Source organism: Chitinophaga japonensis (assembly GCF_007830125.1).
Lineage (GTDB): Bacteria > Bacteroidota > Bacteroidia > Chitinophagales > Chitinophagaceae > Chitinophaga > Chitinophaga japonensis.
The window spans coordinates 691,437-806,779 of record NZ_VLLG01000005.1; the positions used below are offsets into that span (position 1 = coordinate 691,437).

Genomic DNA, 115,343 nt, shown 5'->3' on the forward strand with positions numbered 1-115,343 from the left:
AAAAATTACTTCGGCAGCAGGTTACTGATGATCTTTTTGGCTTCCAGTACGGGCCATTGGTCCCTGAACAACTGGCTTTCCACCATGGCGGACTCGAAGAGCAGGTATACCTGGGTTTTGAGGGAGGCGGGCTGCCCGTTGAGGATATCGCCCAGGTAGCTTTTCAATTCTTTCTTATGATCCCGGATAATGGCGAGGGCTTCGGCCTCTTTTTCAGACAGCTCGGAAAGGATATTGAGGAAGGCGCAACCGCGGAAGTCCTCCTGCTCGTTCATGGCTTGCAGGAAATCAAAAGCCGCCAGGATCTTTTTGCGGGGAGTATTGGCGCGCTCCGTGGCTTCGCGGAGGCGGCTAAACCAGTACTGGTGGCGATGCTCCAGGAAAGCGGCCAGCAAGGCCTCTTTGGAAGCGTAGTGGGTATAGAGGCTGGCCCTGGCCACATCCGCTTCCTGGATCACCTGGTTAATGCCGGTAGCGTGATAGCCCTGTTTGTAGAACAGCGCTGTAGCCGTTTCCAGCAGCCGCTGTTTGGGATCGCCTGTTTTTTGCTTCATGGAGCAAAGGTAGGGAAAAAGACAGTGCAGACAGGACGGTCTGTCTGCACTGCTATTATAGCATCTTTAATTACTGATTTTATGCACCCATAAGTTATCATAATAAATATACCCATCTGTAGAAGACTCCCAGTAGGACTGGCTGCCGCCACGGAAGGTATGGAAGGTGACCTTCCGGATCAGGCGCTTGCTGTCGTTCGTCGTCCAGCGGATGTCCGTGTCCAGTACCACGGTGCCGTCTATCACGATCTGCACATGCCCGTTGGTGTTGCTACCGGTATTGCTCTTGATGTACATGTGCACGTGGTAGGTTTGCCCCCGGTTCAGGCTGCCTGAGGACGGGTAAGATTTGCCAAAGGTATCGCCATACTGGCCCGGCTGGTCCTTGTAATAAATATAGGGCTGGAAGAACACGCGGCCGGCATCTGTCTGGTACCACATAAGGCGCAGGCTGCCACCATTGCCGTCCCAGCCGGGATCGCCGCCGGTATTGCCGTCGCCTACGGAAAAGCCGAAGCCCACCTTGCCACCGCGGCTCCAGTCGAACTGGCTGTGAAAGCGGATGTCATAATCCATTTCATAAGCCGATCCATCGGACACATCGATGTTGGCAATTACGCCGCCTGCGCCGGACAAGGCATTTTTCAGCAGGGTGATGCGGAGATCGTCATTGGAGATCATGGCCCGGGAATCGACCCAGGAGCTGACGTTGCCAAAATCGCCTTCCGCCATGGAGCGCGTGTAGGTGGCGCCGTGGGTGTAATTGTCCCAGTTAACGGACCAGGTGCTGTAGATGGCGCTGGCCTGTACATCGCCCGCTGCGGTTGCAGCATCGGCGCCGGGGCCGGTCAGTTGTTCAGTTGCAGCTTCCCTGGAGCAGGAAACCGTCATAACGCCCAGCAATGCCAGCAGGCTTGCTGATTTAAGGAATTTTTCACAGGGTTTCATAGCGTGTTTTAGTTTAAATGAGGTTCCCTATAAAGTTATCGATATATGTTTTACAACGTATCAGATCTTTATCCGGTTCCTGAGGTTCAGCCACAAGCTGAGGCCCAGGCTGATGACAAATACCACCAGCGTGGCATTGTCCACCAACTGCGTATCCAGGTCAATGCCAGTCAGTTCCAGCAGCAGGAAGTGTATGTAGGAGCCGCGCGGGTCCTGGTAGCCCAGTTCCCGGCGCACCGCGTAATGCCAGTCCGTGCAGGGGCAGTAGCCCCAGCCAAACCAGATGCCCAGCACAAACCAGGAGCAGCCCGTAAGCAGCAGGGTGACCAGGTTCCATTTACGGGTACGCGGAAATATCCACCCGGTGATATTGAACAGGGTAAAGGCGGTATGAAAAACAAAGAAAAATATGTCCAGGAAAGCATACCACATGCCAGCAGGTTTTATTGTATGCAAAATACTTGTTTAATCTCCTTCAATACCCTATTTTTTGCGCCTTAAACCTGTTTAAAATTACCGGCCACCTGCTATGCCCGACCTGTTCAAAAGCACTGTCCCGCCCGCACCGGCACCTGCCGGACAGGATGCGCGCATCCTGTCCGGGCTGCGCAACCGGCTCTTTGATACCAGCCGGCGCAATCGCCTGCTGTATTACAGGCCTAACCGCCGGTTCGTGGAATTGACCACGGCCAGTATGCCACTGAACGGCCAGCGGGTAGCGCCGGAGCGGCTGCTCACCTACCCTGCTTTTGCCAGGCAACTCAGCAGCATGAAGGACCTGCACCTGGAAAAGCTGTTGCACTTCGACGACCATCCATACCTGCAGGGGCAGCTAAATACCGTACGCCTGCAGGCCGAAAGTGATGAAAGAGAATACGGCTTCAGCCAGTTGCGGCTGGTGATCACATTTATACACTGGCATCACGGCAAAGGAGATACGCAGGAACGGGTACAAAGCCCGCTGCTGCTGCTGCCCGTAAAATTGCAACGCAGCAAAGGCATCCCCCGGGACCCGTTTACGCTCATGCCCACGGATACCACCGCTGTTATCAATCCCGTGCTGGCCCACTGGTGGCAGGAGCTATACGGCATTAGCCTGCCGGAAAGCATTGCCCTGGACAAAACACGGCCGGAGGAGCTGTTCCTGGTATTACAGCAAAAGATAGCGGCCGCACAACCGGGCATCCTGCTGCACTACAGGGACCAGCCGCCAATAGAAACATTAAGGCATACCGCCCTGCAAACACGGGAGCGTTATCAACAGGGACGGCGCAGCCCTGCTACTGCGGACACGGTAGCCGAAGCGGGTGCCCTGCATTGGGAAATGGACGCCTGTAACCTGGTGCTGGGCAATTTCAACTATAAAAAAATGAGCCTGGTCAGCGATTATCACCAGGTGGCTGACCGCGGCATTATGCACCCGGTGTTCCAGACCCTGTTCAGCACGGCGCCCAGGGGCCCGGCGCCGGCTCCTGTGCCGCATACCCCGCGCGACTGGTACCATGTAATTGCCGCCGACCCTACGCAGACCAACGCCATCCTGCACGGCAGGAACGGCCACAGCTACATTATACAGGGGCCGCCCGGTACCGGCAAAAGCCAGACCATCACCAACCTGGTAGCCGACTACCTGGCCAGGGGCAAGACCGTGCTGTTTGTTTGCGAGAAAAGGGCCGCGCTGGACGTGGTATACCACCGGCTGCAGCAGAACGGACTGGCGGAGCTGTGCTGCTACATCCACGACAGCCAGGCGGACAAAAAAGATTTTATTAAGGACCTGAAGACCGTGTATGATGATTTCCTGCGGCATAAAATGGACCTTACCCATATTACGCTCCGGCGCAAAATAGCGCAGGAACACCTGCAACGGCAATTGCAGCTCCTGGAAAACTATCACGCGCGGCAACGCAGCACGCATGCAGCAGCCGGCATTCCTACCCGGCAATTGATCAGCACCCTGCTGCGGCTGCAGGAACATATACCGGCCATCGAAACGGGGCAGGCAGACCTCCCCTCCTACCGGCACTGGCTGGCATCCGGCGACACCTTGCAGGCGCTCAGCCAGGCGCTGGAACAAAACGGCGCGCACCCGGCGCTGGCCCGGCACCCCTTCCGTAACCTGGGCAAAGCGCTGGTACAATCGGAACAGCCACTCACGCTCATGGAAAACATCAGCGGCCTGGTGCAAAATACAATGGCGCATATCGCCGGTATTATTGCCAGGTATCATATCCCTCCCGACTATACGGAAAAACTGACCGATCTCATTACCCTGGTGAAACACGCCGCTGTGCTGGAGCCGCTGGCAACCAGCCACAACCTCCAACTGGTAAACAAGGACAGCAAAGCCGCCCGGCGCTTTGAGAAAGCCTGGCGCCAGCACCGGCGCCTGCAGAAAGCCAGGAAACAGGCGGCAGCGGCCAATCAGCACTGGCAGCACCGGCTTAGCCCGGACGAAGTACAGCGGGCCATCGCCGTTGCATCGAAGCATGAAGGGCGTTTCTTCCGCTTTTTAAGCCGGGACTGGAGACAGTTGAAAAAACAACTGCAAGGGGCCTACGATTTTTCGGCGCATCCGCTGCCGCCCGCATTCAGCGCAATACTGCAGCAACTGCAGCAGGAGTACGAAGCCGAGGCGCTGGCGCAGCAGCACCGGTACGCCCTGCAGGAACAATACGGTACGGACAACATACGTACCCTCCATACCGCCCTGGAAGCGCTGCGCCGCCGGCAGGACGATGCGCCTACTGCTTACCTTCTGCAACACCCTGCCGCCGCCGGGCTGGTGTCCCAACTGGGCCGCCTGAACCATCACCTGCACGAGCTGGAGCTACGCCTGCAGCAATGCCTGTACGACTACGAGCATAAATCCCTGCGGCAGGCGCAGGAGGAACTGGACGCCATCATTCGGCAGGCCGCTTCATTAAGGCCCCTCCTGCCCGCCCTGCGCGCCTTTGCCGAAGTGCCTGCTCCCCTGCAGGACCTGGTGCGGCAGCAGGCGCTGAGCGCGCCGCAAACCGAAGCCGCGCTGGCACAGGCCACGCTGCAGCAACTGTTCAACGAGCACCCGGATTTTGCCGCTGCCACCGATCATGATCTGCAGCAGGCTGTAAAGGAGATCGCGCATACCTACCAGCACCTGCTGCAGTTGAACAGTGACTATATACGCGCCCGGCAGCGGCAGCAGTTCCTGCAGCATTACACCCTGAGCCATACCGCCGCCAGCCAGTTGGACACCGCCCAAAAGCAGCAAAAGAAAATCTACGCCGAAGGGCGGCGCCTGCTGGAGCATGAAATGAGCAAGACCATGCGCTTTAAGAGCATTCGTGAAATGGCGTCCCTGGAAAGCGGCGCCGTGCTGAAGGACATCAAACCGGTATGGCTGATGAGCCCCTTGAGTGTCAGCGACAGCCTGCCGCTGGACACCGCGCTGTTTGACGTGGTAATATTTGACGAAGCCAGCCAGATACCGCTCGAAGAAGGTATCCCGGCCCTGTTCCGCGCAGCGCAGACCATTATTGTAGGCGATGAAAAACAAATGCCGCCGGCCAGCTTCTTTCACGCCGGGCATACGGACCCGGATGACCTGGACGCACCGGAAAACGGGAACGGCGAAGCACTGCCCGGCATGGATGCGGAAAGCCTGCTGGCACAGGGCGCCCGGCAGTTGCACAGCACCATGCTGTGCTGGCACTACCGCAGCCGTCATGAATCGCTGATCAGCTATTCCAATCACGCCTTTTACGGCGCTGCGCTGCTGACAGTGCCGGACCGCAGCGTTCCGCAGCCACACCCCGCCGCCACGGAGATACCGGAACCGGGAGCAGGCGCGCAAACTGCGCAACAGTTGCTGCAGGGCGGCATCAGCTTTCACTACTTACCCAACAGTATATACGAAGAACGCAGCAACCTGCAGGAAGCCCAATACATTGCCTGCATGGTCAAACAACTGCTGCTGGACGCCGTGCAGGACAGCATCGGCATTGTGGCCTTCAGCCAGGAGCAGCAGGGCGCCATCAACGCCGCCATTGCCACCCTGGCTGCGGAGGACCGCGCTTTTGAAGCGGCGCTGGAAAACGCCCGCAACCGGACGACAGCAGGACAATACAACGGCCTGTTCGTCAAAAACCTGGAAAATGTACAGGGCGATGAAAGGGATATTATCATTATCAGCATCTGCTACGGGCATAACCGGCAGGGAAAAATGGGGATGAACTTTGGCCCCATAAACCGGCAGGGCGGGGAAAAAAGGCTGAACGTGATCTTTAGCCGGGCCAGGAAACATATGGCCGTGGTAAGCAGCATCCGGCACTCCCACATTACCAATACGCACAATGCAGGAGCACGGTATTTCCGGCTCTTCCTGCACTACGCGGAGATGGCCGGCGCCGGCCGCATGCAGGAGGCGCAGCAACTGCTGGACAGCCTGCCGCCCCCGGGAAAGAAGGCGCCCTCCCGCTCCACCGCTTCCGGCAACATCACCACACAACAGGTGAAAGCCGCTTTGCAGGCCGCGGGATATACGGTAGACGAAGCAGTAGGGCAAAGCAGTTTCCGCTGCACCCTGGCCGTAAAGCGGCAGGCGGCGGACACGCACTACTGCCTGGGTATACTCGTGGATGATGAGCAGCATTATGCGCAAAACAACCTGGTGGAACAATATTATCAACGGCCGGCCGTTTTACAGTCCTTCGGCTGGCGCATCGCCGGCGTGTACGCCAAAGACTGGCTGGCTGACCGCCATAAAGTATTAAGCAGGCTGCTGGCGCTCCTGCAGGACAAACATTAAAATAACCTCAACGATGGAAATGATCTATGTATTACTGGCCTTAATAGTGCTGTTGTTAATCGCCCTGCTGGTACTGGTGCGCAGGAGTGCCAACACCGCCGCACACACGCAATTGCAGTACAAGATAGACGCCCTGGCGCAGGCTATCCAGCGGGTGGAGACCGCCGTAAAGAACGAGATCGCTACCAACCGCGCAGAGGCGAATGAGAATGCCAGGACTGCCAGGACAGAGCTGACCGGCACCCTGCAGTTGTTTGGCGGGCAGTTATCCGATGCCATGAAAAATACCAGCCAGTTGCAGAAAGCCCAACTGGAAACCTTTTCCACGAACCTGCACAAGCTCACCACCTCCGTGGAAGACCGGCTGTTCCGCCTCACCGGCACCCTGGAAAAAAAGATGAGCGACCTGCAGAGCGGTAATGAAAAAAAGCTGGAAGAGATGCGGACCACCGTGGATGAAAAACTGCAAAAAACACTGGAAACCCGGCTGGGAGAATCCTTCCGGCTGGTGAGCGAACGGCTGGAAGCCGTGCACAAAGGGCTGGGCGACATGCAGCAACTGGCCAGCGGCGTAGGCGACCTGAAAAGAGTGCTCTCCAATGTAAAAACAAGGGGCGTGCTGGGAGAATACCAGTTGGAAAGCATGCTCGAACAATTACTGACACCAGACCAGTATGCCCGTAACGTGAAAACAAAAACAGGCTCCAATGCGCTGGTGGAATTTGCCGTAAAGCTGCCGGGCAAGGCAGACCAGGACAAAACCGTGTGGCTGCCCATTGACTCCAAGTTCCCGAAAGAAGATTTCGAGCTGCTCACCGATGCTTATGACCAGGCGGCGCCTGAACTGGTGGAAGAATACCGGAAGAACTTTGTGAAGGGTATAAAAAAATGTGCGGCGGATATTTACAGCAAATACATTGATCCGCCCAATACCACGGACTTCGCCATCCTGTTCCTGCCCTTTGAAAGCCTGTACGCTGAAGTGCTGCGCACACCCGGCCTGTTCGAGTCCCTGCAGCGGGAAGCGCGGATCATTATTACCGGCCCCACTACCCTCTCCGCCCTGCTCAACAGCCTGCAAATGGGCTTCCGGACCCTGGCCATAGAAAAACGCTCCAGTGAAGTATGGGAATTGCTGGGCGCCGTAAAAACGGAGTTCGGCAATTTTGGCGGCATACTGGAAAAAACCCAAAAGAAACTCCAGGAGGCCAGCAACGTGATCGATGAAGCAGGCAGGCGCTCCCGTTCTATCGAAAGAAAGCTGCGGAATGTGCAGGAGCTGCCGCAGGAGCAGGCGAATTTATTACTGGGCGGTACTGCGGAGGGAGGAAGCGACGCGGAAAAATGATACGCTTAATGCTCACCTATAAACCCCAGCGCCCGTTTTTCCGACCAGTAGCATTGCTCCCCGAAGGTCACGAACCCTACATGCCCGCCGTAACGCGGCGTTTCCAGGTAGAAATATTCGCTTTGGGCCGCTTCTTCATAAGGAAAGCAGTCCCGGGCCAGGAAAGGGTCGTCCAGGGCGTTGATCAGCAGCGCAGGTATATGAATGTTACCCAGGAATTGTTTTGAGCTGCAACTGCGCCAGTAAGTAAGCGCATCGCTGAAACCATGCAGCGGGGCGGTATACAGGTCATCAAACTGTTTGAAGGTCCGGATCTGCCGGTAATTATCCAGCCGGATCATGCCGGGAAACAATTTCGACTTGGCTTCCAGCTTATAACCCAGCTCGCGGATAAAACGCTGCATGTAAATGGTGTTATGTTTCTTTTCCAGCTCCAGGGAACTGGCCTGCAGGTCACAGGGTACGGAAATGGCTACTGCGGAACGGAGCAGGGGATGGATGCCTGCCCCCCTTTCCCCCAGGTATTTAAGCGTAACATTTCCCCCCAGGGAAAAGCCCACGATATGCAGGTCCGTATATTGCCCGGTGGCCGCCAGGTATTCCACCACCTGGTGCAGGTCGCCGGTTTCACCGCTGTGGTAAAAACGCAGGCTGTTGTTGGGCTCCCCGCTGCAGCCCCTGAAATTGAGGGATACGGTATCATAACCGGCCCGGTTAAAAGTATGCACCATGCCGGTTACATACTTGCGCCGGGCATTGCCTTCCAGGCCATGTAAAATGATCACCATACGGCGGGCGCCGGCATGGCTGAAATCCAGGTCCAGGAAATCATTGTCGGGGGTGGGAATGCGCACCCGCTGGTAGGCGGCCGGTTTAACCCGGCGGAACAGGGAGGGATAGATCGTCAGCAAATGACGATTCTTCAGGAAGAAAGGCGCTTTATAATCAGAGTGCTGAATGACCGGCATACGCCGCAAGGTACGTTGGATACGGGAATATCGGAAACTGCCGCGCGCCTAGCCTACCTGGTCGATCACGCTTTTCAACTGCCGCGCGTTCATCACGCCGCTCTGCCGCCACTTCACTTCCCCGTTTTTGAAAATGATCAGCGTGGGCACGCTTTGTATCTGGTAGGCCGCAGCTATGTTGGGATTTTTGTCCACATCCATTTTCAGGATGGTCAGGCTGTCGCCGGTCATATTCTTCAACTCCTTCAAAATAGGCGGCATCATTTTACAGGGGCCGCACCATTCCGCCGAGAAATCCACCAGCACCGGCTTGCTGTCATTGATGATATCCTGGAAGGATCTTTTCGTGTTCTGTGCTTCCATGGGTCTGTTTTTTATCTATCCATCAAAAACAGGGCCGTAGCCCGGTGGGGCAGACAGTTTGACAGCCAAGGACTTAGCTCCCTGCCGCAAAAACTTAACATTGCCGTACATTAAGTTATTGTTAAATTTGTGTTACCACAAACATTAAAGAAAATAACAAAATAACGAACATTATGGGAGGAAACAGTAAAGTGCAGGGTGGTAATCATAAAGACGCACGTAAAGGTCTTGAGCAACAGCTCTCCACACTGCTCACCGGCTGGAAAGACCAGTTGGGTGAAAAAAAATTCAGGAACCGGATCAAGAAGGCAGCCAAGCTGCTGAGCAAGGGGTTGCCTGATAAGAAGAAGACGCCTGCTATCAAGGAGAAAGCGGCCGCTACAACTGGCAAAAAGGCAAAGACCGGCAAAAAGGCCGCTGCCACCCCGGCCAGTTAAACGTATAAAGGAGGCTGGCCTTTTGAACAGCCGGCCTCCTGCTATTATCATCTCACTGATTACTCATTAATTCCTCCGGCCCGTTTTTCCATCATGCTCATGGTGCAGTGCCAGCTCCGGTTCCGGTTCGCTGGCAACTGATGCCGGTGCTTCCTTCCCGATACCTTTACCGCCGATAATACCGCCATCCACGCTGTACAGCGATCCATTGACGAAAGATGCTTCGTCCGATGCCAGGAAAAGGAATACATTGGCTACCTCTTCAGTAGTGCCTCTTCTGCCCATGGAAACGGTTTGCAGGAAAGACTGTTCCATTTTTTCATCCATCGGGCCGGTTTCCTTGTGTGTCCAGGACGTATCCACCGGGCCCGGGCACACCGCATTAGCGCGCACCCCATGCTTAGCCTGCTCCAGCGCCACCCCCCTGGTAAATGCATGAATAAAGGCTTTGGTGCCGCCATAGGGCGATAGCATGGCCTGCCCCAGGAAGCCCGCTTCTGAGCCGGTATTCACAATACAGCCGCCTGTCTTTTGCAGGAAAGGCAGGGCCGCCCGGGTCATTAAAAAGGTATTGCGCAGATTGTCTTTGATGAGCAGGTCAAATATTTCCACATCGAGGTCCTGTGTTTCCGCGGTAACCGGGTACACTCCCGCACAGTTCACCAGGATGTGCAGCGCGCCCCAGTTATCAATGGCCGCCTGTACAGCCGCCTCCGCCTCTACTTCCTTTGCTACGTCGCCCATATAGGCGCGGGCTTCGCCACCTGTTTCAGCGATCTCCTGCGCCACTGCTTCTACCGGGTCGTCTGCAAAACCTACCACCAGCACTTTCGCGCCCTCGGCTGCGAATTTCTTGCATACGGCCTCTCCTATGCCGGTACCGCCACCGGTTACAATGGCCACCTTGCCGGCTAATCTGTTTGCTTTCATATCTGTTGCTTTTAGCGAATGCGCAACAAATAGCAAGCCAGGGGCAGCAAGCTCAGGAAGCGGGCCGGTATAATGCTGTCCAGCGCGACCTGAGGAAAGCAGCTAATGCATCGGGCCGGCTGGTGCCGATCAAAACCGGTTTCCCGTTGTTCCGTTTAATCAAGAGACCGGTATGTCCTGCGGTGGTATACGCCCATCCTTCCCTGCCCTTCCGGATACCCCAACCACCGTAATCCGATAAAGGATCGTAGCTAACAACAGTTAGCGCGTCTACCTGGCTTCTGGTGATCGTGCGCCGGGACAGGTGAAAAGGCCGGAACTGGTAATGTATTTCCTGGTCATTGATCTCCAGCTTTAACCGTGCTTTTGTCATTAACAGGAACAAGGCTATCCCGAACAGGGCCGGCAGGAGGGCCACCAAAATACCGGCGTCCGGCTCCTTCATGAAGATCAACACGGTGGCTGCTACTGATATCAACAACTCCAGGACGAGTATGATCATCAGCCATTTCTGGCTGAAACCCTGCTGTTCGTGGTAAATACTATCTGAATGCACATTGCGTTAGTTTGAACCGGTGGCGGGCAAAGCTGATATGCCTGTCAAAGGGATATAAATAAAGCAGCAGGCTGCCTGTCATTGAAAAGAAAAAACTGGCCAATCCCAGGCACAGGAAAATAAGCAGGTGAAATAAGATACCCAGGCAGAGCATTTTCATCCGTGCGCCTGTTCTGAAAAAGATGGCGGCAAAGAGCATTACTTCAAAAATGACCGTTCCCCAGGTAAGCACCAGCACTCCCAAGGGATTTTCCACTACGGGGAGGACTATATCTTTCATATAGCCCGGCAGGCCAAAGGTGTTATGCGCCAGCCAGTAATACATCACCGTTCCATCCAGCCATTCGGGCACATTAAATTTAGCGATGGCTGCATTAAAATACAATACGGCCATCTGTATTTTGATAAAAAACAGGCACAGGATGGCGATGTAATTCCTGCTCCTGCCTGCAGGCGTTCCCTTTTGCCAGTGATTCATCCGTCCGTCCAGGAGGGTAAGCGGCACCAATGCCAGCGCAATGACGGCTGCGATCTGGTCGCCGCCATCCACGATCACCGCGGCATTGAAGAAACTGTAGGCCACCCACCAGTGCAGCAACCCGGTAATACGCGGAAGATAGCCGGTAATCACCAAGGCCAGGATGAGTATAGCCACCAGTTTCGCTGCCGGCAAATGCTCATACCCGAAGAGGTAAAAGAGGTTGATCTTATCCAGTATAAAATGGGTGCGTATACGGAAATTCTGACTGATGAAAAGGGTATGAACATTGTTGACCAGCAGCGTAAACAGGGTACCCGCCGCCAGGATGCTGCGGCCCAGGCCATATACATTGGTAAAAGGGCTGCGTTGACACAGGTTGTCAAAACGCTGCAGGAGCGTGTCCATAAAATACATTGGCAACCTCATATTTTTATTTTGGCGAGCTTATAAGTCCGGGTATAATGTTGCGGAAATCTTGCATAGGTCCAGGGAACGGGCGGATAGATGGCGACCACGTACATGCCGGGTGATAGAATATGCAGGTCTTTCCTGTTCTTTATTGCACAAACATCCTTCCCGGGATCTGCATAAACAGCATGGTACTTGTACCAATAGCGGGCGGGGACCTGGCCTGCGATGGCAGACAGCTCCATGCCGGCTTTCCTGCTTTTCCGGGAGAAGCCCATAAAGTTAGCCGGCTCGCTGTTACAATCGGTTATTCTTACGAGGTACTGCCCTTCAACCCGGTAAATGTCGGCCATTTCCTCCCGGGGATTCCGGGTAAAAAAGGACCAGCCTTCGGGCAGCAGGGAGTTTAGCAGTTTGCGGGTTTTATAACGGGGCGTAAGCGCATTGGAGGGCATGGATGCCACGATTATTTCAAAAAGCCCCGCTACAAATACCATGGTCAGCATTACATAAACCGTCAGTCTTATTCTTTCCTGCATATGGTTTATTGTTTAGGCCATGAAAACTACAGGTTCTGCGCGATCTCCAATACCAGCTTTTCCCTTTCAATGGGCAATACCGGGGAGTTGCTGCCCAGCCCGGCCTTCTTGGGCCAGAACCATACCTTGGCATACACAGCGGCCCATACCACCGCTACGGCGGCAGCATTGGCAATAACACCATAGTTCACCACGGCCACCACATCCCATACCGCTGCTGCTACCAGCACGGCCAATACCAGCCCTACCAGTTGCTCCGGTGTTTTTACGTCCGGCCTGTTGCTTACTTTGCTGCCCACATCCTTCACGTAGTTGTTGATGTCCGCTGCGGATTCAAAATCATGATACTGGGTGGTATCAATAGTGGACGCAATAGCCGCGGCCTGGTTATATAACCTGGCGTATTTGGGTGACCTCAACACTGCCTGGTAGATCAGGTCAGCACCCGTTTCAATCACATTTTCAATCCTTACAAAGTCATCGCTTCCCACTTCCGCCTGCAACTGGTCAAAATATTCAGGACTGATCGCCTTTACGTTAGCAACGATCGTGTCGGCAAAATCGGCTCTTTCTTTTTCCAGGCTGCCGTCCAGCAGCGATAACTGGTCTTTTATATCGTCAAAGTAGGTGAGCTTTTCTGCAACAGGGCCCTCCAGCAGGAAAATACCCCGGAACAATTCTTCACCGGTAAATAATACGGCAGCATTTGCCAGCGCCGCCGTTTTCCCGGTCTGGGGCGGCTGGGGCCTGTTCGGGATCATGTTGTTTTTTGTACAACCGGAAAAAATGATCAAAAAAGAAAGGAACAGTACGCAGATGGGATGCGCTGCAATTTTTCTGATGCTTTTTATTATCATGGGGGCAAATATTAAGGGTTATCAATTCATATCTAACCAGTAAATAAAATGACTTTTTATATGATGGTCTTTAGTTAATAGGGGCAAGCTCCTGTTCCTTTTCCATGATCTTCCGCATGTTCATGATGGCATAACGTACACGGCCTAACGCGGTATTGATGCCAACGTTCACTACCTGCGCTATTTCCTTGTAGCTCAGGTCTGCGTAATAGCGCAGTATCAGCGCCTCCCGCTGGGCTTCCGGCAGCATGTCCAGTATAATGTGCAGCTCCTGCGCCCACTCCCGGGCTATCAGGCGCTGTTCTTCGCTTTGCTCTATATAGTGATGATCCGCTCCTGACAGCAGCCCGTCGTTATAACCGGACACTACGGACGGAGAAACGTTCAGCTTACGGAAATGGTTGATGCAGCAGTTATGGGCGATGCGGGCCGCCCAGGCCAGGAACCGCCGGTTATCCGTGTAATGACCATCCCGCAGGGCATTGATGATCTTGATAAAGGTTTCCTGGAAGATGTCCTCCGCCAGGCAGCGGTCCTTCACCAGCAGCACAATGGTAGTAAAGATCCGGTCCTTGTGCCGGCGCACCAGCCAGGAGAATGCGCTGCTATCGCCAGCCAGGTACAGCCGTATTAATTCATCGTCGGTAAAGTCACAATATCTGTTCATAAACACTAAATGGAAGGTTCCGAAAAAAGGTTAAGATAGGGCTGCCCTAAACAAAGCAGCCGTTTTTCCTATAATCTAATCTGTGATGGAGTTATTAGTATACCTAGTCAGTTCTTAGTCTTTCAGGCCCAGGTAATTCTTTACCTGCTGGTAATCGTTCCAGTCAATACCGGCAGCCTGGCGGGCGGCGGTACCGCCGGGGATGATCACGTAACGGGCCTGCTGATACTTCATGCCGTCATTCTCATCTGTAAAAGTAGATAGGTTGTTGAAGGACAGCAGGTTGATCGTTTGTTCATACATGCGCACGTTAATAAGGAAGGTCCCGTCAAAGTAAGGCAGCGGCACAATGAAAGGATCGCTGGCGTTAGACAGGTTCATGTACACCTTTACTTCGCCGGTAGCCAGTACTTCCTGGTCTATTTTGGGCGCATCAATTTCCGCTATAAAGGCGGTGCTATCCGAGTTGAGTCCGAATGTTACATCCAGCCAGCCGGAGTAGATCACGTTCGCGGTACCGGTGTCCCCTTTGGGGCCCTGCTCACCGGCAGGACCCTCAGGGCCTGCAGGACCGGCCGGACCTTCCGGACCGGTATCGCCATCCTTTGAGCAGGATGCCATGGCAAAAACAATTGAGAACAACAATGCATAGGAAATGCCGCATGACATTTTGAATGGAAGTTTCATAAACTCTTGTTTGTTTGTATTGGTTGAAAAATTGATAAAACACGTTTATTACCAGATGTTCCTGGGACAAAGGTCACCATAGCGGTTACCGATCAGGAAGCCTACCACAATCTCGTGGGATCCCTTGCTCACCGTGTTCAGGGAAGAACCGGTATAGTCATAGGAATACCCGATATTGAAGGTGGAGCTGATATTCACGCCGAGCATGGCCGCTATACCGTCATTGTACCGGTAGGAAGCTCCCACCCATACGCGGTCGCGGTACTGCGCTTTGGCGTTGATGTCAAAGCTTACCGGCGCCGCGGTGATGTACTTGACCATCACGGAAGGCAGCAGGCTGATATCATCGTTCAGCCACATGCGATAGCCGGTGGTCAGGAAAAGGTGCGGCACCAGCTTGCCGCGGTACACGGAGTCACCCACCACTTTGCCGTTGTCAAAGCCCAGGTTCATGGGGATGATATTCTGTGCAGATGCGCCGATAAAATAGTTGGCGGAATACAGCCACAACCCTGCGCTCACTTCCGGCTTCCAGGTGTCCAGCAATGCGCTGCCGGCAATCACGGGATCATTGGGGTCCTGGAACTCCAGTTTGTTGGCGTCGAGGGTAACGGACTGCATGCCTACGGAAATGCCGGCGCTCAGGCTGGTCCGGGGCGCCAGGCCGATATGGTGAGCGTAGGTGCCGCTGAAGGAAAAGCGGCTCAGGGGGCCGGTCCTGTCATTCAGTATCGTCAGGCCTACACCGGGGTGGGCCGGCGGCGCTTCATACTGCATCCAGTAGGCCCGGCCTCTCGGGTTATCGCCTTCTATATCAAAACCGGTGGGCGAAGCCTGGGGGTAATCGCTCTTGCGCAGCGGCCCGTGCACAGTCAGGTAGGTAGTGACCGGCGAGCCGTTCAACCCCGCCCACTGGTGCCGGTGGCTGGCTTTTATATCCCAGTAATTCTCTATGCCTGCCACGGCGGGATTGATGATAAAGGGATTCATGATATACTGCGTATAATGCGGCTGTTGCTGCGCACGCGCGGAGAACACCCCGGTGAACAACACCAGGGCCAGCGCCAGGCATTTTTTATGAATTACATACATGATCACAGATTTATGGTACACTTAATGCAGGAAGCTGGAAGTAGGATGTATGATTTGATGCGCCTCTTACTTCCTGCATCCTACTTCTTACCTCCTATTGCTCCAGTACTTTAAACTCGGTCCTCCTGTTCTGCTGCCTTCCTTCCGGGTTGTCTGTTCCATCCGGGTGCTCGTTGGGCGCAATGGGCCGGGTAGCACCATAACCTTTGTATTCCAGGCGGCTTTCTTCCACGCCTTTGCTCAGCAGGTATTTCACACAGTTCTTTGCGCGCTCTTCTGAAAGGCGCTGGTTAAAGGCATCCGTGCCCTTGCTGTCCGTGTGCGCACTGATCTCGATCCGCATGCCGGGATGCTCTTTCAGCATATCCACCAGCACGTCGAGGGCGGGATAGGATTCCGGTTTGAGGGTAGCCACGTTGAAATCGTAATACACATTTTCCAGCACGGTAGGCGTTTCCACCGGCGGTTCTTCCTTCACTACCGGCGGCTCTTCTACCTTCACTACTTCCGGCACAGGCACGGTTTTGGTGAGCGAGAACAGCTCCAGGCAGCAAACGGCAGAACGGTCGGAAGCCAGCCACACGTCCTGCAGGATGTTGTCTGCCGTGCCCTTGCTGGTGAAATAGATATCGTCCTTTACGGAATTCACGGGGTAGCCGAAGTTCACCGGCATTTCCCAGTTGTCGATATTCCCTTTGCTGTAGAAGAAATCGTAACCGCCCATACCGGTACCGCCATCACTGGAAAACACCAGCATGCCGGCAGCGGCGTTGAAATAGGGCGCCTGTTCATTGGAGGTGGTATTCACCGTGCTGCCCAAGTTCCTGCTGCTTTGAGGAATACCGTTGGCATCCAGCTCGGCATACCAGAGGTCAAAACCGCCATAGCCGCCTTTCCTGTCGCTGGCATACAGCAGGTGCCTGCCGTCCGGCATCACAAAGGGCTGCTGCGCGCTGTAACCGGGCGCGTTTACCTGCCCGTCCAGCAGCTCCGGCTCGCTCCAGGCTTCCCCGATCTTTTTGCTGCGGTAAATGGCGGACACTTTTTTGCCGTCCGCTATTTTCCAGCGGGTCAGGAACATCATGTTGCCATCCGGCGTTACGCTGATCACGCCCTGGTGCTCCTCTTTAGGTTGGGGCAGCTTTACACGGCGCACAGTGGCTGCGCCGCCATTGCCAACAGCCGCCTGGTACACCCGGTTCAGGTGTATATGGTGCTTGCTGGATGCACTGTCCGGGCGGGTGGAGGTAAACAGCAGGGTACCGTCATTCATCCATACGGGCGCATAGCTGGCGCCGGTGGCGTTCAGGCCGGTAGCCGCCTTGTGCAGGGTATACAGGTGCAGGTCCTTTTTATTCAGTTGTTCCTGGATAAAGCGCAGGTTGCGCACTTCCCGCTGAGCCGCTGCGCGCCACTCGTCTTCTGTTTCGTGTATGCCCAGGAAATAGCTGAAGGCCTTTTCGGCGGCTTCATACTTTTCCAGCGCCCGCAGGGCCGTGGCATAATGGAAAGGCGCCAGCGGGAACTGTGTTTTATCAAATTCCAGCGCTTCTTCATAATAAGGCGCGGCCTTTTCATAGTTATGCAGCAGGCGGTAACTTTCCGCCAACTGGTAAATGGCCTGCTGCTCGCTGCTGACCACCGTTACCGGTTTCTTTGACAGCGACTGTGCCGTGTACGGGTTGTAGGAAGCAGGCCGGATCACCGTTTTACGGGAGGCCAGGTATTTCTCGTAATATTCAGCGGCAGAATTATAATCGGCCTTCCTGTAATATTGGTCCGCCGCCCGGAGGTAATTATAGGTAAACTGCGCCTGGGCTTTTACCACCATCAGTGCTACCGCCGCGATAAGTAATATTCTTTTCATCTTTTAACTCAGCTTGGGTTTTAGATAAATGGTTATAATCTCGGACAAACAAATTCCACTTCCGGCGTTTTGGTTTTCTTCCTGCCAATGAAAGTGAGCGATACTTCAAAGCTGTTGGACCCTCTTACCATTTTACCGAGGTCTGATGTATTGATGTCATAGCTGGCGCCCAGCATCATGGTCTTGTAAATGAAGCCGGCGTAAGCAGAAAACGCATCGTCCAGGCGGTAGTTGGCGCCCAGCAGGAAATCCGTGTTCATGGCGGCGTTCATCTGCGCATAAGCGCCTATCATTTTCTCGGAAGCGGATCCCTGCCGCATGTACATGACATTGGGCGTAAGGCTCAGCACATCGGACAAGGCCAGGCGTACACCGGCATGACCGATGTAGCGCAGCGGGAAGCGGGCGTCGCCCTTGCCGCTGAACTGGTCTTTGGGCCTGCTGAGATGAGCTACAGAAAAGCCGCCGAAGAGATTATATTTTTTGCCGGGAGCTGCATCGTAATACAGTACGCCGGCGCCGGCGTCGAATGACATGGCGGAGGTGCGGGTAAGCACATCTGCCGTGGTGTTGCCGGGGTTATAACCGGTGATGGGATTCCACTGGTCGCCAAAAGTGAGCTTGGTAGGATCAAACTTCCGCTGGATCAGGCCCAGTTGCATACCGAAAGCCAACTGGTGCGTTTGCTGCGCACCGAACTTCACACCGGTATAGGCAAAATTGGCATAGGCCGTAGTATAATGGTAGCCGCCGTCGCCCGCGGTCTGGTTCAGCACACTGGCGCCGAAGTTGAAATTCCTGTCCGTCCTGATATCCGCCGATGCGCCGAAGGTGGAGAAAGGACTGCTGACATTGCCCCACTGGGTGCGGTAGATGGCGGACAAACGGTAGTCGCCGTCAAACGCGCCGGTTAAGGCGGGGTTCAGCCACGCGGGGTACACGTAGTATTGGGAGAAATGCGGATCTATCTGCGCCCTCGACTCAAAGGCGGCCAGCGTAGCGACGATCAGCATGCACAATGTTATGATGGTAGTCTTCATTTGAAAAACAGTTTTATCGTTATCTTAATATGGTTACATATCCCGTGAGCGGAGGAAATCCGTTCTGCAGCTTGATTACATAGTAGTAGGTAGCCAGCGGCAACTGCTGCCCGTTCCAGGAGCCATCCCAGGAAACGCCATACCCCATGGAGGAGTAAATGCGCTGCCCATAGCGGTTATATACATCTACTGTAGCGCCGGGATAATCCGCCAGGTTGGGGATCATCCACCTGTCATTGATGCCATCGCCGTTGGGAGAGAATGCATTGGGCACCTTTACAGGCCGCAGCACCTTCACGGTCAGCTCATCTGTAGCAGAACAGTTCCCCTGCCCGGTGGCTGTGAGGGTGTAAGTCTCATTCCGGTAGGCCAGCAGCGAAGGCCGCAGCATCGTTGGGTCGGCAAAGTCGCCTGCCGGAGTCCAGTGGAACAGCAGCTCGGTGGAGTCGTTGGCGGTCGGATCAAACTGCACCAGCGTTCCCTCCGGTACTATAAAGGAGGGGCCTGCATCAATGATGGGCTGCAGGTATACGATCACTGTTTCCCCGAAAGGATCGGAGGTACAACCTACCGCATTGGTGACCGTGAGCATTACATCGTAGTTGCCGGGCGCATCATAGCGTTTTACCGGGTTGCGGGTACCGGCGCTGCTGCCATCGCCAAAGTCCCAGGTCCATTCCGTGATGCTGCTGTTGGGCGCTGTGCTTTGGTCGGTGAAGACATTGTCCGTACCCTGGCACAGCGTATCCGGTTCTACCAGGAAGCTGGCAATGGGTTTATCATAAAAAGCGCTCAGTACTTTGGAAGTATCGTGCGTGCAGCCATACGCGGAAGTAGCCGTTAGCTGTACGGTGTATGCGCTGGAAGCGGCATATATATGCGAAGGACTGGCGAGTGTAGACCCGGCGCTGCCATCGCCAAAGCTCCAGTTCCAGCTCAGCGCGGAATTATCCGCCACGGTGGACTGGTTGGTAAAGTCTGCGCTGCCCTGCGGCATACAGATGGAGGCAGGCATGCTGAAATCAGCTACCGGCAATGGATGCACCGTTACTGCATGCGTTACCGTATCGCTAACGCAACTGCGGTCGCTGACAGCTACCAGCTTCAGGTCGTAGGTATTATGCGCGGTGTAGGACCTGGTGAACGTATTGCCATTGGTATTGTTGGCGGTAGTGCCATCACCGAAGCTCCATTTCCAGGCGGTAATGCTGCCGGAAGCTACCTGCGACTGGTCTGTAATGGTCACCAGCTCACCCAGGCACACATCTGCAGTGGCCGTGAAGGCCGCCGCCGGCTTGGGATATACCGTAATGGTGCTGGCTACAGAGTCCACGCATCCGCTGGTGGAGGTAAACACATACCGGATGGTGTGCGTACCCGGCCCTGCCTGCGCAGGGTTGAAATTGCCCATGGCATTGGTGCCGGGGCCTTTGTAGATACCCGTACCGCCTACGCCATTGGTGACGCTTGCCCTGGCAACAGACACTCCTCCTTTTACATTCTCACAAACAGCGGTCAGCGCAGGATAGGCCAGTTGCGGTTTCAGGTTAAAGGTGGCGGCTATCGTGGTATCCTTCGTACAGCCATTCCCGGTGGTAACGCTGTATTGTATATTATAAGTACCGAATTGTGTGTAAGCATGCGTGGGGTCCGCCAGGTCGGAGGTATTGGGATTGGCCGGCGTGGCATTGGCGTCGCCAAAGTTCCAGGCATAGTCCGTGATCGCCTGCCCGTCCGGCACCGTGGTGGTGCTGTTAAACTGTACCAGGCCGTTCACCTCCAGGCAGTTTTCCGGGTAGGTGAAACCCAATTGCGGTTTGGCGTACACGGTAAGGGTCTGCGCAGCGGTATCGCTCACACAAAGGTCGCTCACCTTCACTACATGCTTAATGGTGTATGTGTTGTAGCCGGCATAATACGCGGTCTGCTGGGCGGCGGTGGTGGCGTCTGCCGTGGTATCGTTGCCAAAGTCCCAGTACCAGCTCTCAATGGGCGCCGATCCACCGTAGGTGGAATTATCCGTGATATCAATGCTACCACCTTCACAGACCGATGCGGCGGCCATTGTGAAATCCGCCACCGGTTTGTCGTGAATTGTGATGGGCAGGATAGTGTCGCCCACGCAGCCTTCTTCGGAGATGCCCACCAGCTCCACGTTGTGGGTGCCCACCGGGAACACGCGCTGCACATGCTGCCCGCTGTCCGCTACCGGTCCGGGGAACTCCCACCTCCAGCGGTCAATATTGTAACCGTTGTCGCTGCTGGTATCGCCGGCAAAGTATACGGTATCCAGGACACAGCCGGTATGCTCCCAACTGAAAACAGGCTGGGGCTTGCCCTTCACGATCACGCTGAACTTCACCTCTTCCGTATTATTACAGTTCTCTATGCTGGGATGCGTGGAGAGTATGGGTACCTCAAAGGTGTCTACCGTATTGAAGATATAGGTTTGCGGCAGGGTGTACTTATAATATGGTACGCCGTCCACCATTACCGTACCGGTGCTTACCGGTGCATTATCCGTGATGTCTGCGTTAGGGGTAATGGCCCCGCCCAGGTCACTCAACCTCCATACCATCCGGGTGGGCTGGTAGGCAATAAGCACGGACAGCTCTACCGGGGTGTTGGTACAGGTAAATTCATTGGTGGCAGCACTGGTATCCAGCTCATTGTGTATGTTGCCAATTACGTTCAGGTTATTGATAAGCGTACCGGCGTTGTAGCCATAGCTTTCCACGCTGCCCAGGCCGTAGGTAACGGCGGTAAACGCAGAGTCGCTCTGCACGAGGCATTGCGCCTGAGCAGCGGTCCACCGCTTCACTACCACCGTATAGCCCGGCTTGTTAGGGTGCGTATAGGAATGTGTATAGTTATTTAGCAGTCCGTCTATCGTAAGGGAGGTCACCCCGCTGTCGGGAATGATCAGCGTAAGGTAGTTCACGTCAATATTCTCCCGGGTATTGCGGTAAAACCCGATCTGCTTAATGGCCTGCGCCAGTGGGCTGATGTATACCATTTCCGGGTCTCCCAGCCCGCTGGTATTGGGGCAGCCACCGGTGGAGGACTGGAACTGCGCCACCAGTATGGGTTTGTCAGCTTCAATAAAATCAGCCGTATTACTTTCAAACTGGTAATAGGTATTACCGATCAGTCCCGTCAATGTAGTACCGTTCCTTTTCACTACCGTGGCCGGGTCTTTTACCAGCACCTTGTAAATATTGGTATGAAAGCTGGAGGCGCTGTTACTGGTAGAGGTAGGCGCCGTTAAATACTGCTTGCCCCATGCCTGCGAAGGGAATATCTGCTGCATGTTATTATCTCCTCCGCCGGGAGAACCATTGGCGCAGGAAATATAGGTACGGCTGCTGCCGGAAAATACGGCTACCGGCGCACAACTACCCGCGGCATTGCCCAGCACCTTTACTCTGGTGCCGGTAAGCTCATGCCCCATGCCACCGCCAATGGAGGCGCCAATGAGCTGGTACACCTGTCCTTTCATCAGCGTTTCTGTAAACGGCACTCCCGGCGCCCGGCCATTGCGGCTGGGCACGGAGGGAGTGACCTCTATCACCGTATTATCTTCATTGGCTACTACGTACATCCAGGAAAAGCAGTTATCCTGGTAATCCTGCTCGCTGTTCAGGGATATATAGGAATATCCCCAGGTTTCCACGGGCATCAGCATGGTAGCGCCGGAAGAGGCGCTGCCAAAGATGTGCGCGTAGGCCACGATCGGCACATCGCTCACGATCTGTATCGCCTTGTTGGTGAACACGCCCTCGCCGCCGGTTCCCCCAAAGCTGGGCGGCACGGAATACAGGCGGGCATCGTAAAAGCCCGCTTTAGGTATGTATTCCGTAGCGATCACCGTGTTGGCAGGAATGCTGTAGTTCCGTACCCAGGCGGTGCCCCAGATGCGCACGGTCACATTGGCCGGTTGCTCGGCGCTCAGGTAGAGCACCATTTCCTGGCTGTTGGACATGCCCGGCTCCATGAACTGGTGGTGCCCGTAGGCCACCCAGAATTCCTTTCCCTTGTTGGAAAGGTTCTGGGCGTAGGATAGCATGCTTTGCAGCAACAGTCCTGTCACCAGCATGAAGGCATGATATTTTCTGCGTTTTAGCATCTTCGTAGGTTTTACGTTACCGGATCAGGTTGACAGCGCCTTTCTTTTCCACTACCGTTCCATCCGCCAGTTGCAGCCTGCACACATAGATGTACACGCCGGAAGGCTGCGCCTTGCCTTTGTACATGCCGTCCCATCCTCTTGACTGCGTATTGGTCTCAAACACTTTCTCTCCCCACTGGTTGAATATCATGAAGTGGATATCCCGAATAATATAACCGTATACTCTCAGCTCGTCATTCAGGCCGTCGCCGTTGGGCGAGAAGGCATTGGGGATGAACACGCCGTCCGGCAATGTTTTGCCCGTTACGGGGTCGGATACCCGGTCCTCACATCCTTTTGCTTTTACGATCAATGTTACTTCCTGTACGGGCTGCAGGCCGGTCACCGTATGGGTAAGGCCCGTTTCGCCGGAGGAAGGTGCGGACCAGTTAACGCCGTCGTCGGTAGACACTTCGTAGCCGGTAGCATTCGGCACGGCGGCCCATTTGAACCGGATCAGGTTCACGCCTACGGAATCCACTTCCACCACCGGCGTGGTGAGCTGCGGGAATACTGTTACTACTGCCGGGGTGCGCGCTTCACCAACACAACCTGCTTTTACAGCTTCCACAAAATAGCGGGCGGTAGCCGTGATGCCCGGTATGGTGAGGCTGCTGCCGCTGCCGGCCAGCGTGCCGGAGCTGGCATCCGTGTACCAGTTATAGGTAACGTCCGGGTCCGGGTTCTGTACTTCAAAGGTGGCGTCGGAACCGGCGCATATGGTCAGGGAGTCATCCACCAGCACTACTTCCGGCGCTGCGTTCACCGTTACCGGTATGGTGGTATCGCCGATACAGCCGGCCTCCTCTATAATGCTCAGTTGTACGTCGTGCACACCGGCGGTGCTGAACTTCTTCACCGGGTCCTGTATTATGGCCGTATCGCCGTCGTTGAAATTCCATTTCCACTGGTCAATGCCGGCGCCGTTAGCGGTGGTAGCCATGCCGTGGAAATGTACGGAGTCGCCCACGCAGCCGGAGAAGGAGGTGGTAAAGTCCACCACCGGCGCAGGTATCACCGTGATCGGCAGGATGGTTTCCAGGCTGTTCTCGCAGCTTTCAATATCCGGGTGCGTCATTACGATCGGCACATAGTAGGTGCCGGGTTCGGAGAACACATAATTGGAATCCACGGTGAACTCGTAGTACCTGCGGCCGTTCACCATTACGGAATCCACGGGCACGGGGTCTGTTTGCGTTACATCCGTAGCCGGCGCCAGGTTGCTTACCTGGCTGAACTTCCATGTGAGCGCCGTGGGTTTCACAGATATCAGCATGGAGAAGCGGAACGGCGTTTTGGCGCAGGTATATTCATTTTCAACCCCGCTTTCATTGTAAACATTGTTGAAAGACGGCAGGGCGTTCAGGTTCTTCACCAGTGTGCCGGCGTTGTAACCGTAGCTTTCCACGCTGCCCAGCCCGTAGGTGATAGCGGTGAATGCGGAGTCGCTCTGCACCACGCACTGGGCCTGTTCTGCATCCCAGCGTTTTACCACTACCGTATAACCGGGCAGGTTAGGATGGGCATACACGTAGTCAAATGTATTGACACCGTCTATGGTCAGGGAGGTCATGCCTGCCGTGGGTATGATCAATGTCAGGTAATTGGTGGCAATTGCCTCCAGGTCATTGCGGTAAAGGCCAACTTTATTAATACCCTGTTCTATCGGGCTGATGTAGAACATTTCAGGGTCGCCATAGCCGCTGGTATTGTCACAGCTTCCGGAAGAGGACATGAACTGTGCTACCATCACCGGCGCGTCTGCCTCCAGGTAGTCCGCCGTGTTACTATAATACTCGTAGTAGCGGTTATTGATCAGGCCTGTGAGCGGTACGCCGTTGCGGGTTACCACGGTAGCAGGATCGCTCACCAGCACGCGGAAGATATTCGTCATCAGGCTGGACGCATCGTCCTCCAGGGAAGTGGGCGCTGTTAAATACCTCCTGCCCCATGCCTGTGAGGGGAAGTTCTGTACGATCAGGTTATCGCCGGATGATCCATTGTTGTTGCAGCCGATCCCGGTACGGCTGCTGCCGGAGAATACGGCTACCGGGAAGCACCTGCCGTCAGCATTCTGCACGGAGCGTATGCGGCTGCCGGTCAGGTCGTATCCCTCAGAGCCGGCTATCATGGCGCCCAGCACCTGGTACACCTCTCCCTTGTTAAGCGTAACCGTGAACGGCACATTAGCCGGACGGCCGCCCAGAGTGGGTACGGAGGGTGTGATCTCCACCACGGTGTTGTCCTGGTCGGCAATTACAAAGAACTCGGAATAGGAGTTGGAGCTGGAATAATACTGTTTGGATGTCAGCACATAATATTCATACCCATAGGTACCTACCGGCAACAGCATGGTAGCACCGGAAGACGCGCTGCCGAAAATATGGGCATACGCCACGATCGGCTCATCGCTCTCGATGCTGATGCCCTTGTCGGAAAGGCCTTCAGCCAGCAGGCGGGCGTCGAACAGGCCGGTTCTGGGTATGGTATCGCTGGTGATCACCGTATTGGCCGGTATCTGGTAATGTTTCACCCAGGAGGTACCGTTGATCCGCACGGTCACGTTGGCGGGTGTTTCCGCGCTCAGGTACAGCACCATTTCCTGCGGCTGGAAGTTATAATAGAGCTGGTTGAAGCCATAGCCCACCCAGAAGCGGGTGCCCCTGTTGGAGCTGTCTGCCGGCTGCAGCACCGGCGGCGGCGTAGGCAGGTTGCCTTTCAGGCCGGTGAATTTATCCAGGAACTGCAGGCTGGTGTCTGCAATGATGTTGAAGATATCGTCCACCATGCTGCTGTCATTCACCTGCCAGGTGTCTGCGGTATCGGTTCTGCCCAGGCGGATGTCCGTCTGTTTCCTGAAAGTACCCTGCCAGGAGTCCACATAGTATTGTTTGATGGAGAAGCTGTAAGGCTGGGCCCCTGCATCCACATCGGTGTAGAAGTACATGAACTCCTTGCTCTGGTCAATATTGGGCGGTATTACACCGGAGTACCTTCTTACGATAACGGTATCCGGCACAGTAGCGCCCCAGGTAACACGTGTTACGGTATCGGTGCCGAACATGAATGTTTGTGTAACGCCGGGCGCAGGCGCTGCAGGCGTGGCCGGCAATGCGGGGGGCGTTACGGAGGGCAGGAACTCATACGCGCCCATATCCGGCACACCATCTGCCAGTGCGGTGGGCCTGGGCTGGTTGTTGATGTCCACATCATTGCCCACGGCCTGCTCGCCACGGCCATGTATGGCCCAAACCTCGGGATCGTTAACATCCGGCGTCAGGGTGCTATCATTCTCAAATGCCGGTTTGTACACGATAGAGCTCAGGTCCAGGTTGCTCTCGTCTTTCCATTCCTGCAGGGTGGCGAAGGCAGTGGCAGGTGTGCCCCGCTGTACCAGGTCAGTACCGGTGGTATACAGGGTGTTGTAATCGCTGTTGATGTTATCCGGGTCATATACGTACATGGCGTTGCCACCACCCTGGTGCGAGAAGATATTGTTGCGCAGGCGTACGTTAGCGTCGGGATCAAACCAGGCGGCTGCGTTATCGTCGCTGGAGGTGGAGGTGCTCAGCACGGAGTTATTGTAATAGGTGTTGTTCTCGTCGCCATTTGTATAGATACCATAGGAATCGCTGCCCGTGGTATGGATGCTAATGACATTATTCACCAGGCTGGCGTAGCTGGAACCGTAGTTGTACAGGCCATACAGTGTGCCGGTATTGCCGGTCACGGCCTTGATCCGGTTATTGGCCACCCGGCCGGGCTGCGCCATCGTGGCATCGGAGAAATAGAGATCAATACCGTATACCGTGTTGGTGGTATTCTCAATATTCACCCGGTTGTTGGTCACCTGGTAAGCGGTATCGCTGTAACCGGCATATATACCGTAGGATGAGCTGCTTTGCGGCGCTGTCATATGTACGGTATTGTTATGCACTTTAATACGGTTGGTATAGTAAGCGTAAACGCCATACTGGTAGAAACCGCTTATCGTATTGCTGTCTATCACGACAGGCGGCAGCAGGATGGACGAAGAAGTACCGGTTATATGAATACCGCGGCTGCCGTTTGTGATGGTATTACCCATGATCACGTTGTCCGTACCTGTCACGTGCTCGGCATAAATACCCACCACACCCGTACCGGAGGAGGTGACGGCCGGCATCATTACGATACAGTTGAGGATACTGTCGGATGACGCGGTATGCGCCAGTTCCACCACCCTGCCATCACCATCGTCAATAGATGCGATCGTGATATCCCTGTAAGTAACATAACTGGCGCTGTCCAGTTGCAGCACATAATTGTCGCCGCCGGCCGCGTCGTAGGTCAGCGTTACGGAAGCAGCATCGTTGTTCAGGCTCTGGAAGGTGATGCGGCTGGTATCTGAAGCGCCGTATACCCTGTGCATCCTGATCTGCTCCGTATAGGTGCCGGGATATACATTGAAGGTCACCCATCCGGCGATGCCGCATTCCAGGGCGGCTACCGCCTGCGTAAATGACTGGAAGTTGGTGGCGCTTACCGGGGAGGCAGGATCAATGGTATAGAAGCCCGACATCAGTGGTGCGTTCATGTTCACGTGCGCTACAGTAGAGTAGGCCGTATCGCCGCCGCAGGTTACCACGCAGCGGAAGTAGTTCTCCATGGTCAGCTCCAGGCTGAATTCCGGCACATAGCGTACTTCGCTGATGTCTCTCCAGGGACCGCCGGCCGCTTTGGCCGCCTGCCACTGGTAAGTCTGTTCACCGCCGGTGGTATTACCGGTGAGGCCCAGCTTGATGATGGCACCCAGGCACACGTTGGCATCCGGGTTGGCCACCGCGGTGCCGGCATTGGGCGGCGCCACGCAAGGCGGAATGGATATTTCAAATGCACCGATGTCCGGTGTGGTAGCGCTCCTGGCAGTACCATTGATGTCAATGGGCACACCCAGCGGCGTACCGGTATTGTCCAGCGGGGATATTACCGGGGACAGGTTACCGTTCACCGGGTCGCCATACACGGGGTCCAGGCTGATGGAGTTCGTGTCCTGGCCGGTAGCCGCCTGCCATGCCTGCAGCGTGGCGAGGTCGCCGCCGAAATAGCCGACGAAATTCTCTCCATTGTCGCCGTTCACATAATAATCATTATAGTCGGAGGTCACCTCGCCGCTGGTGCTGGAACGGTATATCGCGTATTTGTCGCCGGTACCGCCGCGGGTCACCGTCACGATGTTGTTGATCACCTCGATACCTGTATCATCACCGGTGATATAGAACCCGCGGGTAACATCCGAAGACGTATTGGCTGCATGATCCAGGGAAATGGTGTTGTGATAGTAGTGTACGTTGCTGGTATAGTTGTTATAGACAGCGTATATATAGCCGGTGCCGTTGATATTGTATATCGCGTTGTTCAGCACCTGGGCAGCCATTCCCACCTGGGCATCGGCATAGTACATGTAAATGCCGTAGAAATCGCTGGTGCTGGTGGGATCGCCGCCAAAAACATTGTGGATCCTGTTGCGGGAGATCACCAGGTTATTGTTGTCGTAGTATATGTAGATGCCGCTGATGCTGCTGCCGGCGTTGGTCCGGCTGGGACGGGTGATGGTGTTACCCTCTACCAGTGTGCTATCGGAATAAGCGATCCGGATGCCATAGTAGTAGAAGTCCTGTACCGTATTGTTGATCACCCGGTTGTTGTTCAGCAATGCTTCATCGTCTCCATTCAGTGAGATACCGTAGTAACCGCCGGTAATGGTGTTACCGTCTATGGTATTATCATCGCACAGGGTATTACCGGTGCCGGTAGCGCTGTTGTCAGACGCGCTTGCCACAATGCCGGCATAGTTGGTGGAAGTGGAGGTAGCATCGGTAATGATGGTACAGTGACGGATGGTATTGCTGTCTGCATTGGCAATGAACTGTATGCCAAAACCATAGTTCTCCGTACCGGTCGCATCGATCGTGAGGCTGTCGAACGTTACATGGTCTGTACGGCGCAGTTTTATCACCGCCCGCTCATCCGTATTGTCGGAGCTGTAATGTATCGTATTGCCGTTCCCGTTAAAGGTTACGGTGTTGACAGCAGAGGCGCCCGGTATGGAGTCCAGTATCAACTGCTCTTCATAGGGGGTACCGCCCGGGGCCACGTTGAACACCACGGGACCTGCAATACCGCATTCCAGGGCTGCTTTGGCCTCATTGAAGCTCAGGTAGGTCTTGGGCGTACCGGGAGCGGCGCTCTTATCGATCGTGTAAGTATCGGGCGGCAGGGCCTGGTTCACCTCCAGCAGTACAGGAGTTGAATAGGCCGTATTGCCGCTGCAGGTCACGGCTACGCGGTAGTAGCTGGTCACCGTGGCGGTGATGATCGTATCCGGGTTGGTCAGCGGGCTTCCCAACGGCGTATACGGGCCGCCTGCGGTAGCAGACACTTCGTACTGGTAAGTTTGTGTAAGGCCTACCGAGTTGCCGGTCAGGCTGAAGGGCACCCGTACATTCACACATACGGGGTTGAGGGCCGCCGTGGTAGTGCCGGGCGTAGGCGGTACGGTACAGGGCGGCGGCGTAAATTCATAGGCTCCTATATCCGGCGTAGTGGTGCTGCGGGCGCTGTTCTCAATATCCACGGCAATGCCCGCCGGCGTGCCCTTGTTGTCAATAGAAGCGTTCACCGGGCTGTAGTTCCCCGTATTGGGATCTGTGAACATCGGGTTGGATGACAGGGAGGTGGTATCCTGGCCGCTGGCTGCCTGCCAGTCAGGCAGGGTAGCCCGGTCTGCCGAGAAGTAGCCGATGCTGGCGTCTGTTACCGTGGGAGCAATGAACAGCACGTTGTAATCAGATACAATGGTGCTGCCGGTATTATTGAAATACAAGGCATGCTTGGCGCCCCCTCCGCTACGGGAAAGGTAGACGATGTTATTCATAAAATAGATACCATCCGTCTGCGAAGTATTATAGAAGCCCCTGGTGGTATTGGAACTGCCGCCGGCGGCGCCGTCCATCACAATGGTATTATGATAGTAATACACGTTGTCGGAGCTGCTGTTGTAGATACCGTAAGCGGTACCGCCGCCGGTAATATTGTAAATGAGGTTATTGCTTACAATGTTCTCCAGGGAAGTCAGCGCGTCTACGCTGGTAAAGTAGATCCCATAGAAAGTAGAGGTGCTGGAGGGATCGCCGCCAAAAGGATCGGTGATCCGGTTCCGGCTGATGCTGTCTTTGGTGTTCAGGCTGGTCAGGTAAATACCGTAGAAGGTGGTTACCTCTGTGCGCGAGGGCCGGGTAATGGTATTGCCTTCTACCAGGGCATTGAAGGAATATGCCAGGTAAATGCCGTAAGAGCGGAACTCTTTCACCAGGTTATTGACGATCCGGTTGTTGCCATTGGCGAAATTGTTACTGCCCACCATGGTGATACCGTAGTTACCGCCGGTAATAGTATTGCCGCTGATGATATTGCCGTCGCATTTTGCATCGCCGGTGGTAGTGGGCGAGGTATGGCTGCTGCTGATCACTATACCAACGTAATTAGTGGTGGAAGTGGAGGCCGTATCTACATTGATCGTACAATTGCTGATGGTATTGGAATCGGCGTCGTTGATCAGGTGCACCCCATAGCCGTACTCGGAGGAAGAGGTCCCGCCCGCTTCAATGGCCAGGCTGTCGAAGGTAATATGGTCCGCGCCGTCCAGTTTGATCACCGCCCGCTGGGTACCGTTGGTGGAGGTGTAGGACAGCGTCTGCCCGTTACCGTTAAAGGTAACGGTATTGGCGGCGGATGCGCCCGGCACTGCCGTCATGATCAACTGCTCGTTGTAAGGACCGCTGGCGGCTACCACGTTGAAGATTACCGGGCCGTTGATGCCGCATTTAATATAGTTATAAGCGTCATTAAAGGAGTTGAAATTCTTTGCTACAATAGGGTCAGTAGGGTTGTTCTTGTCAATGGTAAAGGTGCCGGATACCAGCGTAGGGGAAACCACCTGTACGGCGGTAGATGCGGCGGAGCCGCCACCGGTGTTGGTACAGGTCACCGTGCAGCGGTACCAGGTGCTGGCCGCCTGCGTAGTGGTAAAGCCCGGGCTGGTAGCGCCGGGAATATTGGTCCAGGTAAGGTTATCGGGGGAAGACTGCCATTGATAGCTCAGCCCGGAAGCCACGGTGGCGCCGGTGAGGCCCAATGTAAAGGATTCGTTCATACATACGGAAGACGGATTGGCCGTAGCGGTACCGCCGGTGGGTGTACCGGTACAAGCCGCAGCAGGCGTCCAGGTAAAAGTGATATTGGGGCGGGTAGTAGGCGTACCGTAAGCAGTAGTAGTGGTAGTGCCGCACAGGTTTCCGCTGCCATCTGCGCGGTAAGTACGGGAACCATTAAAGGAAAGCCCGGTTGTCCAGGGCACCGTGGGACTGCTGTCCCAGTCGTCGCCACCATTACACGGCTCTACAACCAGGTTATCCGTACCATTCCAGAAGAAAGGGGTAGTAAAGGTGAAGGTATTCATCCCTGCCACCGGCTGATAATCCACCGGGCCCCAAACCGGGCTGCCAACCGGCTCCCAGCCTGTAGTGGTGAGACTGGAAATGGTGGTGGTGCCGATCTTCAGCGTATATTGCTCAACGATAGTAGCATCATTCAATGCTACTACATTGAACTTAATAGCGCTGATCATACCGGGGCCCATGCCCGCAGCGATCAGTTCCGAAGCCAGGTACAGGTACTGGGCGCGGCTGCCTTCATAGTAATCCTGAATAGGCGCAGGATAAGAGTTGCCGGAGCCGTTGCCCGTAGTGCCCGTCCCGATGTTGATGTCTATCTGCGCCATAGCGGAAGATGACAGCAAAAGCAGGAACAGGCTGGGGATACAAGCTTTTCTGAATAGTACGGTAAAAATATTTTGCATAACGGTACTTTTTTCAATCATTGATATAGTTTATACAGATCACCTGAACCAGGTTATCCAGGCTTTTCCATCTTTAGCGCTCACCATGTCGTACTGGCTGTCATTTACCTGCACCAGGTAATAGCCGGCAGCGTCTGTCAACTGGATACGGGTATTGTGAACGGGAGTAGCATCCGGCGGAAAAGTGCCCAAGTCGTCCAGGTAGGAAAACCTGATCCTGCCGTCTGACGTAAAAGTTGGTCTTCTTAAAGCAGGTCCATAAGTCAATGTAGGCCGGTTATCAATAACAGTCACAAAGCCCAGCAGATCGTAGTTAGAGCCGTAACCAGGCCAGAAACCCAGGAAGTAGTAGCTGGGTAAGCTGGTAATGCCAAAGGCATCGTCCTCGCCATTGACATGAAAGCCGTAAGCGGACATCCAGTACTCCTGGCTCAGCCCCTGGTCCCACCAACGCTGCGCCGCTGCCGTATCTACCACCAGCGGTTTGGCAAATCCTGAGATAGTAGCGGCGGCTCCATTAATGGTAAAGCTCATAAGCTGTCCTTCGGCATCCCAGCTAATGTCTTCCAGGCCGGGAATGGTGTTTTCCCCGTCTGTAAACGCCGGCGCAAAGGCAATACCGTTGGGTGTGTAATAGAAGCCAACTAAGGCATGCTGTTCTTCTCCGTTCTCGTCCACCCAGGTAAAGCCGATCACATGCGCATAGGGGTTTACCGTTAGCTCATACTGGGCGTTGCCTACCGTCAGGCGTTTGAAATAGGTAAGGAACTGGTTGTAGTGCTCAAACTCACGGTTACGCTCCAGGCTCATATATTCCTGCTCTTCCTGCTGCGTAGCTTTTACCAGGTAAGCCTTGCTTTTGTTGAACCTGCCGGTGAGGTGAATGGTATCACCGGCTATGCTGTCCAGTGCGAATTCGAAATCAGAATAATAGCCTTTGCCGTATACGCCGCCGTTCACACTGCCGTCAGGGTCGCATAGCACATGCAGGTAGGAGTAAGTGTCAAATAATAAGCTGGGCTGCTGCAGGGCCTTCAACCGGTAACTGCTTTCCTGCAGGGTGACGGAAGATGCCGCGTCGAAGTCGGAGAACATGGACACCCGGTTGGATTCGTTGAACTTCATATAGAAGCTGAAAACACTGCGGGGGATCCCTGCCGGGAACACCATGGCCTTCCAGCCATGCGGCGCGCCTGTAAGCTCGTCCTGGTACATGGCCAGCGTTTCATTCAGCCTTTCATCCGGCGATTGCTCAAAAACAGGATCATCCTCCTTGTCGCAGGCGGAGAAGATGGCGATGAACAGTGAAAGGTATAATAGATGTTTTCTCATAATTTTTTTGTTGTGACTTAATACAGCAATTGTTCGATCGTGTTCCGGGTCTTGGTTTGCAGGCTGTAGAAATCTATGTCCCATACCGCTTTAAAGTACTCCACTACCATCGCCTCCTTCTGCCGGAGGCGGGCCTGTGCATCGGCCTGGCTCATGCCGTTAATGCTGCTGCCGGGAGGAATGCTGTTCACGATCCTGTCAAAACCATCCTGTCCTTCCACCAACATCATAGAGATCATCTCCACGAAATCCTCATCGTAGGCGGACATGGCGTAAGCAGTTACGAAGCCGTCCTGCCGGGCTTCGTAATCGGAAATATTGTTCCAGTTACCGGTATAGTACCCGGTGCTGATCTCCTTGAACTCCTGCGGGTACATTACCGTCTGGTGCAGGATATGCCCGAACTCGTGCTCTATTACATGAAACATCTGCTTTACGTTGGCCGAGTCGGCAGGCACATAACCCGGCATCTCCCTGGTACGGAAATCATTCAGCAGGTAGAGCACTACCTTGCGGCCGCCTTCGGCGGTGCCGAGGGTGATAGTACCGTTCTCGTTCCAACTGGCGCTGCCGGACAGGATGAAGAACTTGGGGCTGTACTTCTTAAAGAAGGTGAGGCCGGCTTCGTCTATATAATTATCGATCCATACCTTTTTAATGGCGGACATGACCGGTATCACCTTGTCCTCTTTGGGTGGTACCAGGGTTTTATTCAGCTCAAATTCAAACTGGTCCCATTTATACTTCACGGCAATGTTGTATGGTTTGGTCAGGGTATCGTACAGCCACCTGTCCAGCGGCCCTTCCACCCAGGTATCGCCACCCAGGCCGGGGATATCCTCTATGTTGCCCAGGTCGTCGTCCTCCGAGCAGGATGCCAGCAGGAAGAGAGAGCAGCAGTAAAACAGTATCTGTAAAAACTTCTTCATGTCTTAGTATTTATTGTGTATGCTATCGCGGATTCAGTTCAATGCCGGATGTAGTGGCGGATTGCGGTATCTGCAGCAGGCGCCGTTTATCATCGGCTGCCAGCACCAGGGTATCCCCTCTCGCCGTATAGTGCGTAACCGGCATCTTGTAGCGTTGCAGGTCAAACCAGCGCATGCCTTCCTGCACAAATTCCGCACGCTTAAAATCCAGTATGGTCGCTATCAGCCCTGCCCGGATGTCGGAAGTGCCGTAGTAATTGCGGATCCTGCTGGTAGTGATATTATGCTGGGAAACATCATAGTTCCGTATCCTTTTGCTGGCAAAGAGGTTGAGGTCCTGCAGCACGGCGGCCGTATTACCCAGCCAGGCATTGGCTTCCGCGCGGTTGAACAATACCTCCTCCGTGGTAAAGAGCGGTGTCATTACATAAGGGTTCCCGATCTCCGCGTTTACGGAGGATTTTACAAAATGCTCGGTGAGCTTGGGCACGAAATAGTCCTGGTTGCCGTAGTAATATACCGGGTAAGCCCAATTACCACCGGTCACATTATAAAACAGTATCTCCACCTGGCGGGCATAGTTCATCCCATAGCGGTAACGGGGACCGTACCTCCCGTACAGGGAAGCGGTTTCCACCAGCAACAGGTTTGCGTTTTCCGTGGCTTTGGAATAAACGGTCCACAATTGTTCGGGCGACATATTGGCGTATGTAGTGTTCCAGGGGCGCATATTGGCCGCCAGGTCGTTATTGGCAAATACCTGGCTGGCGTATTCCAGTACTTTGGCGTATTCTTTTTTGAACAGGTAAAAGCGGGTAGCAAATGCGTAAGCGGCGGCCCGGTTGAAGTGATAACGTGGAACTGAATATACTTCGTCGCTGATCAGCGGCAGGCCTTCCAGCAGGTCTTTTTCCACCATTTCGTAAACATAGGCCACCGTCTTACGCTCGTATTGTTTGATCACCACTGTTTCCGGCTCCGTTACATAAGGAATGCCCGGATCGGCATTGGCCGTGGCAGGGTCATAGAACTTTGAAAATACGTTCACCAGCATGAAATGCGCATAGGCCCGGGCCACCAGCGCCTCTCCCCTTTGCCGGCTGTAAGCAGCCGTATTACCGGCCTTATCGCAGGCCTGCAGGGCATGGTTGGCAGCGGAGATGGCGTTATAACAGGCATGCCAGTACGCTTCCGGGGAGTCCTGGTTCTCATCCTGCACATCGTTAAAAAGGTATGGGTCCTGGTTCACCCGCTCCACCACGCCCACGCCCTTGTCCGTAACATTGTCGGACATAGCTTCGCAGAAGGTGATGTAGCTGGCTTTCGGGTAGGCGGTACCCAGCAGCCGGGATACTTTCTCGGGGGTGCTCAGGTCCGTCCAGGTGCTGTCCGGCGGCTGCTCCAGGTACTTGCTGCAACCGGCAAAGACCAGCATACCGAAAAACACAGATAGGATTATTATACGTTGTTTAGTCATACTGTCCTTTTTATATACCTACTTTTAATGAGAGCGTGAATTGTTTCTGGATAGGCTGCGCAACGCCGCCTGCATTGAAAAATTCGGGGTCCTGTCCCTTCAGTTTCTTATCCGCGTAGATCAGCCAGGGATTGATGGCGGCCGCAGTCACGGATACGTTGCTCAGCCCCATCCGCTTTACAAACAATTGTGGCACCTGGCAGGTGAGCGATACTGTTTTCAGGCGGATGAAATCGCCTTTGGCCACTCTTTCATTAGAGTAATTATAGTTGTTGTAAGGGTGCGCGCCGTTGAACAGGATCTGCTCATAAGCATCTACGATAGAAGGCACCTGCGTTTCCTTTTCGTCGCCCGGCATGATCCAGCGGTCATAAAACTCCCTGGGCATGGCGTCGAGGTCGGAGTAATATGTTTTAAAGGCGGGATACAGGCGTATCTTGTTGCCCCACTGATAGGTGAAGAACACGTTCAGCGAGAAGGCCTTGTAACGGAAGGTGTTGGAGAAGCCGCCGGTAATGGGTGGGTCTACCGGGCCTTCATACACCAGGTGCGCCGTTTTATTGTCCTGCAGGTACACATCGGGACTGATCACGCCGTCCTCGTTCAGGAACTGCGGCACGCCGGTATTCCCGTCCAGGCCCTTGTACTGCAGGGAGAACAGGCCGCGCACGGGATAACCTTCCCTGTTGCCGCCCTCTGCTACCACCAGGTCAAAGATGGAAGGAATGTTCTTGGCATTGGTGATCTTGTTGGTGTTGTAACCGAACGTGAGGTTGGTTCTCCAGTTCCAGTCCTTCCGCCGGATGATCTCCCCGCCTATCATCAGCTCTATACCTTTGGATTCCATGTCGGCATAGTTGGCGGCTTTATACACTTCGCCGCCGATGCCAGAGGTTTTGATCACGCTGATCAGGTCGAAGCTCTTGCGGGTGTAAAGATCCATGTTGACGGTCAGGCGCCTGTCAAACAGGCTGGCGTCCAGACCCAGGTTGGTCGTGTACAGCTTTTCCCAGGTCAGGTCATCATTCTGCAGGTGCGACAGCACAATCACGGACTCTACTTCGCTGAGGTGGGGACGATTGGTGTTGATCGTCTGGTACACGATGTTGGAGTTGGTGGCAGGCCCCATACTGGCCGTTAATCCATAACTGGCCCTGAGCGTCAGGTAGTCAACCACGTTTACCCGTTGCATAAAAGCCTCTCTGTCCACATTCCAGGAGCCTGCCACGCTCCATGTAGGCAACCACCGTGCCCTACGGGACTGCCCGAGCCGGTTGGAACCGTCGTACCGGGCCGTACCGGTGAGGTTATACTTACCATCGTAAGCATAAGTGGAGGTTGCGTAAAAAGCGGCAAAGCGATCATAGTCCTTGCTCATGCCGTAGTAGGGGAAATTTCCTTCAATGGTTTGTTTCAGGATACGGTAGTCAATAAAAGGTACGCCTCCATTGTCATACTGGTAGCCGTACCCTGTATTGGACGCCATCTGCCGGTCGGCATATTTCACCTGCTGTCCTACCAGGACATTCAGGTTATGCTTCTCCCGGAAGGTATTGGAATAGTTTAAGCTGTTGCGGAAATCATAGTTCACCAACTGGTCCTCGGTACGGTTGTAGAAGCCGCCGTAGGGCAGTACAATGATGGGCTGCCCATCCGGGTTATCGGGATCACGGTAGAGGAACTTGTTGTTCTGCGCAATGGTGGCATTGTCCGCCGCCCGGTAGGCATTGGCCATATTGGCATTCTCCGTGATCTGGTGCTCCCGGGAGGACTTCACATACCGTAACGCACCTACGAACTCGTAGCGCAGGTGATCCGTGATCTTAAAGGAAAGGTCTCCCTGCAGGCGCAGATCTATCATGTTCAGGTTCAGGTAATTGTTCTGCAGCTCGTTAATAATGTTGAACGGCGCGAAGTTTCTCCTGAAATATTCCAGGTTCCCGCTCTCGTCATAGGCGGTGAGGGTGCGGCTGGTATTCAGGGAATAGCTGAACGGGTTGATGTCGAAATCCCGGTCATACTGCCCTTCCACGGGATTGCTGGTGCGCGTTAATGCGCCCGGCGCACGCTGCTGCCTTACGGAACCTAAAGAGGAGAAACCGGCAGAGAGCCGGTCGGAAAACTTATAGTTGTTGCGGTAGTTCAGCGTATAGCGGTTCACTTTATCCCCGATGGTCCAGCCGTTGTCGCCGTAATAGCTGGTGGAGAAGTAGGACTGCGACTTTTCCGTACCGGTGGAGATGCTCAGGGAGTGCTCCTGGATGAAGTTATTCCTGAAGAGCAGGTCAAACCAGTCCGTATTGGCTTTGGCATAGCGCATCAGGAACTCCTTCCGGGCGGCCGGCGTGTTCTCCAGCGGGAAGTTGCCATTGTCGTCGCCGTTGAGCAGCTCGTACATTTTGCCATAAACGCCGATATCCCCGCGGGATAGAATGTCGGAGGTAAGGATGCCTTTGCGCTCCAGCTCTCCCAGCACAGACATCTGCTGCGCGGAGTTCATGATATTATAGTTGCTGTAGGATGGCTTAAGCTGGGTACTGAAGTTGCCTGTGTAGGTAACAACGGGCTTGCCTACACGTCCTTTCTTGGTAGTGATCACCACTACGCCGTTCATGGCGCGGGCGCCGTACAGTGCGGTGGCGGCGGCGTCTTTCAGGATGTCAAAGCTTTCGATGTCGTTGGAGTTGAGGCCCGCAACGGCAGAGCCCAGCAAGGTGGTAGGATCACCGCTGGACAACTGGTCGTTTGATATGTTCACCACATCTTCCAATACTACGCCGTCTACTACCCAAAGGGGCTTATTATCCCCGTTGATGGAAGTAGCGCCGCGGATACGCACCTTGGGAGCCGTACCAAAGGTGCCGGACACGTTCTGTATCGCCACCCCGGCCACACGGCCTTCCAGCATGCGACTCACATCCACTACGCCGTCCATTTTGGCGTCTTCCATTTTGAGGCGGGTGGCGGCGCCGGAAAATTTATTCTTGTCGATGTTCTGAAAACCGGTCACTACTACTTCCTGCAGGCGCGTGGGTTTCTCATCCAGTTGCACCGCCAGTTGGGCGCCTTCCTTATAGGAAGTCAGGTTCACTTCCTCCGTTTTAAAGCCCGTACCGCTGAACACCAGTACGGCGTTGGCAGCAACACGTTTCAGCTCAAACTCGCCTTTCTCGTTGGTGAAGGTGCCGCGGGGCTCGCCTTTGACACCAATGGTGATGCCCATCAGCGGTTCCCGCTTGGCGGAAGTCACCACGCCTTTTACATCGATGATCTTTTTCTGCTGCGGCATTACAATGGTGTTGATGGAAAGCGCCTCCGACTGTGGAGCGCGTTTCTTTTCCGTTTTACGGATCACAATGCGGTCATACACCACTGAGTAAGACAGTGCAAAAGGTGTAAGGAGCTTGTCCAGCAAGGCGCCTACCTTTTCATCATGCGCATGAACATTCACTTTGTTGGCATCCAGCGCTTCGCTGCTTACATATACGAACGATATGTCTGCCAGGTCGCCAATGCGGTCCAGCGCGTCCCTGAGCACCACGTCCTTCAGCTCGATCGTGATCTTTTTGTCGAGCGCGTTCTGTGTGCTCATACCAGCCGCTCTGGGGCTTTGTACAGTGCCCAGTAAAAGCAGGAACACCAGGGTTGATAATTTCAAAAAGAGCATCTCTTTTATGCGCATTTCAACAGGTTGTTTTTATTTAGGTATAAGTACAAGGTATAGGGCAATAGGCAGCCATCAGCATCCTGTGCGTTTTGCACGGGACACCTTGTACCGTTAAAGCAATAGGTATCCTATTCCGGGCTTTTGCAAGTCCGGGCAATAGTGTAGCTGCTGTTATACAGCGCAGTTCTTTTACGTTGGATTAACCGTATAAATCAGTTGGCTAACCAGGTTGTGGTAATCGGAAAACGTCCATCATAGTCGATTAAATTTGGTTGACTCTTAATTCTGCTGTATTACTTTATTATGTACAATGCTACTGGTACAGGGCATAGGCAGCCCGTTCCGGTTGTAACCTTTACACCAGTCATTAATAGATTCTCTGCATATCCCGCAATTTTATTGGATTAACCGTAGAACAGTGGCTATCCCCTGCTTGCGTTGATAGGGAAATTCGTCATATTAGCGATCAAATTTTGGTTTTCTTACTACTAGGTTTACTTTACTGACAGCTACCTCCGGTTATGCGATAGCTGTTAGTGGTGCTGTCCTTATGAATATTAGCATTTAACGATATTGCGATCAGTGTCAGCGCTTTGTCCAGGCTGTCGTCTACGTTGAAATCGCCGTTGAAGGCACACTGCCTGATCCGTTGCTCCGTCATAATAGTGGTATGATAGTACCTTTCAAGGTCGTTCACCACTTTCTCCAGCGCTACATCTTTGTAAATGAACTTGCCGCTGCGCTTCTGTGCATAAAACCTGGCATCATCTGCCGCGTCCTTCATCTCCATGTGGTCCGTTGCTTTATTATAGGTGGCGCTTTTATTGGCCGTTACGATCATGGACGGAGCTTCGTTCCCCGAGTTGCTGTTAGCCAGCACCTGCACACGGCCTGTTACCACTACCACCCTTGCCTCGCTGGCATTGCGGGCCTCTATATTAAAAGAGGTGGCCAGCACGGTGGTATTGATCAGCGACGAGTGAATAACGAAAGGTTGCTTTTCGTTGGTGGCTACTTCAAAGAATGCTTCCCCGCTCAGGTTTACTTCCCTCGTTGCCTGGTCAAACCGCTCCGGGTATTCCAGCGTGGAACCGGGCTCCAGCGATACCAGGGAGCCGTCGGGCAGCGTTACGGTCCTGCGCTCCTTTGCAGTAGCTACTACCTGCTGCTGTGGCTTTTGCCTGGTGAGGGTATAGTATCCAAGCCCCGCTACCAGTAATATTGCCGCCGCTGCTGCTATCCGCAGGCTGTACACCCGGATGATGCTCCGGCGTGAACCGGCCGGCAGCGGTATATCTTTATGGATCCTCTTCAAGAGCTTTTCAGACAGCTTCCTGTCCAGGGTATGCTTTACAGTATCAAGGTCTGCGTTAAACTCCTCTGCTGCCACCGCTTCCAGCTCCGAAAGGTCGTTCCCGTCCAAATACTGCAGCATCCATTCTTTTTCAGCATTCGTCCACTCCTCGGTATGTAATAAGTGCCTGAGATATTCCTTCCTGTTGTGCACGCTGTTCGGTTGTTTAAATTAAATACAATGAAGCGTTAAAAAAGGGTGGGTAATTTCCCGGAAAATTTCATATATTCTTAATGCTAATATAAGAATAAAAGAAATTCAGAGCTCATTATGCAGGAACAGGAGGAACAGGACAATATATTTATGTTCCGCATTTTTCTGTATATAGTCATTGAGCTTTACCATAGCGGCGGATAAATGCTCCTTCACGGTATTACGGGATATCTTCAGCTCATTGGCTACCTCGTCGTATGTTTTTCCTTCCAGTTTGCAGAGGGTCACGATCCTTCGGCGCTGCGGGGAAAGCTCGGCTATGGCGCGTTCCAGCAGGTGGTATTGTCCTTCCTGCATGGCTTTATAATCGAGGGTCTGTTCATCTCCCGGGTCCAGGGCCAGCAGCTTTTTATGCAGGGTTTGTTCGCGCAGTTTCTTACGGGTATAGTTCACCGAAAGATTAAAACTGATCACAAACAGCCACCCGGCCACGGATTGTGATGTTTTTACCTCCTGTCTTTTTTCCCAAAGCTTCGTAAATACCTCCTGCAGGATATCTTCTGCAACTCCTGTGTCTTTCACAAATTTCAGGATGTTGCGGTAAACAGCTTCATGATACTTCCAGTACAGGGTATCAAAGGCGGCTACCTCATTCTTGTGTAACCTTTCTACTAATACTGCATCTAATGTGTTCATGTTGGCATTTGGTTGATAAAGCAGTCCCGCTTCTCCCAAAGCAATAATTCCCTTTTTTGCACTATAAAATAGTGACAATAATCAGGACTTTATAACAAAAATTTAAATTAAAATATTTGCAAATGTGCTTTCCGTTGATAAGTATGACGTTTACTTTGGCCTATAACACTAAAGTTGGTATGAGCGGTAATGCATTTCAACGGGTTATTTTCTATTTTAACCGGCTAAACAGATAAGATCAATGATGAAGAAATGCACCCTATTGCTATGGACATTATTACTGGGATACGGCCTGTCGTATGGGCAGGAACGTTATGTTTTTAACAAGGGGCTGATCAGCGGGCCCTGCCACCAGTACGGCCGGCAGGCCGTGTTTACCGACCCGCTGGCCTGGCTGCTGCATGGCGGCCAGTTGCCCGCTCCTGCTGAAAACGGCCTTATACCCGGCGCTCACAGCGAACAACCGCTGCACTGGCAGGGTATTACGGCAGATCATGCAGGCGTGTTCTCCGGGCGCGCCATGAACAACGGCTACCTCTATCTTTCCTATGAATCGCCTGCTGCACGCACGGCATTACTGAATATTTCCGGGCACCAGATGGTGTATGTGAACGGGGTGCCGCATGCGGGCGATATTTACCGCTACGGCTGGATGTACATACCGGTGGAGCTGAAAAAAGGGCTGAACCAGTTCTATGTGCGCACCGGCAGGAGCTGGGGCCGCTATGGCGTACAGGCGCAACTGTTATTCCCGCAACAGCCGGTATACATCAGCAAGGCGGATTCCACCATGCCTTTTATTGTAACGGGGCAAGCCAACGATTCGCTGTGGGGAGCGGTGGTGATCATCAATACTACCAACCGGGCACTGAAAGGCCTGCACCTGAAAGCGGACATCGGCGGGCGGGAGCTGACCACCGCACTTCCGGATATATCTCCCATGACTACACGTAAAGTGGGCTTCCGCATGGATGCCCGCAGCATACAGCAAAAGGGCGGGGCTGACTGCCACCTGCAACTGCTGAACGGCAGGAAGGCCATTGACGAGCAGACCCTGGCGCTGCAGGTAGTGCAACCCGACGAACATTACAGCAGCACTTTTGTGAGCAATATTGACGGCAGCGTGCAGTATTACAGCGTATCACCGCAGGTACCGGCTACCGGCAAGGCCCCTGCCCTGTTCCTGAGCGTGCACGGCGCGGAGGTGCAGGCCATTAACCAGGCCCGCGCTTATGTGCAGAAAGACTGGGGCGTACTGGTAGCGCCTACCAACCGCCGCCCCCGCGGCTTTAACTGGGAGGACTGGGGCAGGCTGGATGCGCTGGAAGTGCTGGAACAGGCGCAACAAACCTTTCAGCCCGATCCCGAACGGATCTACCTGACCGGCCACTCCATGGGCGGGCACGGCACCTGGTACCTGGGCGCCACCTACCCGGGTAAATGGGCTGCCATCGCACCCTGCTCCGGCTATCCTACCCTGCTGGGCTACGGCTCCGCAGACGGACTGATACCGGACTCTCCCCGGAACAGCACGGAAAAAACGCTGCTGCGCGCCAGCAATCCCAGTAACGTGGTGCAACTGGCCCATAATTATAAAGCCGGCGGCGTATATGTGCTGCACGGCGACAGCGATAAAGTGGTATCTGTGAAATACGCGCGGCAGATGAAGCAGGTGCTGGCCAGCTTCCATGCAGACTACAGCTATTATGAATATCCCGGCGGCGAGCACTGGTACGGCAACCAGTGCGTGGACTGGCCCCCGCTGTTCCAGTACTTTAAATGGCATACCATTACGCCGGACAGCGCCTATAATAATATAGACTTTACAACGGCTAACCCGGCTATCTCCACCGGGCTGCGCTGGGCGCACATCCTGCAGCAACAGCATTCGCTGGAATACAGCCGTATACAACTGAGCCGGAGCGCAGACCGGCGGAGCATTACCGGTACTACCGGGAACGTACAAACGCTGGCGCTGGTATTGAAGGATGTTCCCCTGGGCGCGACGGTAAGTATACAACTGGACGGGGAGGCCCCGGTCCGTTATACCAAACAAACAGCGGATACCCTTTACCTGCACCACAAAGGGCAATGGACTGCCGGCGCAGCGCCCCCGGCCCGCGAAAAGGGAGCGCAGCGCGGCGGCACGCTGAAAGAAGCGTTCAACCACCGCATGGTGTTCGTGTATGGTACCAGCGGCACCAAAGACGAGAATGAATGGGCTTATAACAAAGCCCGCTATGATGCGGAAACCTGGTACTACCGGGGTAATGGCGCCGTAGACCTGGTAGCGGACAAGGATTTTGATGCAACGGCTTACCCGGACCAGGGTATTATACTATACGGACATGCCAACAGCAACAAGGCCTGGGCGGCTTTATTGCAGGATTGCCCCATCCAGGTAAGCCGGGGAAGGCTACGGGCAGGCGAACGGCAATATCACGGCGGCGCCCTGGCGGCCTATTTCGTATGGCCAAGGGCAGACAGCAAAATCGCTTCCATAGCGGTGATCAGCGGCACCGGCATGACGGGGCTGCATGCGGCAGAGGCGAACCAGTACTTTGCCGGCGGCAGCGGGTTCCCGGATTACATGATCTTTAGCGCAGACCTGCTGAAAGGCGATATCAATGCCGTAAAAGCGGCAGGGTTCTACAGCAACCAGTGGGAGATAGAAAACTAAGCGGTAGCAAATAGCTGGCAGCCGGCCTATATGCGGAGCTGCCAGCTATTCAATATTATTGATATAGCCTGACCTTGCCGATCAACACTTTACCCTCCGGGGTAGTAACACTTACAATATACAGTCCATCCGTACACCGGCTGGAAAGCCGGAAGCGGCGGCCTTCCAGCAGCTCATGCTGCAGCTCGCGGCCTTTTGCGTCCTTCACGGAAAGGCTGCTGCCTGCCCATTGCTCCTGTCCTTCGAGCAGCAGCTCACCGGAAGCAGTATTGGCGGACAAGTGCAGCTTTACGGCCCTGGGCGGCACATTCACGAAGCCGGCAGGCGCTCCTATGGCCTGACGGCGCTGGCAATTGCTGACAGTGACGGTAATGGAGTCACGGGGTATATCTTCGCCATACAGCTCTGTGGCGGCATAATAAACGGTGGTAAACTCCGGGCTTACCGTAAAGGCGCTGCCGGTATGCAGCAAATTACCGCCCTGCGGCGCGTCATACCAGAGCGTAACAGGAAAAGGCATGTTGGTGGTGGCGTTGAGCGTAGCGCTGTCTCCCCTGCAAATACTGACCTGCTCATAGGTAATAGCCAGTCTTGCATCAATGGAAGCCAGGTGTGTGCGGGCCAGTGCATATGCCTGGGGGCCCTGGGCAATGGCAAAAAAGGGACAGGCGATGGCGGATAACAGTAAGGCTGTACCGCGCGCACTGCTGCGATTAAATGGAATTTTCCAAAGCATTAGAACAGATTTAGGGGGTTGCTAAAATGATCTTGTTGTACCAGTCATTTTACCAGTCGTATCCAGTTATTTTGATTAATAAATACTAAAGACGGTTAAAAGTCTATATGAGCATCATCCAGCTTAAAAAACGGAAGACAAAGTTACGGAACTCTGAATACTGACCAACTACATATTCATGGGATGGTGTTGGCCCCCTTTTCTATATAAGATAAAGGGTTGCGCCGGAATAACCGGCCAACCCTTGTTTATTTATCCCAGTGAAATTACGCTGTTTAAAAACCTATGGCTGGGACTCCACCAATACAATCTTCACAAAAATGGGATCTTCCGGTGGGTTGCCGGGAGTACCATCTACGGTCTGCGTTTCGATGGTAAGACTCCCGGATGTATGTGTATATGAATAGGAATAGCCATCATACACCTCGGGGATAGCTTCATATGTACCAGTGCCCCCTGAGATAGAAACTACAATGCCAAAATTGTCGTTCACATAATTATCAATCTCCGGCATGGCGATGGTATATCCATAAGCATTGTTGCCTATTAGCTGCCAGTCACCGGGCGCTATATCTGCAAAAATAGTCTGGTTAGGCGTCACATATTCATTATATTCTTTGGTACAGCCGGAGAAAAGGATACCGCATAACACAAGTGGTAAAAATAGCAACGATTTCATATTGAGAAGGTTTTAGTGATCAAAAGTCCGGTACATTGGACGCCTGCCGGTTGATAGCAACGGCCGTGCCGTGAAATTCTATTAACAAAGACAGTGCCATAAAGTTGTGTACGGTAGCATTCCCGGAGAGCGTAAAAGGCAGGCATGGGCACAAGCAGGGAATAGCGCGCCTTTCAGCCGGGAAAGGCAGGCGCCGCCGCCGTGGTACGGGGCCATTGTTCTGCTCCACGCCTGGCGTCAATCCACCACAAAAGCGGAGTGGTCGATCACTTCCGTGATATCATCCACATCGTCTACCTCCTCCCCGTTGCAGATCAGCACCTGCAAGTCGGTTTCCGGGTCCACAATGCTCATGATACGGATCACGATGGGCTTGAAATGCTGGTTGGCCATGAACATATACTTGTCTGCCACCCTGGGTAACGTGTGCACAATAGTCTTCAGGGTATGGCCTACCAGTATGCCTGCCTCGTTCAGGAACTCGCAATTGATGGTTACAGTGTACTGCTTCATAGGGATGATATGGTTTTATGAACGGATAGTATATACGGGTTACAGACAGCGGGTTGGTATGGAACTAAAATTAACGAAAAAAACGGGCGCGGCCATTCCTTAAAAGAGTACGTTACGGGCAATGTGTTGGAATATTTTCTTACATTTACTTATAAACCCTGCTACCATGTTCACACAAACGCCCTCAAAAGAGCAGCTATCTTCTTCTTCACGCGCTGTAGCCGGTGAAGGAACATCTGCCATCTCCCTGCCCGCAGGCCCCCTGCAAATGAAAGGCGCCAAAGACGAGGAACTGCTGCAGGGCAAATTCACTACACAACTGCAAACCCCCGAAGAGGAAGAAAAGAAACCGGCCCAGGGCAAATTCGTATTACAGCGGGCAGGCCTGCCGGAAGAGGAAAAGCCCGTACAGGGAAAATTCACCATACAACCCAAAGCCAACAATACCGGCATGCCGGACAACCTGAAAGCAGGTGTGGAAAACCTTTCAGGCATGGATATGTCTGACGTGAAAGTGCATTATAACTCCGACAAACCGGCCCAGCTCAGCGCGCTGGCCTATGCGCAGGGAAGTGATATACACGTGGGGCCGGGGCAGGAACAGCACCTGCCGCATGAAGCCTGGCATGTGGTGCAGCAACGGCAGGGACGCGTGCAACCTACCATGCAGCTTAAAGAAAGTGTACCGGTAAATGATGATCCGGGGCTGGAAAGAGAAGCGGATGTTATGGGGGCGAAAGCCATGCAGTAGCGCTTCCCTACACCGTTTTCCCCTCCTTGCCAAACTCCTTCCTGATACCGGCAACTACATCGCTATATAACAGGGTATTACTACCCCGCTTCAGCGCCATCAGGCAGCTATAACGGCTGATATTGATAATGGCGCCGCCGGCCATTTCGTACTTCCTGGCAATATCTTCAAGATTAAGCTTTTCCTCCAGTTGCAGGTGCGGCGGAAAAGCCTGCTGCCACAGGCGCAGGCGCTGTTCCGGCCCGGGCATGGAAAAATAGATCATGGACTGGAACCTGCGGCTGAAGGCTTCATCGATGTTGGCTTTCAGGTTGGTGGCTAATATCACCACACCGGGAAAATCCTCAATGCGCTGCAGCAGGTAAGCCACTTCCTGGTTAGCATAACGGTCGTTGGAGGAGGTGGTTTGAGTACGTTTGCCAAAGAGCGCATCTGCTTCGTCAAAGAACAGTATCCAGTGCTGATGGGCCGCCCTGTCAAATACCTGGGCCAGGTTCTTCTCGGTTTCACCGATGTACTTGGAAACGATCATGGAAAGATCGATACGGTACACGTCCATGTTAAAGGTCTTGCCCAGCAGGCAGGCCGTGAGCGATTTACCGGTGCCCGGCGGGCCATAGAACAGGCTGCGGTAGCCGGGCTTGATCTTGCGGCCCATGCCCCATTCATTCATCAGGGTATCGCCGTGCTCAATCCAGGCGCGGATCTCTTCCACTTCCTCCATGGTATGGTCTTCCAGCACCAGGTCGGGCCATTCCAGCCCGGTATAAATGCGCCGGGCGGGGAAATTAATGCTGTAATCGGGCTTGTGGGCTGTGCCCAGCGTAAAATAGCTGAGGTATTCCGGGTACAGGCTGAGGGTGCCACTCAACAGCGGTTCTTCCGCATTGGCGGGTATCAGCTTCAGGATGGCATGCTTGTTAAAGAAATGGTCCGGTCCAAACAGCTCTATCAACTGGAAGCGCTGCTGCAGGCTGTTGGCTGCCAGCAGGAAAGCGGCGGTTTCACCGGTGGGCAGAAACCCGCCGTGGTGCATGCCCTTGATGCCGCCAAATTCGGTAAAGCCACGGTCGTAGGTGGCGTTCTTGATAAAGAACACATCCAGCAGTTGCGGGCGGATATGGGGTATCAGCGCCAGTAACAGCACCAGGCGCTCCGTTACGTTCATGTTATAATGCAGCACGATCTGCGCGTATACGGCTGTTTGCCCTGCCAGGTCCGGCGGGGGCAGCTCTTCCGGCAGGCTGGTATCGCCTTCGCCGGCAAAATATCTTTTCATGCGCAGGTCCGCCAGTTGCTGGAACCAGGCCAGCTCCCGGTTTAGCACCGCGGCATTCTCATTGATCATGCGTATATCCATTCCGTATATAATATTTTTTCCATCCAGGAAGTTTTGATCATGGCCACGCTCCAGGGCAGGGTTTGCATTATTACATCGTATCCGCGCTGCTCCACGCGCAGGAACCAGGCTTCATCCGTTTGCCACAAGGCGCCCTCCCGTTGCAGGAATGCGCCCCGGAACCCTTCCGGTGAGGTGTGCTGCATTTTCTCCCATTGCTGTAGCACTACCTGCAGCATTTCATGGGAGAGGCGTTTTTCGTCTTCTGTAAGCGCTATTTCCGCCGGCACCGGCTCTTCCAGCGGGAGGTTGCACAGTATCTTGTTGAGGGCCAGCCCATGCTCGGGATGCACTTCCTCCCCGTTCACCGTATACTGCAGCAGGTGCACGGCCCTGTGCTGCGCTTCTATGCTGATGAAACGGCCGGCCTGTATCCATCCCAGGCGCTGAAAAGCCGTGGTTAAAAAAGGATGCAGCAGCACCAGGCCCGCGTTGTCCACATACACGGTTTCCAGCTCCGGTTTTTTAAGCGGCTGCCGTTCCTTTTCGGCAGGCTGCAGGGGCGCCAGCTCCTTTCCTGCCGGTGGCGGCGCGGCCATTGTGGCCGGCTTTGCAGTGTCGGTGGCGGGGTGCAATAGCTCCCTCTCCTGCTCGTACAGGCTACTGCGGATGCTCTCCATATGCAGGTGCGTTTGCACATATCGGGCGGCTTGCTGCTGCAACGCGGGCAGGATGTTACGTAAATGGGTATACGATGACAGGTTCACCTTGCCATTGATAGCGGCCAGCCGGCCGATGAAGCGCTCTGCGCCCGCCACCCCCGCGCCGGCCAGGAATTCCAGGAAGCGGGCGGCATATTCCGCTGCATTATAAAGGGCCAGTTGACCCGCCAGCAGCATAATATGGAACTGCCGGAACAGCAGCGCGATCTTTTCCCTTTCCAGGCTGTCTGTGATCACCAGGCCAAACAACTGCTGCAACTCGTGCAGGGCGGCCGGCGCGGGGTGGCCCCAGCCAATACTGATGTCCTGCATCATGTCCAGGAAAGCGGCGTCATCCAGCTCCTGCGCGGCGTATTGCACTAATATGGCATGCCGGAATATCCGCTTGTAGAAGGCCTGGCGCTCATGCCTGCTTTGTTGTTTGTAAAAGCGTACCGCCTCCCGGAAACCAGCCACAGGCCCATTGAAGGAATGGCTGCCGGTTTCCTGCAACAGCAACAGGCTGTCCTGCACTGCATAAGCCTGCAGCGCCTGCCGGATACTGGTTTCCGGTATACCGGCCGGTGTGGCAAACAGGTTGTACACTTCCAGGCGGGCGGACAGCAGGCTGCTGCCGCTGCCAAAGAGCGCCAGCAACGTTGCCGGGCTTTCCCGGAATAAAAGCACGGCTGCCTGTTTCAGCAGTTCCTGTACTGCCGCCGGGCTGAGCATGCCCAGTTCGGCCGGCAACTGCTGCCAGGCCAGGAAATGCGCCAGCAGGCTGCCAGCCTGCTCCAGCCACTGTTGCTTTTCGGCGGCGCCGGTAAGGGCGTCATACTGCCGGAAGCGGTGCAGCAGGCGGGAAGCCGCTGCCGGCAGCGTATCGCGCAGGGGCGTTGCAGACGGAGTACGCTGCTCCGTTATTTCCTGCCATAAGCCGTCCTTCACTACCATGGTACCGGCGGCCGGCAGGGCCAGCGCCTGTTCTATCCAGGCCTGCAGCAATTCCCGCAGCGGCACAGGCGCGGTACCGGTGGCCTGCCACAGGAAGAACAACCGGTTCAGGATGCCGGGCAGGGGCTGTATCCACGATGGCACCACCGCCAGCCTTTCCCGGTAATTAACGTATAGCCATTCCAGTATCCTGCCGGCCAGCCAGGCCGCTTCCCGTTCTGAGAAGGTCCCCGCCTCCTGCGGCAGGCTGCCGGTTTCCAGGAAATGCCGCAGCCAGGTATCCATGATACGGCCGGCATTTTCCTTTTCCGCTGCGGTACCGGGCGCTATGTTCCTGCGTACCCAGCGGAGCAAGGCATGCGCCGCCTGCGGGGTAGCCGCCTTCCCATCGGGCGGTATGGCATAATACAGCTCCGCTCCCTCCGCCTGCCAGTCCGCCAGGAGCTGCTGCAAACGGGCAGCCACCTGTTGCTGTATATCCGCCTCCGTTATACCCGGCAATATATTTTTAATCGCAAACAAGAGGCCGGCAGGTGCCATGCCGGCGGCCTCCGCCCACCATCTTACTGTTAAGACTGTAAAATCTTCCGTATCAAAATGGCCGTAGCCTGTTTGGGCCCACACCTGCCAGTATGCCTGCAGCAGCAGCTTTTGCAACAGCCTTGCCGGCAAGCCGCCTGCCATGCGCGCCAGCATAGTCTGCAGCAGGGCATCCATGCTTTCATAGGCTTCATATGCCAGGTCCGGCAGGCCGGCAGCGCGGGCCGCCTGGAAAAAAACGGGCGGCTCCACACCGTACAGGAAGCGCTCCATTGCATAGGGCACCGTGCCGGCGTATTTGAACAGCAGTACCGCCTGCGGCATATCCTGCTCCAGCAGTTGCTGCAGCAGGCTGTTAAGGGAAAAATGCGCATAAGTACGCCCCCACCAGGGCACACTGCCATAAAACAGCCGGTACAGGATCACATCCCGTAACAGTACATGCCCCACATCCTGCGGGCCGTCCTTTTTAAAGGCAGCCAGGCGGGTCAGGAATAGATCCGTTTCCCCCGCCCCTGCCGGCGTGCTGCCGGCCAGCGTGCGAAAAACCGCCTCCTGCTGCGCCGTGTTAAAAACGGCCTGCCACCTTCTCCGGGCCGGTTCCTGCTGCAGCACGACCGCCAGCATCTCCTTCAGCGCCGCGGGGGCCTGCTGCGCAGCGGCCATCAACCGTTCATATAACCCGGTGAGGGACCATGCGGCGGCCCATCCCGGCAATGATCCATACAACAGGTAATAGCGCAGCAGGGCTACCTGCCCGGCGGGCGTACCTGCTTCCTCCCCTGCGGCCGCATCCGCTGCCGTATAAGCGTTACGGTGACGGCGCAACCCGGCGCCGCCGCGCGTGGCAGCGCTCTCCACGTACAATGCTTTAATAAAGCCGCCTACGGTAGCTTCGGGAATATCCTGCGCATAGAAAGCCAGGGCATCGTAAAACAGTTGTAAGAGGGCCTCGTAAGAGGTGTTGAAATAATGCGCCATCTGCATAAGCTGGCTGCGCACAAACTGCTTGCGGCTGAAATTGGAACCGGTTTGCGTTACCAGGTAAGTGAGCACAAAAAGCCATACCGCCCGTTCCAGGGCGCCGGCCGTGGTTTGCATCACCTGTTGCGCTACCTGCACCTGCAATACTTCCCGGGTGTATTCAAAAATGAAAGCCGCTTCGGCTGGCTCCAACACGGTAACTGCCTCCCGGATGGCGGCGATGGAGAACTGGAAGGCTATCCGCCGGCGTACATATGCCTGCTGCGCTACCTGGCGCAAAAAGGCCGCCAGGCGCGCCGGTGCATGCGCTGCCAGGAACTGCAGGGCGCTGTCCGGCCGCTGCCGCTCTGCTTCCGTAGCCCACCAGGGTAGCACGCCGGTCAGCAGGTAATAGCCCAGCAGCTCCAGCCAGCGGTCATGGCCGGTCTTTACCTGTACGCGGCCGGTCAGCACATGCTGCTGCCCGGGGTGGCCATTGCGCAGGATGCCTTCCAGCGCTTTGGCCAGGGCTTCCATAACCAGGTCCGGCAGCGCCGTATCCAAATCTTTATACAGGATCGTGCCCAGGTCCAGCTCCAGGGTATCCAGCACCGCCACTACATCACCGGGCACCAGTTGCTGCAGCAGATGCCCGGTATCGGCAGCTATCCGCTGCCGGAACAGGCTGCTGATCCGGTCCTGCAGGGCCGCAGCCCGCTGCCGGGAGCTAAACTGTACGTCGAAAGTGTAGCGGCGGATCGTGTTCATACCCCTTAATTGCCGGCTTTTATATGTTTGATCAACGCTGCATTGGCGGCCGGCAGCTCCTGCTGGTCCTTCATAGCCTGCAGCCATTTGAAATAATCTTCCTCGAAGGCGCGCATGGCGCCCACGCCCAGCCATTTGAACTGTATGCGGAACTGCGCCGGCGTCTGCTCCCGGAACAGCCCTTCCGCAAAATCCCTGAACTCGTGCAACTGGAAGCGCGCCGGCCAGGCTGGCAGCACTACGGTAAGGCCAAAGCGGAAAAAGTCTTCCGGCAGCATGTTGCCGTAAGTGTCCTGTTTTATAAAGTATTCAAAGTATCCCTGTTGCCGGGCGGCCTCCTCCTGTAACTGCTGCAATTGCTGTTCCCTTTCCTCAAAGGTGCACCAATAGGGATGGGAGCGCAGCAGCTTTCCATCGCGGTCATACAGGTGATAGCCAAAGGCGCGCTCCGTATACCGGGGTTTCAGCAGCACATGCTCCACCAGGTAGAAGCCCTCGGAATTTTTGCTGATCTGTTTCAGGTGCTCCAGCATGTCCTGCAGGGCCTGTTCCGCTTTTGCCCGCTTGTCGGCCCTTATCACTATCCGCCATACTTCATGATGCGGCTGCCGGCACACGACCAGGTATTCCCTGCGCTCTTCGTCAAAGGCAATGCGGTAATTATCCATGCTCAGCCCTGTTCTCAGGAAGGAAAGTGGCTGACTGCCAAAATCATATCGCACAGGCTGTTCCGCTGCCATTTCCGGCGGCTCTTCCATGGCTACTTTCAACACCTCGCCCTTTACCTCGTATTCCTTCACCAGCCAGAAATGCATATGCTCCGGCTGCCGTTTGCCCACCGCCACCTGCAGGTGCTCCGCATCAAAGGCGGCAGTGAGGCGCGTTCTTTGCTCCACCGGTATGTACAGCAGCCGGTACAGCCACTCCTCGTAACCGGATAGCGTGCCAGGGTTGAAGATATCCTCCCGGTAATTGAAGGACCGGAGCCGGTTGGCCGTAAGCCGACCCGCATGCTGCAGGATACCCGCCTTCCATTCCAGCTCCGCGCTTACGCGCGCACCGGAAGACGGGCCATTGTACACCTGCTCGTACAAAGCGGCGGGATATTTCATGATATGCAGGTTAAAGCGCGCCAGCAGGTGGTCCAGCACCCGGTTCTTCCTTTCCTGGTATACCTTATCCGTTTCCTGCACTTTCCGCATAGCTTTCATATAGCCGTTGTTGTTATCTTCCATGAACTGCTCCCAGCTCATGGCCTTATGCGGGTCCTGCTCCGTAAAGGCCCTTATCAGCGGCTGTATGTCCGGCACACTGTACAGGGGCTGGGATGCATAGGTATACGGCGGTGTACCGGGCAGCAGGGGGGAGAAGAAATCGCCCATACTCCCCAATTGTGCCAGGTAGTTGGCCAGCAACTGCTCAAAGAACAGCAGGTAGGCTTTCAACTGTTTTGCCTGTGCCTTGCGCCGCTCCGGCGCAGCGGAGTCCAGCCCGTGGGCCCCTATTCCGTATATACCGGGAAAATGGTGCTGCAGCGAATAGTATTGGCTGATATTGCGCCAGGCCGCCTTCAGGGGAGGCTGCGTATGGCCGGTGCGCTGGCCTACGAACTTCCGTTTGGCGATGATCTTCATCTTCTGGTAGGTATTCCGGAACTGTACGTCCTTTAGCCGGTATTCATACCGGTCGCTGAACACCTTGATGTCGCTCATATCGCCGGGTATGGTCAGGAACGGGTAACAGCCTTCCTTTACCATAATGGGCCGGGCCGTATAGTTGCCGTCCTCGCCGGCAACATAGAGTGTCTTCACTTTCATGACGCCGGGCACCAGGGAAACGGCCTTCACCAGCTCGGAGGGGTCTACCATGGTTTTGCGGGCGGAGAGGTCCCCGTCTGTCACAAATCCCTTTTTCAGCAGCGGGCCGGTATAAATATCTTCCACCTTGTATCCCTTGGCAACCAGCTCTGCTTCGGTAAAAAAACGCACAGGCGGATGCAGCGCAAACTCAAAAGCATTGCACACGTGCGCGGCTATTTCCTGCGCATCAAAGCGGCTGTCTACCAGTATCTCCGCTTTTACCGCCAGTTGCTGCGGACGCAATACGGTAATGTCCTCCACATCCTGCCCGATGTTGCGGTAGCTCATGAGGCAACGCCTTACCGCATCCACCACGGATTGCACCGTGGCGGCACTGGCGTCTATATTTGCGGCCAGGGCATCCTCCACCTGCAGGAACACGCGGTACACGCCCTTGGCGGCGCCGCCCGGCTGTAAAGCCTTTACCGGCTCCACCCAGATGTTCTCCACTTCATCCACTTCATCCAGCACCAGCTTGCAAAAGTCCGCTGCGGTAACCGGTGCGGAACTGAGCATGTCCGCCCTGGAGAAGAAGGCATGCAACAGGGGATCAATGTCCCCGTTCCTGTCCGCCAGTATTTCCTCAATGGGGAAACCTGTCCTGTAAGCCAGGTCGGTAATGGCATAACATAATTGCTCCAGGATGGTAACGCCCGGATCATGCAGGTTATAGTCCGTCCATATCTTACCGGACAATTGCTGTACATGCGCAATCGCTTCCCGGCGTAACTGCTCATAGTCAAACGCCGGCTCCCGGGGCTTGTCCCGTTCTATGACCACTGGAGTGTTTGCCATAGTAGTGTTTTTAGAATGTAAAATTTCAAATGTAAAATGCTAAATGTAAAAGTTGATGGCTATGTACCATTAGGGGTACTTTTACATTTTTCAATAGTAATATTCATCGGGCATGAACATTTCATCCGCCCACAGGCGGGTAATGCGGTAGTATATCTCCACACCCGGCCCGTAATTACTGTTGGTGCGCATCTGCAACTGGTAATTGTGCGTGCTCCCCTTCCAGCGCAGCTTGATCTTGTTCCAGCAAAAGCCATAGTAGGCGCAGGTTTGCCGGATCTTGTTGCGGGAGCTGCCAAAGGTGCTGACCGCGTAGGCGTGCAGCATGGCATGGCGGCCTGCGTGCTTCAACCCGGTCCTGGCCACTACCTCAAAGGCCTGGCAGTTGTCCAGCTCTTCCAGTATCGGCTGCCACTGCCCGTTGGCCGGCACCTTGCCCACCTTGTAGGTACCTACACGGCCCTCCATCCCAACAAAGCCTTTGACATCCATCCTGAAATTGGGATCGGATTTTTTGCCGACACCCAGCTTACCGTCTGTATGAAAAAAGAAGCTGCTCTGCTCCTCTTCCTGCGTGCTGGCTCCCAGGTTGTTGGGCTGCAGGCGCAGGGACGGGTATTCCAGGTCGTCCTTTTCCATAAAGAAGAAGGGCGCCAGCTCGTCTATCGCACGGTAAAAGGACACCAGTCTTTTCGAAGCGCCCAGGGGGGCAATCTGCAGGCCGTTCTCCTCATCTTTGGAAAAGCCGTCTTCCTGTTTATTGATAGTAGAGTCTATGAGATATCCGAAATGATTCTCCGTGGGCATTCTGCCGTTCCTGAAGTACTGCTTCAGCTCCTCCCGCCCGTACACTTTTTTATTTTGTTTGGATTCCATGGTGAACCGGATTTATTTTGGATGAATACTTATTGTCAGCATTTCTTCGTCGAACGGGTCCGCCATATGCCTGGCCGTACCCGTTTCCAGGTCCTTGCCTACCAGCAGCTCATCGCCTACCTGCAGCCCGTCAATGCCCAGCGCCTGCGGGTCTTCATAGGCCCGGTGATCCAGCACGGTGATCAGGTGCTCCTGCGTGGGCACCAGCACGCCTTCCGGTACGGAAGCATAGATGGCAGGCGCATCGTCCAGCGCCGTATCCGACACACAGGCGGTTACCTGCCCGGTACGCAGGTGCTTTTCATGGTAGAAGTGCACCAACGAAAAACCGGTCACATAGCTGACATAAGACAGGCGGTTAATGAAGTTCAGTATCTCGGAGCGGTACAGGACGCTGCCGATCTTCAGGCTGGCAATGCCCTCGAACATCCAGGGGCAGAGGAATCTTTTAATATCCTCGTGCAATTGCCGGAGATGCAGGTTGTCATTCCGGTTATCGCTGCCGTTGAACTTTACCTTGCACACCACTTTCACTTTTTCATATACGGGGTTGCGCACCTCCGCCTTTATAAAAGGCGACAACGCCTGCTGCACAAATGACTGGATGCGGTAAAGCGTAGCCAGGTCTACCCGCGGCTCCGGCACCTCCTGCCTGCCGGGCTGCATGTCCGGCACCGCAGGCACCACGATAATGCGCAGGTCCGCCATGCCGGGCAATAACGCTGCGCCTTCATCCGTGCCCAGGCATTTTACGATCAGCAGGCCGGGAAATTCCTGCAGCAGCACCTGCGCAATATCCGATGCCAGCGCCGGGCGCTGCTTGTGCCGCAGGCGCTCGCTTACGCGGGTATAATACTGCGCTTCCGGCTCCTGCTGCTGCCCGCCAAAAGAAGGGAAAGGCTGCCATACCTGCTGTACCGGCTTGATATCCGTTTTAAATTTCTTTATTGCGAATGACGCTATGGACGGCACTTCTTTCAGCGACTGTCCTTCGGCCTGTAGCTGCCGTTCCGCCAGCACGGCATTGGGAAAGATGCCGATCACCCTGGGATTGGCGCCGGTCACCACGCTGGTGGATACCCGCAGCCAGTATAGCGCAGGGTCCAGGATGGTATTGCCGTTACAGATGCCGTCAGGTATGCGCAACCTGACAATACCGCTTTTCAGCAGGTTGCTGGTATCGTCGGACAGCACCTGCGTTCTTTCAAAAGGTATCCAGCTATTATTGTACAGGTAACTCCATGTTACGGGCGTGATATTTCCTACCGTATCGCTGTAGTGCTTTTCCTCGAGCTGGAACAGCAGCGACAGTTCTTCGTTCGGATACAGCCGGTTGAAGCCGATACAGAGGTTCGCCATATCGGAGGTGACCGGCAACAGGGAAAAAGTGTTGCCCTTGCCGGGGTCCGGGTAGATCCTGCGGTAGCCGGAAGGCAGGGCATGGTATACTTCCAGGCCATCTGCCTGCTGCGCCGACTGTACGGATTTCAGGGCTTCCATATGCTCCAGTGTATAGCTCAGGGAAAGAGCGTTGAGCATGGGCAGGTAAGGCAGGTTAGGCACCGGCCTTTTTTTCCGGGGCAACAGGCTATGCTGTGAATTATGCATGATCACTTCCGGGAAGATCTGTGCAAAAAGGCGGTGCCCGAAGGCTTCCGAAGGGCCGGCCAGCTCCATACGGACGGCTCCTTCGCGGTATACCGGTACATCCGGTGCCCATTCCTTGTCCAGCAGCATCCCGTTGGTAAAGGAAAGCCTGGAAAGGTCTATATTGTCCAGGAGGGTCACATCATCGAGGTAGAGATTGCCTTCCCGGTCGCGTACGGTCTGGAACAGGTGCAGGGTTTGCTGTTTTTCCCGTTCCGGGAAGAACAGGCCGTTATACAGGCTGCTGATCCCTATTTTGAAATCGGTATTGCGCAGGTCCGTGTTATAGCCGGCGTACCAGGCATCAAACCCGTTCTCATGCCTGGGCAGGTTGAGCCATTCCATTTTTATGCTGAAAGCGCGGGTAAAGCGGTTGAAGATATTGCTGTTCCGGATGTCCAGGTAAGCGCCTACCGCCGGCTGCGGGCCAAACAGCAGGAAGGAATTGTCCGGGCTGAGCATGCCGATATTGCTCTGCAGCTTGACATGCCGGTGGCCGGACACCTGTACGTTCACGGCTACACGCTCCAGCAGCAGGGAGCGCAGGAAAGAATAGGGATGGTGAAAACTGTTGTTGTTGAGCAGCACTTTCAGCAGGGGAACCGCCGCCGCCAGCCCGCTGGCATGCACTTTTTCATTGTAGGTGCTCCAGGCCTTTGCCGTAATGTCCAGCATGAAGGTGATCTCCAGGCTGTTATCCAGCGGCTCTTCCAGGCTGCTTCTTACACTGAAGCGGGGCACCGGCTCCCAGCCGTCGGGGGCGGTGAAGTACAGGTGAAAAGCGCCGGACAGCAGTTGCGAAAGCATGGTAGCCACGCTGTGACCGGACACCTGTGCAAAGTTCTTTACGTACCCGGCAAAGGCCCCGAAAGTGCCCGGCTCAAAATATAGCCTTACCTGCACCTGCCGGCGGCCTTCATCCAGGTACATCACCGGGGAGCCGATCATAAACCCGATATCCGTATCCTCCATGGTGCGCAGGGAAGGCGACAGGTCGTGCTGGTCTTCTCCCAGCAGGGGCCAGGGCCGGATCACCGTACTTTCCTTCTGGTAATCGGCGGGGGGAATGACCGGGTGCACGGCACGGTATACCTGCGCTTCCCGGATATCCTGCAGGTCCAGCGAGGGGGCCGTGATCTGCAGGTAATTGCTCACAAACACCGTTTGCAGCGACATGATCTGTACGTTATGCGCTTTCAGGGTATCGCGGAGGATGTATTGCAGCGGCTCCTTGCGGGCATGTACGGCCGCCAGGAGCGCCTGCCCTTTTTCAACGGTGAAGCTGTTGATATGCGGCACCAGCTCCAGGAAAATATGCACTTTGTCCGGTACCGCCGGCAATCCCTGTATGCCCAGCACCTGCCGGTAATAAAAGTCCAGGTGCCTTTTGGGCACTTTGTTGAGCTGGTCCTGCAGGTGCTTGTACAGTTCCAGGAAAGCCGCCAGCAGTCCCATGTGCGGGCTGTGCTGCACTTCACCCAACTGGTTCCTGATATAGTAGGAAGCGGAGCTGGCCACCTGGTAGAACTTCGCCCGCAGGTTGTCGTATATGCCGTTCAGCGAGTAAAATCCCTCAAACAGCTCCGGCCCATCCCCTGCATCGTTAAAAGCGCGGGTATACAGCCGGCGCAGCCTGTGCGACAGGTCCAGCGGGCGGATGTGGTGGTCATGCAGGGCCAGTTGCCGGGGAAACAGCTTTACCACCTGGTGCTCGAAGCGGTGCAGGCGGGTCATGTCTTCCTCCAGGCTGTCCATCACCTGCTCCACGTAATGCCAGATCCGGTAGGACTTGTCCGCCTCCCGCAGCTTATGCAGGGTATCCATCAGCACAACTCCTATGTCATAGAGCAGCAGGAACAGGGTGCGCGTATTGTCAAACAACGCGTCATCACTGGTGGCATGCTGTAAATTCTCACGCAGGCGGGTAAACGTAGCTTCGTAACCGGTAAAATCCAGGGAGCCGGCCGTGAGCAGCATCACCAGCAGGTCTGCATGGAAAAACTCCTCCCAGCCGCCATCGGGGCGGTTATTGAAGTTATAGTAATTGAACTGGGGAGCGAGGCGCGCCAGCAACTGCAGCAATTCATGCGGCGACCGGTCGTCCACTTTCACATATGCAGGCATTAACGCTTCCAGTTGCCGTTCTAACTGACTGATACCGTCCTGTATATGTTCAAAAAAATTACTCATCCGCCGCTGATGTTGGTGCCTTCCAGGTAGTAGAAGGGATATACCATATTGTGCCGTGTATTGGTAGCAATAATGCTGTACGTGATCTGCACATACAGTACGCCGGCTTCCATGCTTTTATCCACTACGGCCGCTTCTATGAAAATGATACGCGGCTCGTACTGGAGGAGCGCGTGGTAAATAATATGATTCAGCTCGCTGACCAGCCAGGCGTCCGCGATCTCAAAAACCAGCTTCTTGATGTCGCAGCCAAAATCCGGCTGCATAATACGCTCACCGGGAATGGTGCTGAGTATGATGCGGATGCTTTCCTCGATATCCGCCACATCGGACACCATTTGCACGCCGGCGTCCAGCTTGTCGAATGAAGGCGGGAAGCTCCATCCCGTTCCTAAAAATGATTGTATTTCCTTAGCCATAGTTCATCCTCCTATCAATACGGTGGGGCAACCGGATACGATCACGCCGCCATGCGCGGTCATATCACCCATGCGGGCAGCGGGGCGCCCGCCAATAAGTACCGTGGCCGATCCTTTCACGATCGTGTCGGGCGGCCCTACACAGGTCAGCAGGTCGCCCAGCGCAGCGGCGGGCAGCATGCCTATCAGCACATTGGGCATCCCGGGCCCTACTATCGGGCCTCCCACATGCGGTACCGGCGGCAGGGCCGGCGTTACCAGGGGGCAGGTATGCATATCTGTTAGCCTGGCGGCTGGTTGTCCCATAATACGATGTATGATTTATGATGTAATTTCTTTCTTCAATTTATCATAACTGTCGCCCCCATCACCGTCATGACGCCCCCGGTGGATACGGTGGCCGAACTGGCGCCGGTAGCGGACAGTGAGGCGGTGGCCGCGGTGGTGACATTGGTGCCGTTTACCGTCACATCTGCGGGAGAGGTGATGGTGACGCCGCCGGTCCCGCTCATCGTGATGGAGCCGGTAGCCTGTATGGATAAATTCGCCACACTGTTGATGTCCACACCGGAGGACGACATTTTAATGCTGTTTTGGTTCATATCCGTGATCTCAATAGCAGTGCCGGTATCCGTAAGGGTAATGGTATTGCCGCCGGGGGTAGCAATGGTGATGACCTTGTTCTGGTCGTCAAAGGTTACCTTCAACTGGCTTTTGGTATACAGCGCCTTGGTATAATTGTTATTATCCGCCTGCGTAACGGGCGGTGTTTTCCCTTTGCTGTACAAACTGCCGAGTATGACGGGAAAGCGGGGGTCATTTTCCACGAAGCCTACTACTACCTCATCCCCTATTTCCGGGTAAAAGATATCACCGGCGCCCGCAGTGGCATAAAAATTAGCGAGGCGCGCCCAGGTGCCGGTCTGCCCTTCCGCGGTGGAGGCCAGCTTTACCTGCACCCGGTATTCTGCACCGGGGTCCTGCGAGATGCTCACCACCTCTCCCAGTTGCAGTCCGCGGATAGCAGGCACCTGCCCGTTGGCCGGGTGATAGGAAAAGTTCTCCTTCTCAAAAATGGGCTTGCTGTCCAGCCCGAACCTGGCGGTGGTGGTCCACTGGCCATCCTGCATGGCATGGGTGACTGCCGTTACATAGGCGTTGCCATCAAAACGGGAGCCTACGCCGGAAAGCTGTATCAGCGTATCCGGCAGCACGGTAGCATTGCCCATGAAGGACACTTTTCCGCGCACCGCCTGCAATCGCATGCGCAGCAGGGTGCTGTTGGCCCAGGTCTGCAGCTCTGCCTGCGTAAGCGGCGAATTGGTGACCAGCTCCATCGGCGTTTGCTGCAGGGCGGATGCCAACTGCTGCGGCGCCGGGTTGCCCTGCCCGTTCAGCGAAGGCTCCGAAGCGGAGGAGGTAAGCATGGTAAGCGTTTGCGGGTCCCAGGCGGCGGCAGACAATGAAGACACCTGCCGCTCTGCGTTCAGCTCCGCGTGGAAGCTGTTAATGGACTGCCCGAACGTAACCGCCACTACCGGCGAACCGGATACCTGCGGCGGCCCTACCTTTACCTGCTCATTCACCAGCGTTACCAGGAAACCGTTGAAGTCCGCGCGCGCCAGCAGGAAATCCCAGTCTGTAGCGAACTTCTGGAACAGCAGCTCGTTCACGTCTGAAGTGGACTGCACGGAGGCGGACAGCCCGCTGTTGCTGACCAGGGCAGACATGATGGCGCTGTCCGTCTGGTTGGCGAACACCGCATCCTTTTTAGAGATGGTCATTTTCACGGCGCTGTGCTTGCAGGTGACCACCAGGCTGAAAGTGCCGTCCTCGTTGGCCTGTATGGACTGCTTTACCACAATGCCGGTAAACAACTGCTGGGCGGGCAGCACGCCATAACCGGCGGATATGGATACGGTTGCCCCCGGCACAAAATAATCGCTGTCGCTGGCCGGGAAATCCCCGATCACGCCGGTGGAAGCCTGGGCTACCGTACCATCCCTGATCACGATCTCCGCATAGGATATTTTATTCACTTCGTGATAAACCTGCACGGACACCAGCGGGAAAAGATCCTGCACGGCGCTCCCGTTAGCAGTAACGGTCACGCGCAATGTAGGGTCCTGCACATTTGTAGGTATCGTTGCCATGTATCACTTTTTTAAGGGCGGAAAATACAGTTCGTCGCCCGGCTTAATATCATGAATGCTGTCCAGCCCGTTTACCCGGGCCACTTCCATATAATGAAAGGGCTCCCCGTATATGCGGTAGGTCATCAGCGGCAGGGTATCGCCTGCCAGCACGGTGCGCACATGCGTAAGGTCCGGGGAGGAGGTCCTTCCCTCCTGCGTTTTGGTGGCCAGGGGCACGGATTCCGAAAGGCTGAGCTTTATGGAAGCGCGCAGGGCCGACCCGTCCGGGTTGAACAGGGTATACTTTACCGTTATATTCTTGCAAACACCGGTAAATACGGTCTTGCCCCAGGTAATGCGCAGGTAGTTGGGCCGGTGCACATTCCCCTGGTAATCGTATACAATGCTTTTTACCTGTTCTATATAAGCATCTACGGTAGACACGCCGGTAGGCAGGGGCACCACGCCGGTACCATCCGCCAGCAGCTCCAGCTCAAAATCGCCGGAGTCCATACGGGTGAATATTTCCGTAGGTGCGGATGCGCCCAGCGTTTCCGCCTGCTTGTAGGATATATTGTAGCTGAGCGAATAGGTCTCGGGATTGATGGCGGCCTGCACGGAGCCTATCAACCCGGTGGTGGCCGTAGGGTCCGAATAGCCTTGTATCAGTAATTTGGTCAATGCCATTCCTCACAACTTTATCTGACGGATAAGTTCTCTATGTTGCTGATCAGCTTTTCCATACACTCCCGCACCACCTTGTCTTTCAGCGCCTGCAACTCTTTTGCGCCCAGGTTGTTCCCGGCGGGGCGGGACGTATGCTCTTCAATATTCACTTTGATAACCAGCTCTCTTATTTCCAGCGGCATAGCTTATTTGGTTTGTTGAAAAAAATCATAGGCCAGCTCCAGCGTTTCTACAACGATGGCGCTGTCCTGCGCTTTGAAATCGGATACCTTCAGGGCTACGGGATAGGCGTTGGTAAAGCTCCAGGCCGCCAGTATGCTGCCGTCGCCATCCAGCAGGTTCACCGTTACGTTCTTCGGCGTAAAGGTGAACTCCGTGAGGGTGGTCTTCACCCACCGGATGAGGGACGAGCCGAAAAGCATACCGCGCTTCAGCACCAGGTTCTCATATTTAGGAGGGACGGGTAAACGGCGGGTAAACCGGTTCTCCCCTCCCTCCTTTATTTCCATCGGAGATATCTTTACCGAAAGGCCGCTTACCTCCTGGAAGCTGCCTTCGTTTGTGCCGCTAATCCCGCTCACCACTACACTGAAACGAAACCCTACCGGGGGATAATAAGACGACATGCTATAATATTTTTATACCGTTCCTGTCATGTTTAAGACTGTGCTACCAGCGCCAGTCCTTCGTGCGCCACTTCCATGGTCTCAATGGCCGGTTCGTTGGCGTCGGATTTCATGTCAGTTACCTGCACTTTTACGGGGAAGGCGTTCTTGAGCGTCCAGCTCATGGCCACCTGCTGGTTCTCGTCCAGCAGGCTGATGGTCACGCTGGTGCGCTTGATGGTGTTCATTTTAATACCGCCGTTGGTGCCCGCGTACAGTGTCCACAGGGTATTGTCGGTCTGGAAAGTACCTTTTTTGAAAGTGATGTTATTGAACTTCTGGATGCCGGGCATTTTCACGGTGGAGTACACGGGGCTGCTGCCGCCGCGGTATTCTATCACCTGTGTTTCGGAGGTAAGACCGGTCACTTCCTGGAATATGATTTCAGTCTTGTCCCAAAGCACTTTAAAGGAAAAGCGGACCAAAGGCCATATGGCGGCCGACTGGGTAGAACCATCTGTTTTTAAATCTGCCATAGCGAAATATTTAAAGGTCTAGTAATAAAAGTGTCTTAATGTGCGCATTAGCTTTGCTGCATCTGCTGCTGGAATGTGATCACGATGAACTCCGCCGGGCGGGTGAGCGCTACTTTCACGGTAACGAGCATCAGGCCGTCCAGGATGTCCTGGGGCGTCATGGTAGCGCCGAGGCCCACCTGTACGTCAAACGCCTGTGCAGGTGCAGCACCGGCCAGGGCGCCCTGTTTCCAGAGATTTTCCAGGAAGCTGCTGATCATGGTCTTGAGCGAGAGCCAGGTAGTGGCATCGTTCGGCTCAAACACATAGGTACGGGTAGCCAGCTTCACGGATTGTTCTATCATGATGAGGGTGCGCCTTACATTGATGTAACGCCAGTCCTGGCTGTTGCCGTCCAGTGTCCTGGCGCCCCATACCAGCGTGCCGATACCGGGGAAAGGCCGGATCACGTTGATGGATTTGCCGGCCATGATATCCACGTTCAGGCTTTTCTGCTCTTCGTTGGAGATATTGACAGCCGGTGCGTTTACGGCGCTTACGGACACATTGGCCGGGGCTTTCCATACGCCGCGGGAATTGTCTACCGTAGTGTAAATACCTGCCATGGCGGCGCTGGGGGGCAGCTCGTTCAGCAGCGCCCTGATCTCTTCCAGTACATGCGTATAGGTAGGGCTGGCCGCTTTCAGCGACTGGTGGAAATTCTTTTTGGTATGGCTGTCAGGGTCCGCATTCTCCTTGAACTTCTTCACGATGAGCGCGGCGGCCGGCTCGGGCAGCAGGGTTTCCAGGTCTACGGAAGCGTCCAGGTTCTCGAAGCTCACCTCATCGGGCAGCACGATGGCTGTTTTCAGCCAGGGATAATAGGCGGCGCCGTAGTTGAGGAAGTTCACACCTATCTTCTCCCGGAAAGCGCCTACTACCGCATCCGTGGTATCGGCAGGCAATTGCTTTACCAGGTCAAAGATGCCGAAGCGGCTCTGCATGGCGGCGCAGTGGTTCAGCACCTGGGTGTAGATGGAAGTGTAACAATCTTCTCCCAAAGCAATGGCGTCGGGCAGTACGATCAGCGTAGGCTCTGTTTCCTTTTCCAGGATGGTAAAGGCATTGGGCTTGCTGTCGGAGCCGATGAAATCATCTGCGCTGATGTCAAAACCATCGGGCGTGTCACCGTACTCGCCTACCGATAATATATAACAAACACTGCCGCCGTTTGCATAGAACAGCCGGATCGCGTTATACATATAAGCGGTATTCCTGTCATTGAGCTTGACAATGGTAGCCTTGCCATTGATGCGGAAGGTTTCCTGCTTTACTTTAGGGTCTGGTTCCGCCAGGGTGAATTTGGGTTTGAAGGCGCTGCCAAAGTGCTCCAGGTACTCGGCGAACGAGGTGATCCTGGTGGGCTTGTGCAGCAGGGACTTCCCGTTCCTTTCCGCTTTCTGGGTGTAGCCGATAAATACGGGCACGGCGGTGGCCACGGCGGTGATCGAACTTGGGAAGGCGTTCTTTTCTTCAATATAAACCCCGGGGGTCATTAATGTTGAAGCCATATCGTGTGATTTTTGAGATTAGTATAAAAATATTTCAGAGTATTCATTTCCTTGTTCGTACAATGCAGCGGCGGCATTGGACACCCTGCCTATTTCCGGCGCCGGCAAAGCGGCAATGACCACCTTGTAACGGGTGGTATCCAGGGTGGAATAATCCACCAGTTGAAAGGTCTGCACCGGCTCCCGGGCAAGGGGCAGCGCATTTTTGGATATCAGCACCGGCACGGTTTCGTTCCCCGGCAGGCTGATCATTACAGGCATGTCGAAGTGCCCGTTACCGTTAGTACCTATTACGGCCGGTCTGGCCAGCTCCCGAAGCTCCTTTCCCACCAGGAAATAGCACCAGCGCGTGGCTTTGGCGCTGAAGCTGATATGGTAGGCGGGCAGCAAGTGTTCATCCAGCAACAGCTCCAGCCGGCCAAAAGGCTTTACGAAGAACGTTTCCGCCAGCTCCGCCAGCGGGCGAAGGTCCTGCGCGGTCACCTGCTCTTCCTTATGCAGGGCAACCGGTACGGCGCGCTGCTGCGCATTGCTGAAATAGAAAAGGCTGCCGGCCAGGTTGCTGACGGCTACCTGTGTATAATTATAGAACAGCTCATCGTTCAGTACAAGATCAAAATCCAGGCGGATCTTTTCCTGCAGCAAAGTATCCCTGGTACGGCTGCGGCCGGCAGGCATGGCATCGTACAGTAACAGGAAGCCGTCCTGCCGCAGCTTCAGGATCAGGCCATGCTGCAGCAGGGATTCCGCGGTATGTGCAGGCACACGGATGCTGATTCCTTCATAGCCGTGGCCCGGGAAAAAAGAATGACGGTAAAATACTGCGGTCAGTATATCATATTTCACCTTTCTGTGTTGAATTATGTGCCTGGTCATGCAGGACCTACGCTACCTTCTGTACCGGTAACAACAGGCCTGTATTCCCTGATAATGGAATCGTCAAACGTAAGCATACGTACTTTATAAACTACGGAGGGCATATACTTGGCTCCGAGCGTAGTCCAGATGTTGTTGAGCTTATCTGCTCCGAGGCTCTCCATTTCAAAGATCAGTTTCCCGATCCTTGCATCCATAGCGGGCGTGTTAGCCCTGGTAAAAACGTTCTTGGATTGAAAGTGCGCTACCACAAAAGAAAGAAAGCGGAGGGCTTCCGGATAGTTATTGCTGCTGAAGTATGCGGAAAACAAAACATACAAATTGATATTGACCGCTGGAGCAGTGTTTGGAGTTGTAACGCCAACAGGGGTTCCGGCTGTGCTTTTACCAATTGTGTCTTTTTCAACATTCAACAGTGTTACTATGATCTTGTTCTCTCCCTGTATTGCAACGGACCCGTCCTGGTTGACAATACCGGACAAGATCGCTTTCTCTTCATTGGTTTGGAGCTTTCTTTTGAAACTGCTGTTAATCTCCTCTGTGATGCAGACTAAGGTTTCATAGATCATCAAATTTTTTATTTCTGTCTTCCGACAGATAGGTAAAGGTTAGATTATTATGTTTAAGTTTGTAAACCTGGTTAAGTTGAGTAATGGTTCTGCAGTCCTATTATCATTCCGGCACAATATAATTGGTTAAAAATTAAGATAAAAATTTTTATTTAAATTTTAATTCTCTATCTTCTATACAATTAAAACCTATGAGCCCCTCCCGAAAAATGACCTGTTGTCTTTTTGTGTTCCTTGCGCTCAACACATGCATTTCCTCTGTCTACAGCCAAAAAGTTCATATACCCGACAAGGTTAGTGCGCCAAAAGCGCCCAAGGCGCCGAAGCTGCCATCCGATACTGCCGTAAAGGCCAAGCTGGTAAAAAAGATCCTCAACGCTTTTAAATTCAGGAAAAACGCCCGGGCGCGCGAGCAGGAAAGGGTCATCGCCATCATCAACCAGATACTGGCGGACTCGCTGGTGGTCACCTCGCGCGACATACAACTGCTGAACCAGCAACTGGAAAAAACGGAGAACCAGCACTTTGATTCCCTGGTATCCCTGCTTAGCACCATGGGCTGCTGCGGCGTACCGCCGCCTCTGAAAGATACGCCCGTCCCTGCGCCGGCTGAAGACCCCGGCCCTGCTGCAGACAGCGGATCAGAAAACGATATCAACTCACTGGTCAATAAAATGCTGCCCATCCTGCAGCAAAAGAATGAACAGGCGCAATCGGAAAAAGCCAAACAGGAAAAGCTCAAACTGGTGAGAGCGGTGTATGGCCGGCCCGGCGACCAGAAAGACACCCTGCGCCTGGGCGACAGCCTGGGGGTGGAATATACCGTGAACCTTACGCAGAAAGCAAACGTAACCGGCATCCATCCCTACCAGATGGGCGACAAATACCTTAATTATAACTTCAGCGCGCTCACTACCTTCGGGTTCCTGGGCTACTCCGTAGATGGTCGCACCGGCCGCGTCCGCGCCAATTTCAAGGAAGCCCAACTGGATGCAGTTGCCGCCGCCCAGGCAGCGGGCTGTAATTTGCAATTGATCATATCCGACAAAAACACCAATAATATAACTGCGCTGTTACAACGGGATGATGCGCAACTGCTGCTGGCCGATACCCTGGGACACGTACTGCAGCAACGGCAGGCCAACGGCGTGACCATTTATTTCCGGGGGGTCAGCAAACAGCAGCGGCAGGCTTTCACCCAATTCATCAGTGACCTGCACAGCCACCTGCACAGCTTTGACCCTAAATATACGGTCAACGTGGTAATCCCTGCCTTTGACAAGGAGCTGGCTTACGATCTGCAGGCGCTGAACACGTCGGTCACGTTTTTCCTGATCGACTTTACACATGCCAGCGGACAAACAGCCGGCCCGCTGGCGCCGCTGAAAGGCAATCCCTCCCAATCCATCGACGCTACCGTTTCCCGCTACCTGCAGCGGGATATCCCGCCGGCGAAGTTTGTACTGATGATCCCCTATTACGGCGCGCTGTGGAAGAAAGGCGCCTACGGATCGCCGGACGGCTTTCTGGATTACATTCCCTACAACGAGATCCGGAAACGATATGATATTGACACCGCCGCCCTGTATGATGAGGCTATGGAATCTGCTTTCATAGAAATAAAAGATGCGGCCGGAGAAGTAAAAGAAGAGATCTGGTTTGACGATGCCAATACGCTGGGGCCCAAATACGATTATGTGCTGAGCAATGACCTGGGCGGTGTGGCCATCTGGACACTGGGCGCCGATGACGGCTACAGTGACCTGTGGAATGAGTTGGTAGATAAGTTTGTAGTAACGGACACCGTTTACCTCGACACGGTGCGGCTGATTGCCGCCGTTCCCCGTCCCCTCACTTTCTGGCAAAGCGTGATGCATGAGCTGAGGGTATACCGTCAACTCTTCAAAAACCCCTGCAGCGTGGGCATGGGATCTTATAAAGGCGATGAATATTTCAAATGGGCGGCTTATTTTTTCCTGGCCCTTACGCTGCTGACCGCCGTTTTATACGTGGCCGGCATCCGCTATAAAGGAGATGGGTGGAAACTGAAGAAGAAAGTGCTGATATTATTAATTGCGCAGCTTAACCTGCTGGTGATCACCAGCGCTATGGCCATCTTCCTCAACAAGGAGCTGCCCTGGCTGGGCATCACAAGCGGCGCCAACTGCAACGCCATGCCCTTGAACACCTTGCTGGGCATCCTCGCCATCGGCTTTGCGGTGGGCCTGGTGGCCACCCGCTTCCTGCTGCTACCCTTGCTAAAAAGGAATGAAGTGCCTTAGTGTCATGTCAACCGTACTCACATTTTTTGCATTGCCAAGAACGAAAATGACGGCGGCTTACCCTACATCGTACAGTTGACATGACACTAATCCAGCAAGCGGTCTATTTCCCACACATCATAATCGGGGCAGGCGCCGGCACGGGAAGCTACCAGCGCGCCCGCGGCATTGGCATAGGCCAGGCACTGCTCCGGCGTGCGCCCGTGTATCATGCTGCTGAGAAACCCGGCCAGGAAAGCATCGCCGCTGCCGATAGTATCCGCCACCTGCACCCGGAAACCGGGGTGGTAATAAAAGCGGTCGTTCATATACAGCAGGGCGCCATCCGCGCCCAGCGTTACTATAATGGTATGCGTATCATATTGCCGGGAAATGGCGCGCACCTTGTCCTCCCGGGCGGGAAAATCGCCCAGCCAACTGCTGATCAGCTCCAGCTCCGCGCCGTTCAGCTTTAGAACATGGCAATGCTGCAGGAGCAGGGAGATGCCTTCGCGGGTATAATGCGGCGCCCGCAGGTTGATGTCCAGCACTTTCTTCACACCGTACTCCAGGGCTTTGTGCAGGGTATTACGGGATACCTCGTGCCGGGTAGCCAGGCTGCCGAACACCAGGTACTCCGCCTGCCGCAGCAGCCCGTCCAGTGCAGGCTGCCATTCAATGAAATCCCAGGCGGCAGGGAACAATATATTGTACTGCACATCGTGGTCGCTGATGGGCTGGGCCAGCACCCTGCCGGTAGGCTGTGCCGCATCCTGCTGCACGTAGGCCGTGGTGAGCCCATGCCTGCGCAGCAGCGCCAGCAGTCGCTCTCCATAATTATCCTTCCCTACTTTTGAAATGACCGCTACCTGCGGGGACAGTTTCTGCAGGTGGTAGGCTGCATTCATAGGAGCGCCGCCGGGTAGCTCCATATCCGGGAGAATATCCCAGAGCATTTCACCGAAGCATATAATATTATACATGCCTGTGAAGATAAAAAAAATCTGCGCACGGCTGTTTCCAGGAATGACAGTACATTTGTACTGCTTCAAATCTGTTTAACGCCAAAAAAACTGATCATCATGACTACACAAGCAACCACCATGACCACGCAGGAAATTGCCAACCGCCTCGCGGAGCTCTGCCGCAAGGGCGATTATGAAACCGCGCAAAAGGAATTGTACGCGGAAGACGCCGTCAGCATTGAACCGTATGCCACCCCGGAATTTGAAAAGGAAACCAAAGGGCTGCAGGCCATTATTGAAAAAGGCCAGAAGTGGAGCGCTATGGTAGAGGAAGTACACGGGGGCGACGTATCCGAGCCTTTGGTAGCGGACAACAGCTTTGCGCTTATCATGACAATGGACCTTACCATGAAGGGAATGGGGCGCATGAAAATGAGCGAGCTGTGCGTATACCAGGTAAAGGACGGCAAGGTTGTTTCAGAGCAGTTTTTTATGTAATTACCTACCGCTGTTCCGCAGGCACGGAACAGCGGTATTATGCAGCCTTTTGTTCTATTCCCAATATTGACCCAAAAACGTGCAATCTGAAAGTTATACTTTCAATTATCCAATATTTTTGGTATTTTTACAGATATTTGAAAGTACAACCTTCTAAATACGACAAATGATACCCCGCGATCTTGAAGATAAATTGCACAATGCTTTAAAAAATATGCCTGTCGTTGCACTTGTAGGCCCAAGGCAAGTAGGCAAAACAACTCTTGCCCTTCAAATAGTGCAGGATAATATTCGTAAAAAGTCCTCCTACCTTGATCTTGAACTGGACACAGACCTGAGCAAACTGAGCGACACGGAAGGCTATTTGAAACTTTTCAAGAATCAGCTTCTTATCATTGACGAAGTACAACGGAAACCGGATCTCTTCCGGGTGCTGCGTGGTTTGGTTGACATTCGCAAACGCGCCGGGGAAAAAGCAGGACAATTTCTCCTGCTTGGTTCGGCTTCACGCGACTTGCTCCAGCAATCTTCCGAAACGCTTGCAGGCAGAATCCGGTACCTGGAATTAAGTCCGTTTTCGGTGATGGAAACCTATAAAAATGATCCACTTGGTTTCAATCCGCTGAAATTATGGTTCAGAGGCGGATTTCCCGACAGCTACCTGGCAACAACTGATGATGAGAGTTGGGAATGGCGCAGTGATTTTATTTCTTCCTATGTAGAACGCGACATTCCCCTTATGGGGCCACAGGTCTCCGCAACCAGGATGAAAACTTTCTGGTCAATGCTGGCGCATTATCATGGTCAGCAGATCGTTCTGTCCGAAATAGGCAAGAGCCTGGAGGTATCTCATACCACTATACGATCTTACTTAGATATCCTAACCGATTTTTATATGGTCAGGCAGGTACAGCCCTGGGCGGGAAATACTAAAAAAAGGCTGATCAAATCTCCTAAAATCTACCTGCGTGATACGGGTATCCTGCACAAACTTCTGAACATCTCTGATTTCGATAGTTTACTTGGTCATCCCGTTGTGGGGGCTAGCTGGGAAGGCTTTGTTGCCGAAAACATTATTGTCAACCTGTCAAATAAATGGCGGTATAGTTACTATCGTACAACAACACAAACGGAAATCGACCTGGTGCTGGAAGGGCCGGGTAGCCAGGTCTGGGCCATTGAAATTAAACGGTCCGCCGCTCCCACAATCAGGAAAACATTTCACACCGCCTGCGAAGATATTGGCGCGACACGAAAATTCGTAGTATATTCAGGGATGGAACGTTTTCCTATGCCTGAAAAAACAGAAGCCATAGGGCTTATCGACTTCCTGAAACTGATAAAAGCGCTTGACACACCTACAACGTAACTTTACTTTTCCCACTCCCATCCTTCACATACAGCACGGCCACTGCTGCCAGCAACATGAAAACACCGGCCATGGACAGCGCATAAATAGCCTGCCCGCCAAAGCAGTACTTCACGATCACGCCGCCCAGCAGGCCGTTCACGATCTGCGGGAAGGTAATGAAGAAGTTAAAGATGCCCATGTACACGCCCATTTTATGCACCGGCAACACGCTGGACAGCATGGCATAGGGCATGGATAAAATACTGCCCCAGGCCAGCCCTACGCCGATCATGGGATACACCAGCATGGCCGGCGTTTTTATGAAATACAACCACAGCAGGCATAGCCCGCCTGCTGACAAGGATAGCGCATGCGCTGTTTTGCGGCTCGTGGCGCGGGCCAGGGCTGGCAGGCATAAGGCGTATACGGCAGATACGCCGTTATAGATGCCAAACAAAATGCCTACCTGGTTGCCGGCATCTGCAAATCTTTCAGAAGAAGTATCGCCCGGCAGCACCTGGTATACATGCTGCGCAATAGCAGGCGTCGTGAACACCCACATGGAGAACAGGGCAAACCAGGAAAAGAACTGCACCAGGCCTAATTGCCGCATAGCGACCGGCATGGTGGAAAAATCCCTGAACACCGACAGGATACCCTTGGACGGTGCTGCCGCCTCCTCCCCTGCCGGGCTGAAACGGGCGCGCTCCTGCGGGGAGTATTCACGGGTGGTAATAATAGTCCAGCCAATAGCGCCGGCCAGTATGGCAGCCCCTATGTAAAAGGAAAGGATCACATTGTCCGGCACCTGGCCCGGAGGCGCTGTTTTGGGTACGCCTGCATACTCTGCTAAAATATATGGCAACCAGGAGCCGGCCACGGCACCCACGCCTATCAGGAACGTCTGTACGGAAAAACCGGTGCTGCGCTGCGCATCCGGCAGGTTGTCCGCCACCAGCGCACGGAAAGGTTCCATCGCTACGTTGATGGAAGCGTCCATCAGCATCAGCAGGCCCGCACCTATCAGTACCGGCGGCAACAAAACAGTAATGAGTCCCGCATTGGGCAGCAGCACCAGCGCCAGGGCAGTGCACAGCGCGCCCACCAGGAAATAAGGCTTGCGGCGGCCCAGCCGGTTCCAGGTACGATCGCTGTAGTGCCCGATAATGGGCTGCACGATCATGCCGGTAAGCGGCGCGGCCAGCCAGAACAGGGACAAGTGCTCCACATCAGCGCCAAAGGTTTGCAGGATACGGGAGGCATTCCCGTTCTGCAGGGCAAAACCAAATTGTATGCCCAGGAAACCAAAGCTCATGTTCCATATCTGCCGGAAATTCATCCGCTTCATGACTGAAGAATTAATAATTAATAATGAAGAATTAATAATTCTTGTAACAATAATGTTTAATTGAAACACCGGTGTTACGATTATTAACTATTAATTCTTCATTATTAATTCAGTTAAAATTAAACCATTATTGCCTCAATGCCTGCAACTGCGACTGTGCTTTTACCCCATACGCCTGTTCATACAAATATATGCGCAGCTCCTGGTCCCCATGATTGCATATCCGCACCCCCTGCCTGCTTACCTCCACTTTCAGCAATGCACCGCGGAAACGGACGTTAAAAGCAAAGGATTGCCATTTGGCGGGCAGGAAGGGAGCAAAATGCAGCTCGCCGTTGCGCACCCGCATCCCGGCAAATCCTTCCACCACGCTCATCCAGGTGCCAGCCATGGAAGTAATGTGCAGGCCGTCCTCGGTATCATTATTATAATCGTCCAGGTCCAGACGGGAAGTGCGCAGGTAAAATTCATAGGCCCGCTGCTCATCCCCCAACCTGGCGGCTATAATGGCGTGCACACAGGGAGAAAGCGAACTTTCATGCACCGTGCGCGGTTCATAAAAATCGAAATTCCGGCGCAGCGTGCCTTCATCAAAACGATCTTCCAGGAAGTATAATCCCTGCAGCACATCCGCCTGCTTGATAAAGCAGGAACGGAGTATGCGATCCCAGCTCCAGTGCTGGTTAAGCGGCCGCTGCGCAGGGTCCAGGTCTTTAGCCAGCACCTGCTCCTTATCCAGGTAACCGTCCTGCTGCAGGAAAATGCCCAGCGCTTTATCTTCCGGGTAACAGAGGTGACGGATAATGTGCTGCCACTGCACAGTCTCACCTTCCGTATGAAACTGTATGCGCGCCAGCAGCGCCGCATATTTTTCCGGCGCCTCCCGCTGCACCTGCTCCAGCGCCTCCAATGCATATTGCAGGCACCAGCCGGCCATGGTATTGGTATACCAGTTGTTGTTTACATTGTTCTCGTACTCATTGGGGCCGGTTACGCCCAGCATAACGTATTGCCGGCGGGCATCGCTCCAGCTCACACGCTGCGCCCAGAAACGCGCAATGGCCAGCAGCACCTCCAGGCCATAATCCGCCAGGTAGGCAGTATCGCCGGTATAACGGGTATAGTTGTAAATGGCGAAGGCAATGGCAGCATTGCGGTGTATCTCCTCAAAAGTGATCTCCCATTCGTTATGGCATTCCTCGCCGTTCATCGTCACCATGGGATACAGGGCAGCCCCGTTGCTGAAGCCCAGCTTGGCTGCGTTCTCAATCGCTTTGGGCAGATGGCGGTAACGGTACAGCAGCAGGTTACGCGCTACTTGGGGGCCGGCTGTCGCCAGGTAAAAGGGAATACAATACGCTTCCGTGTCCCAGTAGGCGGCGCCGCCGTACTTCTCGCCGGTAAAGCCTTTGGGGCCTATGTTCAGGCGTGCGTCCTCACCGGTGTAGGTCTGGTGGAGCTGGAAGATGTTAAAACGAATGCCCTGCTGGGCTGCGGCATCCCCCTCGATCACGATATCGCTTTCCTCCCACTTGGCCGCCCAGGCGGCCGCCTGCGCTTCCAGCATGCGGTCAAAACCTTTGGCGAAACAGCTTTCCACCAGTTCCCTGCAGGCGTCCGGCAGGGTTTCCCGGGGATGGTTCTCTGAGGACAGGTTGGCGGCAAATTTCTCTATCGTCACTTCCTGCCCTGCTGTAACGGGCACCACTATACGCCCTGCCACATACTTTTCGGCCTCCACCGGCAGCACCGGTTCCGCTACCGGTTCGCCCTCGCAATACACCCGGAACTGCTGGCCGGTACATACATCAAAGCCCGTTTTTTTGGTGCGCAGCGTCAGGTAGGCGCTGCAGCCGCTTGTCCGGCGCTGTACCTCCTCCCAGAACTTTTCATCGTAATTGGCGTCCTGGTTCTTTACATCCCCGTCTATGAAAGGCGTAATGTCCAGTTGCCCGTCAAAGTTCAGGGGGGTAATGCGGTAACGGATAGCGCCCGCTTCATCGTCTACAATGCTGCAGAAGCGCTGCGCATGCACCTGCACTTTTTTACCGCTGCCAAGCGTAGCGGTGAAGGAACGTTCCAGGTAGCCGGCTTTCATGTTGAGCACCCGCCTGAAGCCGCTGACCTGGCAGGTGGCCAGGTCCAGCACTTCATCGCCAATGCGTATGTCGATGCCTATCCAGTTGGCGGCATTCAGTACTTTTGCGAAATACTCGGGGTAACCGTTCTTCCACCACCCCACGCGGGTCTTATCGGGATAGTAAACGCCTGCCACATAATTGCCGAGCAGGCTTTCGCCGGAATAAGCTTCTTCAAAATTTGCCCGCTGGCCCATGCGGCCGTTACCGATGCTGAAGATGCTTTCAGACACCTTATTAACGTGGGGATCGAAGCCCTCTTCGATAATGTTCCATTCATCCACTTTGATGTAGTGCTTCATATAGGTTGCTCACTTTTAGCTGTTGGCTGTTAACGTTTGGAGTTTTGCGATGGTCATATCCTGCAAGCCAGGCAGTACAGCATCGGCTCCCGTAAGCACAGCCGCATCCCCGATGCCGATCACTTTCATGCCGGCCGCCCTGGCAGCGGCAATGCCAGCAATGGCATCTTCAAATATCATGCAATGCGCAGGCGCAATGCCCAGCTTTGCCGCGCACTGCAGGAACACTTCCGGGTCCGGCTTGGAAGCGGATACGGTGTTGCCATCCACGATCACATCGAACAGGGGTAGCAACCCAGTCCTTTCCAGGATGATGCCCGCATTTTTACTGGCCGATCCCAGGGCGGTGCGGATGCCGACATCCTTTGCCTGCGCCAGCAGCTCTTTAGCGCCGGGCAGTATTTCATCCGGCGTCATGCGGCTGATCATTTCCACGTACCATTCATTCTTGCGGCCGGCCAGTTCCTTTTGCTCTGCAGGCGTTCGCTGCACGCCGCCCCATTCCAGTATCAGTTGCAGGGAACGTGCGCGGCTGATGCCTTTCAGCGCTTCGTTCTGCGCTTCCGTAAAATCAAATCCCAGTTCATTGGCCAGTCGTTTCCAGGCCCGGTAGTGGTACACTGCCGTGTCCACGATCACACCATCCAGGTCAAAAATGTATGCCTGTATCATTATTTAAAAAAGCTGTTAGTTTTTTAGCTCGAAAACCAGGGTGGTGAGCGCCGGCACCACTATCGTATCCGCAAGGACCTGTTCTTTGCCGGTAATAATGTCCACGGCCTTGCTGAAGCCCTGCGTCCTTTCCGTAAACCTGCCAGGCGGCAGGTGCTGCGCTTTGTCATTCCCGTTCATGATCACCATAACCGTTTCGCTGTCATCATAGCGAAAGTATACGTATACGCCGTTCTCCGGCACGTATTGCATCAGGCGCCCGGTTTGCAGCACGGTATGCTGTTTCCGGTAACCGGCCAGCTTCCGCAGGTAATCGAACATTTCATTCTCTGCGGGCGTGCGGCCGGCAGCGGTGAACTTGTTCACCGGATCGCCGGGCCAGCCCCCTTTAAAGTCCTCGCGCACCAGCCCGTCCGGGTTGCAGAAATTCTTCATTCCTATCTCCGCACCGTAATACAATTGCGGGATGCCGCGGGTGGTGAGCAGCCAGGCCAGGGCCAGCTTATACTTGTGCAGGTTCTCTCCTGCCACGGAGAAAAAGCGGCTCAGGTCATGGTTGTCCAGGAACACTACGTTGCGGGTAGCATCCTGGTACACAAAATCATTCGCCAGCGTATTGTACAATTCCGTTACGCCATCCTGCGCAGGCTTCTTCCCGTTTACCAGGTCCGAAATGGCCCAGAGACACTGGAAATCCGTAACACCCGGCAACGCTGTATCAAAGCCGCGGTTCAGGGTGTTGCCCTGTGTAAAAACGGCCTGGTTGGGCACGCCGTGCACAAAGGTCTCGCCAAAGAAAGTGAGCTGGGGGTATTCCGCCTTCATGGCCTCCGCCCATTCCTTCATATAACCGGCATCGTTATACCCATAGGTATCCAGCCGGAACCCGTCCACCCCGGCGTATTCTATCCACCAGATATGGCTTTGGGTAAAGTAGTTGCGCACATAGGGATTGTCCTGGTTCATATCCGGCATGTGGTAATCAAACCAGCCGTCGGTCATCAGCTTTTTGTCTATTGCTGCTGCATACGGATCGAACAGGGGCTGCTCCCTGAAATTGGACCGGGTAAATACCGGCCACTGGTGCACCCAGTCTTTGGAGGGAAGATCACGCATGGTCCAGTGCTGGCTGCCAATGTGGTTGTGCACCAGGTCCTGCACCATCTTCATGCCGCGTTTGTGCAACTCATCCACCAGGCGCTTATACAGCTCATTGCTGCCGTAGCGGCGGTCTATCTTATAATTTTCCGTAGCGGCGTACCCGTGGTAAGAGGCCGATGGCTGGTCGTTCTCCAGCACCGGGTTCAGCCAGAGGGCCGTTACGCCCAGGTCCTGCAGGTAATCCAGGTGATCTATAATGCCCTGCAGATCGCCGCCGTGGCGGTAGTACATGGAGTCGCGGTTCAGGGTGGTCTGCTGCATGCCTTTCACTATATCATTACCGGTGTCGCCGTTGGCAAAGCGGTCCGGCATGACCAGGTATATCAAGTCGGCGCTGGTCACGCCTTGTGCTTTGGCAGCCGTATTGCGGGCTTTCAGCTCGTAGGTATACTGCAGGTCTTTTGCTCCTTTCTTACTGAAACGGAGCTGGAAGCTGCCCGGTGCAACTGTGGCTGCAATGTCCAGGTCCAGGAAAAGATAGTTCGGGTTCTCCACCTTATGCACCTGCCGCAGCGTTACGCCGGGGTATTCCAGGGACACGCTGCGCTCCGCGATCTTGTCGCCATGCACGATGAGCTGCAGGAATGGCTGCTGCATGCCTGTCCACCAGAAGGCCGGCTCCACACGTTCCAGGGACGGCACCTGCGAGAAAGCGGGGAGTGTATAGTAGAGGCAGAGGAACGCTAATAAATAATGTTTCGGTTTCATTGGGTACTCGTTATAATGTGCAAATATGCAGATGTGCGAATGTGCAGATGTATTGGCGCGGTGCTTTTCATTTACTATTTGCACATCCGCACATTTGCACATCTGCACATTCAATAACCATTGTTCTGTTCCAGGTTCGGGTTAGCGGTCCTGTCTGTAGCCGGTATGGGATACAGCGTGCGGAAATCCTCCACGGCCTTTCCTTCCTTCACCCCGCCCTTCCAGGGCCACAGGTAGCTGCTGCCGGTAAATTTGCCGAAGCGGATCAGGTCCGTACGGCGATGCCCTTCCCAGAACAGCTCCCGGCCTCTTTCATTCAGCACCAGGTCCAGCGTGAGCTGTGCAGCGGTAATATTGCCATTGGTGTTGCCATAGGCACGCTCCCGGAGCGCGTTCACATATTGTACAGCGGTAGCGGTGCTCCCGCCGGCGCCTCCGCGTAGCACGGCCTCCGCATACATCAGGTATACATCTGCCAGGCGGAACATGGGATAGTCCGTATCCGGGAAGTCGCCGGTCTGGTCGGAACCATGCACACCGGCAGCGGTTACATTCCGGTACTTGGCAATGGCATAGCCATGCGTGAAATTGAAGATATCGTCTATCTCCAGTTGCTGGCCGTTGGTAAAGAACATGGCGCGCTTGTCCGTATTACCGCTGACGTCTGCAAAGAGATTTACAAATGCGCTGGTGGTGCGCAGGCCGGACCATCCGCCGTTAATGCCAAAGCTGGAGGCATCCATGTTGCCGCCTACCTGCGCATGCACCAGGTAGGTCATGCCGCCATAGGTTTTGGTGCGGATACCGTCAAACGTAATAGGAAAGATCAGCTCGGGCGAAGTGTTATTATCTGCCAGGAACAGTTTGCGGTATTCGTCTGACAGGCTATACCCGGCAGCGATCACCTTATTGCAGTAGGTGATGGCTTCCGTATACTTCGACTGGTTGATGTATACTTCCGCGTTCAGGTACAGCTTAGCCAGGAGGGTCCAGGCAGCGGCTTTATCCGCCCTGCCGTATTCATTCTGCCGGGCATCCACCAGGTCGTTCTCAATGGCGGTCAGCTCTGATTCAATATAAGCGAAGAGGTCCGCGCGGCTGATCTGCGGGGGCAGGAAGGAAGCGCTCACCTCATCGTTCTCGGTAGCGAAGGGCACATTGCCAAAAAGGTCCAGTGCATGCCAGTAAGCCAGCGCCCGCAGGAAACGGGCTTCTGCCCGGTAGTGCTTCGCTTCTTCGAGGTCGGCGCCGGTAATGCCATGGCCGTTCAGCTTATCATCGGTGGTTTCGCGGATAAATTCATTGCACACGGCAACCTCGTAATAGATACGGTCGTAGGTAGCCTTAATGAACTCATTGCCGGAGGTCCAGGTCATTTTATGGTAATCCGGCAGGGTGCCGTCGTTCCAGGAAATCACGGCTTCATCCGTGCACAGCTCCTGCGCCTGCCAGTACTGGCGGATGTAGTTGGAAAAGCCCTCGTCTATACCGGTCAGGTCCGGCTTGCCCGCAGGGCCCTGCTGGCCGCTAATGGCATAGCCGGCGTAGAGTTTGGCCAGTACGGATTTGTAATTACTGAAATCTTCATATACGCTGGCGGAGGTTTCGTCGTAAAAAGGCGTACGGTCCAGGTCCTTGGTGCAGGCGCCTAACAGCATGCTCATGCTCACACAGCCGGCCAGGAACCACTTATTGATATGTTGCTTTGTCATTTTTTCCGGTTTTGGTCAGTTAGAAATCAAGGTTCAGGCCCAGGGAATACACGCGCGGGCGGGGATAGAACTTGTTGTCTATACCATCGCCAATACCCAGCTCAGGGTCCAGGCCGCTGTAGCCGGTGATCACAAAGGCATTCTGCACAGTAGCGGATACACGCAGGCTTGCTTTATCCTTTAAGATGTTTTTGAAGCTGTACCCCAGGGTAAAATTGTCCATTCGCAGGAAAGAAGCATTCTCTACATAGTAGTCGGAGAAATACTGGTTCACCGCGAAATTGGTTTCCAGCACGCTGGGGGATACATTGGCCAGGTAATTCGGGTAAGAAAAATTGCGGTAGGCGCCGTTGTTGGAGCTGGCATTGTTATATACGTAGTTGCCGATGCTGCCGCGCAGGGAGAAGCCTGCATTCCAGTTCTTGTAGGAGAACTGCGAATTGAAGCCCAGCAGGAATTTCGGATTGGGCGATTTATAACGGTAACGGTCATCCGGGGTGATCTGCCCGTCCTTGTTCAGGTCCTCGTATTCTCCTTCCACCGGTTTGCCGTCCTTGTACACCTGCTTGTACACGAAATAAGAGAAGGGCGCATAACCCACGGAATGTATCTGTATGGTATTGCCCGTACCGCCTGCAATGGTGCCTACGGGGATGCCCTGCGCATTCGGGTCTTTTACCTTGGTAAGGTTGGTGATCTCCACGGTATTATAAGTAAAGTTTAAACCCGCGTCCCAGTTGAAATTCCGGGTGCTCACCGGGGTGGCGTTCAGCGTCAACTCCAGGCCTTTTGTTTCAATGTTACCTACGTTGGTCAGCAACTGGTTGGTGAGGTTGGAGCCGGCTGCTACCGGTATCACGCTCAGCAGGTCTTTGGTTTTCTTCACGTAGTAATCAATGCTGCCGGATACCCGGTTGTTCAGGAAGCCAAAGTCCAGGCCTGCGTTATAGGTTTCCGTTTCTTCCCATTTGATGTTGGCGTCATATCCTTCCGGGCGCAGCGTCAGGTAATAGCTGCTGCCAAACTGGTACTGCGCGGTAGGATCGCCGATGGTGTAGCGGGGCAGGTAAGGGTAGTCCGTCAACAGGCCGCCGAAGTCCTGCTGCCCGGTTACGCCGTAGCCTACACGCAGCTTCAGGTCAGACAGTACTTTTGCATTTTTCAGGAAAGATTCCTGGTTGATGCGCCAGGCCAGGGCTACGGAAGGGAAAGTGCTCCAGTGCTCCCGGAAACGGGAGGAGCCGTCGCGGCGCACCGTTGCTGTCAGCAGGTAGCGGTCCAGCAAAGTGTAGTTCACCCTGCCGAAGAAAGACACCAGCGTGTTCTGCGTTTTGAAAGGCACACCGGCGGCGCTGATAGTGTCGCCCTTCGCATTCAGGTCCGGGTAGGCCGGCTCCGTACGGATGAAATCCTGGTAAGAATAACCGCCGGTAACATCGATGCGGCTGTGGATACCTTTCAGGTCCTTTGCATAGTTCAGGTAAAAGTCCAGCAGCTTGTTATTCTTGGTCTGTGAATAAGACTTATCGATGCCCCCGCGGTTATAGGCGTTACCAGCATAGGCGGGCACCAGGGTGCGGCCTTCACTTTCGGATACATCGTATCCCAGGTTCAGATTGGCCCTCAGCTCGGGCAGGAAGTGAAACTTGTAATCGAATTGTATGTTGCCCAGGCTCCGTTTCACCTCTCCTTTATCGTTCTTCAGCTCCAGCATGCTCAGGGGGTTGCGGGTAGCCAGGGTATAAGGAGCGCCGGTAGCGCTGGTAGGATCTATCCATTCAAAATAATTCCCGAACTGGTTGTTGACATGCACGGGCTGGGTGGGATCAAACGCCACGGCGGCATTGATGGCCTCCAGGTCTGCAAAGCGGCTGTTGGTGATCGCGCCCCTGACGTTCACGTCTATTTTCAGGTGGTCGTTCAGCAGGCGGGGGCTCAGGCTTAAGCCGGCGGAGGTGCGCCGCATGCTGGAAGTTTTCACGATACCGTCCTGGTTCATATAACCCAGCGACAGGCGGAAAGGCAGAGATCTGATAGCGCCGCTGATGCTCAGGTTATTATCCGTGCTGTAAGCAGTGCGGTAGATCTCGTCCTGCCAGTTGGTATTGGCATTGCCCAGCAGTTGTTTTTGCTCATCGGAGCCTGTTTCGTTCACCAACTGGCGGAACTCGCCGGCAGACAGCACCGGTACAATGCCTTCCTTCTGCGAGAGGGAATGCAGGGTGCTGAAATTGATACGCAGCTTGTCGCCGGCTTTCCCTTTTTTAGTGGTGATGATGATCACGCCGTTGGAAGCGCGGGAACCGTAGATAGCGGTAGCGGATGCATCTTTCAGGATGTTGAATGATTCAATATCATTCGGGTTGATGAAGCTCAGGGGATTGGAAGAGCCTTTTACCTCGGCATTGTCCAGCGGCACCCCGTCTATCACGATCAGCGGATCGTTGCTGGCGTTCAGGGAAGAACCGCCACGGATGCGGATCTTACTGGCCGACCCGGGCGCGCCGCCGTTTGCCACGATCTGCACGCCGGCCACCTTGCCGGTGATCAATTGTTCCGGCGTAGCAACTACACCCTTATTAAAATCCTTGGAGGAAACAGCGGTGATGGAGCCGGTCAGGTCGCTTTTCTTTTGCGTACCGTACCCCACTACCACTACTTCATTCAAACCATGTGTATCGGCCGTGAGCTGGAAGTCCTGCTGCAGCTCGCCGTTGACGGTCACTTCCCTTTCTATGGGCTGGTAACCGATCATCCGGATCACAATGGCGGCGGCGCCATTGCTGACCGGTTGCAGCTTAAAGCTGCCGTCAGGACCGGCAATGGCGTGCTGGTTGGTTCCTTTAATGAACACCGTAGCGCCGGGCAGCGGCTGTCCTGTTTCATCCATGATCTTTCCGCTGATACTTCCTGTTTGTGCATAGGTGACAAGGGAGCACGCCATGAAGCATAACAGCCATACAAACCTGATAAGGCGTAGTTTTTGCATCTGTGAAATTTTTGTTCAGTTAGTTAACTACCGGGAACGATACCGGGAACGTTCCCGAAACGTGGTAAAAAAATATTACATAACGTTGCCGCTAAAGTAAGGAAATTTTGAAACTGACAAAAAAAAGTTTGTGGAACGCCTGCGGGATCGCACTGACGCGCAACCTGAACTACGGAGCTAAGCGCTGGTGGACTTCCGCGGAATGATCTTTGACTTCAGCACCACCTGGTCATGCACGGGAGCGGATGTTTCCAGTGACCGGAAGAGCAGTTGCGCTGCTTTAATGCCCATTTCCAGGGCGGGCTGCGTGATGGTGGTGAGCGAAGGATTGAGCAGGGGCGCTATCTCCAGGCTGGAGAAGCTGATGATCTTGACCTTGCGGGGAATGGCAATGCCCAGGTCATGGCACACATAGTAGCTGGCAATGGCCAGGCGCTCCACGGCAGCAAAAAGTCCGTCGGGTTTCAGTGTTTTCATGACTTTGGAAAGAATGTTGTAGTTCTTCCGGTGATCATTGCTGCAGTCGATGATCAGGTCCTCGTTAAACGGGATATGTTCCGCTTTGAGGGCATCTATGTACCCCTGCACGCGCATCTTACCGATAGAAAGGCTTTTGTTGATCACCAGGAAAGCGATCCTGCGGCAGCCGGCGGCTATCAAATGCCGCGTGGCGTTAAAACTGCTGTCATAATCGTTGGTGGTCACCTTGGCTACATCTATATCATCATACACGCGGTCAAAGAACACCAGGGGCATGTGCTTTTTCTTCAGCTTGTTCAGGTAATTATGATCCTTGGATTCGCCGGAGGCGGACATAATAATGCCATCCACCCGGCCGTTGGACATGTTATCTATAAAGGACACTTCCTTCTGGTATTCATCATCGGTAACGTAGATGAGGGTATGGTAGCCTTTTTCCCGGGCTACCTGCTCAATGCCGCGAATGGCCTGGGAAAAGAAATTGTTGGCCAGCTCCGGCACCACGATGGCAATGGTCTTGCTTTTACGCTCCCGCAGGCTGCTGGCGTAGAGGTTCGGCTGGTAGTTCAGCTCCCGGGCGCGGGCCAGGATGCGTTCTTTTGTTTTGGCGTTAATATCACTATTGCCCCGGAAAGCGCGGGACACCGTGGAGGTTGACAGGTTCAGGTCTTTTGCCAACTGCTTTATATCGATCTTATCCATCAGGCACTAAAATACAATATATTTACATCTGCGAACGATGCGATTGATTATCTTTGCGCTGTATAATATTCCATCATGCACTTACCCGGAACATATCTTAACATGGTGACCGCCCTGCGGCCTACCGGCAGCTTTGCCACTCCTCCCCCACCTCCCGCTACGAGGTAAACCGGCTGACAGTTGATTAGCGGCAGCGGACGGCCCACGCAGGCTTGTCCTGCTAATGTATTGCCTCCCTTTTCCATTTTCATCATCACACACTTACATCACCCGGTGTGCGCAAGTTTTTTTTACAACCTGGCGCCTGCACCGGACAAACGCTTTACGCTACATGACGAGATATGTTTTAATGGTCTTTGCCGGGGCCTGTTGCTTCGGCATACTCTCCACTTTTGTAAAGGTAGCTTACCAGGAGGGGTATGCTACCGCTGATATTTCCGGCTCCCAGGCCTGCCTGGGCATGCTGGTGCTCTGGGCATTATACCTGCTGAAAAAGCCTGCGACACCTGCGGCACAAACTACTACCGCCTGGTGGAAAGTAGCGCTGGCCGGCACTTCCATCGGGCTTTGCGTGCATTTATACTACTTATCGGTACAATGGATACCCGCTTCCGTGGCGATCATTTTCCTGATGCAATTCACCTGGATCGGGATGCTGCTGGAGTGGTGCATTTTCGGGAAACGGCCCTCCCGCCTGCAGGGCTGCTCCATCCTGCTGATCATGGCTGGCACCGTGATGGCCAGCGGTCTGTGCGCGCAGCGAAATATCATACTGCCCTTAAAGGGCATCTTGCTGGCCGCAGCCTCCGCCGTGATATACGGCATTTATGTAGTAGCCAGCGGACGTATTGGCAATGACCTGCCTGCCCTGAAAAAAAGCGCGCTGATCATGAGCGGCTCTACGGCGGCCATTTTCCTGGTAGCGATGCCGGGATTCCTGTTCCATCCAGAGGTGCTGGTGAGCGGGCTTGCCAAATGGACGGTATTCCTGGCCCTGTTCGGCACCATTATTCCACCATTGCTGTTCTCCGCCGGCATCCCCCGCACCGGCGTAGTGCTGGGCGCCATCCTCATGACGGCAGAGTTGCCGGTAGCGGTGATCACGGCAAGGCTGGTGCTGGGAGAAGCCATTTCATTATTGCAGTGGGCAGGCGTAGCGGTGATGCTGCTGGGAATAACAGGAGGCAGGAAATAGGAAGAATATGAAGAAAGAAGTAGGAGGTATGAGGTAGTACATAACATAACTCTTAACTTCCTACTACCTGTTTCGTACCTCATACCTCCTACTTCATACTTCCCACGTCCGCCGGCTGTTCGAGGAACTGCCAGTTAAAGTACTGCTGTGCGTTAAAGTAACAGATATCCTGGATAACCTTCCCTACCCAGGCGATATCGCCGGGCAGTTCGCCCTGCTCTATTTCCTGGCCGAACAGGTCGCAGACGATGCGGCGGAAATATTCATGCCTCGGGTAGGACAGGAAGCTGCGGGAATCCGTGAGCATGCCTACAAAGCGGCTCAGGAGGCTCATATTGGACAATGCGTTCAATTGCCTGATCATGCCATCCTTCTGATCCAGGAACCACCAGGCGGAGCCAAACTGCACCTTGCCGGCCACGGAGCCGTCGTTGAAGTTACCGATCATGGTGGCCAGCAATTCATTATCTGCCGGGTTCAGGTTATACAGGATGGTCCTGGCCAGCTTATCCTGGCTGTCCAGCCGGTCCAGGAATTTTGCCAGCGCCGCGGCCTGCGGAAAATCACCGATGGAGTCCCAGCCGGTATCGGGGCCCAGCAGGCGCATCATGCGGGAGTTATTGTTACGCAGCGCGCCCAGGTGGTATTGCTGCACCCATCCTTTTTCCCAGTCCCATTCCGCCAGTTGCAGCAGCATGGCGGATTTGAACTTTCTTTCCTCTACGGGGGACAGCCGTGCGCCGCCTCTCACTTTTTTGAAGATGGCCGCCACTTCCGCTTCAGTAAACTCCTCCGCATATATTTCCTCTATGCCGTGGTCGGACACGGAGCAGCCCATGGTCGCAAAGAAATCGTGCCGGCTTTTCAGGGCCTGCAGCAAGTCCTGGTAGCTGCTGATGCTTGTGTCTGCCGCGGCTTCCAGCCTGGACAGGTACTGGTTGTACTTTACGGGATCGCTTACATTCATGGCGTAATCCGGCCGGAAAGCAGGCAGAATGGGTATTTCAAAACCTTCTTCCTTCAACTGCCGGTGATACTCCAGGGTATCCACGGGATCATCTGTGGTACATACCAGCGCCACCTTCATTTTGCGCAGCAGGTTGCGCACGGAAAAATCCGGCGTCTGCAGCTTCTCCGTACCAGCAGCATATACGGCAGCGGCGGAGGCAGGGTTCAGTATGTCATATACGTCAAAGTAGCGTTGCAACTCCAGGTGCGTCCAGTGGTACAGTGGATTGCGCAGCGTATAGGGCACGGTGGCGGCCCATTTTTCAAACTTTTCCCAATCGGATTTATTACCGGTGCAGTAGCTCTCGGGCACGCCGTTGGTGCGCATGGCCCTCCACTTATAATGATCTCCGTACAGCCATGCCTGTGTCAGATTCTCAAACTGTATATCGGCCGCTATCTGTGCCGGCGGTAAGTGACAATGATAGTCGATTACCGGCATTTCTTTAGCGAACTCGTGATACAAACGTTGAGCGGTAGCTGTATTCAGCAGGAAGTGCTCGTTGAGGAATCTCTTCATAAATATTAACGATTACATTTTACTTGCTATACACTCTTCCTGACAGGGTCAGGATCTTTTATTACTCTTTTGGCGCCGTCGTGCAGCAATGCGGAGAGCGCGCCGGTCACGGCCCGGGCAAAGCCTTTAAGGGCGGTGAGGTCCGTTCCCCACAGCGCGGTATTACCCAGCACCTCCTTTACCAGCACAGCCGGCTCCAGGCGTTTCCACTGCTCGTGGTACCAGGCGGCATGGTCGTCCTGTATCGTATACTCTTTACCGTTAGCTATGCCTTTGTATTGTCCGTCTGCCGTGCGCTCACTGCGCATGAACAGCAGGTAGGCGGCAAAGCCCTGCGCCATCCATACCGGCGGCTCCTGGGAGCGCTGGTAGTGGCGCAACAGTACCGGCACATTCCGCATCTTCATTTTGGAGGTATACTGCATGGTAATGCTTAACCACTGGTGCGCGATGTGCGGGTTACGGAAACGGTCCAGCACGGCCTGCGCAAATTGCGTGGCGGCGGTTTCCGTAATGTAAATATCCGTGATGGCGGGCACCATTTCCTGCAGCATTAACCCCGCGATCCAGGCTGCCATGTCCTCATCTTCCATGGCGGCGCGCACGGTATCAAAACCAGCCAGGCAGGCGAGGCCGCAGCTTAAGGTATGCGTACCGTTCAGCAGGCGCAGTTTCAGCTCACGGAACACGTTGATATCCGGCGCTATCACCACGCCGCTATCTGCTTCGGCGAAGCCCAGGCGCTGCCGCACGGTTTCATCGGCCGTTTCTATGGCCCACAGGCGGTAGGCCTCGGCCATGATCATGAGCCGGTCCTCATAGCCCAGCAGTTGCTCCATGGCCTGCTGCTCCTGTGGCGGCAATGCGCCCGGCACAATGCGGTCCACCAGTGAATTACAGAAATGGCAGGCGCTTAGCAGCCAGTTCTTAAACGCTTCCTGCAGCCCGTTCCGCGAGGCCAGCTCCAGCACGATGTCCTTCAGCTTCTTTCCATTATCGGGTATCAGCTCCGTAGGAATGATGATCATGCCTTTGTCTGCGCTGCCATTGAAATGCTGGTAGCGCCGGTATAAAAATGCCAGCAGCTTGCCCGGAAAAGAGGCCGGCGGCGCGGCGTTTATATCATCGTCCGTAAGGCTGATGCCCACTTCCGTGGTATTGGAGATCACGATCTCCAGGGCTTCGTTTTCGGCGCATTGCAATATGGCCGGCCATTCCGCCGAAGCGCTCAATACACGGCTGATAGCGGCGTTCAGGATATGCTCCTCCACCTTCCGGCCCTGCTCAATGCCACGGATGCAGAGCGTATACAGGCCATCCTGTTCCGCGAAAGCATCGGTGGCGCCTTTGCCGGTGGACTTTACCACCACCACCCTGCCGTTGAAAAGCCCGGCCTTGTTGGCTTTGTCTATGAAGTAGTCCGGCAGGCCGCGCAGCAGTACGCCGGTGCCGAACTGCAGCACCTTTTCCGGCAACCGGAGCTGGATATTCCCGTTCAGTGTTGGAAGTAACTTACTGGATAGTTGCATTGTAATTAATAATTAAGAATTAATAATTAATAATAAAGGCGACTGGTGTTACGATAGACATTTGTGTTACGTGCATTATTAATTATTAATTATTCATTATTAATTTTTCCGGCCTGCGAGACCAGCCAGCCGACCAGGTCGGTAGCTGCCTGGTAGTTCTCATATTCGGCGGGCAGGCGCCGGCCGTCCAGGTACTCGTTATAGAACCAGGGGTCGCCTACGGCGAACACCGCTCCCTTGCCTACCTTCGCCACGGCCATGATCACGTGGTCGCCATCCTTGTACACGGGGGTGGCCGGGGCCTTTACTTCCAGGCTGCTCAGCTCCTTGATGTGCACCTTGCCGCCCCGCTTAAAGACGGAATGCCCGGCTGGGATCATAAAGGCTCCCTGCTCAAACTGGCGGCCCTGTACACGATTACGGCTGTCCTGGTTAAAGTGTATGCCGAATTTTTCCGCCAGCAGGTTGAAGTGTTTGAACTCTGCGTTGATGGAATCATTTTCCATCATTACCAGCACGCCGCCTTTCTTCACCCAGTTATAGATATTGCCCGCATCCGCAGCAGTCATGAAATGCGGCTCCGGCGATTCCTTTTCCGTGTCCGGGTCTACAATGATATAGATATCCGTTTTCCCCAGACTGGCGGCAGACGGTGCAACAGAAAGCGTGTCCGTAGCTACGCCATAGCGGTGGAAGATATGGCCCCAGAGGGAGTAACCGCCGTTCTCCATTTCACTCCAGGTATAATGCCAGCGCTTCATATGGCCCGTGGCATCCTGGCGCCATTCGTTATTAAAATACTGGTCTACCGTAACGGTCAGCCCCTTGCCTGTGCCGAGCGTGGGCAGCATCTCCATTTCATTGGCCGCCTTCATGTAGGCGCCGGTGCCCTTGGGATCGTTCACCACTACCTTTTCACTCAGGTAGTAGGCATAGCTGCCATCCCGGTAGGGATCGCCGCCCAGGCCGGCCACGCTGCAGGTGCCTTCCAGGTTCACGCCGCCTTCCGGGGCTTTTTTAATGAACCGTTTATTGATGCCGGCAAAACCCTTTACCGCTACCTGGCGGTAGGATGCGGGGAGATAACCTTTCCTTACGCCTTTCTCCAGTGCATATACGAACATGCAGGAAGCGGAAGCTTCCAGGTAATTGCCTTTTGCCGTGCCTTTGTCTACCACCTGGTACCAGCAGCCCGATGCGGGGTCCTGGTACTTTTTAACCGCGGCCGCCAGGCGGTTAAGTATGGCTATTAAGCTGTCGCGGCCCTTGTGCTGCGCGGGGAAGTGGTCCAGCACATCTACCAGCGCCATGGCATACCAGCCCATGGCCCGGCCCCAGAAATTGGGAGAACGGCCGGTAGCTTTATCCGCCCAGCGCTGCTGGCGGGATTCATCCCAGCCGTGGTAGAGCAGGCCGGTGCGGGCGTCGCGGGCATGCTGCTCCATCAGCACAAACTGCCGGGTAATATCATTAAAGGCGGTGTCTTCATGAAAAAGGGTGGCATATTCCGCGTAAAAAGGCTCGCCCATGTACAGGCCATCCAGCCACATCTGGTAGGGATACCGCTTTTTGTGCCAGAAACCGCCGTCACTGGTGCGGGGCTGCCGGCGCAGTTGCTCCCGCAAATGGTCCGCCGCTTTCTTATATTTCTCCTTTCCCGTTACCCTGTACAACAGCAGCAGGGAACGGCCGTTCTTCACATGGTCAATGTTAAAATCCTCCATTTTGTAGGTGCGTATGTTGCCCTGTTCGTCTACAAACGCATCCATGCTTTGTTGTATGTACTCGAAGTACTTTCCGTCGCCGGTGTTTTTCCAGAGTCCGGCGATGCCTTCCAGTACCACACCCTGGTCATAGCTCCAGCGGGGAGGGCTGGTTTCCGGTACTTTCCAGGTGCGCATCATGGTGGTGGCCATGGCGGCAGACTGCGCCTGCACAACGGTTGTGCCGAACAGCAGCGCCAGGGTGGTCAGGAACAGTGCTTGTTGTTTCCGCATATCGAGATTAAAATATTAGCTGATCCAAAACGTTATTATTTTACCTGCAGCGCATTACGGGTGGCGCCTGCGCTGAACTCCGTGCTTTCCTTTGATTTACGTATATCGGTGCCCGTAACCAGGATATTACGACTGCTCTCGCCCTGAACGGCCATGAACATATCCGCTTCATCGTAGCGGATATTGTCCAGGGTGATGTCCTGGCTGCTGCGCACCGTTACCAGCGGTCCCTTTTCCTTTGTGAACAGTTGCACATCGGAGAAATGCACGTCCTTCGCTTCCAGGCACTCAATACCCTTTTGCGCGCTGATAACCATGTGGCTCATGTGGATATTGCTGATAGGCATTTCCGGCAAGCCGCGGATAAACACCGCTTTGGCCGCGCCCTTGCAGATGATATTGCTGATATGGAAATCTTTGAACTGCGGCGTGGCTTCCGTCACGGGGAAGGCCTGTACTTTGGGGGCATCCCTCTTCTCGCCGGCCAGCGGCACCGGGTCTTTGGCCATATAATACATGTCAAAGCGGATGGCCTCGCCGGGAATATCCTTCATGTTGATGTCCGATATATAGATCTTCTCCACCACGCCGCCGCGGCCGCGGGTGGTCTTAAAGCGCAGCCCGATATCGGTGCCCAGGAAAGAGCAGTTGGACACGTACAGGTTGCGGGCGCCGCCGGACATTTCGCTGCCTATTACAAAACCGCCGTGGGCATGGTATACCGTGCAGTAATCAATAATGGCATTTTCCGTGGGCACGCCTCTTTTTCGGCCCTGCTCATCCCGGCCGGACTTGATACAGATACCGTCATCGCCCACATCAAAAGTACAGTGGGTAATGCGCGCATAACGGCAGGATTCCAGGTCCACCCCGTCGCCGTTCTGTGCGTACCAGGGATTTTTGGCGTACACATTCCGCAGGGTAATGTGCTCGCATAACAAGGGATGCAGGCACCAGGCCGGGGAGTTCTGGAAGGTCACTCCTTCCAGCAGCACGTTCTTACAACCGGTAAGGCTGATCAGGTTGGGACGCAGGAAATCCTTGATCTCTTCATAATCGGCCGCCTTTTTCCCGGGCATGATCACGCCGGCCAGCTTTGTTTTGGAGCCTTTGTAGAATTCCATGGAAGGATACCACATATCGCTGTCCTTCCCTTCCCCTACCAGGCCCCCGGAGGCTACCAGCTTTTTCCACTGGGATGCCGTCAGCTTGTCCTTCTTTACCGCGCGCCAGGAATCGCCGGCGCCGTCTATGATACCTTTACCGGTAATGGCGATGTTCTCCAGGTTCACGCCCCATACCGGGGCCTGGCAGCGCACGGCTTCCAGCCCTTCGTAGGTGGTTTCCACCAGCGGGTACTGGTCATGGTCTTCGGTGAACTGCAGCACGGCGCCTGCCAGCAAGTGCAGGTTCACATTGCTTTGCATGGTGAGCGGCCCCGTAAGCCACATGCCAGCCGGCACCAGCACCACGCCGCCGCCTTTGCTGCTGCAGGTGGTGATGGCTTTATTGATGCTTTGCGTATTCAGCGTTACGCCGTCTGCTTTAGCGCCGAACGCCGTAATGTTAAACGTATCTCTCCTGAAATGCGGTTCGTATATCACCGGCAGGTCAAACCGGTACTTTCCTTCAAACGGCGTCTTAGCCAGGTACTGCGCCAGGGGCAGCTTTTTCCCGTGAATCTCCTTTGCTACCAAGCCCGCTATGAGCGTAGCGCCATAGGTGTTAAAATGCGTATTGTCCGTTACGCCCTCCGGCAGGGTGCTATAATGCCCTGCAGGCGTGGTCTTGAACATTTTCACCGAACCTTCCGGGCCCTGCTGCACCAACAACGCCTCACTGCTTTTGTGCAGGTCTATCAGCGGCACATCCTGGGCGGCGGCTACTTCGCGCACCACGCCGGGATAATCGCCATGCTGGTCCACAAAACGGCCCTTGTCGTCAAATTTGCGGCGCATCACCGGCGTGATCAGCACGGGATGCGCGCCTTTGGCGCGGGCTTCCCGCACGAAGCGCAGCAGATTTTCTTTATAAGTGGTATGCGGTGCTGCGTAGCGGCTGCTGTCCTTTATTTTCTGATCGTTATGACCGAATTGTATCATCACCCAGTCGCCGGCTCTGAGCTGGGCCAGCACCGTGTCCCAGCGATGCTCGTTGATAAAGCTTTTGGTGCTTCGCCCGTTCACGGCATAATTCTTCACCTGTACATCCGGCTCAAAGAAGAGCGGGAACAGTTGCCCCCAGCCCCTTTCCGGGTTATCGATCAGGGGTTTGTCGGCCATCGTGGAATCACCGATCATGAAAATACGTGGCTTCGGGCCTGGTTGTACCAGCCCGATCATTGACAGCAGTATGGTAATATAAATCTTCATCTCTTACAAAATACGAATAACAAGTATGGAAGGCAATAGTATTACTGGTAGCCTTCATTCTGTGTGAACTCGTTCTTATTGGTTACAGCGTCCACCTGGTCCTGCGGGATGGGCCGCAGCACGTGGTAGGGCTGCAGGTTGGCCGCAGCGTCCGGGTTGTGGGCCTGTATCCTTTCCAGCAGCTTGCCGGTGCGCTTCAGGTCAAACCAGCGTAGCTGCTCGCCTGCCAGCTCGCGGCCCCTTTCATCCAGTATAAAATCCAGGGTCACATCGGCGGCCGTGATCTGCATGTCTGCTTCGTGGCCGGGAATGGCGGCGCGGGCGCGCAGGGTGTTCAGGTATTCCGCCGCCCTGGACGCATTACCCAGCTTCAGTTGCGCTTCTGCCGCTACCAGGTACATTTCCGCCAGGCGGATCACAAATGCGTCGCGTGCGCTCTGCTCCTCATTGATAGCTGCACGGGTAGGGTCCTCGAACTTGCGCAGGGAAATATAGTGCGTGCGGTCCAGGCCGCCGCCTTCCGTATTGTATACATCGTTCCGGTCGTAGATCCGGTAGCTGTGCTTCGCCCTTTCTTCTGCAGACACCACGTCCCTGGTGCAGAGGATGGCGGTATCGCCCGGTTGCATACCGTCGGGCGCCGTGCTGGTATTATTGCAATACCAGGCGCGTTTGAAGCTGGCCTCATAACGGGCATCGGCTGTTTCATCAAAGAGGCTCAGCAGGAAAAGCGAGGGCATGTAGCGGTTAAACGGACGCCCGTTCGCCACATCGCGTTTCATGCCGGGCAGGTCGTCGTATTTCATCCAGAACATGAGGTGGCCGTTATTACCGCCGCGGGAGTGGCCATTAGGATAGAGGGTTGCGTCCAGGCGGTCATTGAACACCAGGTTCTTCATGTAATTCACGGCCCAGATCACTTCACTGTTCTGCACATTGTCCATGCGCCAGAGGTCTGCATAATCCGGCAGCAGGGCGTAGCTATAGCCGCTGATCACTTTCTCCGCCAGGTCGGCGGCTTCCTGGTTACGGCCGCGGGTAAGGTACATACGGGCCAGGAAGGCTTCTGCGGCGGGTTTGGTCGCCCGGCCGTAATCGCCGGTAGTGGGCGCCAGGTTAGCCACTGCAAAATCCAGGTCACGGAATATCTGCGCATAGAAAGTGTCTACCGGGGTGCGGTTGGCCGTGGTAGCCACCCCTGCGGTCTCCTCCACGGAGAAATGTACGCCGCCCCAGGTCTCCACGATGTGCCAGTAGTAAAAGGCACGCAGGAAGCGCAGCTCCGCTTCGCGCTGTATGCGCACATCATCCGCAAAGCCGGCATTGGCAATGCGGCCCAGTCCGGTATTACAAACGTTCACCGCCGCATAGAGCTGCTTCCATTCCAGGCTCACCACGGCATTGCTGGCCTGCAGGTTCTGGTATTGGGTAAGGTCGGGGTACACGTCGCCGGTACCGCTGGTCCAGAGGTCCGTGCCCATTTCGGAAATATTGTAGCCCTGCTCCTTGCCATACCACCAACGGGTATACGTATAGGCGGCATTGACCAGGGTTTCCATGCCTTCGGGGGTAGACAGCACTGCGTCTACCGTCAGGCCGGAGGGGTTGTATTCATCCAGTTGTTTATTACAGGCGAGCAACCCGGCCGTAAAGGCCAGTACCAGAATCGCTTTATTTATCTTGCGTTGCATAACATCGGTTTTAGGTTGATCAAAACTCCACGTTCAGTCCCGCCACATACAATTTTGTCATGGGGTTGCTCAGGTTGCCGCCCCTTTCCGGATCATAATTCTTTACCTTGCTGAAGGTCACGAGGTTCTTACCGGTTACGTATATACGCAACCCGGAGAGGTGCAGCGTTTTCAGCACTGGTTCCCCGAAATTGTATCCCAGGGAAATGTTCCTGATCTTCACAAAAGACCCGTCGCGGAAGCCCAGGGAGCTGATGAAAGGCGTGCTGCTCCTGGAACGGCTGGCATTGGGCTGCGGGTATTCGTTGCTGGGATTTTCCGGCGTCCAGTAGTTCACCTGGGCGCTGTTCTCCAGGCCCTGGGGATCGTACTTGGCATCGTACTCAGAGCTGATCCACTGGCCGATACGCGCATATATGTAGATGTTCAGGTCAAAGTTGCGGTAGCGGATATCATTATTAAAACCACCGCTCCACTTCGGCACCTGCGCACCCAGCACTACCCTGTCTGCCGTGGTGAAGGCGCCGTCACCGTTCGTGTCTGCCACCTTGATATCGCCCGGCTTGTAACCGAACTTGGCCGCTTCATCCGCTTCATTAGACTGCCAGATGCCCACCATGTCATAGTCATAGTACACGTTCACGGGAGAGCCGATGAACCATTTGTTGGCCACATCGTTGGTATTCTCATCCGCCAGCGACACGATCTCCTCTTTGTTGCGGGAGAACACAATGCCGGAGGTCCAGCTAAAATCTTTCGTCGTAATGTTGGTGGTGTTGATCCCTACTTCAATCCCCCTGTTGCGGGTCTTGCCGATGTTCTGCACCACGTTGCTGACCCCACCGGATGCAGGCAGGGTGCGCTGCAACAACAGGTCCCTGGTACGCGTATCGTAATAATCGATGCTGGCATAGATCCGGGAACCGAACAGGCCTACGTCCACCCCTACGTTGGTGGTGGCGGACAATTCCCATTTCAGGCTCTTGTTGCCCACCTGGTCGCTGATACCGTAGGCCAGGGCGGCATTGGTATCATCATAGGAGAAAGGTATCCTGGACAGGTAGGTAACAGTGCTGTATGGACGGATGGCGTCGTTGCCGGCAATACCGTAGCTGGCCCGCAGCTTCAGATCGCTGAACAGTTGCTGGGAGCGCATGAACGGTTCGTCCGAGATACGCCAGGCCCCTGCCACGGAGGGGAAGAACGCCCATTTGTTGCCCGGCGCCAGCTTGGAAGAACCATCGGAGCGGCCGGTGAGGGACAGCAGGTATTTTCCTTTGTAGGAATAGTTGATACGCCCGGTAAAGGAGATCAGCTTGCTGGCCTGGTAAGAGCTGCGGATGGCAATACCCCTGGCATTGTTCTGCAGCGCGTAGTAGAGTTGCTTGGGCAGCAGTTGACCTTCGCCCTGTATGGAACTGGAGTCCCGCTGGTCCGACAGCAAGCTGGCTACCGCGGTAACGCCTATATCATGATCGCCGAAAGCCCGGCGGTAGTTCAGCACATTTTCCCAGTTGATGGTGCGGATAGTACCGGTATTATACTGGGAGCGGGAACCGGAGGAAGTGGCGCGGTCGATGGTGTTCTGGGAGGCGTAGATACCCGTGCGCATATTCTCCAGCGTAATGCCGGCATAAGAACGGAGACTCAGCCCTTCCAGGGGCGTCAGCTCCACATAACCGGTGGCAAACGTGCGCGTAATGCGCGGCTGGTTCTGGTAAGCATCCGGCTGCTCGTCCGCCAGCGGGTTGATGTGGGGACCGCTGTTGGGAAACGGGATGAAATTGCCGTTCTCGTCAAAGGGCACGCCCAGGGGAATGATCTTGTTGGCCTGGTTCAGCGGGTCGCGGCGCACGCTCTGGTCGTAATAGGTGATCTGGCTCTGCATGCCCACCTTCAGCACTTTATTAACGACCTGGTCCACGTTCAAACGGGCGGAATAGCGCCGGAGGCGGTCCAGCTTGAACAGGCCTTTTTCATCGAAGTAGTCCAGCGAGAGGTAGACCTTTGTTTTCTCCGACCCGGCGGACACGCCTACCTGGTAGTCCTGCTGCAGGCCGTCCTGTATCAGCAGGTCGGAATAGCGGGTCCACAGGTCGTTCTCGATTGCGTTCAGCTCAAAAGCGTTGAATATCTTGGGATCGTCCGCTTCACTGTTCCAGCGCCCGGTGGTACGATTGGCCTCCCTTTTCAGGGCCACGTACTGCGGACCGCTGTTCACCTTGGGATAGCCGGCTACCTGGGATACGCCCACATAGGTATTTACATTCACCTTCGGCTTGCCGGTGCTGCCTCTTTTGGTGGTGACGATGATCACGCCGTTGGCGCCCCGGGAACCGTAAATAGCGGTAGAGGAAGCATCTTTCAATACTTCCATGGACTGTATATCGTTGGGATTGATATCTTCTATGCTGCTATACTGCACGCCGTCCACAATGTACAGCGGGCCGTTGTTGGCGGTGATGGAGCGATTACCCCTCACCGTTACATTTACCCTGGCGCCGGCCGCGCCGCTGCTGCGGGTAATGTCCACACCAGGCAGTTTCCCCTGTACGGATTCCATTACATTGGTGACAGGCACTTTTTTCAGCTCCTCTCCTTTTACCGACACTACTGCGCCGGTAAGGTCCCTTTTTTTCACCTGTCCATAACCTACTACTACCACTTCATCCAGGTTTTTATTATCTTTTTGCAATTGTATGTTCAGCGATGCATTGCCGTCCGCGTTTTGTGTAACGGACTGGTAACCCAGGTAGCTGAACACCAGGCCGGCATTTTGCCCGGCCGGTACATTGAGGGAAAAGTTACCGGCGGCATCTGTTTGCGTACCGGTACTGGTGCCTTTGAGTTGCACGCTCACAAAGGGCAATGGCTGGCCGGTGGCGGCGTCCGTCACCTTTCCTTTTATGGTATGCGTTTGAGCCAGCACCCAACCGGTACTGCTCATCAGCAGCCAGCAAATAAGTAGTAATTTGTTCATAACGTAGACGTGAATGGTGATTAGAATGGATGATATTTAAACTACGGTTCTAAGTCTGATATGGAACGGGCATTACTTCCATGCGAGTGATTTTGATGATAACAGAAAAGGCCGTACCGCGTGGAGCGGCACAGGCGTTGCATCAGTTTTTCAATACCGGTACTGATATGGCAAGTGTACAGATATATTCAATAATAGTGAAACGTTTGCATCAATTTATTTACGCAATCGTTGCCGGGAACGATGACATTTTAATGTGCAGATGGGCGGATATGCGGATGGGCGGATGGGAATACTGTTTAAAATGACTATTTTTACTACTGCGTTATGAAGTTTGAAGCAGCCACTATAAAAGATATTGCCAAAGCACTGGGACTGTCTACCTCCACGGTATCCCGGGCTTTGCGCGACAGCCACGAGATCAGCACGGAAACCAAGCAACTGGTACTGGAATACGCCACCAGCATCAATTACCGTCCCAACCCGATCGCGCTTAGCCTGAAAGAAAAGCGTAGCCGCTCCATTGGCGTGATCGTGGCGGAAATAGCCAACAGCTTTTTTTCACAGGCCATTAACGGCATCGAGTCCGTGGCCTATGACAAGGGATACAACGTGATCATTTCCCAAAGCCATGAATCCTATGACAAGGAGGTGATGACGCTGCAATACCTGGCTTCCCGCTCCATAGACGGGCTGCTGATATCCGTATCCACGGCTACCAAGGACCTGGAGCACCTGAAGGCCCTGCATGAAAGGGGATTCCCGATCGTGTTCTTTGACCGCATCGTGGAGGATATCCATACCCACAAGGTGATGGTGGATAATTTCCGCGGGGCTTATGACGCTACCATGCACCTGATCAAGCAGGGATACACCCGTATTGCCAACATTACCAACTCCGAGAACCTGTCCATCAGCCGGGAGCGCGTGGCCGGGTATATAGAGGCGCTGGCGCAGAAGAACATCAAGCCCCGCAAATCACTGATCAAATACTGCTTTCACGGGGGCATGCTGCTGAACGAAATAGAGGAGGCCATTAACCAACTGCTGAAGGTACGGCCCCGGCCCGACGCCATCTTTACCGCTTCAGACAAGCTCACCACCGGCTGCATGCGGGTGCTGAAAAGCAAAGGCATCCGCATACCGGAGGACATTGCGGTGGTAGGCTTCTCCAATTCCGATATTATTGAATTACTGGACCCGCCGCTGACCGTGGTCCGGCAGCCGGCCTATGAAATGGGACAGATCGCCATGGAGCTGCTGCTGCAACTGATAGAAAGCAAAAGGCCGGTGAAGGATTTTGAGAGGAGGATACTGGCCACGAGTTTGATCGTGCAGGGGTCAACGTGAGGTGGGCAGGTGTTAGCGGGCGGCTTTTGGCAGTTAGTTCAAACTGGCCACCCGGGGTCAACAGACCGGGCGGTTTAAGGAGATGCTGGCAGAGATCGGGGGATTGTGGAAAGCGGTATACCCCAACGAAAAATTTGAATATGCCTTCTACGATGATACCATTGCCCGCTTCTATGAAAAGGAGCAAAAAACGGCACAGTTGATGAACACCGCCATGGGCATCGCCATTTTCATTTCCTGCATGGGGCTGTTCGGGCTGGCTACCTTTACGGCGCAACAACGTACCCGCGAAATAGGCATCCGCAAGGTGCTGGGCGCCAGTGCTGCCAGCATTACCACCATGCTGAGCAAAGATTTCATCCTGCTGGTAGCTATTGCACTGGCAGTAGCAGCGCCGGTGGCCTGGTACTGCATGCAGCGCTGGCTGGAGCACTTTGCCTACCGCACTACTATTGCCTGGTGGATATTTGCCGTAGCGGGCCTCTCGGCCATGCTGATCGCCTTGCTGACCGTGAGCTTCCAGGCGGTGAAGGCAGCGCTGGCCAGCCCGGTGAAGAGCTTGAGGGTGGAGTGACCCTTACGGCATCGGCTTCAGCCCCTCCCACTTCACCTTCCATTTCCCGTTCTTCGGGAATCCCGGGGCATCCGGACCGGTGTAGCCGTCCCAGCCGGCGCACATCATGGCGATGGCGGACAGCAGGGCGCCGTTACCGGGCAGGTATATACGCAGGTTATCCCGCTGGTAGTTATGGCCGTTGGGCAGGAAAGTATTCTTGGTGACCTTCTTCAGCAATATGTCGATGGCGGCTTCCGGCTGTCCCAGGCGGGTGGCGGTCATGGCCACCAGCGGGTAATCCCATCCCCAGGTCTCTTCCCAATGCCAGTCTGCCAGCACCTTTTTGAAGGTACGGAGCATGATGGTGGAGTCCACCAACGTATCCGCCGGTACAAAACCATTGATACCCAGCACGGTGGGATGGTCTGTCATATAACGGCGGTTAGTATACGAATCCGGTGCAGATGCGGCGGCCAGGTACAGGCCGTTCTTCACCGGGAACGGCGCCAGCTTCGCGGCTACCTTGTACCAGCCCGAATCAGCGGGCAGGCCCAGTCGCTCCTTCCACTGCAGGGCAGTACGCAGGGCCCAGCGCCAGTAAGCCAGCTCAAAGGACGGGTTCATGGTAGTAGCCGGATCAAAGCGCTCCTGTGCGGGGATCAGCGCCGGGCCCAGCATATACTGGTGTTTCGTGGTATCATACCAGGGATAGGAGGCCATGAAGTCGGCTGTAGCAAATACCAGGTCCTTGTATTTTTCCAGGGTAGCGCGGTCCGGGTGATCGCGGTAGCAGAGCTCCGCCATGTAGATGAAATGCGGTTGCTGCCAGACCAAGAAGGGCCCCACAGGCGAAGGGCTTTCATTACCGGAGGGGTCCGTCATCTTGGGCCAGCGCACGCCTTTGTAGCCTTGCCGTTCCGCGGTTTCCCGGGCCTTGTCCACTATCCGGCCATACCAGGGCAGGCTTTTTTCCAGCAGGGCGGGACGGTTCCACAACGCAAAATGCGCGGCATGCCACCAGTGCATTTCCAGGTGGAACTTGCCAAACCAGCTATTGCAGGTAAGCCCGGTTTCCTGCGGCGGCACGGAGCCCGCGCATTGTATGCGGGTAAGGTACTGCGACAGCACGATCCTTCTTTCCAGCTCTTTGGCGCGGGGGTCTGTGCTGCCGGAAAGATCCACTGCGCCGCCGCTTTCCCAGAAATGCTGCCAGAAAAGCCGGCTGTTTGTCAGCACCTCCGTTGCCGTAATATGCCGGTATGCTGCGGCATCGATACGAGGACCGCCGCCCTGACCGGCAGCGGGCAGCCTGGGCTGTGCTTTGGCAAAGAGGCAACTGAAGGACATACGATCCTCCATGCCAAGGTGTTGCAGCGTGTATTCGTGGGCGGAGTTGCGGTACAGCGATTCATCGCCGTTCCATTGCAGCAGCACGTTATAAAAAGTTTCATCCAGCTCCCGCTCAAAAAGCACCTGGCGGTCATTGAGATACCGCGTGCTGGTCTTATGCCTTTCGGGCTGCAGGAAGCTGCAGGCGCCCTCCCACTCCCCCGTGGGATACGGGAAGCGGATCCGCACGCTGATGCGATGCTGCGTCACCAGCGGCGACTCTACAGTAGCGGCGATCATGTCCAACTGGGGATGGCAGACCGTGCGCACGGTCACCGGGTCACCCTCCACTTCAAAGTAGCTGCGTATCTCGCCGTTCCAGAGGTCCAGCTCCTGGCGGATTTGCCGGATATCCTGCATCTCTGCAGGCTGGCCGTTCTTTTTCCGGATCGTGAAGCCGATCATCCCCAGGTGCAGGCGGTGCGGGTTGGCGCGCAGCCAGTCAGTGGCATACCTGGCGCGGCCGAAAGCATGCTGCGCGTGCAGGTAGGGCACCTGCCGGCCGTTCACGTTATATTTTCTATATACTTCCCGGCGCTGGTAGCCAAAGGTGTTGTCAAAACTGTGCCAGCCCCACTGGGACTGGGTGCCCAAAGGCACGCCGTTCTGCTCATAATAACCCGGGAAGGTTTGCAGGCCGGTAGGGTCTACGGTAAAGGCAAATTCCCCGTTACCAACAGAAAGCGATGACAGGGAATCAAAGCGCTGCACGATCACGTTATGACGGGATACCAGCGCATGACGGTCTATTTTCCCGGTGTCGGCAGACTGCCGGGCATAGGTACTACAGGCAGATAATAGTGCCCCCACAAAAACAATAAGGCGGGTCTTCATGATAAAAAAATCTTCAACTATTTTCCAGTCAATGTATACACCCCTCCGGGCGTGGTATTAAACGAATACAGGTAGCCGTGGCTGTCCCCTTTCAGGGGCATGAGCTGCAGGTTGTCGCTGCCTTGTACGGGCTGCAGCACCCGCAGGCGGCAGGGACCGCCGTTACGCGAACGGATGACGGCCTTGCGCAACTGCCCCTTTTCCCACTCCATGTCTATCACAAAACCGCCCCTGGCCACCAGGCCTTTTACCTGGCCGCTTGCCCAGTTGTCCGGGATAGCAGGCAGCAGTTGTATGGCGTCCAACTGGCTTTGCAGCAGCATTTCCGTGATGCCGGAAGTGCCCCCAAAGTTACCATCTATCTGGAAAGGCGGGTGCGCGCAGAACAGGTTGGCATAGGTGCCGCCCGCATTGTGCATGTCAATGGAGCCTTTGCCCGTGAGCTTCAACAGCTCGCGCAGCAGCTTATAGGCATGGTTGCCATCCAGCAGGCGGGCCCATACGTTGATCTTCCAGGCCTTGCTCCAGCCGGTGCCGCCATCGCCCCGGATGGCCAGGGTACGCCTGCAGGCATCAGCAAAGCCGGGCGTGGTAACCGGGGATATTTCCCGGCCGGGAAACAGGCCGAACAGGTGGGAGATATGGCGGTGCTGCGGATCTTCATCCTCCCAGTCTTTATACCACTCCTGCAGGTTGCCTTTCTTCCCGATCTTCAGGGGATACAGCCGGCTTCTTTTTTCCAGCAGGGTATCGCGGAAAGCCGGGTCCACCTGCAGCAGCTCCGCCGCTTCGGCCAGGTTGCCAAACAGGTCGCGGATAATGGACATGTCCATCGTGGTAGCGATGGATACGTCGCCCTTTTGCCCGCTTTCCGTAATGAACACATTCTCCGGGGAGGTGGACGGCGCTGTTACCAGGTAGCCGCTGCTGTCCTCCACCAGCCAGTCCAGGCAAAACAGGGCGGCCGCTTTCATCACCGGGTAAGCGGTATCGCGCAGGAAGGCTTTATCGCCGGTAAAACGGTAATGCTCCCAGAGGTGCTGGCAGAGCCAGTTGCCGCCCATGGGCCAGTTGGCCCACTGCGGATCGCCTTTACCCAGGTCACCTACCGGGTTGGAGAGCGCCCAGATATCGGTATTATGATTGGCGGCCCAGCCCCGGGTACCGTAAAAATGTTGCGCGGTATAGCGGCCGGTAGCGGCCACATTTTGTATGAGCGTGAGCAGGGAGCGGTGCATCTCGGAGAGATTGCAGGCTTCCGCCGCCCAGTAGTTCATTTCCGTATTGATGTTGATGGTGTAGTTGGAGCTCCAGGGCGGGCGCATTTCCTTGTTCCAGATGCCCTGCAGGTTGGCCGGCACGCCGGGCACACGGGAACTGGCAATCAGCAGGTAACGGCCATACTGGAAATAAAGCGTTTCCAGCGCGGGATCCTGTGCGCCGGCAGCGTAGCGGCGCAGCCGCTCATCTGTAGGCAGCTTCGTGGCGTCTTCCCCGGCGGGAGCGGCCAGCGTGAAGCTAACGCGGTCAAAGAAATGATGGTAATCCGCCAGGTGGCGCCTGCGCAGGTCCTGGTAGCTATGTCTGGCAGCAGCATTGAGATCATCCGTCGCCAGCCTGCTTTCATCCTTCCCTTCACTGTCGGGACATTTATCAAAGCCATTGAAGCTGGTAGCGGCAGACAGCAGCAGCACGGCCTCTGAAGCGCCGCGGATGGTAATACCGCCCGTATCTACGCTGATGCGGCCATCCGGGCTGCTGGCCCTGATCTTCAGCTCAAAGCGCATGCCCTTGCAGCCGTTTACATCTTTATAGATGACGGGCTCCCGGTTATAATTCACATAGCTGGGGTCTACCTGTGCGGGCGCCCGGCCCTTAAGGCTCAGCTCCCGCTTGCCGGTCACTACCGGGCGGTGCTGCAGGAGACTGGCCGCGCTCACCTTGCAGTTCAACTGCCGCTTTTTATCAGCGGCCAGTTTTATCACGATCACCTGGTCGGCGCCGGAGGCGAAGATCTCCCGCGTATAGGTGACACCGTTACTGGTAAAACGAGTGCCTGCCACGGCATCGGCAATGTCCAGGTGGCGGGCATACTGCGCCGGTGCGCCGGCCGGCAGCTCCTGGGTAATGCGGATATCGCCCAGGGGCAGGTAGGACTGGCTGTACACGCCCTGCATCTGCTGCACTTCTTTGGCGGCAGTGGCATAATCCCCTTTGAAGAGGGCCTCGCGCACGGCGGGCAGGTGTTTATACGCTTCCGGGTTCACCTGGTTGTTGACCGGGCCTCCGGACCAGAGGGTAGCTTCGTTAAGCTGGATCAGCGCTTCGCGGGCGCCGCCGAATATCATAGCGCCCAGGCGGCCATTGCCTACCGGCAGGGCCTCCGTCCATTCCGTAGCCGGTTGGCGGTACCATAATTTCAGTTCGTTGGACTGCTGCGCGGCGGCGGCGCCTGCCCAGAGCAGCAGTATTGGCAGTAGTCTCAGTTGCATCAGTTCGGATAGATTTATATCCCCGCAGGGAACATCATATTCGTAGAAAACTACAAAATACAAAATCCATCCAATTCGGTCCTCGTAAACTGATAAAGGGAAAGTGAAAGAGAGAGAGAGTATAGATGATAGCCCATATCAATAGGGGCATGGCCTGGGCGCATGCTCCCGGATGATCTGCTCAATGATGTCTACACCGGTATGAGCGATCTCCTTTTCCCGGAAGATCTTTTGCATTTTCTTTATACCTGTGAAAATTTTGGGGCTGTTCAATATATACCTGATGTCGGATATCAGGCCTTCTTCCGTAATATTCTCGATCTGGGCGCTGATCCCCAGCCTGTGATACTCTATCAGCATGGCATTCCTGGGCTGCTCATATCCCATGGGGAAAACAATCATGGGCACCCCGTAATAAATGCTTTCTTTAATGGTTCCCAGGCCACCGTGTGTAATTACCAGCGAAGCATCCTTTAATATATCGGTTTGCGACACCCAGTCCACTACCGTAACGTTTCCGGGTATTTCTCCCAAAAGCCCGGCATCAAATTCCAGCCCTACGGATAAGACCAGGTGCATCTCCTGCATGCCGGCATATTTCATTACGTTTACAAGGGCCTGGAAAAACCAGATGCAGGCATCTCCATAAGTAACGGCATGTGAGCCCAGTGAAGCATAAATGATCTGCTTCCGGCTTTTGACCTCATCCAGGTCCAGCTTCCGCCCAAAGCTTCTCTGCTGCAGGATGGTTGGTCCCAGGTAAAACACCCTTTCCTTTACGGACTCCATATCCATGTCCAGCTCACGGGGGCACAACACCAATTCATAAAAGATCTCCAGCGGATATAACATTTCCTTCAATGAGGTAAAGTCAAGGTCCAGGCCAGCCACGAATTCCGTGATCGCATTGGTCACTTCCAGGGGAAGGTCCAGCAGGTTGCCAACACAGGCGGTCACCAGGGTCACGTCAGGCGGCTCTCTAAGGCTGGTGCTCATAATAACGGGGTTAATGTGGTATTTGTAGTGCAGCAATAACATCTCCAACCCCAGTACTGCGCTTGCTATCAGCAGGTCCGGCTTATACTCTGCAAAAAAAACATCCAGTTCCCCTTCTATGATCCCCAGCAGGTGGCGTTTCTCTCTTCCAGGGTTATCTTCTGCCACTTCCTTGAACCTTTTATTCGCCTGGTGAAAGCCTTCAGGATAAATATCCTGGAAAACAGGATAGAAAAGAAATCCCTCTTCCTCCACCAGTTTCCTGTTATCAGCAATGGTAAGATATACGATGGTATGCCCTCTTTCTTTCAGGGAAGCCGCCAGCCGGAAGGAAGGGATAATATGACCTTCCTTTTGATCCATAAAAAAAACTATCAATGACATGTTAATTATTTTTCAATTCAAAAATGGTTCCAGTATGGCCTTCTTCACAAAGAAAACGTCCCAACTGAAAACCTCGTTGTCTATCTCTATATAGCTATGCTTAAGCAAAACCGATCTGATCCGGGACAATTTTTCAAGGTTATAATTATGCTCAATGGAAATGATGGAAATATCCACGCGGTTAAAGTCAATGGCGGAAATAATTTCATACTCCGACCCCTCCGTATCAATTGACACGTAATCTATCTTCCCCGCCGGTACATATTCAGCGCACAGGTCATTGAAGGATATGGTGGAAACCGGGTATTCGATGTAATGCTCCCGGCTATGCCTGTCTATGGCTATATACTGCCGTATTGTTGACAACTCCTCTTCCCCTTTCACTTCAACAAAGTCCAATTTTGCCCCGGACACCTTAAAAACGGCCTGCGGGATCAGGACCGCATTCCTGTTTGTGCTGATTGCCTGGTGAAAACATTTTGAAGGCTCACAAAGCACCCCGTTCCAGTCCCTGTGTTTTTCAAAGAAGAAGGTATTGGACAGCCGCTTACCGTCTCCCACCCCGATCTCCACAAATACGCCATTCCGCTTGTTGTGCAGCAGCGTGTCTACAAAACAGTCCTGCCCCAACTGGGATTCAAACAATCCTATATGCTTCATGAAATTCCGGAAAAAAACGATGTACAGGTTCTCGTTTATACTCAGCGACTTCAGCAGGGTAATAAACTGCGCGCTCCTGGGGCCCCACCGCTTCATCAGGTCATACCTGACAGATGATTCCACCGACAGCAGGTCCAGCTTGTCATCTGCCGGCAGATAGGCCCTGCCCAGCCAATATACCAGGGGTTTTCCATCCACTTTGATCTTCAGGAAAGAAAACAAGCTTAAAAAAACGTTTCGCAGTATTTTTTTCATAACGGATATGATTAGGAGGTGGTTAAAATACCCTGACAAATGGCTTCTTTGCCTGGATGTGCTGCTCGCACGCCACCTGCATATCGCGGTTCAGGTGATCATTCATTTCGTATAAACGGTATACATACAGCACATCCTTGTTAAAGTATATGTTCTCGTAGCCTGCAATCTCCATCAGGGGATACATCAGGGCAATGTCGTAAGCCATAGGATAAAACCGGGACTGCTCATCCCTGTAGGCGTCCAGTTGGGCGTCCTGTTCCAGGAAAGCTTTATACAGCTTGTATCTAAATGTCTTCAGGTGGGAGGCGCGCCAGAATGCCGAGCGCAGGCGCTCAAAATCTTCCCTGGTATACCCGGTACACATGCCCATACAACCATTATTCGTACAGAATTGCCCGTAGGTCAACAGGCAGTTCCGCTGGTTATATATCGCATTCAATTTATAGAAGACCCTGTCATGCAGTAAAAAATCGTCGCCATCCACTATCGTCACAATATCCTCGTCCTGCATGGCCGTTGTCATGATCGCCTGATGGATATTTTCCAGTGCGCGGCCCCGCTGTGCTCTTCTTATTTTGCTTACCTTCGGATGATCAGGCACCAGGTCAAGGGAGCCATCATCGGAACCGTCATCTGAAAAAACCAGCGTATAATTATCGTAGTCCTGTTCTACCAGGGACTGGTAACACTGAATAATATATTTTGATACATTATAAAATGGAATGATCACTACTATCCTGTTTTCCATATGCAATTGTTTTTTATAATTTATGCCCTGCCGCAAGCAGGTGCTTAACGCCCCATTCTTCCGGCAGCATGAAGTTTTTTGCCGTTTCAAAATTTGATGTTATGGCCGCCATCCTCCCGGCATATTCATCCATGGATATCCTTTCAAGAATATGCTGCAGCTCCTCAAGAGTTTGAAAGAATATGATGCCATCCGGGTCAAAATATTCTGCAACCTTCTGCGATCCCCAATAAACAGGAACTGTTCCCGTCAGAAAGCAATCCATGATCTTTTCGCTGAAGTAGGCGTCCCTGTTGATGTTCTCTACGGCTATCGAGTAGGCATAGTCATTCAGCGCTGCGGACTTCAGCGCGATCTCCCTGAATCCTTTTCCAAACTGCGGGATATGTGCCGGCAACATTGCCCGTATCTGCTGCCTGAGCCTGTGCCCCTCCGTCCAGTCCTTACTGCTGGCGATGAATGAGCACAGCCGTGATTTGCCGGCTATCCTGATGCTTGCCGGCTCTATCCAGCATCCTCCGGTGGGAACAAACCGGGCATTGGGCACCAGGCTCATCACCTCTTCATCGTGGGTCCACACTTCGGTGAACAGGGTATAATTTTGCACCAGCCAGTAGTAAACGTAGGGATATATGGAGGCCGGCTCCACCAGCCATGCAATCTTTTCTCCACCTACGCCGATAAGGTCATCATTGAGATACATATCTGTGTACACAACTGGGCCGGGCTGCGAACAGGTCCTGTCCCACTCAAACGAGGGGCGCTGGCAGAAAGGGGAAGAGTATTCCTGGTGAGGAAAGTTCTCATCCTTCAGGTTGATCCGGATCATTTTTCTTCTGATTAAGGTCCCGGGAAATCAGGCAGGTATATGGTCCTTCTCCAATTGCCGGAGCAGGGCTGCCCTTACTTCCTCCACTGTAATATTATGCATGCACCGTTTATCATACGGGCAGTCGCTATCCAGCAATATATCCAGGCAAGGGGCGCAGCGTACGGGCTTATAGAGGTTAATATTGTTGGGATGGCCCCATACTTCAGGCTGGGAAGGGCCAAAAAGGACCACGCCCGGTATACCGAAGGCATTCGTTGCATGTGAAAAAGAAGAATTGACGCCAACAAATCCCCTGGCATGCTTGATAAAGGCCAGCGCCTCCCGGAAGGTGGTTCCCCGCAGGTCTACGGCCTGCTTTACCTTCAGCTCGTCCTTCAATCCCAACTGTATAAAGGTGTATTCCGGCATCGACCTTATCAACTTATCCCAGTTATTGAAAGGCCACTCCTGGTTCTTTGAGCATCTTGATGTAATGTGTAACACCACCGGGTTTTTAAACCCGGACATATATTCCCGCGCCTTACGTTCTTCCTCCGGCGTCAGGAATACCCGGATGTTCTTATCTTCCAGCGTTACATCAAACATATCTGCTATGATCTCCTTTGCACTTTTCCGGTAGTAAAGGCTGGGGCTCAGGTGCCCGTAAAGAAAAGTGTGAAACTTCGCCCATTTAAAATAGTACATTGTGAAGGCTACCGGGTTGGCAAAAAAGGAGGTGCTTCTTATGGCATCTATGTCCGGGTTGTTCCTGAATATTTCCCGGTGTCCTTTGGTGGGACAGTATACAATGATCCTGCAACCGGGGTGTTTTTGTTTGAGGGCTTTAAAGGCAGGGGTGCTAAGCAGGATGTCGCCCAGTCCTCCCCAGGCGATCACCCGAATTTTTTTTCTCCGCATGGCTTATACTTGTTTTTATTCATGCTCTGTTTTATCCGATGTGAGCCATTCCAACTGGCCCAACGCAAATTCCCATATCTCCTTTTCCTTTTTCAGGAATCCCAGTAACCGAAAGTTCCATTTACTATGGTGGCTTTTCAATTCCTCCTGGATCCTTTCTTCCACGATCAATAGATTGGCCTTTAGCTCAGTGATCCTGGCTATTACCTCAGCTTCATTTCTCATATGTTAATACGATTTGTCCGCTACCGGAATGTTTTAGTCTCTTCTTAAGTTATTAACAGGATTAACAGTTGCGGCTTTAATTGCCTGGAAACTTACTGTCAGCGATGCTATCAGCATAACAATAACACCTGCTACCAGGAATATCCACCAGCTAATATTGATACGATAGGCGAAATTCTGCAACCATTTATACATGGCCCACCAGGCCAGCGGGAAAGCTATTACAACGGCGATCATCACCAATTTTATGAAGTATTTTACCAACATATAGATGATACCGGCTGCGCTGGCGCCCAATACCTTCCGTATGCTGATCTCCCTGGTACGCTGCTCTGCCGTGTACATCGCCAGCCCGAACAATCCCATGCAGGAAATGAAAATGGCCAGAAACGCAAATATATTTGCGAGCTTCTCTACCATCATCTCACTACGGTATTGCTGTGCAAACAGGTCGTCTGCAAATTTGTAATCCAGCGGGTACTCAGGGTTAAACCTTTTCCATGTATCCGTCAGCGTGGCGATCACATTTCTTGTTTTGCCGGCCTGTATCCTTATAACAGCCAGCTTAAAGGCATTAGGCGTCATAAAATTGATAAACAACGGCGTGATCGGTTCATGGAGTGAATGCAGGTGAAAATCCTTTATAACCCCGATAATCCGTCCCGGCTTCCCTTCATAGGTCACTATCTGCCCTACCGGCTCCTTCATGCCCATTACCTTGGCTGCAGCCTCATTAATAAGAAAATTAGCAGAATCTCCGCCAAAGGAACGGTCAAAATCCCGGCCTGCCTTCAACTGGACTTTCAGGGTATTTGTAAAACCATAATCAACTGACATCTGCCAGAAGCCTACTTTTTCATTGGGATCTTTTCCTGTCCAGCTTACCGACTCCGTGTGCATACCCACATCTGTTGGTATGGCAGTTGCGTTGGTCATACTTTCTATACCCCCGCTCTGCAGGAGTGTTGCCCTGAAAGCGGCGTCATTCCTGGAAAGATCGCCTTCCAGCGGCACATAGATCACATTTTCACGGTCCAGCCCCAGGTTCTTTGTCTGCACATAGTGCATCTGCCGGTACACGATCAGTGTGCAGATGATGAGGACAATAGATAAAGAGAACTGGAAGATCACCAGGGCCTTCCTGAATACAGTGGCGCTGGAACTGGTCTTCAGCACACCCTTCAATACCGCTATAGGGTTCAACGAGGACAAAAACAGGGCAGGGTAGCTACCGGCAACAAAGCCGGTAACAAGCACGAGCGCCGGCAGCACTATGATAAATATAGGATTATACAGGTGCGTGTACAGGTGCTTGCCTGTGAGGTCATTAAATACAGGCAGGAATGACAGTACCAATACAATGGCTACGATCACGGCGAGCATAGTGGTAATAATAGCTTCCCCTATGAACTGGCCGAATAAACGGCCCCTGTCTGCACCGATAGCTTTCCGTATGCCCACTTCCTTTGCCCGCTTTACCGACCGTGCGGTAGTAAGGTTCATAAAATTGGCGCAGGCAATTAAAATAATAAAGACAGCGATAATTGAAAAAAGCCTGACATACTCGATCCTGCCGCCATCTGCAACGCCTTTTGTAAAACGGGAATAGAGGTACATTTCCCCATACGGCTGCAATGACATGGCTTTGTCCTTTATATTGCCATCATGCCGGGTAAGAAAATCCCTGATCTTACTGTTTACCTTTTCAACTGAAGTATTGGGACGGAGCATTACATAGGTATGCGGACCAAAAGCATTCCAGCCGCCGGTCAACCAGGGAATGTCATCAAAACTGTATTTGATGGGCAATACAAAATCGAACCTGAGTGATGAGTTTTCCGGGATGTCCGCCATCACGCCCGTTACCCGGAAATTCCTGTTGTTATTCACACGGATGACCTTGCCCACAGGATCTTCCCCGGGAAAATATGTGTCCGCCATTTTCAGGGAGATCACGATCTCATCAGGGGAAGACAGTACTGTATTTACATCTCCTTTTACCAGCGGGAATGTGAACATCCTGAAAAAGTCAGGGCTAACACAGCGTCCCTTTTCCCGGCCGATCTTTTCTCCTGCTGCAACAGCCGGCTCGTATTCCCACAGTACTGTTGCTGCCCCTGCCACCTCAGGTATCTCATTTTTAAAGGCTTCCGCCAATAGCCCCGGGGTAGCGTCAAAACTGCTGATCACACTACCATCTTTATCCAACTGGTGAACCATCACCTTGTACAGCCGGTTCTCATGCTCATGGAACCTGTCATAACTCAGCTCATCCTGTACCCATAAATAAATAAGCAGGCTGCAGGCAATGCCCAATCCCAAACCAAGAATATTAATAACGGAGAAGATCTTGTTATGCATTAAATTTCTCCAGGCAATTTTGAGGTAGTTTTTCAACATAACGCTTTGAATTCTTACTTAAGATACCCATTCTTTTTCATAAGTTATAACTTTCCCGGCCGTACCTGCTCCTGGTTTGAATAAATCGTTATCGTAAAATACTCCTCCTCGCTGAAAAACAGGTCGGGGGTAAAGAACTTGTCCTCTATGCCGAAGTAGCGGGATGTTTGAACAGCGGGATACACCACACCCAGGAAGATCAGTATAATCCTGCAGGAGGCATTGGCAGCATAACGATCCAGCTTATCCATAAAGCGCTCAGCGATCTCGTCTGTAAACGGCCGCCAGAAGTACAATACCAGATCCCCTGCCGGGAATTCATATTCCAGTGCGTCTATACATTGCAGGTCAAAAACATTACACTGCAAAGCTGCAGAGCGGTAAGCCCCGATGTTCTTTCCTGCTGTTTCATGCAGATACGCGGAATGTTCGATCCCGACGATTTTCCGGAAGGGGTATGCAGCAGCCAGCAGTAAATTCCTTCCCAGACCGGAGCCTACATCAATAAATGTGCAACTGCTATACTGTACATTATATTTCTCCAGCGCATCCAGGGCCATTTTCACGGAAGACACCGGGCTGGGATGATACCTGCCGGAAGTCCTGAACCGCTCCAGGGAGATCTCTTCCGGCAATTCGTACTGGGTGAGGATAGGGCTGGTGGTAGTGCCAAACTTCCCGTCAAAATCGTCCGCCTCCTCTCTTATGACCGTCAGGTGGTCTACCTCCCGGTTTACCTTAAGAAATGCGATCAGGCCATCGATCTCTATTTTTTCCCGGGTTATATAATGGTGTACGATCTTCGTGAGGTTGGCCGCCACAGCGGGCGCATACTCCCGGCAAAGCTCCTCGCAGACACCGAGGATCATCCGGTTTCTTTCCGATTCATTCCCTGCGTCCATACAGGCTCCCCGTATAGCTTCCAGCCGTTCCACCAGGTTGGCGGTTAGATTAGGTGTCATGTGGATATTTTTTTCGTGATCAGGATATATATTTATGCCATTGTTTTCGCCGTTCCATACACTTTCATCAGCTCTATCTCCCCTTCCTGGAACTTATAGATGTAATCGCAGCAACTATAATAATGGTCGTCATGGGTAATAGCCACTATTGTGAAGCCCTCCTGCTTCAGGAACTGCAGGATCACGGTATAGAATTTTTTCCTGAAATACGGGTCCTGGTCCGCGCCAAACTCGTCCAGGATAAGTATCGGCTTCTTCTCCAGCATGGCGCATATGAGGGCCAGGCGTTTCCTTTGTCCCGTGGAAAGATCGATCGTGGTGAACCGGGTGCCGTCAAAGGATACTTTATCTTCCAGCTCAAACATCTTGATGTAGCCATCCACTTTATCCTGCGCTACATTCTCCACGCTATAACATTCGTCAAAGAGGTGAAAATCGCTGAACACCGGTGCAAAGAGAGCCCTGTAGCTGTATGACCTGGCATCCTCCACCTTTACATCATTCACATAAAATGTTCCTTTGTCTGCCGCAAACAGGCCTACCAACAGGTTGATAAAAGTGGTTTTCCCGCTCCCGTTGTTACCGCATATAAATACGATCTTCCCTGCTTCCAGGCTAAAGTCCAGGGCGCCCACGCTAAACGGCCTTTCCCCGCCATGCTCGCCCTGGTACTGGTAGAACACCTGCTTCAGTTCCAGTTTTTCAAATGTTACGGGGGCATGTGTATCCACGGTACCGGCATCTGTTTCCCACAGGTCATTTTTCAGGGAGGCCAGTCTTTTCAGCGATGTTTTGGCCTGTGAAAAACCGGGTATCAGTATCACTACGGTCTCAATAGGACCAAATACATATAGCACCAGGAATATAAAATTGACCAGCACGTCGTTTGGTATGGAAAATGCTTTCCCCAGGTAAAGCAGTAAGGCGCCAATGAATGCATAAAAAGCCATCTGCCCGATCACGCGGTTATTCAGGAAAGTGACCAGCGCCTTCTTATTCAGGGCGGCAGAGGCATCCAATGCGCCTACCATGTGCTTCTGCTCAATGGCGGTGCCCTTCTTCCGTTCTATAACAATCTCCTTAAAGCCATCCAATATTTCATTCAGGTACCTTCCAAACCGGTCATCGTGCTTCATTGCCTTACTGAACAGGGCGTGGCCTTTCTTCTCGCTATAGGCATATATAAAGATGGTGAACATCAACAGTGCAACGGTGCACAGCAGCAGCTTCCAGGAGATCAATGCCATATATACAAAGCAGATCACGACAATGATAAAGTTGGTCACTACATCCACAAAGCTGACGGATGACTGCACAATGTTCCCCACGTCCCGGGTCATGGCGGAATAGATGCGTTCCTTATTCTTAACCAGCGGGTAATAGGCGGATTTCAGGATCATCTGGAGAATATCGTGCCGCAGGCGGTGCAGCACTTCCTGGGTAAAGCCAATGATATTCCTGGACACCAGCCACCTGCCAACAAAGGAAAGCGACAATGCTGCCGCAAACAGGAGCATATAGTTTACTGAGGGAAGGGGTGCATCTGTAAGATAGCTTTTCAGCACATTATTGATAATGTATATAATGCACATATTTCCGCCAGCCGTTACAATGCTAAGCGCTACAAAATAGATGTACTTTCTTATGTTAGCTTTTATCAGGTCCATCTTAAATAGCTTGTGTTATTGGGAATCATAAGCAGGTTCCATAATGGCGGTAGCAATTGTGCGCTCCCCCCTGTACGGATTGCGCCCATGCGCTACCAGCATGTTATCCAGGAAGATGATATCTCCTTTCTCATAGGGAAAGACGACCCTGTTCCGCTCATAGGCATTCCTGATGTCCAGGTACTCCTCGTAAGTGATCTCCGCCCCATCCCCAAAAAAAGTCTCGGACGACAGGTACTCCTGCGGGAGCGTTTCACCGGGTTGCATATCCAGCTCTTCATACCGTGAGAACCTGTGAAAGAAGAATACGTGGTTGAACCATGTTTCATCTCCTGATACGGGGTGTTTGTAGATAGCGGGCTTTACCCATTCAATTACAAGATCTTCATCCCTGAACTCAAATTGTATATCATACTTCCGGCAGATCTCCGCCACGTCCTGCTTCACGGGGGTCTGGAATACCTCCTGCCAGGGCATGCCAAGCCCGGCGGAAAGATTACGGCGGTATTTCACGCCTTTTGACCGGAATTTGCTGACCAGGTCCGGGCTGATATCCTTTAACACTTTCCGGGAATCGGCCAGTGGGGTTTCTCCTCCTTCCAATGCGGGCCGGAGACAGCAGAAAGCGATCTTCATTCCCCATGCCCGGCTGTAGGAAGATTCATTGTGCATGTTTATGCTGCGTTCATTCGGATAAGAGGTAGACCTGTAGATATTCTTTACGCTCCTGTCCAGTTCTTCCCTGGGGGAAGAACGGAACATATAAGGGATAGGCGTGTCAGTAAAGCATTTTATCACCTGGTTAAAATGTTCCACTGTTTCTACACGGAAACCCCTGAAAAGAATACCGCCGTGCCTGAGCAGATCGTTCTCCAGTCGGCGTTCGTGCTTCCTGATCCATTCAACCAGGTCTGTCCCCTCCATACCGGGAGTGATCATCAAAGGCAGGCCGCCATTTTCCCTGTTGGTGCTATGTGGTGCTGTCATATTTTTATCTTTTCGTATGCTGTATTATCCGCTACTTCCTGTTGCGAGGTAAGCCAGCCGGCGTTCAGTATCTTTTCGGCCAGGTTCCTGATGGTGGGCTCCTCAAACAGCTTTTTCACACTGATCACCACGCCAAATTCCTGTGATACCTGGTTCAGCATTTTGATGGCTTTAATACTATGCCCGCCCAATTCAAAAAAGTTAGCCGTCACACTGATCTCGTTATACAGGCGCAGCACTTCCTTCCATATTTCAACGAGCCGGGTTTCCACTTCGTTGGCGGGCGCTTCGTAACTGTCCTCTTCCTGCCCGGCATGCGCGCCTGCAACCTGTGGCAACTGCTTTACATCCACTTTACCATTTACTGTAAGCGGGAACTCATCCAGCCGGATATACATTTCCGGCAGCATGTATGACGGCAACTTACTTTTCAGGTATGATCTTGTTGTGTGTTCATTAAATCCCGGGCCGGTTGTTATATACCCTGACAGCGTTGGCTCCTCGCCGGCGCCCGGCGCCAGCAACACCACTGCCTGCCGTACCCCCGGGCAGG

The 115,343-nt window shown here is 54.2% G+C and carries 79 protein-coding genes (1 of these 79 only partly in view); 11 read left to right on the forward strand and 68 right to left on the reverse strand.

Annotation, left to right across the window (positions count from 1 at the left end; translation table 11 throughout):
* Window positions 1-5 precede the first annotated feature (5 nt).
* The 3 genes from LX66_RS24075 to LX66_RS24085 form a co-directional block, all read right to left on the reverse strand.
* Window positions 6-554 (reverse strand): TetR/AcrR family transcriptional regulator, encoded by a 549-nt coding sequence (locus LX66_RS24075; RefSeq protein ID WP_145718185.1) that lies wholly within the window; start codon window positions 552-554, stop codon window positions 6-8.
* A gap of 66 nt (window positions 555-620) precedes the next feature.
* Window positions 621-1,502, reverse strand: coding sequence for a polysaccharide lyase (locus LX66_RS24080; RefSeq protein WP_145718187.1), 882 nt, complete (start codon window positions 1,500-1,502; stop codon window positions 621-623).
* A 60-nt stretch (window positions 1,503-1,562) separates the two neighbouring features.
* A complete protein-coding gene (locus tag LX66_RS24085; RefSeq protein ID WP_145718189.1) occupies window positions 1,563-1,934 on the reverse strand; it encodes a DUF2784 domain-containing protein in 372 nt (123 codons plus the stop codon).
* Window positions 1,935-2,031: 97 nt separating this feature from the next.
* Here LX66_RS24085 and LX66_RS24090 point away from each other — a divergent pair, with 97 nt between their 5' ends.
* Both LX66_RS24090 and LX66_RS24095 read left to right on the forward strand, forming a co-directional pair.
* Complete coding sequence (locus LX66_RS24090; protein ID WP_145718191.1) at window positions 2,032-6,291, forward strand: AAA domain-containing protein; 4,260 nt, start codon at window positions 2,032-2,034, stop codon at window positions 6,289-6,291.
* 13 nt (window positions 6,292-6,304) lie between these two features.
* Window positions 6,305-7,639 (forward strand): DNA recombination protein RmuC, encoded by a 1,335-nt coding sequence (locus tag LX66_RS24095; RefSeq protein ID WP_145718192.1) that lies wholly within the window; start codon window positions 6,305-6,307, stop codon window positions 7,637-7,639.
* A gap of 5 nt (window positions 7,640-7,644) precedes the next feature.
* Here the strand turns inward: LX66_RS24095 and LX66_RS24100 are convergent, their stop codons facing one another.
* On the reverse strand, window positions 7,645-8,607 hold the full coding sequence (locus tag LX66_RS24100) for a YheT family hydrolase (RefSeq protein WP_145718194.1): 963 nt from the start codon (window positions 8,605-8,607) through the stop codon (window positions 7,645-7,647).
* A 48-nt stretch (window positions 8,608-8,655) separates the two neighbouring features.
* A complete protein-coding gene (gene trxA / locus LX66_RS24105) occupies window positions 8,656-8,970 on the reverse strand; it encodes a thioredoxin (protein ID WP_145718196.1) in 315 nt (104 codons plus the stop codon).
* A gap of 173 nt (window positions 8,971-9,143) precedes the next feature.
* Here trxA and LX66_RS24110 point away from each other — a divergent pair, with 173 nt between their 5' ends.
* Window positions 9,144-9,407 (forward strand): hypothetical protein, encoded by a 264-nt coding sequence (locus LX66_RS24110; RefSeq protein WP_145718198.1) that lies wholly within the window; start codon window positions 9,144-9,146, stop codon window positions 9,405-9,407.
* A gap of 66 nt (window positions 9,408-9,473) precedes the next feature.
* Here LX66_RS24110 and LX66_RS24115 read toward each other — a convergent pair whose 3' ends face one another.
* From LX66_RS24115 to LX66_RS24200, 18 genes are all read right to left on the reverse strand, one after another.
* Window positions 9,474-10,337 carry an SDR family NAD(P)-dependent oxidoreductase gene (locus LX66_RS24115; RefSeq protein WP_145718200.1) on the reverse strand — a complete coding sequence of 288 codons (864 nt, stop codon included), beginning with the start codon at window positions 10,335-10,337 and terminating at the stop codon, window positions 9,474-9,476.
* Between the two features lie 52 nt (window positions 10,338-10,389).
* Window positions 10,390-10,893 (reverse strand): hypothetical protein, encoded by a 504-nt coding sequence (locus LX66_RS24120; RefSeq protein WP_145718202.1) that lies wholly within the window; start codon window positions 10,891-10,893, stop codon window positions 10,390-10,392.
* Complete coding sequence (locus LX66_RS24125; RefSeq protein WP_145718204.1) at window positions 10,880-11,800, reverse strand: sporulation-delaying protein SdpB family protein; 921 nt, start codon at window positions 11,798-11,800, stop codon at window positions 10,880-10,882. The genes LX66_RS24120 and LX66_RS24125 overlap by 14 nt, the downstream gene beginning before the upstream one ends.
* Window positions 11,797-12,321 (reverse strand): SdpA family antimicrobial peptide system protein, encoded by a 525-nt coding sequence (locus tag LX66_RS24130; RefSeq protein WP_145718206.1) that lies wholly within the window; start codon window positions 12,319-12,321, stop codon window positions 11,797-11,799. Before LX66_RS24130 ends, LX66_RS24125 begins: the two co-directional genes overlap by 4 nt.
* A gap of 26 nt (window positions 12,322-12,347) precedes the next feature.
* A complete protein-coding gene (locus LX66_RS24135; RefSeq protein ID WP_145718208.1) occupies window positions 12,348-13,082 on the reverse strand; it encodes a hypothetical protein in 735 nt (244 codons plus the stop codon).
* 166 nt (window positions 13,083-13,248) lie between these two features.
* A complete protein-coding gene (locus tag LX66_RS24140; protein WP_145718210.1) occupies window positions 13,249-13,845 on the reverse strand; it encodes an RNA polymerase sigma factor in 597 nt (198 codons plus the stop codon).
* Between the two features lie 114 nt (window positions 13,846-13,959).
* Window positions 13,960-14,532, reverse strand: a complete 573-nt coding sequence (locus LX66_RS24145; RefSeq protein ID WP_145718212.1) for a collagen-like protein — start codon at window positions 14,530-14,532, stop codon at window positions 13,960-13,962.
* Window positions 14,533-14,580: 48 nt separating this feature from the next.
* Window positions 14,581-15,624, reverse strand: a complete 1,044-nt coding sequence (locus LX66_RS24150) for a PorP/SprF family type IX secretion system membrane protein (protein WP_145718214.1) — start codon at window positions 15,622-15,624, stop codon at window positions 14,581-14,583.
* Window positions 15,625-15,718: 94 nt separating this feature from the next.
* Window positions 15,719-17,491 carry an OmpA family protein gene (locus LX66_RS24155; protein ID WP_145718215.1) on the reverse strand — a complete coding sequence of 591 codons (1,773 nt, stop codon included), beginning with the start codon at window positions 17,489-17,491 and terminating at the stop codon, window positions 15,719-15,721.
* Window positions 17,492-17,523: 32 nt separating this feature from the next.
* Window positions 17,524-18,531, reverse strand: a complete 1,008-nt coding sequence (locus LX66_RS24160) for a PorP/SprF family type IX secretion system membrane protein (RefSeq protein WP_145718217.1) — start codon at window positions 18,529-18,531, stop codon at window positions 17,524-17,526.
* Window positions 18,532-18,550: 19 nt separating this feature from the next.
* Entirely contained in the window at window positions 18,551-22,657 is a 4,107-nt protein-coding gene (locus LX66_RS24165) for a PKD domain-containing protein (protein ID WP_145718219.1), read from the reverse strand.
* A 16-nt stretch (window positions 22,658-22,673) separates the two neighbouring features.
* Window positions 22,674-31,598 (reverse strand): right-handed parallel beta-helix repeat-containing protein, encoded by an 8,925-nt coding sequence (locus LX66_RS24170; RefSeq protein ID WP_158642748.1) that lies wholly within the window; start codon window positions 31,596-31,598, stop codon window positions 22,674-22,676.
* A gap of 39 nt (window positions 31,599-31,637) precedes the next feature.
* Complete coding sequence (locus LX66_RS24175) at window positions 31,638-32,930, reverse strand: DUF4302 domain-containing protein (RefSeq protein WP_145718223.1); 1,293 nt, start codon at window positions 32,928-32,930, stop codon at window positions 31,638-31,640.
* A 17-nt stretch (window positions 32,931-32,947) separates the two neighbouring features.
* A complete protein-coding gene (locus tag LX66_RS24180; RefSeq protein WP_145718225.1) occupies window positions 32,948-33,859 on the reverse strand; it encodes a zinc-binding metallopeptidase in 912 nt (303 codons plus the stop codon).
* A 22-nt stretch (window positions 33,860-33,881) separates the two neighbouring features.
* Window positions 33,882-35,336 carry a RagB/SusD family nutrient uptake outer membrane protein gene (locus LX66_RS24185; protein ID WP_145718227.1) on the reverse strand — a complete coding sequence of 485 codons (1,455 nt, stop codon included), beginning with the start codon at window positions 35,334-35,336 and terminating at the stop codon, window positions 33,882-33,884.
* Window positions 35,337-35,346: 10 nt separating this feature from the next.
* A complete protein-coding gene (locus tag LX66_RS24190; protein WP_244620501.1) occupies window positions 35,347-39,003 on the reverse strand; it encodes a SusC/RagA family TonB-linked outer membrane protein in 3,657 nt (1,218 codons plus the stop codon).
* 499 nt (window positions 39,004-39,502) lie between these two features.
* Window positions 39,503-40,510, reverse strand: coding sequence for a FecR family protein (locus LX66_RS24195; protein ID WP_145718231.1), 1,008 nt, complete (start codon window positions 40,508-40,510; stop codon window positions 39,503-39,505).
* Window positions 40,511-40,615: 105 nt separating this feature from the next.
* Window positions 40,616-41,206, reverse strand: a complete 591-nt coding sequence (locus LX66_RS24200; protein WP_145718233.1) for an RNA polymerase sigma factor — start codon at window positions 41,204-41,206, stop codon at window positions 40,616-40,618.
* Between the two features lie 241 nt (window positions 41,207-41,447).
* Here LX66_RS24200 and LX66_RS24205 point away from each other — a divergent pair, with 241 nt between their 5' ends.
* The gene (locus LX66_RS24205) at window positions 41,448-43,886 is read left to right on the forward strand and encodes a carboxylesterase family protein (RefSeq protein ID WP_244620497.1); all 2,439 of its coding nucleotides are present in this window, start codon (window positions 41,448-41,450) and stop codon (window positions 43,884-43,886) included.
* Window positions 43,887-43,941: 55 nt separating this feature from the next.
* On the opposite strand, the gene LX66_RS24210 is transcribed toward LX66_RS24205, so the two are convergent.
* From LX66_RS24210 to LX66_RS24220, 3 genes are all read right to left on the reverse strand, one after another.
* A complete protein-coding gene (locus tag LX66_RS24210) occupies window positions 43,942-44,622 on the reverse strand; it encodes an immunoglobulin domain-containing protein (protein WP_145718235.1) in 681 nt (226 codons plus the stop codon).
* Between the two features lie 283 nt (window positions 44,623-44,905).
* A complete protein-coding gene (locus tag LX66_RS24215) occupies window positions 44,906-45,301 on the reverse strand; it encodes a hypothetical protein (protein WP_145718237.1) in 396 nt (131 codons plus the stop codon).
* A gap of 237 nt (window positions 45,302-45,538) precedes the next feature.
* Entirely contained in the window at window positions 45,539-45,814 is a 276-nt protein-coding gene (locus LX66_RS24220; protein WP_145718239.1) for a DUF5952 family protein, read from the reverse strand.
* Between the two features lie 166 nt (window positions 45,815-45,980).
* Between LX66_RS24220 and LX66_RS24225 the strand changes: the two genes are divergently transcribed.
* Window positions 45,981-46,565: an eCIS core domain-containing protein gene (locus LX66_RS24225; protein WP_145718241.1), complete on the forward strand. Its 585-nt coding sequence runs from the start codon at window positions 45,981-45,983 to the stop codon at window positions 46,563-46,565.
* A gap of 7 nt (window positions 46,566-46,572) precedes the next feature.
* Here LX66_RS24225 and LX66_RS24230 read toward each other — a convergent pair whose 3' ends face one another.
* The 15 genes from LX66_RS24230 to LX66_RS24295 all read right to left on the reverse strand — a co-directional run bounded on the left by LX66_RS24230 (window position 46,573) and on the right by LX66_RS24295 (window position 66,574).
* Window positions 46,573-47,925 (reverse strand): ATP-binding protein, encoded by a 1,353-nt coding sequence (locus LX66_RS24230; protein ID WP_145718243.1) that lies wholly within the window; start codon window positions 47,923-47,925, stop codon window positions 46,573-46,575.
* Window positions 47,910-51,830 carry a contractile injection system tape measure protein gene (locus tag LX66_RS24235; RefSeq protein ID WP_145718245.1) on the reverse strand — a complete coding sequence of 1,307 codons (3,921 nt, stop codon included), beginning with the start codon at window positions 51,828-51,830 and terminating at the stop codon, window positions 47,910-47,912. Before LX66_RS24235 ends, LX66_RS24230 begins: the two co-directional genes overlap by 16 nt.
* Before the next feature lie 5 nt (window positions 51,831-51,835).
* Window positions 51,836-54,484, reverse strand: a complete 2,649-nt coding sequence (locus LX66_RS24240) for a hypothetical protein (protein ID WP_145718247.1) — start codon at window positions 54,482-54,484, stop codon at window positions 51,836-51,838.
* A 90-nt stretch (window positions 54,485-54,574) separates the two neighbouring features.
* A complete protein-coding gene (locus LX66_RS24245; RefSeq protein ID WP_145718249.1) occupies window positions 54,575-55,360 on the reverse strand; it encodes a hypothetical protein in 786 nt (261 codons plus the stop codon).
* Between the two features lie 12 nt (window positions 55,361-55,372).
* A complete protein-coding gene (locus LX66_RS24250) occupies window positions 55,373-59,197 on the reverse strand; it encodes a baseplate J/gp47 family protein (protein ID WP_145718251.1) in 3,825 nt (1,274 codons plus the stop codon).
* Window positions 59,194-59,616 carry a GPW/gp25 family protein gene (locus LX66_RS24255; protein ID WP_145718253.1) on the reverse strand — a complete coding sequence of 141 codons (423 nt, stop codon included), beginning with the start codon at window positions 59,614-59,616 and terminating at the stop codon, window positions 59,194-59,196. The genes LX66_RS24250 and LX66_RS24255 overlap by 4 nt, the downstream gene beginning before the upstream one ends.
* 3 nt (window positions 59,617-59,619) lie before the next feature.
* Window positions 59,620-59,922 carry a PAAR domain-containing protein gene (locus LX66_RS24260; RefSeq protein ID WP_145718255.1) on the reverse strand — a complete coding sequence of 101 codons (303 nt, stop codon included), beginning with the start codon at window positions 59,920-59,922 and terminating at the stop codon, window positions 59,620-59,622.
* A 35-nt stretch (window positions 59,923-59,957) separates the two neighbouring features.
* Window positions 59,958-61,769 carry a type VI secretion system tip protein VgrG gene (gene vgrG / locus LX66_RS24265; RefSeq protein WP_145718257.1) on the reverse strand — a complete coding sequence of 604 codons (1,812 nt, stop codon included), beginning with the start codon at window positions 61,767-61,769 and terminating at the stop codon, window positions 59,958-59,960.
* 3 nt (window positions 61,770-61,772) lie between these two features.
* Window positions 61,773-62,438 carry a CIS tube protein gene (locus LX66_RS24270; protein ID WP_145718259.1) on the reverse strand — a complete coding sequence of 222 codons (666 nt, stop codon included), beginning with the start codon at window positions 62,436-62,438 and terminating at the stop codon, window positions 61,773-61,775.
* 11 nt (window positions 62,439-62,449) lie between these two features.
* Window positions 62,450-62,620, reverse strand: a complete 171-nt coding sequence (locus LX66_RS28230) for a DUF5908 family protein (RefSeq protein WP_158642749.1) — start codon at window positions 62,618-62,620, stop codon at window positions 62,450-62,452.
* 3 nt (window positions 62,621-62,623) lie between these two features.
* On the reverse strand, window positions 62,624-63,064 hold the full coding sequence (locus LX66_RS24275; RefSeq protein WP_145718261.1) for a phage tail protein: 441 nt from the start codon (window positions 63,062-63,064) through the stop codon (window positions 62,624-62,626).
* Between the two features lie 32 nt (window positions 63,065-63,096).
* Window positions 63,097-63,579 (reverse strand): phage tail protein, encoded by a 483-nt coding sequence (locus tag LX66_RS24280; protein ID WP_145718263.1) that lies wholly within the window; start codon window positions 63,577-63,579, stop codon window positions 63,097-63,099.
* A 47-nt stretch (window positions 63,580-63,626) separates the two neighbouring features.
* A complete protein-coding gene (locus LX66_RS24285; RefSeq protein WP_145718266.1) occupies window positions 63,627-65,129 on the reverse strand; it encodes a phage tail sheath family protein in 1,503 nt (500 codons plus the stop codon).
* An 18-nt stretch (window positions 65,130-65,147) separates the two neighbouring features.
* Complete coding sequence (locus tag LX66_RS24290; RefSeq protein ID WP_145718268.1) at window positions 65,148-65,975, reverse strand: hypothetical protein; 828 nt, start codon at window positions 65,973-65,975, stop codon at window positions 65,148-65,150.
* A gap of 26 nt (window positions 65,976-66,001) precedes the next feature.
* A complete protein-coding gene (locus tag LX66_RS24295) occupies window positions 66,002-66,574 on the reverse strand; it encodes a DUF4255 domain-containing protein (protein ID WP_145718270.1) in 573 nt (190 codons plus the stop codon).
* 191 nt (window positions 66,575-66,765) lie between these two features.
* Here LX66_RS24295 and LX66_RS24300 point away from each other — a divergent pair, with 191 nt between their 5' ends.
* Window positions 66,766-68,856 carry a glycosyl hydrolase family 18 protein gene (locus LX66_RS24300; RefSeq protein WP_145718271.1) on the forward strand — a complete coding sequence of 697 codons (2,091 nt, stop codon included), beginning with the start codon at window positions 66,766-66,768 and terminating at the stop codon, window positions 68,854-68,856.
* Window positions 68,857-68,942: 86 nt separating this feature from the next.
* Here LX66_RS24300 and LX66_RS24305 read toward each other — a convergent pair whose 3' ends face one another.
* Window positions 68,943-69,818: a carbohydrate kinase family protein gene (locus LX66_RS24305; protein ID WP_145718273.1), complete on the reverse strand. Its 876-nt coding sequence runs from the start codon at window positions 69,816-69,818 to the stop codon at window positions 68,943-68,945.
* Window positions 69,819-69,917: 99 nt separating this feature from the next.
* On the opposite strand from LX66_RS24305, the gene LX66_RS24310 reads away from it, so the two are divergent.
* Entirely contained in the window at window positions 69,918-70,298 is a 381-nt protein-coding gene (locus LX66_RS24310; protein ID WP_244620498.1) for a nuclear transport factor 2 family protein, read from the forward strand.
* A 166-nt stretch (window positions 70,299-70,464) separates the two neighbouring features.
* Window positions 70,465-71,667 carry an ATP-binding protein gene (locus tag LX66_RS24315; protein WP_145718275.1) on the forward strand — a complete coding sequence of 401 codons (1,203 nt, stop codon included), beginning with the start codon at window positions 70,465-70,467 and terminating at the stop codon, window positions 71,665-71,667.
* Here LX66_RS24315 and LX66_RS24320 read toward each other — a convergent pair.
* The 7 genes from LX66_RS24320 to LX66_RS24350 all read right to left on the reverse strand — a co-directional run bounded on the left by LX66_RS24320 (window position 71,657) and on the right by LX66_RS24350 (window position 83,861).
* Window positions 71,657-72,997: an MFS transporter gene (locus LX66_RS24320; protein ID WP_211366501.1), complete on the reverse strand. Its 1,341-nt coding sequence runs from the start codon at window positions 72,995-72,997 to the stop codon at window positions 71,657-71,659. The two genes, LX66_RS24315 and LX66_RS24320, sit on opposite strands and share 11 nt — an antisense overlap.
* 127 nt (window positions 72,998-73,124) lie before the next feature.
* Window positions 73,125-75,437 carry a glycoside hydrolase family 65 protein gene (locus LX66_RS24325; RefSeq protein WP_145718277.1) on the reverse strand — a complete coding sequence of 771 codons (2,313 nt, stop codon included), beginning with the start codon at window positions 75,435-75,437 and terminating at the stop codon, window positions 73,125-73,127.
* Window positions 75,438-75,452: 15 nt separating this feature from the next.
* Window positions 75,453-76,109 (reverse strand): beta-phosphoglucomutase, encoded by a 657-nt coding sequence (pgmB, locus tag LX66_RS24330; protein WP_145718279.1) that lies wholly within the window; start codon window positions 76,107-76,109, stop codon window positions 75,453-75,455.
* A gap of 15 nt (window positions 76,110-76,124) precedes the next feature.
* A complete protein-coding gene (locus tag LX66_RS24335; RefSeq protein ID WP_145718281.1) occupies window positions 76,125-77,978 on the reverse strand; it encodes a glycoside hydrolase family 13 protein in 1,854 nt (617 codons plus the stop codon).
* Between the two features lie 110 nt (window positions 77,979-78,088).
* Window positions 78,089-79,690, reverse strand: coding sequence for a RagB/SusD family nutrient uptake outer membrane protein (locus tag LX66_RS24340; protein WP_145718283.1), 1,602 nt, complete (start codon window positions 79,688-79,690; stop codon window positions 78,089-78,091).
* A gap of 19 nt (window positions 79,691-79,709) precedes the next feature.
* Window positions 79,710-82,679: a SusC/RagA family TonB-linked outer membrane protein gene (locus tag LX66_RS24345; RefSeq protein WP_145718285.1), complete on the reverse strand. Its 2,970-nt coding sequence runs from the start codon at window positions 82,677-82,679 to the stop codon at window positions 79,710-79,712.
* Window positions 82,680-82,856: 177 nt separating this feature from the next.
* Window positions 82,857-83,861 carry a LacI family DNA-binding transcriptional regulator gene (locus LX66_RS24350; protein ID WP_145718287.1) on the reverse strand — a complete coding sequence of 335 codons (1,005 nt, stop codon included), beginning with the start codon at window positions 83,859-83,861 and terminating at the stop codon, window positions 82,857-82,859.
* Between the two features lie 331 nt (window positions 83,862-84,192).
* On the opposite strand from LX66_RS24350, the gene LX66_RS24355 reads away from it, so the two are divergent.
* Window positions 84,193-85,056 (forward strand): EamA family transporter, encoded by an 864-nt coding sequence (locus LX66_RS24355; protein WP_145718289.1) that lies wholly within the window; start codon window positions 84,193-84,195, stop codon window positions 85,054-85,056.
* A gap of 88 nt (window positions 85,057-85,144) precedes the next feature.
* Here the strand turns inward: LX66_RS24355 and uxaC are convergent, their stop codons facing one another.
* The 6 genes from uxaC to LX66_RS24385 all read right to left on the reverse strand — a co-directional run bounded on the left by uxaC (window position 85,145) and on the right by LX66_RS24385 (window position 97,153).
* On the reverse strand, window positions 85,145-86,584 hold the full coding sequence (gene uxaC / locus LX66_RS24360) for a glucuronate isomerase (RefSeq protein WP_145718291.1): 1,440 nt from the start codon (window positions 86,582-86,584) through the stop codon (window positions 85,145-85,147).
* A 26-nt stretch (window positions 86,585-86,610) separates the two neighbouring features.
* On the reverse strand, window positions 86,611-88,113 hold the full coding sequence (locus LX66_RS24365; protein ID WP_145718293.1) for a tagaturonate reductase: 1,503 nt from the start codon (window positions 88,111-88,113) through the stop codon (window positions 86,611-86,613).
* Between the two features lie 89 nt (window positions 88,114-88,202).
* Entirely contained in the window at window positions 88,203-90,110 is a 1,908-nt protein-coding gene (locus LX66_RS24370; protein ID WP_145718295.1) for a glycoside hydrolase family 88 protein, read from the reverse strand.
* Window positions 90,111-90,145: 35 nt separating this feature from the next.
* A complete protein-coding gene (locus LX66_RS24375) occupies window positions 90,146-92,482 on the reverse strand; it encodes a glycosyl hydrolase family 28 protein (RefSeq protein ID WP_145718298.1) in 2,337 nt (778 codons plus the stop codon).
* 41 nt (window positions 92,483-92,523) lie between these two features.
* The gene (locus LX66_RS24380; protein WP_145718300.1) at window positions 92,524-94,173 is read right to left on the reverse strand and encodes a RagB/SusD family nutrient uptake outer membrane protein; all 1,650 of its coding nucleotides are present in this window, start codon (window positions 94,171-94,173) and stop codon (window positions 92,524-92,526) included.
* 19 nt (window positions 94,174-94,192) lie between these two features.
* On the reverse strand, window positions 94,193-97,153 hold the full coding sequence (locus tag LX66_RS24385) for a SusC/RagA family TonB-linked outer membrane protein (protein ID WP_145718302.1): 2,961 nt from the start codon (window positions 97,151-97,153) through the stop codon (window positions 94,193-94,195).
* A gap of 327 nt (window positions 97,154-97,480) precedes the next feature.
* Here LX66_RS24385 and LX66_RS24390 point away from each other — a divergent pair, with 327 nt between their 5' ends.
* Window positions 97,481-98,503 carry a LacI family DNA-binding transcriptional regulator gene (locus LX66_RS24390; protein WP_145718304.1) on the forward strand — a complete coding sequence of 341 codons (1,023 nt, stop codon included), beginning with the start codon at window positions 97,481-97,483 and terminating at the stop codon, window positions 98,501-98,503.
* 82 nt (window positions 98,504-98,585) lie between these two features.
* Complete coding sequence (locus tag LX66_RS24395; RefSeq protein ID WP_145718306.1) at window positions 98,586-99,077, forward strand: ABC transporter permease; 492 nt, start codon at window positions 98,586-98,588, stop codon at window positions 99,075-99,077.
* Window positions 99,078-99,080: 3 nt separating this feature from the next.
* On the opposite strand, the gene LX66_RS24400 is transcribed toward LX66_RS24395, so the two are convergent.
* From LX66_RS24400 to LX66_RS24460, 13 genes are all read right to left on the reverse strand, one after another.
* Window positions 99,081-101,282, reverse strand: coding sequence for a hypothetical protein (locus LX66_RS24400; RefSeq protein ID WP_145718308.1), 2,202 nt, complete (start codon window positions 101,280-101,282; stop codon window positions 99,081-99,083).
* Window positions 101,283-101,299: 17 nt separating this feature from the next.
* The gene (locus LX66_RS24405; RefSeq protein WP_145718311.1) at window positions 101,300-103,774 is read right to left on the reverse strand and encodes a glycoside hydrolase family 95 protein; all 2,475 of its coding nucleotides are present in this window, start codon (window positions 103,772-103,774) and stop codon (window positions 101,300-101,302) included.
* Between the two features lie 138 nt (window positions 103,775-103,912).
* Entirely contained in the window at window positions 103,913-105,154 is a 1,242-nt protein-coding gene (locus tag LX66_RS24410; protein ID WP_145718313.1) for a glycosyltransferase, read from the reverse strand.
* 12 nt (window positions 105,155-105,166) lie between these two features.
* The gene (locus LX66_RS24415; RefSeq protein WP_145718315.1) at window positions 105,167-106,069 is read right to left on the reverse strand and encodes an FkbM family methyltransferase; all 903 of its coding nucleotides are present in this window, start codon (window positions 106,067-106,069) and stop codon (window positions 105,167-105,169) included.
* A gap of 22 nt (window positions 106,070-106,091) precedes the next feature.
* Window positions 106,092-106,820 (reverse strand): glycosyltransferase family A protein, encoded by a 729-nt coding sequence (locus LX66_RS24420; protein ID WP_145718317.1) that lies wholly within the window; start codon window positions 106,818-106,820, stop codon window positions 106,092-106,094.
* A 13-nt stretch (window positions 106,821-106,833) separates the two neighbouring features.
* Window positions 106,834-107,649, reverse strand: a complete 816-nt coding sequence (locus LX66_RS24425) for a glycosyltransferase family 10 domain-containing protein (RefSeq protein ID WP_145718319.1) — start codon at window positions 107,647-107,649, stop codon at window positions 106,834-106,836.
* Window positions 107,650-107,676: 27 nt separating this feature from the next.
* A complete protein-coding gene (locus LX66_RS24430; protein WP_145718321.1) occupies window positions 107,677-108,549 on the reverse strand; it encodes a glycosyltransferase family 9 protein in 873 nt (290 codons plus the stop codon).
* A gap of 15 nt (window positions 108,550-108,564) precedes the next feature.
* Window positions 108,565-108,774 (reverse strand): hypothetical protein, encoded by a 210-nt coding sequence (locus LX66_RS24435; protein ID WP_145718323.1) that lies wholly within the window; start codon window positions 108,772-108,774, stop codon window positions 108,565-108,567.
* Between the two features lie 33 nt (window positions 108,775-108,807).
* Window positions 108,808-111,174 carry an ABC transporter permease gene (locus tag LX66_RS24440; RefSeq protein WP_145718325.1) on the reverse strand — a complete coding sequence of 789 codons (2,367 nt, stop codon included), beginning with the start codon at window positions 111,172-111,174 and terminating at the stop codon, window positions 108,808-108,810.
* A 44-nt stretch (window positions 111,175-111,218) separates the two neighbouring features.
* Complete coding sequence (locus tag LX66_RS24445) at window positions 111,219-112,136, reverse strand: class I SAM-dependent methyltransferase (RefSeq protein WP_145718327.1); 918 nt, start codon at window positions 112,134-112,136, stop codon at window positions 111,219-111,221.
* A gap of 32 nt (window positions 112,137-112,168) precedes the next feature.
* Entirely contained in the window at window positions 112,169-113,803 is a 1,635-nt protein-coding gene (locus tag LX66_RS24450) for a cyclic peptide export ABC transporter (RefSeq protein WP_145718329.1), read from the reverse strand.
* 15 nt (window positions 113,804-113,818) lie between these two features.
* Entirely contained in the window at window positions 113,819-114,790 is a 972-nt protein-coding gene (locus LX66_RS24455) for a TauD/TfdA family dioxygenase (RefSeq protein ID WP_145718331.1), read from the reverse strand.
* A protein-coding gene (locus tag LX66_RS24460) for a non-ribosomal peptide synthetase (RefSeq protein WP_145718333.1) crosses the window boundary here: on the reverse strand, window positions 114,787-115,343 show its 3' end. Its footprint extends 2,890 nt past the window's final position; only the last 557 of its 3,447 coding nucleotides appear in the window; its start codon lies beyond the right edge, outside the window; its stop codon occupies window positions 114,787-114,789. The genes LX66_RS24455 and LX66_RS24460 overlap by 4 nt, the downstream gene beginning before the upstream one ends.

What these genes read in the sequence shown, in the direction of transcription:
- LX66_RS24355 (WP_145718289.1), top strand. Translation starts at nt 84,193, where the DNA reads ATGACGAGATATGTTTTAATGGTCTTTGCCGGGGCCTGTTGCTTCGGC.
- LX66_RS24125 (WP_145718204.1), bottom strand. Translation starts at nt 11,800, where the DNA reads ATGAGGTTGCCAATGTATTTTATGGACACGCTCCTGCAGCGTTTTGAC.
- LX66_RS24430 (WP_145718321.1), bottom strand. Translation starts at nt 108,549, where the DNA reads ATGCGGAGAAAAAAAATTCGGGTGATCGCCTGGGGAGGACTGGGCGAC.
- LX66_RS24320 (WP_211366501.1), bottom strand. Translation starts at nt 72,997, where the DNA reads ATGAAGCGGATGAATTTCCGGCAGATATGGAACATGAGCTTTGGTTTC.
- LX66_RS24350 (WP_145718287.1), bottom strand. Translation starts at nt 83,861, where the DNA reads ATGGATAAGATCGATATAAAGCAGTTGGCAAAAGACCTGAACCTGTCA.
- LX66_RS24385 (WP_145718302.1), bottom strand. Translation starts at nt 97,153, where the DNA reads ATGAACAAATTACTACTTATTTGCTGGCTGCTGATGAGCAGTACCGGT.
- LX66_RS24375 (WP_145718298.1), bottom strand. Translation starts at nt 92,482, where the DNA reads ATGAAGATTTATATTACCATACTGCTGTCAATGATCGGGCTGGTACAA.
- LX66_RS24410 (WP_145718313.1), bottom strand. Translation starts at nt 105,154, where the DNA reads ATGTCATTGATAGTTTTTTTTATGGATCAAAAGGAAGGTCATATTATC.
- LX66_RS24335 (WP_145718281.1), bottom strand. Translation starts at nt 77,978, where the DNA reads ATGAAACCGAAACATTATTTATTAGCGTTCCTCTGCCTCTACTATACA.
- LX66_RS24340 (WP_145718283.1), bottom strand. Translation starts at nt 79,690, where the DNA reads ATGACAAAGCAACATATCAATAAGTGGTTCCTGGCCGGCTGTGTGAGC.
- LX66_RS24365 (WP_145718293.1), bottom strand. Translation starts at nt 88,113, where the DNA reads ATGCAACTATCCAGTAAGTTACTTCCAACACTGAACGGGAATATCCAG.
- LX66_RS24305 (WP_145718273.1), bottom strand. Translation starts at nt 69,818, where the DNA reads ATGTATAATATTATATGCTTCGGTGAAATGCTCTGGGATATTCTCCCG.
- LX66_RS24370 (WP_145718295.1), bottom strand. Translation starts at nt 90,110, where the DNA reads ATGCGGAAACAACAAGCACTGTTCCTGACCACCCTGGCGCTGCTGTTC.
- LX66_RS24415 (WP_145718315.1), bottom strand. Translation starts at nt 106,069, where the DNA reads ATGAAAAAAATACTGCGAAACGTTTTTTTAAGCTTGTTTTCTTTCCTG.
- LX66_RS24190 (WP_244620501.1), bottom strand. Translation starts at nt 39,003, where the DNA reads ATGCTCTTTTTGAAATTATCAACCCTGGTGTTCCTGCTTTTACTGGGC.
- LX66_RS24150 (WP_145718214.1), bottom strand. Translation starts at nt 15,624, where the DNA reads ATGTATGTAATTCATAAAAAATGCCTGGCGCTGGCCCTGGTGTTGTTC.
- LX66_RS24310 (WP_244620498.1), top strand. Translation starts at nt 69,918, where the DNA reads ATGACTACACAAGCAACCACCATGACCACGCAGGAAATTGCCAACCGC.
- LX66_RS24225 (WP_145718241.1), top strand. Translation starts at nt 45,981, where the DNA reads ATGTTCACACAAACGCCCTCAAAAGAGCAGCTATCTTCTTCTTCACGC.
- LX66_RS24325 (WP_145718277.1), bottom strand. Translation starts at nt 75,437, where the DNA reads ATGAAGCACTACATCAAAGTGGATGAATGGAACATTATCGAAGAGGGC.
- LX66_RS24240 (WP_145718247.1), bottom strand. Translation starts at nt 54,484, where the DNA reads ATGGCAAACACTCCAGTGGTCATAGAACGGGACAAGCCCCGGGAGCCG.
- LX66_RS24260 (WP_145718255.1), bottom strand. Translation starts at nt 59,922, where the DNA reads ATGGGACAACCAGCCGCCAGGCTAACAGATATGCATACCTGCCCCCTG.
- LX66_RS24110 (WP_145718198.1), top strand. Translation starts at nt 9,144, where the DNA reads ATGGGAGGAAACAGTAAAGTGCAGGGTGGTAATCATAAAGACGCACGT.
- LX66_RS24380 (WP_145718300.1), bottom strand. Translation starts at nt 94,173, where the DNA reads ATGCAACGCAAGATAAATAAAGCGATTCTGGTACTGGCCTTTACGGCC.
- LX66_RS24165 (WP_145718219.1), bottom strand. Translation starts at nt 22,657, where the DNA reads ATGCTAAAACGCAGAAAATATCATGCCTTCATGCTGGTGACAGGACTG.
- LX66_RS24405 (WP_145718311.1), bottom strand. Translation starts at nt 103,774, where the DNA reads ATGCAACTGAGACTACTGCCAATACTGCTGCTCTGGGCAGGCGCCGCC.
- LX66_RS24220 (WP_145718239.1), bottom strand. Translation starts at nt 45,814, where the DNA reads ATGAAGCAGTACACTGTAACCATCAATTGCGAGTTCCTGAACGAGGCA.
- LX66_RS24210 (WP_145718235.1), bottom strand. Translation starts at nt 44,622, where the DNA reads ATGCTTTGGAAAATTCCATTTAATCGCAGCAGTGCGCGCGGTACAGCC.
- LX66_RS24115 (WP_145718200.1), bottom strand. Translation starts at nt 10,337, where the DNA reads ATGAAAGCAAACAGATTAGCCGGCAAGGTGGCCATTGTAACCGGTGGC.
- LX66_RS24160 (WP_145718217.1), bottom strand. Translation starts at nt 18,531, where the DNA reads ATGAAGACTACCATCATAACATTGTGCATGCTGATCGTCGCTACGCTG.
- LX66_RS24345 (WP_145718285.1), bottom strand. Translation starts at nt 82,679, where the DNA reads ATGCAAAAACTACGCCTTATCAGGTTTGTATGGCTGTTATGCTTCATG.
- LX66_RS24450 (WP_145718329.1), bottom strand. Translation starts at nt 113,803, where the DNA reads ATGGACCTGATAAAAGCTAACATAAGAAAGTACATCTATTTTGTAGCG.
- LX66_RS24425 (WP_145718319.1), bottom strand. Translation starts at nt 107,649, where the DNA reads ATGATCCGGATCAACCTGAAGGATGAGAACTTTCCTCACCAGGAATAC.
- LX66_RS24180 (WP_145718225.1), bottom strand. Translation starts at nt 33,859, where the DNA reads ATGAAGAAGTTTTTACAGATACTGTTTTACTGCTGCTCTCTCTTCCTG.
- LX66_RS24170 (WP_158642748.1), bottom strand. Translation starts at nt 31,598, where the DNA reads ATGCAAAATATTTTTACCGTACTATTCAGAAAAGCTTGTATCCCCAGC.
- LX66_RS28230 (WP_158642749.1), bottom strand. Translation starts at nt 62,620, where the DNA reads ATGCCGCTGGAAATAAGAGAGCTGGTTATCAAAGTGAATATTGAAGAG.
- trxA (WP_145718196.1), bottom strand. Translation starts at nt 8,970, where the DNA reads ATGGAAGCACAGAACACGAAAAGATCCTTCCAGGATATCATCAATGAC.
- LX66_RS24185 (WP_145718227.1), bottom strand. Translation starts at nt 35,336, where the DNA reads ATGACTAAACAACGTATAATAATCCTATCTGTGTTTTTCGGTATGCTG.
- pgmB (WP_145718279.1), bottom strand. Translation starts at nt 76,109, where the DNA reads ATGATACAGGCATACATTTTTGACCTGGATGGTGTGATCGTGGACACG.
- LX66_RS24080 (WP_145718187.1), bottom strand. Translation starts at nt 1,502, where the DNA reads ATGAAACCCTGTGAAAAATTCCTTAAATCAGCAAGCCTGCTGGCATTG.
- LX66_RS24315 (WP_145718275.1), top strand. Translation starts at nt 70,465, where the DNA reads ATGATACCCCGCGATCTTGAAGATAAATTGCACAATGCTTTAAAAAAT.
- LX66_RS24395 (WP_145718306.1), top strand. Translation starts at nt 98,586, where the DNA reads ATGCTGGCAGAGATCGGGGGATTGTGGAAAGCGGTATACCCCAACGAA.
- LX66_RS24435 (WP_145718323.1), bottom strand. Translation starts at nt 108,774, where the DNA reads ATGAGAAATGAAGCTGAGGTAATAGCCAGGATCACTGAGCTAAAGGCC.
- LX66_RS24300 (WP_145718271.1), top strand. Translation starts at nt 66,766, where the DNA reads ATGAGCCCCTCCCGAAAAATGACCTGTTGTCTTTTTGTGTTCCTTGCG.
- LX66_RS24230 (WP_145718243.1), bottom strand. Translation starts at nt 47,925, where the DNA reads ATGGATATACGCATGATCAATGAGAATGCCGCGGTGCTAAACCGGGAG.
- LX66_RS24275 (WP_145718261.1), bottom strand. Translation starts at nt 63,064, where the DNA reads ATGTCGTCTTATTATCCCCCGGTAGGGTTTCGTTTCAGTGTAGTGGTG.
- LX66_RS24135 (WP_145718208.1), bottom strand. Translation starts at nt 13,082, where the DNA reads ATGATCCCGAACAGGCCCCAGCCGCCCCAGACCGGGAAAACGGCGGCG.
- LX66_RS24235 (WP_145718245.1), bottom strand. Translation starts at nt 51,830, where the DNA reads ATGAACACGATCCGCCGCTACACTTTCGACGTACAGTTTAGCTCCCGG.
- LX66_RS24205 (WP_244620497.1), top strand. Translation starts at nt 41,448, where the DNA reads ATGATGAAGAAATGCACCCTATTGCTATGGACATTATTACTGGGATAC.
- LX66_RS24420 (WP_145718317.1), bottom strand. Translation starts at nt 106,820, where the DNA reads ATGGAAAACAGGATAGTAGTGATCATTCCATTTTATAATGTATCAAAA.
- LX66_RS24200 (WP_145718233.1), bottom strand. Translation starts at nt 41,206, where the DNA reads ATGAACACATTAGATGCAGTATTAGTAGAAAGGTTACACAAGAATGAG.
- LX66_RS24140 (WP_145718210.1), bottom strand. Translation starts at nt 13,845, where the DNA reads ATGAACAGATATTGTGACTTTACCGACGATGAATTAATACGGCTGTAC.
- LX66_RS24255 (WP_145718253.1), bottom strand. Translation starts at nt 59,616, where the DNA reads ATGGCTAAGGAAATACAATCATTTTTAGGAACGGGATGGAGCTTCCCG.
- LX66_RS24440 (WP_145718325.1), bottom strand. Translation starts at nt 111,174, where the DNA reads ATGTTGAAAAACTACCTCAAAATTGCCTGGAGAAATTTAATGCATAAC.
- LX66_RS24270 (WP_145718259.1), bottom strand. Translation starts at nt 62,438, where the DNA reads ATGGCATTGACCAAATTACTGATACAAGGCTATTCGGACCCTACGGCC.
- LX66_RS24095 (WP_145718192.1), top strand. Translation starts at nt 6,305, where the DNA reads ATGGAAATGATCTATGTATTACTGGCCTTAATAGTGCTGTTGTTAATC.
- LX66_RS24445 (WP_145718327.1), bottom strand. Translation starts at nt 112,136, where the DNA reads ATGACACCTAATCTAACCGCCAACCTGGTGGAACGGCTGGAAGCTATA.
- vgrG (WP_145718257.1), bottom strand. Translation starts at nt 61,769, where the DNA reads ATGGCAACGATACCTACAAATGTGCAGGACCCTACATTGCGCGTGACC.
- LX66_RS24130 (WP_145718206.1), bottom strand. Translation starts at nt 12,321, where the DNA reads ATGCAGGAAAGAATAAGACTGACGGTTTATGTAATGCTGACCATGGTA.
- LX66_RS24145 (WP_145718212.1), bottom strand. Translation starts at nt 14,532, where the DNA reads ATGAAACTTCCATTCAAAATGTCATGCGGCATTTCCTATGCATTGTTG.
- LX66_RS24155 (WP_145718215.1), bottom strand. Translation starts at nt 17,491, where the DNA reads ATGAAAAGAATATTACTTATCGCGGCGGTAGCACTGATGGTGGTAAAA.
- LX66_RS24085 (WP_145718189.1), bottom strand. Translation starts at nt 1,934, where the DNA reads ATGTGGTATGCTTTCCTGGACATATTTTTCTTTGTTTTTCATACCGCC.
- LX66_RS24245 (WP_145718249.1), bottom strand. Translation starts at nt 55,360, where the DNA reads ATGGAATCCAAACAAAATAAAAAAGTGTACGGGCGGGAGGAGCTGAAG.
- LX66_RS24100 (WP_145718194.1), bottom strand. Translation starts at nt 8,607, where the DNA reads ATGCCGGTCATTCAGCACTCTGATTATAAAGCGCCTTTCTTCCTGAAG.
- LX66_RS24400 (WP_145718308.1), bottom strand. Translation starts at nt 101,282, where the DNA reads ATGAAGACCCGCCTTATTGTTTTTGTGGGGGCACTATTATCTGCCTGT.
- LX66_RS24215 (WP_145718237.1), bottom strand. Translation starts at nt 45,301, where the DNA reads ATGAAATCGTTGCTATTTTTACCACTTGTGTTATGCGGTATCCTTTTC.
- LX66_RS24455 (WP_145718331.1), bottom strand. Translation starts at nt 114,790, where the DNA reads ATGACAGCACCACATAGCACCAACAGGGAAAATGGCGGCCTGCCTTTG.
- LX66_RS24090 (WP_145718191.1), top strand. Translation starts at nt 2,032, where the DNA reads ATGCCCGACCTGTTCAAAAGCACTGTCCCGCCCGCACCGGCACCTGCC.
- LX66_RS24075 (WP_145718185.1), bottom strand. Translation starts at nt 554, where the DNA reads ATGAAGCAAAAAACAGGCGATCCCAAACAGCGGCTGCTGGAAACGGCT.
- LX66_RS24280 (WP_145718263.1), bottom strand. Translation starts at nt 63,579, where the DNA reads ATGGCAGATTTAAAAACAGATGGTTCTACCCAGTCGGCCGCCATATGG.
- LX66_RS24285 (WP_145718266.1), bottom strand. Translation starts at nt 65,129, where the DNA reads ATGGCTTCAACATTAATGACCCCCGGGGTTTATATTGAAGAAAAGAAC.
- LX66_RS24295 (WP_145718270.1), bottom strand. Translation starts at nt 66,574, where the DNA reads ATGATCTATGAAACCTTAGTCTGCATCACAGAGGAGATTAACAGCAGT.
- uxaC (WP_145718291.1), bottom strand. Translation starts at nt 86,584, where the DNA reads ATGAAGAGATTCCTCAACGAGCACTTCCTGCTGAATACAGCTACCGCT.
- LX66_RS24175 (WP_145718223.1), bottom strand. Translation starts at nt 32,930, where the DNA reads ATGAGAAAACATCTATTATACCTTTCACTGTTCATCGCCATCTTCTCC.
- LX66_RS24250 (WP_145718251.1), bottom strand. Translation starts at nt 59,197, where the DNA reads ATGAGTAATTTTTTTGAACATATACAGGACGGTATCAGTCAGTTAGAA.
- LX66_RS24390 (WP_145718304.1), top strand. Translation starts at nt 97,481, where the DNA reads ATGAAGTTTGAAGCAGCCACTATAAAAGATATTGCCAAAGCACTGGGA.